This is a genomic window from Curtobacterium sp. 1544 (assembly GCF_040544915.1).
Taxonomy (GTDB): domain Bacteria; phylum Actinomycetota; class Actinomycetes; order Actinomycetales; family Microbacteriaceae; genus Curtobacterium; species Curtobacterium pusillum_C.
Map to the genome: position 1 here is coordinate 1 of NZ_JBEPKX010000016.1, position 88014 is coordinate 88014.

Consider the following 88014-nt stretch of genomic DNA (forward strand, 5'->3'; position numbering starts at 1 on the left):
GTGTTAAGCACGCCGCCAGCGTTCGTCCTGAGCCAGGATCAAACTCTCCGTAAAAAAATTACAACCAACACTCCGAAGAGCATCAGCGAGTTGATTCTGACTGTCGACTGTCTACTGACAATCTTCAATCCAAAAGGAATTGTCTCCGAACCCACCAGACAAGCTGATGAGTCACGGGGTCAATAAATTGGCATTGACAATGTGCACGCTGTTGAGTTCTCAAGGACCAGACGCACTCCCCACTCGACCCCGAAAGAGGTTCCGCCAGAGAGGCTTTCGTTCTTGGTTGTGACCACCGGTGTGTCGTCGGACCGTGAAGTCCAGTGGCTCATCCCGTAGGAGAGAACCGGTGGAGTAGTCATCCTAGGCGTCGAAGCGATCCAGCGCAAGGCCAGATCTGAACTTCAGTGGAGGATGGTCCCGCTTGAGGGCCGGCGTGCTCTGGGCTTTCGCTCCAGCCGCTCCGCCGCACCTTTGGGGTGACGAGTAAGAACTATACGCAGCGTTCGGCGGCTGCGCCAAGACGGACCACATCCCGGGCGTGTCGCCTTGTGCAACACGTGCCGCCCGGACGCAGCGATGCCCGGCTCCCACCTGGGGAACCGGGCATCGACGAGCGGCGACGATCAGGAGAGCGTCACGCCGGCGAGGGTCTTCTTGCCACGACGGAGCACGAGCACTCCCCCGGGCAGGGCAAGGTCGGCCAGCGGTGCGGTCGGGTCCTCGGCGCGGGCGTTGTTCACGTAGACCCCGCCCTGGTCGATCGCGCGTCGGGCCTCACCGAGGGACTTCACGAGTTCGGTGTCGACGAGCGCGCGGGCGACGTCGGCATCGCCGGGCAACGCCACGGACCCCGGGAGCTCGGCGATCGCCGATCGGAGGGTGTCGGCGTCCAACGCTCCGAGGTCACCGTTGCCGAACAGGGCCGCCGAGGCATCGATCGCCGCCTGCGTCGCCTCGGGTCCGTGCACGACCGCGGTCACCTCGAACGCGAGGGTCCGCTGCGCCTCGCGTCGGAACGGCTCGTCGGCGACGGCCTGCTCGAGGCGTTCGATCTCGGCGCGAGACAGGAACGTGAACTGCCGCAGTCGGGCGATCACGTCGGCGTCCGCCGTGTTGAGCCAGAACTGGTAGAAGGCGTACGGCGAGGTCATGTCCGGGTCGAGCCAGATCGCGTTGCCTTCGCTCTTGCCGAACTTCGTGCCGTCTGAGTTCGTGATGAGTGGCGTCCCGAGCGCGTGCACCGTGGACCCCTCGGTGCGCCGGATGAGCTCCGTTCCCGAGGTCAGGTTCCCCCACTGGTCGGACCCGCCGGTCTGCAGGGTGCACCCGTACTGCAGGAACAGTTCGCGGTAGTCCAGGCCCTGCAGGATCTGGTAGCTGAACTCGGTGTAGCTGATCCCTGCGTCGGAGTTCAGCCGTGCGGCGACGGCGTCCTTCTTCAGCATCGAGTTCACCCGGAAGTACTTGCCGATGTCGCGCAGGAAGTCGATCGCGGACAGCGGTGCCGTCCAGTCGAGGTTGTTCACGAGCCGGACGCCGTTCTCGCCGTCGGGACTGAGGAACCGGGACACCTGCCCCTGCAGGCGCGTCACCCACTCCCCCACGGTCTCGCGGGTGTTCAGCGTGCGTTCCGCCGTCGGTCGAGGATCACCGATGAGTCCGGTGGACCCGCCGACCAGGGCGAGCGGCTTGTGTCCGGCCAGCTGAATGCGGCGCATCGTGAGCAGCTGCAGCAGGTTGCCGCAGTGCAGGGACGCAGCTGTCGGGTCGAAGCCGCAGTAGTACGTGATCGGCTCGCCGTCGAGGGCCTCCTTGAGTGCCGTCTCGTCGGTGGAGACGTGCACCAGATCGCGCCAGCGCAGCTCGTCCCAGACCGAGGCGAAGGTCGGGTCGTTCTGCTGGCGCGTCAGGACATCGTGAGCGGATTCACTGGACACCCAGCCATCGTAGCGGCGAGCGGGGGCCTGGAGGCGCGGTGCGGTCTGGGCCCACGCCGCCGGTTCCGGCGCGACGCGCCAGCGGCGGGCCGGCCGTGCCGGTGGGGATCAGTCGACGGCACCCTTGTGACGCCGGTACGTCGACACCGTCGGGTCGCCCGTGAGCCAGAAGCGCCAGGGGAACCGCGCACCGCCGGCGATGCCGCCGACGCCGGTCCGCGGCCCCCGCGCGATCCGTGGGACCGGACCGGTCCCCGCCGGCCCGGGGAGGGTATCGGACAGGAGTTCCTCGACGACGCGGGTCGGCCCGTCGGAGGCGAGCCGCGCCTCCAGGCCGGGAGCCAGGGTGAGCACGTACGGACCGGAACCGTCGAGGAGGGCGGTGCCGTCGTCCTCGCCGAGGACGGCGCCGAGTGCGCCGCCGAGGTTGCCGGGCCCCCTCGCCAACGCGACGTCGCTGACCGCGGGGCCGCGCCGTCCGCGGGCCGTCTCGATGCCGGCGACGACCTCGGCTCCGCGGAGCAGTGATCCCGAGGACGTGCCGGCGGGTGCGCTCACGACGTTGACGCACGTGTGGATGCCGTACGAGCGGTACGCGTACAGCGTGCCGGGCGGTCCGAACAGGTGGCGGTTGCGCGGTGTCGGACCGCGGTGTCCGTGGGATCCGGGGTCGGTCGGGCCGAAGTAGGCCTCGACCTCGGTGATGCGCAGGACCACGCCCTTGCCCGCGATCGTCGCGCCGAGCAGCGCCGGTGCGGACACCGGTGCGGGCTCGGACAGGAGCGCGAGCGTCGGGTCGGTCATCGCGTGAAGGGCACGCCCTCGGCGAGGTCGTGGACGCGTCGGGTGAGCGACGCGAGCTGTTCCGCGACGCGGTCCGGTGCGGTGCCGCCGATGCCGGCGCGCGATGCGACGCTGCCCTCGATCGTGAGGACGGCACGGACCTCGGAGGTGAGGTGCTCCGAGACGGTCAGGTACTCGGCGTCGGTCGGGTCGTCGAGCTCGATGCCCCGTTCTTCGCAGTACCGGACCAGCGCGCCGGAGATCTCGTGCGCATCGCGGAACGGGACCCCCTGCCGGACGAGCCACTCGGCCACGTCGGTCGCGAGCGAGAAGCCCTGCGGTGCCAGCTCCGCCATCCGGTCGGTGTCGAACGCGAGCGTCGCGACCATCCCGGTGAACGCGGGGAGCAGGACCTCGAGCTGGGCGACCGAGTCGAAGACGGGCTCCTTGTCCTCCTGCAGGTCGCGGTTGTACGCCAGCGGGAGGCCCTTGAGCGTCGCGAGCAGGCCGGTCAGGTTGCCGATCAGCCGACCGGACTTGCCGCGTGCGAGTTCGGCGATGTCGGGGTTCTTCTTCTGCGGCATGATGCTCGACCCGGTCGAGAACGCGTCGTGGAGACGGACGAAGCCGAACTCCTTCGTGTTCCAGAGGATGATCTCCTCGGCCAGGCGGGAGACGTCGATGCCGATCTGCGCGAGGACGAACGCGAACTCGGCCACCACGTCACGGGCAGCCGTCGCGTCGATCGAGTTGTCGGCCGGACGGGCGAACCCGAGCTCCTGCGCGATCGCCGACGGGTCGAGGCCGAGCGAGCTGCCCGCGAGCGCACCGGCGCCGTACGGACTCACGCTCGCACGGTCGGCCCAGTCGCGCAGACGCTCGAGGTCGCGGACGAGCGGCCATGCGTGCGCCAGCAGGTGGTGGGCGAGGAGGACGGGTTGCGCGTGCTGCAGGTGCGTGCGACCCGGCATGATCGCTGCGGGGTGCTCGTTCGCCTGCTGGGAGATCGCGTCGACGAGGTCGATCACCAGGTGCCCGATGCGGCGGCCGTGGTCGAGCATGTGCATCCGGCCGAGCGTGGCGATCTGGTCGTTCCGGCTGCGGCCGGCACGGAGCTTGCCGCCGAGCTCGGGGCCGAGGTCGGCGATGAGCAGCCGCTCGAGGGCGCCGTGGACGTCCTCGTCGCCGTCGTCCGGGCGGAGCGCACCGGTGGCGTGCTGCTCGAGCAGACGGTCGAGGCCCGCGAGCATGCGGTCGAGCTCGTCGGCCGACAGGTACCCGGCGGTGTGCAGCGCTCGGGCGTGCGCCCGGGAGCCGGCGATGTCGTACGGTGCGAGCTGCCAGTCGAACTGGGTCGAGCGGGACAGCGCGGCGAGCTCGGCGCTCGGGCCGTCGGCGAAGCGGCCGCCCCAGAGGGCGCCCGTGTTGGTGGCGTCGGTCTTGGCGGCGGGCTGGTTCGCGTCGGTCACGTCTGGTTCCGTTCGGTGGTGGTTCTTGCTGGTCTGTTTGCTGGTCGCGTCGTGGGTGGGTCGGCCGCTTGCGTCGTGGGTGGGTCGGCTCGGTCAGTTGGCCTGGTCGCGTCTGGCGGCGATCTTGCTCGGCATGGACCAGATCTCGATGAACCCCCTGGCCTGCGACTGGTCGAACGCGTCGCCGGTGTCGTACGTCGCGAGCTCGAAGTCGTAGAGACTCTGGCTCGACCGTCGACCGGTGACGACCGCTCGGCCGCCGTGCAGCTGCAACCGGATGTCGCCCGTCACGTGCAGCTGGGTGTGGTCGACGAAGGCATCGAGGCTCCGCTTCAGACCGCCGAACCACAGGCCGTCGTAGACCAGGTCCGCCCACTCCGCCTCGACACCCCGCTTGTAGCGGTTCACGTCGCGTTCGAGGGTGAGGCTCTCGAGTTCCTCGTGTGCGGCGATGAGCGCGACGGCGGCCGGTGCCTCGTAGACCTCACGTGACTTGATGCCGACGAGGCGGTCCTCCACGACGTCGACGCGGCCCACGCCGTGCTTGCCGGCGAGGGCGTTCAGCTCCTGCACCACGCGCAGCATACTGAAGCGCTGCCCGTCGATCGCCACCGGGACGCCCTGCTCGAAGGTGATCGTGACCTCGTCCGGGTCACGCGGGACCGTGGGGTCCTGCGTGTAGGCGTAGAGGTCCTCCGCCGGGGCGTTCCACGGGTCCTCGAGGAACACCGTCTCCACCGCGCGACCCCACACGTTCTGGTCGATCGAGTACGGCGACCCCGCGCTCTGCTCGATCGGGAGGTCGTGCTGCCGGGCGTAGGCGATCGCCTTGTCACGGGTCAGTGCGAGGTCACGCACCGGAGCGACGCTCGTCAGGTCCGGCGCGATCGCAGCGACCGCGGCCTCGAACCGCACCTGGTCGTTGCCCTTGCCGGTGCAGCCGTGCGCCACGCTGTCGGCGCCGAGCTGCTTGGCGGTCAGGGCGAGGTGCTTCGCGATGAGCGGCCGGCTCAGCGCGGACACCAGCGGGTACCGCTTCTGGTACAGCGCGTTCGCCTTGAGCGCCGGCACGAGGTAGTCGTCGGCGAACTCGTCCTTCGCGTCCACGACGATCGACTCGACCGCGCCGCAGTCGAGCGCACGCTGCCGGATGGCGTCGAGGTCCTCGCCGCCCTGGCCGACGTCGACCGCGAGGGCGACGACGTCCTTGCCGGTGGCGTCACGCAGCCAGCCGATGCCGACGGACGTGTCGAGTCCGCCGGAGTACGCCAGGACGACGCGGTCAGCCACTTCGGTCTCCCTCGATCAGACGGTGGCCGTTGCGACCGGCGTCGGTGCAACGCCAGCGGTGTTCGCGGCCAGGAGCCAGGCGAGCAGGGCCTTCTGGGCGTGCAGACGGTTCTCCGCCTCGTCCCAGATGATGCTCCGCGGGCCGTCGATGACCTCGGCGGTCACCTCGAAACCCCGGTCGGCGGGCAGGCAGTGCATGAACACGGCGTCGGACGCGGCGTGCGCCATCAGGGCGTCGTCCACGCGGTAGCCGTTGAAGGTGTCGAGCCGCGCCTGCTTCTCGTCCTCCTTGCCCATCGACACCCACGTGTCGGTGACGACGACGTCCGCACCGGCGACCGCGGCGACCGGGTCGGTCACGACGAGGACCGAACCGCCGGTCTCGGCAGCGCGGCGCTCGGCGTCCGCCACCACGGCGGCGGCCGGGGAGAACTCGGCGGGAGCGGCGACGCGGACGTGCATGCCCGCCGTCGCTCCGGCGAGCAGGTACGACTGCGCCATGTTGCTCGCACCGTCGCCGATGAAGGCGACCGTCTGGCCGGCGAGGGCGCCGCGGTGTTCGCGGATCGTGAGGAGGTCGGCGAGCAGCTGGCACGGGTGGAAGTCGTCCGACAGCGCGTTCACCACGGGGACCGACGTGTTCGCGGCCATCTCCTCGAGCCCGGCCTGGCCGTAGGTGCGCCAGACGATCGCGGACACCATGCGCTCGAGCACGCGGGCGGTGTCGGACGGGGTCTCCTTGCCGCCGAGCTGGCTGTTCGCCGTCGAGATGATCAGCGGGCTGCCGCCGAGGTCGGAGATCCCGACGTGGAACGACACCCGTGTGCGGGTCGACGACTTGTCGAAGATCACCGCGACGCTCTGCGGGCCGGCGAGGGGCTTCGCTCCCCAGCGGTCGGCCTTCATCTGCTCGGCGATGTCGAGGATCGCGGACTGCTCGGCCTGGCTCAGGTCGTCGTCCCGGAGGAAGTGGCGGGTCATGCGGAGGTCTCCTGAGTGGCGGTGCCCTGGTCGTCGGCTGCGTGCTCGGGAGCGGCGTGCTCGGCAGCGACCGCGGCGAGGCTCTCGGCGAGGATCGACACGAACTCGTCGATCTCGGCGTCGGACACGATGAGCGGCGGCGCGATGCGCAGGCTCGACTCGTTCGGGGCGTTGATGATGAGGCCGCGCTCGAGTGCGGCCGCGTTGACGGCGGCGCCGATCGGGCCGGTCAGGCCGACACCGATGAGCAGGCCGGTGCCGCGGACCTCCTCCACCAGCGGCGACGCGATCCCGGCGATGCCCGCACGGATCCGCTCGCCCTTGGTGACGGCTCCGGCCACGAGGTCGGCACGCTCGATCTCGGCCAGCACGGCGTTCGCCACACGGGTGCCGAGCGGGTTGCCGCCGAACGTTGAGCCGTGCTGTCCGGCCGAGAACAGGTCGGACGCCCAGCCGAACGTGACGAGTGCGCCGATCGGGAAGCCTCCGGCGATGCCCTTGGCGATGGTGATGGCGTCCGGCGTGAACCCGTGCCCCTGGTACGTGAACCAGTTGCCGGTCCGGCCGACACCCGTCTGGATCTCGTCGAGGATCAGGAGCGCACCGTGCTCCTCGGTGAGGCGACGGGCGGCCAGCAGGAACCCCTCGGGCAGGTCGACGACGCCGGCCTCGCCCTTGATCGGCTCGACGATGAGCGCGGCGACGGTGTCGTCGATCGCGCCCTCGAGCGCGTCGACCGTGGAGTCGATGTGCTCGACGCCCGGGACCATCGGCAGGAAGTCCTCCTGCAGCGCGGGCTTGCCGGTGAGCGCGAGCGCGCCCATCGTGCGCCCGTGGAAGCCCTGCTTCAGCGCGAGGATCCGGGTCTTCCGACCGTCGGCGCCGCGGTTGAGCCGCGAGAGCTTGAAGGCGGCCTCGTTCGCCTCTGCTCCGGAGTTGCCGAAGTAGACGCGGCCGGCCTCGCCCGCACCCGTGATGCGCTTGAGGCGTTCGGCGAGCTCGAGCTGCGGCGGCGTCGCGAAGTAGTTCGACACGTGCACGAGCTTCGCGGCCTGGTCGCTGATCGCCTCGACCAACGCGGGGTGCGCGTGACCGAGGGAGTTGACGGCGATGCCGGCGAGGAAGTCGAGGTACTCGTTGCCGTCGACGTCCCAGACGCGGCAGCCCTGCCCGCGCTCGAGCATGATCTTCGGCGGGGTCAGGGATCGCATGAGCGACGCCCCGAACCGGTCGTTCCAGGTCTCGGTCTGCGTCTCGGTGCTCACTGCTGCTGTCCCTTCTCGGTCGTGCTGGCCACGTGTTGGCCGGTGGTGCTGGTCGTCGACGGTGCTGCGACGCGTCGGCCGATCTCGGCGTGCGTCATCTGGTTCTCGGTTCGTCGGCTCGGGTCCGGGATCACCTCGGTGCCCGCGCCGCGCAGGGTGAAGACCTCGAGGAGGATCGAGTGCGGGATCCGACCGTCGATGATCGTCGCGCCGCCGACCCCGCCGACCACGGCATCGAGGCACGCGGTCATCTTCGGGATCATCCCCGACTCGAGCGACGGCAGCAGGGCGCGGAGTTCCTCGACGGCGATGAGGTCGACGATCGAGTCGCGGTCCGGCCAGTTCCGGTACAGCCCGGGGACGTCGGTGAGCATCATGAGCTTCGACGCCTTGAGCGCGATCGCGAGCGCCCCGGCGGCCGCGTCGGCGTTCACGTTGAGTGCCTGGTCCGGGTGGGCGTCGTCGATGGCGATGCTCGACACCACCGGGATGCGGCCGGCCTCGATCGCGGCGAGCACGCCGGAGGGGTCGACGTGCGTGATGTCGCCGACGTGACCGAGGTCGAAGTGCTCGCCGTCGACGACGACGCCCTTCTTCTCGCCGGTGAACAGCGAGCCGCCGTCCCCGAACACCCCGACCGCCAGGCCGTCGCCGTGCTCGTTCATCAGGTCGACGATCTCGCGGTTGACCTCGCCTGCGAGCACGTCGCGGACGACCGTGATCGCCTCGGTCGTGGTCACGCGGTAGCCGCCGCGGAACTCGGACGCGATGCCCTGTTCCTTCAGCGCCGCCGAGATCTGCGGGCCACCACCGTGCACGACCACGGGGTGCAGGCCGGCGTACCGGAGGTAGACCATGTCCTCGGCGAACGCGCGCTTGAGGTCCTCGTTCACCATGGCGTTGCCGCCGAACTTGATGACGACGATCTTGCCCGAGAACCGCTTCAGCCACGGCAGGGACTCGATGAGGGTCGCGGCCTTGACGGTCGCGAGCTCGTGCTCTTCTTCCTTCGAGAGGATGCTGTCGTCGGCCATCAGCTGGAGTACGCGCTGTTCTCGTGGACGTAGTCGTGCGTGAGGTCGTTCGTCAGGATCGTCGCCGAGAACGGTCCGACCCCGAGGTCGATGAGCACGTCGGTGTCACGCGGTGTCAGGTCGACGCTGTCGCTCGGCTGGTCCGGCGCCCCGGCGTGGCAGACGCGGACCCCGTTCATCGAGACGTCGACCGCGTACGGGTCGAAGTCGGCGTCCGTGGTGCCGATCGCGGCGAGCACCCGGCCCCAGTTGGGGTCGTTGCCGAAGACCGCGGCCTTGAACAGGTTGTTGCGGGCGACGCTGCGGCCGACCGTCACGGCGTCGTCCTCGGTCGCGGCGTTCACGACGTGGATCGCGATGTCGTGGCTGGCACCCTCGGCGTCCTGCTGCAGCTGCCGAGCGAGGTCCGCGCAGACGGCGGTCAGGGCTTCCTGGAAGTCACCGACCTCCGGTGTGACGCCGCTCGCGCCGGAGGACAGCAGCACCACCGTGTCGTTCGTCGACATGCAGCCGTCCGAGTCGACCCGGTCGAAGGTGACACGGGTGGCGGCGCGGAGTGCCTGGTCGAGCTCGTCCGAGCCGACCACGGCGTCCGTGGTGATCACCACGAGCATCGTCGCGAGTCCGGGGGCGAGCATGCCCGCGCCCTTCGCCATCCCGCCGACGGTCCAGCCGTCCTCGGTCACGACGGACTGCTTCGGCTTCGTGTCGGTGGTCATGATCGCGGTCGCAGCGTCCGGACCGCCGTCGGCCGACAGCGCCGCACTCGCGAGGTCGACACCCTTGAGCACGTTGTCGCGGAACGTCTGGTCGCCGACACCGATGAGGCCGGTCGAGCAGACGACGACGTCGCCGGCGCCGATGCCGAGCGCCTCACCGACCGCCTCGGCCGTCATGTGCGTGGTCTGGAACCCGAACGGACCGGTGAAGCAGTTCGCACCGCCGGAGTTCAGGACCACCGCACGGGCCACGCCGTCACCGACGGCCTGACGCGACCAGATGACGGGGTGTGCCTGTGCACGGTTGCTGGTGAAGACCGCCGCCACGGCGGCGTCGGGTCCGTCGTTGACCACGAGGGCCACGTCGGGCTTGCCGCTCGTCTTGAGTCCGGCGGTCACGCCGGCTGCGCGGAACCCCGCTGCCGCGGTGACGCCCTGGAGGTCCGACTCGCTCTGGGTGGTCTGGCTTGCGTCGGTCACGGGGCGACTCCGTCCACGCTGAGGCCGAGGGTCTCCGGGAAGCCCAGGGCGATGTTCGTCGACTGGACCGCGGCACCGGCGGTGCCCTTGGCCAGGTTGTCGAGGGCGCTCACCGCGACGACGCGGCCGGCAGCCTCGTCGACCGCGAGGCCGACCAGGGCCGTGTTCGCACCGATGGTGTCGGCGACCCGGGGGAACTCGCCCTCGGGCAGCAGGTGCACGAAGGGTTCGTCGGCGTAGGCCTGCTCCCAGGCGAGCCGGACGTCGCGGGCGCTCACACCGGGGGCGAGCTTCGCCGTCGTCGTCGCGAGGATGCCGCGGGACATCGGGACGAGGACCGGCGTGAACGAGATCGTCACGTCGGACGCACCTGCGACGACGAGGTTCTGCTGGATCTCCGGGATGTGCCGGTGCTTGCCGCCCACCGCGTACGCGCTCGCGGAGCCCATGATCTCGGACGCCAGGTAGGTGTTCGCGAGCTTCTTGCCGGCGCCGCTCGGGCCGACGCTCAGCACGGCCACGATGTCGTCCGACTCGACCAGTCCGGCCTGGATGCCCGGCTGGATGCCGAGCGTCACCGCGGTCACGTTGCACCCGGGGACGGCGATCCGCTTCGTGCCGACCAGCGCCGATCGCTGCCGGCTCTGCGCCTGGATGTCGTCGACGTCACGCCACTCGTCCGCCGAACCCGGGGTGGGTGCGGCGAGCAGGAGCTCGGGGAGGCCGTAGGTCCACGCGCCGTGGTAGTCGCCGCCGTAGAACGCTTCCCATGCGGCCGGGTCCGTCAGCCGGTGGTCCGCGCCGCAGTCCACGACGAGCGTGTCGTCGCCGAGCTCCGCGGTGATCGCCCCGGACTGCCCGTGCGGCAGCGCGAGGAAGACCACGTCGTGTCCGCGCAGGGTCTCCGCCGTCGTCTTCTCGAGGGTCAGGTGCGACAGCGAACGGAGGTGCGGCTGCGTCGCGATCAACGGCTGTCCGGCGTTCGAGAACGCCGTCACCGTCCTGACGTCGAACTCGGGATGGGCGGAGAGCACGCGCAGGAGCTCACCGCCCGCGTAGCCGGAGGCTCCCGCCACGGCGACGGATACGGACATGGGATTCCACCTTTGGTCGGACTGGTCGTCGAGAGAGTCGGAGGCGGCGGCCCCGGGCGGTGCTGGTCCCGATGGGATCAGTCGCGCAGGGTCGCCCCGAATCGCTCGCCGGCACGTCGGACGGCGCCGTCACGGGCCTCGGAGGCCTCGGCAGCGGTCAGCGTGCGGTCCGTGGCACGGAAGCGCAGGGCGAACGTCAGGGACTTCTGTCCCTCGTCCACGCCCGTGCCCCGGTAGTCGTCCACGAGCCGAGCATACTCCAAGAGGTCTCCGGCACCAGCCCGGACCGCATCCAGTACTTCGCCCGCCGGTACGTCGGAACCCACCACGAGGGAGAGGTCCTGCGTCGCCGCCGGGTAGGACACGATCGGTGCCACCGACACCAGCTCCGGCGCCGCTGCGACGAGGGCGTCGAGGTCGAGTTCGACGACGGCGACCACGCGCGGCAGGACTGCGGCCTCGGTCAGCTCGGGCAGCAGTTCGCCCGCGACGCCGACGACCGTGTCGCCCACGAGGAGCGACGCCGCGCGCCCCGGGTGCAGGGACGGGTGCGTCGTCTGCGCCACGGTCAGCTCGACGCCGACCGCCCAGGCGACGGTGCGGGCCACGTCGAGCGCGTCCGCGATGCCGTACGGCTCCGGCTGGACGCCGGGCTGCTTCACGACGCGGTTGCCGGTGAGCAGTGCGGACACGTGGAACGGCTGCGGCGGCAGGGCGGCGTCGAGCGCAGCAAGGGTCTCGCGGTCCGGCAGGGTGCCACCGGCCGGGACCGTGTCCGTGCCGAGCGTGACGCCCTGCACCGGCAGGAACACCCGCGAGGTCTCGTAGAGCGCGACGTCGACGAGGCCACGCGACACGTTCCGCCGGGCCGCGTCCACCAGCGCCGGGAGACCGCTGCGGCGGAGCAGACTCTGCTCGCTGTCGAGGGCGTTCGCGAGCACGACGCTCGGACCGCCCTCCGGGTCGATCCCCGGGTAGGCGTCCTGCGTGGCCTGCGAGACGAACGGCGCGGTCACGGCCTCGACGAGTCCGTCCGCGGCCAGCGCGGCGGCCACGCGACGGCGTGCCTGCTGGTGCCCGGTCAGACCGCGGCCGGGCGGGGCGACCGGCAGGACGCTCGGGATGCGGTCGTAGCCGACGATGCGCGCGACTTCCTCGACGAGGGTGGTGTCGTCGGTGAGGTCCGGACGCCAGGTCGGCGGGGTCACGGCGAGGACTGCACCGTCGACGTCGACCGTCGCACCGATCGCGCGGAGGGTGTCGATGACCTCAGCGTCGGTGTACTCGACGCCGATCATCTCGGCCGGGCGCGACAGCCGCATGGACACGGCCGGTCGCGGCGTGGTGTCGACGAGCGTCGACCCGAGCGCGTCGGCCGTGCCGCCCGCGAGCTCGACGAGGAGCTCGACGGCACGGTTCGCGGCGGCCTCGGCGACGAGCGGGTCGACGCCACGCTCGAAGCGACGGGACGCCTCGCTCGGGAGCTTGTGACGACGGGCCGTGCGGGCGATCGAGACCTGGTCGAAGCCGGCTGCCTCGATCAGGACGTCGGTCGTGCCGTCGGAGATCTCGGTGCGGGCGCCACCCATGACGCCGGCGAGGCCCACGGGACCCTGGTCGTCGGTGATGACGAGGTCCTCCGGGTCGAGCGTCCGTGTCACGTCGTCGAGGGTCGTCAGGGTCTCGCCCGCTGCGGCACGGCGGACTCCGAGGCCGCCCTGGACCTTCGCGAGGTCGTACCCGTGCAGTGGCTGGCCGAGCTCGAACATGACGTAGTTCGTGATGTCGACGGGGAGCGAGATCGAGCGCACGCCTGCGAGGGCGAGGCGGGACACCATCCACGCCGGGGTCTTCAGCGTCGGGTCGATGCCGCGGACGACACGGGTGACGAACGTCGTCGCACCGACACGGCCACGGATCGGGGCGCGGTCGTCGATCGTCACGGCGAGGCCCTCGGCGCCGCGGGGCGTGACGCGGTCGACGGGGTCGTGGAAGCTCGCACCGGTGGCGTGCGCGTACTCGCGGGCGACCCCGCGCATGCTCAGCACGTAGCCGCGGTCCGGCGTGACGTTGATCTCGACCGCGGCGTCGTCCAGGCCGAGGAGCGCGATGGCGTCCTGGCCGACCTCTGGTTCCATGCCGAGGTCGGCGAAACGGAGGATGCCGTCGTGCTCGTCACCGAGGCCGAGCTCGCGCGCCGAGGCGATCATGCCGTCGGACACGTGCCCGTAGGTCTTGCGGGCGGCGATCGGGAACGGCCCGGGGAGCACCGCGCCGGGCAGCGTCACGACGACGAGGTCGCCCACGTCGAAGTTGTGCGCACCGCACACGATGCCACGGGGTTCGGGCTCGCCGACGTCGACCTGGCACCAGTTGATCGTCTTGCCGTTCTTCTGCGGCTCGGGTTCTCGCTCGAGCACGCGGCCGACGACGATCGGACCGGTGAGGTCGTAGGTGTGGACGTCCTCTTCCTCGAAGCCCACCGACACGAGCGCCGCGTGGACGTGCTCGAGGGTGACGTCGTCGGGGAGGTCGACGGACTCGCCGAGCCAACGGAGTGGGACGCGCATCAGACCACCGTTCCGAACTGCTGCGAGAAGCGGATGTCGCCCTCGAGGAAGTCACGCATGTCGTTCAGGCCGTTGCGGAACTGCAGCGTCCGCTCGATGCCCATGCCGAACGCGAAGCCCTGGTACTCGTCCGGGTCGATGCCGGCCGAACGCAGGACATTGGGGTTGACCATGCCGCAGCCACCCCACTCGACCCACCGCGCGCCGCCCTTGGCGTTCGGCTGCCAGACGTCCATCTCGGCGCTGGGCTCGGTGAACGGGAAGTAGTTCGGGCGGAGGCGGATCTGGGCCTCGGCACCGAACATCTGGCGGGCGAAGTGCTCCAGCGTTCCGCGCAGGTGCGCCATCGTCAGGCCCTTGTCGATCGCGATGCCCTCGACCTGGGTGAACACCGGCAGGTGCGTGGCGTCGAGCTCGTCGGCGCGGTACACGCGACCAGGGGCGATGACGTAGAGCGGGAGGTCACGGGAGAGCAGCGAGCGCACCTGCACCGGCGACGTGTGGGTGCGCATGACGAGGTGCCGCTCGACCGGCTCGACGAAGATCGTGTCGGCCATCGCCCGGGCGGGGTGGTCCGGGTCGAAGTTCAACGCGTCGAAGTTGAACCACTCGTGCTCGAGCTCGGGGCCCTCCGCCACTTCCCATCCCATGCCGACGAAGATGTCGGCCACGGTCTCGTTGAGGAGCGAGAGCGGGTGCCTGGAGCCGGGCGCGCGGCGGGTGGGGAGCGCGGTGACGTCGACGCGCTCGGCGTCGAGCCGTGCGCGTTCCTCGGCCTCGGCGAGCACGGACTCCTGCTCGGCGACGGCCTTGTTCACCTGCCCACGGGCCTGGCCGACGAGCTTGCCCGCTGCGGCCTTCTGCTCCGGCGGCACGCTGCGCATCGACGCGTTCATCCGCGCCAGCGCGGACTGCTCGCCGGTGTGCTCGGCCCTGGCCTGCTTCAGCTCGGCGACGGTCGTCGTGGCACGGACCGCAGCGAGGGCCCGGTCCACGGCGTCGGCGACGGCCGATTCGCTGATCTCGAGAGGTTCTGACACGAGGCCCAAGCCTACCGGCCCCTGGGATACCGCCGTCCTGTACCGGACGGACTGGGGAGGGTCGTCGCGATCAGGCGCCTGTGGAGGGGTGGGCGGTGCGCTGCGCGAACGCCGACTCGTACAGGCAGACGGACGCCGCGGTCGCGAGGTTCATCGACTCCGCCCTGCCGTAGATCGGCACCTTCACGGCGCGGTCGACGAGCGCGAGGTCCTCCGCGGTGAGCCCACGGGCCTCGTTCCCGAAGACCCACGCGGTCGGGCCGTCGAGCATGCCGTCCGCGCGGACCTCGGGCAGGTCGTCGCCCGAGACGTCCGCGGCCAGGATCGTGTACCCGAGACCCCGGGCACGGGACACCGCGTCGGCGAGCGTGACGCCGACCGACACCGGGACGTGGAAGAGCGATCCCGTGGTCGACCGCACGACCTTCGGGTTGTACGGGTCGACGCTGCGACCGGTGAGGACCACGGCGTCGGCACCCGCGGCGTCGGCCGCGCGGATGATGGTGCCGGCGTTGCCGGGATCACGGACCTCTTCGAGGATCGCGACGATCCCCGGCAGGCCGCCACGCGCCTCCAGGCCGGCACCAGCGTCCGGGAAGACGTCCTTGACCGACGTCGGGAACTGCTGGCACACCGCGACGACGCCCTGCGGCGTCACCGTGTCGGCCATCGCGTCGAGCACCTGCTCCGTCACGAACCAGGTGTCGACCGGCGCGTCGTCGAGCGCGTAGCGCGCGGCCGCCGTCGGGGTGACGTAGAGCTCGCGGAGGAGCTCCGGGCGGTACTCGATCGCCTCGCGCACCGCCTGCGGCCCTTCGAGCAGGAACAGGCCCGTCTCGGCGCGCACGTCCTTCTTCGACAGCGCTGCGACGGCACGGACACGGCCGGCCTTGGGGTTCTCGAGGAGATCGCTCACGGGACAAGTCTAGGAACGACGAAACCCCCGCCGGACCGGCGGGGGTTTCGCGAGCAGAAGAACTGACTACGCAGCCTTCGGGGCCGACGTGTCGGCCGGGAGTGCCTTCTTGGCGGTCTCGACGAGCGCCGCGAACGTCTCGGGGTTGTTCACCGCGAGGTCCGCGAGGATGCGACGGTCGACCTCGACGCCGGCAAGGCCGAGGCCCTGGATGAGGCGGTTGTAGGTCAGGCCGTTCGCACGCGACGCAGCGTTGATGCGCTGGATCCACAGGCGACGGAACTCGCCCTTCTTCGCGTGACGGTCACGGTACGCGTAGACGAGGGAGTGGGTGACCTGCTCCTTGGCCTTGCGGTACAGACGCGAACGCTGGCCGCGGTAGCCCTCGGCGCGCTCGAGGATGACGCGGCGCTTCTTGGCGGCGTTGACCGCTCTCTTTACTCGTGCCATTGATCTATTCCTTTACGTTCCGGGGGCTCAGTGGCCGAGGAGCTTCTTGACGTTCTTCGCGTCAGCCTTGGCGAGGACCTGGTCCTCGTTGAGGCGGGCCTTGCGCTTGGCAGACTTGACCTCGAGGTTGTGACGCATACCGGCCTGCTGCTTCATGATCTTGCCGCTGCCGGTGACCTTGAAGCGCTTCTTCGACCCGGAGTGGGTCTTCTGCTTGGGCATGGTGGTGCCTTTCCGTGGGATGGATGGGGAGCCGCGTCGTTGCGGGGTCGGTCGGTGGGACCTATTCGGCGGGAGCTTCGGCCTGCTCGGACTGGGCCGGCGCGTCTGCGTCGCCCTTGCCCTTCGCAGCGTGCTCCGACGCACGACGCTCGGCCTTCTCGGCAGCGCGCTTGGCGTTCTGCTCGCCCTTGACGTCGGACTTGTTCTTGAGCGGGGCGATGATCATCGTCATGTTGCGACCGTCCTGGGTCGGACGCGACTCGACGACACCGAACTCGGCGATCTCCTCGGCGAACTTCTGGAGGAGACGGACACCCTGCTCCGGACGCGACTGCTCGCGGCCACGGAAGAGGATCATCGCCTTCACCTTGTCGCCACCGAGGAGGAAGCCCTCGGCACGCTTGCGCTTCGTCTCGTAGTCGTGCACGTCGATCTTCAGGCGGAAACGGACTTCCTTGAGGTCCGTGTTCACCTGGTTGCGACGGGCTTCCTTGGCCTTCTGAGCGGCCTCGTACTTGAACTTGCCGTAGTCCATGATCTTGGCCACGGGCGGCTTCGAGTTCGGCGCGACCTCGACCAGATCCAGCTCGGCTTCCTGCGCGAGGCGCAGTGCGACGGCGATGGGGACAACGCCGACCTGCTCGCCCTGGGGTCCGACAAGACGGACCTCGGGGACGCGGATTCGGTCGTTGGTACGGGGATCGGGAATGCGGAGCTCCTTCAATCAGGTGGTGGCCGTCCGGGGCGTTTGCCCTGGGCGACGGCACGAGAGAGGAGATCTGACGCACGGATCGTGACCCGTTCGGCAGCCGCCCGACGCCGACCCCTGCGGGACGGCCGACCGACGCGGACGCCGGTGGAGCGGTTGGGACCCGGTAGCCTGATGGTGCACGGCCGCGGGTGGGAGAGACTCCTCTTTCACGATGCTGTTCGCCGCCCGGAGGCGCACGGAAGCATCTGCCGCGACAGAGTCTAGCAGAGGAGCACCGTGACCGACACCCCGCCCAACGACGCCGCCGAGGAAGCTCGGGACATCTCGGAGGTCCCCGCCGTCGAACTCATCAACACGGTCGCCGTGCACCTGCTGAGCGCCGCCGCGGTGAAGGTCGGGCTCGCCGACGACCCCGAGACGCAGACCGACCTCGACGAGGGCCGGAAGCTCATCACCGCGCTCGCCGGCCTCGTGACCGCGGCCGCGACCGAGATCGGCGACCAGCACGCCCGGCCGCTGCGCGACGGGCTCCGCTCCGTGCAGCTCGCCTTCCGCGAGGCGTCGGCGATCCCGGACGCGCCGGGCGCCGGACCGGGCGAGAAGTTCACGGGTCCCGTCACCTGATCGACGTGACCAGATGCGGACTGGAGGCGCGGTGCCAGCTCGCACCGTCCTCCCTCGCAGGCTCGGTCGGCGCGCCCCGCGTGACGCTGGCGCGTCACCGCTGAGCGGGGCGCGCCCGTCCGTCATGCGGTCGCCGTCGCGAGCCGCGTGACGGCGGCGAGCGGGATGCCCACCCAGGCGGGTCGGTTCCGGGTCTCGTAGACGACCTCGTAGACGGCCTTGTCGAGCTCGAACGCGTCGAGCAGTTCGCGGTGGGCGCGGAGCTCCGTCCCTGTGCCGCGCTGGTAGCCGTCCAGGAACGCTGATCGTGCGGCGCTCGCCCACGCCCCCGCGTCGACCGGGTCGTCGTCCTGTGCCAGGGCGCCGGCGACGTAGTCGAACGAGCGGAGCATGCCCGCGACGTCCCGGAGTGTGACGTCCGGCAGGGAGCGTTCGGTCAGCGGTCGGAGCGGTTCGCCCTCGAAGTCGAGGAAGACCCACCCACGCGGCTCCGGGGCGGCGAGGACCTGGCCGAGGTGCAGGTCGCCGTGGATGCGCTGCAGGTCCGGCCACGCGACCTGCTCCGCGCGGGCGTAGACCGCACGGACGGCGTCGACGTGTTCGGCGACGGCCGGGGCCTCGCGGGCGGCTGCGTCGAGCCGGGCGTGCATCGTCGCGATCGCCGTCGACCGCCGGGAGTCATCCGCGGGCTCGGTCGGCAGCGCCGAGGCGAGCGTGCCGTGCACCTCGGCGAGCGCGGCGCCGAGGTGGTCCGCGTCGGTCGCGAACGAGGTGCCCCGGCGGGCGTCGCGGAGGGCGACGCGCCAGGCGTCCTCGAGTCCGGGCAGGAACTCCTGGGCGAAGGCGAGGTGCCCCGTGGCCGATCCCTCGGCGCGACCGGTGTCGGGCCAGGAGCTGCGCAGGGCACCGTAGACGCGCGGGACCCTGGTGCTGCCCGCCGCCGAGAGGGCGAGCTGGGTCGTGACGTCCGGGTTGTCGCCGTGGTGCAGGACCCGGAACACCTTCACGATGACCTGCTCGCCGGAGTCCGTGTCGCAGATGACCGACGTGTTCGACTGCTCGCCGCTGAGGACGCGGGAGGACGACACCGTGCCGATCGGGCGGAGGCTCTCCGGGTCGGCGTCGATGCGGGCGGCGAGTGCGCGGATCCACTCGGGGTCGGTGGTGGCGTCCCGCAGCGCTTCGCCGTCGGTCGTGCGCACGGGTGCCTGGTAGAGCACCGGGCCGGTGGGGGCGTCGTCGAGGACGAGCCGGGTGCCGTCGTGCTCGGCGATCGTGCGGAGCCGCGGGAGCCCGCCCTTCGCCGTGTACCAGCGCTGGTGGGCGATCCAGCCCTCGAGCGTGCGGTCGGTGGGCTCGGCGGTGCGGTGCTCGAGTGCCTCGTCGCTCATGCAGCGAACGGTACGCGGCGGCGGCTGGACCGGTTCGGGGGGCTGCGCCGGCCGGACCTCGCACCGTGCGAGGTGCGAGCGTCTGGGAGGATGACACGGTGCCGCACTACCTCGAGGACCTCGCCGCCGGACAGACCTTCACGACCCCGGGTCGGACCATCACCGAGGCCGACGTGGTCTCGTTCGCGTCGTGGACGAACGACAACAACCAGGTCCACACCGACGTCGAGTTCGCCGCGAAGACCCGGTACGGCCAGCGGATCGTGCACGGGCTGCTCGGTACGTCGCTCTGCCTCGGCCTCATCGCCCGCACCGGGGTGTTCGAAGGGTCGGCGGTGGCGCTGCTCGGCATCGACCAGTGGCGGTTCACGGCGCCGGTGTTCATCGGGGACACCCTGACGTGCGAGGTCGAGATCCTGTCGACGCGGCTGACGAGCTCCGGCAAGACGGGCATCGTCGAGCGGACGGTGTCGCTCCGGAACCAGCGCGGCGAGGTCGTGCAGCAGGGGCGGATGGACGTCATGGTCCTCACGCGCGCGGCTGCGATCGGCTGACCGAGCAGACGACCCTCGGTCGGCACCGCGTGCAATCGTTGCCGCACTCTTTACAACGATGTACAGTCGCGCCAGCATGGACGCATGAGCACGCTCGACGGCACCGTCGCCGCACCAGACACCGCCCTCCCGCCGGCCCTCCCGCTCGCCTCGCGGCAGGACGGCTCGTACCCCCGCCCCCAGATGCTCCGCGCCGACTGGGCGGACCTCGACGGTACGTGGTCGTTCCGGAACGACGGGGACGATGCCGCCTGGCGCGCGGGCTTCCCCGACGCGCGGGACATCGTCGTCCCGTTCCCCCCGGAGTCCGTGGCGTCCGGCATCGACGAGCCCGGCTTCCACCCGGTCGTCTGGTACTCCCGGACGATCACCCGTGCGGACCTGCTGGCTGCCGGACACACCGCCGAGGCGCCCCGACTCGTGCTGCACTTCGGTGCCGTCGACCACCGCGCCCGCGTCTGGATCGACGGCCAGTTCATCGGCGAGCACGAGGGCGGGCACACCCCGTTCTCCTTCGACGTGACGGAAGCGCTGGCGGGCGGGACCAGCACCGACCCCGATGCCGTCCACACCCTCGTGGTCCGCGCGGAGGACGATCCGCACGACCTCACCCAGCCCCGCGGCAAGCAGGACTGGCACGAGGACCCGCACGCGATCTGGTACCGCCGGACGACCGGGATCTGGCAGACGGTGTGGATCGAGGCCGTGCCGACCGCGTCGATCGAGTACCTGCGCTGGACGAACGTCGACCACGGGACCGTCCGCCTGACCGTCCGGCTCCGCGGCGAGCGCACCGGCCGCGAGCGCCTCCGGGTCGAGGCCCGCTGGGACGAGCGCGACGAGCACCTCGCCACGATCGAGTCCACGCTCGGCGACACGTCCGACGAGTTCGACGTCGTGGTCCCGATCGCCCGGCAGACGAACGGCCAGGCCGAGGACGAACTGCACTGGACCCCCGAGGCGCCACGGCTCGTCGACGCCACCGTCACCCTGCTCGACCGCGCGGGACACCCGGTCGACGCCGTCGCGTCGTACTTCGGCGTCCGCACGGTCGGCGTCGACGGCGGCGCTTTCCTGCTGAACGGCCGGAGCTACGACGTCCGGAGCGTCCTGAACCAGGGGTACTGGCCGGACTCGCACATCGCCGCGCCCTCCCGTGAGGCACTCCGCCGCGAGGTCGAGCTCATCAAGGAACTCGGCTTCAACGCGGCCCGCAACCACCAGAAGATCGAGGACCCGCGCTTCCTGTACTGGGCGGACCGGCTCGGCATCCTTGTGTGGGGTGAGGCGCCCGGGGCGTACGCGTTCTCCCCGCGCGCGGTGCAGCGGCTCGTGCGCGAGTGGATGGACGCCGTCGAGCGCGACGCCTCGCACCCGTCGATCGTCACCTGGGTACCGGCGAACGAGAGCTGGGGCGTGCAGCACATCGCCACGGACCCGGCGCAGCAGGCCTACGCCCGGTCGTTGGCGGACGTCACGCGGGCGATCGACCCGACGCGTCCGGTGATCTCCAACGACGGGTGGGAGCACACGAACTCGGACATCATCACCATCCACGACTACGACGGCGTGGGCGAGAGCCTGGCGAAGACGTACGCCGACGACACGGCACGGTCGGAACTGTTCCACGGGATGGGTCCGTCCGACCGGTGGGTGCTGGTCGGCGGTGCGACGGACCACGGGCAGCCGGTCATGCTGACCGAGTTCGGCGGGGTGGACTACCAGCCGGGTGCGCAGCGCGAGGACGGGTGGGGCTACACCTCCGCCACGGACGGCGACGACTGGATCGCCCGGATCACCGCGCTGTACGACGCGATCCGTGCGAGCTCGTTCCTCGCGGGGTCCTGCTACACGCAGCTGACGGACACGATGCAGGAGACGAACGGTCTGCTGAACGCCGACCGCACCCCGAAGGTGCCGATCGAGCAGATCCGGCGGGCCATCACGGGTCGCTGACGCGACGCAGACAGCCGGGAGGCGCGCCTCCGTTGAGCAGCAATGGTCGGGTCCGACGAACGGACCCGACCATTGCTGCTCGGTCGACGCGCAGATCGGCGCGCGGTCAGGAGCCGAGGAAGCGCAGGACCGCCTCGTTCCACTCGTCCTTGTGCGAGGCGAGCACCCCGTGCGGCCCGCCCTCGATCACGTGCGTCTGCGCGTTCGGGATCGCCGCCGCGGTGCGCTGCCCGGAGACCTCGAACGGCACGATGCCGTCGGAGTCGCCGTGGATGACCAGCGTCGGGACGTCGACCTTCGTCAGGTCGTCGCGGAAGTCGGTTGTCGCGAACGCCGCCGTGCAGTCGAGGGTGCCCTTCGGCGAGGCCAGCTCGGCGATCGCCAGGTCGTAGGCACGCTGGTCGCCGGACACGAGGGGCTTGTTCACGAGCGACGGCTTCCCGGCCGTGTAGAACAGGTCGACGAACTCGTGCAGGAACGCCGGGCGATCCCCGGTGATGCCGTTCGAGAACCAATCCGCGAGGTCCTGGTCGACTCCGCCGTCCGGGTTGTCGTCCGACTTCCACAGGTACGGCGGGACGGCGCTCGCGAAGACGAGCTTCGCGACCTTGGCCGTGCCGTACGTCGACACGTAGCGCGCCAGTTCGCCGCCGCCCATCGAGAACCCGATCAGGGTGACGTTCGTCAGCCCGAGCTCGGTGATGAGCGTGTCGAGGTCCGCGGCGAACGTGTCGTAGTCGTACCCGCCCCACGGCTGCGACGACTGGCCGAACCCGCGGCGGTCGTACGCGATGACCCGGTGGCCGGCCGCGACGAGCGCCGGGACCTGGCCTTCCCACGAACGGCCGGACAACGGCCAGCCGTGGATGAGGACGACCGGGTCGCCCGAACCGAAGTCGTCGTAGTGCAGATCGATGTCGTGCCCGTTCTCGGCTCCGACGGTGATGAACGGCATGCTGCCTCCTGTGGTTGCTCGTCCAGGGAACGGTTCCGATGAAACGCCCCGGAGCTTGGGCCGACGGTGAGTCCGTACGCCTTGCGGACAGCAGCCGCACGCCGTGGACGTGGGAAGATCGCTCGGGTGACCAGCGCTGCGGAGACGACCCGCGCCTCCAGGCCGGCCCTGGACGCGCGCCACAGCGCGTGGACCACTCCCCTCTTGCTGTGGCTGGCGTCCCGCGTCGTCAGCACGGCGCTGCTCGCGACCGTCTACGTCGTGGCGACCGCGAACGGCTGGACCTTCGCCTCGTACCGTCGTGACCCGTCGTTCTTCACGTTCTCGGGTTCGTGGGACGCGTCGTTCTACCGGATCATCGCAGAGCACGGGTACCCGACGACCCTGCCGCTCGACGACGCCGGCCACGTCGCTCCGAACGCGTGGGCGTTCCTGCCCGTGTTCCCCGCGCTCGTACGCGCGGTGATGCCGCTGACGGGCGGGTCGTTCTGGGTCGCCGGCGTCCTGGTGTCGGCGCTCGCCGGGGCGGGAACGTGCGTGCTGCTGTACCGGCTCGTCCTGGCGGTGGGCTGCTCACACCGGGCACGCTGGGCGACCGCGCTGTTCGCGTTCGCCCCGACCGGGTTCCTGCTGCAGGTCGCCTACGCGGAGAGCACCTTCCTGCTGCTGCTCTTCGGGGCGCTGCTCGCCCTGGTGCGTCGTCGGTACTGGCTCGTGGCGCCGCTCGGGCTCGTCGCGGCGTTCACGAAGCCGGGCGTGCTCGCGCTGGCCGTCGCGCTCGCCGTGCACCTCGTCGTGCGGTGGGTGCAGGAGCGTCGGGCGCTGCCCGTCCGGGACGCGGTGGCCATCGTCGTGTCGGGGCTGGTCGTGGCAGCGGCGGGGCTGGCGTGGCCGGTGATCGCCTCCGCGGTGACCGGTCGCCCGAACGCGTACCTCGACACCGAGCTGTCGTGGTGGGTGGGGTTCGTCGGGCGGCAGCACTTCGCGCCGCTGACGCCGTGGTTCACGATGGCGGGGACGTGGCTCGGGCCGCTCGGGGTCGTGCTCGTGGTCGCTGTGCTGGCGGGTGCGGTCTGGTTCTGGTGGCGGCGCGACGTCCGGGCGCTCGGGGTCGACGTGTGGGCGTTCACGGCGTCGTACGGGCTGTACCTCGTCGCCGTGTTCCTGCCGCAGCAGAGCCTGCCGCGGCTGCTCATGCCGATGGCGCCGCTGCTCGGGTCGGACGTGTTCGTGCGGACGCGGCGGCGGGCGGTCACGTGGCTCGTGGTCGGGGTGTGCCTGCAGCCCGTGGCGATCGTGCTGCTCTGGTTCCTCGGGTACCCGTGACGCGGGCGGCCCGGTCGGGCGGGCCGGCTACGCGTCGAACGTGTGGAACCAGGCGGTGCCGCCCGGGTGCTGCACCGTGATCATCTCGTCGAGGTCGCGGTACGGGCCGTCCTGGTTGTGGCTCGCCGACTTGATGCGGATGGTGCCGTCGGGCTCCGTGAAGACCTCGGACACGATGGTCGTGTGGTCCGGCGAGTCGTTGTCGTTCCAGTCGTAGAACACGATGTCGCCGACCTTGACCTTGTCACGCTCGTCGAGGGACCGCCGGGTGAGCCCGAACTCCGCAGCGTTGGTCGTCAGCCACGGGTCCATCGTCGGGCAGTACGTCCACGTCGCCGTGTGCTCCGCCCCCGCAGACCGGTTGTACCAATCGGAGCGCTGCTCCCACCCGCGGGCGATCAGGGTCTGCGACACGTAGTTCGCGCAGTCGCCGCCGATCGGGTTCATGGTGCCGTACTCGGCCAGGTTGTAGTCCTTCCAGTGCGCCATCGCGTACTGGAGCTGCCGGTCGACGTCGGTCAGTGCGGCGTAGGCCAGGGTCGAGGTCGCCACCGCCGTCGCGGCGTCCGGCACGGGTGCGGTGGTCGGCGTGGGCGTCGCGGTCACAGAGTCCTGCGTCGCCCCGGTCTGCCCGTCGTTCGCCGCGCTGCCGTTGCCGTCCGACGACTGGTTCGCCGACGGACTCGGCTCGATCGCCGACGTGAAGAGCGCCACGTCCGCAGAGCCCGCCGTGTACATCGCCTGGTGCGGCGCCGTGAAGGTCACCTTCGTCGCCGTGGCCGTGACGTCCCGTGCTGCGACCCCACCGACCGTGACGCCCTTGACCGCCGCCAGCCCGGTGCCGGCGACCGTGATCGTCACACCGCCGGCGAGCGGGACCTGCGCGGGGCTGACCGACTTCGCGACGGGCTTCGCGGTCGGCGTGGAGGAGCCGCCGCCGTCCGCCCCTGACCCCTTGCCCGCCCCCTTGCCGCCGCCGTTGCCCGACGAGCACGCGGCCACGGCGAGCCCGATCCCGGTCACCCCGGCGAGGGACAGCAGGGAACGGCGCGTGAACGAAGCAGTCATGGTGCTTCCCAGGGTAGGCGACGACACGGCATGATCTCTGGCAGGAACCACCGTTGAGAGGATCAGACCCGATGCCCGAGAGCCACGACTTCTTCGTCGCAGCCGACCCCGAATCCGTCCGCGCCCGAGTCCGCGGCGCCCTCGCCCGCGAGGGCTACACCGTCGAGGACGGCGAGCAGGGAGCCCTGCGCGCCACCCGCGGCAGCCTCGGCCTGACGCTGCTCATCGGCGGCATGGCCAACGACCGCACCTTCCACACCCGCCTCGACGTGCAGGTCATGGTCACGCCCGACGGGCGGACCGTCGCCCGGCTGCTCCGCGGCTCGGGGAAGTCCGCGATCAAGGGCGGGGCGCTCGGGATCTCCCGCGGCAACCGCGCGTTCGAGCAGGCCGCCAACGCGATCCACACCGACCTGGCGCAGGCGGGCGTCCTGACGGAGAGCGTGCCCGGCTGACGCCGACACACCCCGGAACGAGAGAAGGCCACCCGATCGGGTGGCCTTCTCTCTTGGAGTGGAGCTAAGGGGATTCGAACCCCTGACCTTCTCATTGCGAACGAGACGCGCTACCAACTGCGCCATAGCCCCAAGGACTCGACCACACTAGCACCCGCCTCGGCCCGATCTGAAATCGAGCCGATCACACGGCGCGGCGGCGACGCATGATCGCGTCGAGGTCCGCCTGCTCGTACGCGTCGTCGCCGAGGACCCCCATGCCGGCCCACTTGCTCGGGGGTGCGGGAGGCTCGGTGGGCGCAGCGGACTCCGGCGCCGGAGCAGCGGGAACGGCGGGCGCTCGCAGCCCCAGCCGCTCCGCGAGCCGACCCTGGTCGTGCGCCGACAGGGACGCGACGGCTTCCTCGACGTCCGGCCGCATCTGCGAGACCCGGGCGAGCGACGGGTCGGTCTCGGCAGCGCGGATCGCGGCCGCTTCGGCCTCGGCCTGTGCCTTGGCCTCGGCGACGCGCTCCTTCAGTCGCGCGGCCAGCTCGGCAGCGGACTCCGGCGAGGCGGCCGGAGCGGCCGGGCGTTCGACGTACAGCGGCTTCGGGACGCGGTTCGGGGTCCAGCTCCGGTCGCGCGCGGGTTCGGCGGGCTGCTCGGTGGGCAGCGGCGGCGCCGGGTCCGTCCACGCGGTCGTCGGCCTGGAGGCACGGCTCGCCTCCGGTACGGCCGTCGCTGTCCGCGCCTTCCGCGCCGTCGCGACCTGGTGCAGCTGGGCGAGGACCGCTGCGGACCCGCCCGCGGCGACGAGGCCGGCGACACCGACCAGCCAGGCGGCGGGCGCCGCGACGAAGACGACGATCGCGACGACGATGCCGAGCGTCCCGAGCAGGGTCGCCCCGAGCCGGGAACGCCGCATCCGCATCGCGGTGAGCGCGGGCACGGAGGACGCACGCTCGAGGACGGGAGCCTGTTCGGCGAGCCGACGGGTGATCTCCCGCTGGCGAGCGGCCTCGTGGGCGCGGACGATCGCGGTGCGCTTCGCCTCTTCCGACTTCGCGACGCGCTGCGCCTCGGCGAGGGACTTGGCGTTCATCTCGACGCGGACCTCGTCCGGCAGCTCGGCCGTCTGCGCGAGGATGCGGAGGGTCTGCTGCAGGCGGATCGCGTTCCGCTCGGTGGCGAGGTACTGCCGCCGGGCCGCCCAGGACGGCATGAGGTAGACGAGCCAGAGCACGGCCGCGATGAGCAGGACGATGCCGCCGCCCCAGGAGCCGATACCTGCCATGCGAACACGGTAGGGGCGGGCGTTCCCCTGGCAGGTGATTGCCGGACGCGTGTTGCGCGTGTCGTGACGAAATCACGGGAGGCGAGCCGCGCCTCCAGTCCGCTCGGTGGGACGAGGCGGACGGGACCGACGGGTCAGACGCGGGGCGTCGTGTGCAGCGGCAACGCCGCCTCGTCGCGCGCGGCGAGCGGCACGCTGCCGACACCCGGCGGGACCTGCCCGCGGACCCAGCGTTCGAGGACGCCCTCGCGGACCTCCTCGGCGACGAGGGCGAAGCAGAAGTGGTCACGCCAGTCGCCGTTGATGTGGATGTACCGGCGACGGAGGCCCTCGTACCGGAAGCCGAGCTTCTCGACGACCCGGAGCGAGGGGGCGTTCTCCGGCCGGATGCAGATCTCGATGCGGTGGATGCCGACGACGCGGAAGCAGTGGTCGACCGCCATCGCGACGGCGATCGGCGTGACGTTGTGACCGGCCGCGTCCTCGACCACCCAGTACCCGATCGACGCACTCGCGAGGGAGCCGTAGGTGATGCCGGAGACGTTCAGCTGGCCGACGAACCGGCCGTCGAGCTCCATCGCGAACGGGAGCCCGAGCCCCGCGCGGGCGTTGGCCTGGAGCGCGCGGATGCTGCCGCGGACGTCGGTGGAGACGTGTCCGGAGGGGTTGGTGGCCTCCCACGTGCGGAGCCACGACCGGTTGCTGGCGAGGGCGACGTCGAGGTCGCGGCTGTCGCGCAGCCGGAGGGGCCGGATGGTGACCCGCCCGTGGGACAGGGTCGGGATCGTCGTCATCGCGCTGGTTCCTCCGGGGGCGTCGAACGGGCCCGGGGCGTTCCCCGGACCCGTTCGGCGACGGGTCGACTATTCGCCCGCGTTGAACTCCTTGAGCCACGACTTGAGGTCGGGGCCGAGGTCCTCGCGGTCCGAGGCGAGCTGGACGATCGCCTTGATGTAGTCGAGTTTGTCACCGGTGTCGTACCGGCGTCCACGGAACACGACGCCGTACACGCCGCCGGTCCACTCCTCGGCGTTCGCCATCTTCATGAGCGCGTCGGTCAGCTGGATCTCGCCGCCCTTGCCCGGCTCCTGCTTCTCGAGGACGTCGAAGACCTCGGGGCGGATGACGTAGCGGCCGATGATGGCCAGGTTCGAGGGCGCCTCGCCCTGCGGGGGCTTCTCGACGAGGCCCGTGATCTTCACGACGTCGTCGGTGTCGGTCGGCTCGACGGTCGCGATGCCGTAGAGGTGGGTCTGCGACTCCGGGACCTCGAGCAGGGCGACGACCGTGGCGTTCTTCTCGCCCTGGACCTCGATCATGCGCTGGAGCAGGGGGTCGCGGGCGTCGATGATGTCGTCACCGAGGAGCACGGCGAACGGCTCGCGGCCGACGTGCATCTTGGCGCGGAGCACCGCGTGGCCGAGGCCGAGCGGGTCACCCTGACGGACGTAGTGCATGTCGGCGAGGTCCGTGGACTGGTTCACCTTCTGCAGCTTCTCGTGGTCGCCCTTCTTCTTCAGGGTCTCCTCGAGCTCGGACACGTGGTCGAAGTGGTTCTCGAGCGCGTTCTTGTTGCGCCCCGTGATCATGAGCACGTCGGTGAGGCCCGCGCCGACTGCCTCTTCCACCACGTACTGGATGGCCGGCTTGTCGACGACGGGGAGCATCTCCTTCGGCATCGCCTTGGTGGCGGGGAGGAAGCGCGTGCCCAGGCCTGCGGCGGGGATCACGGCTTTCGAAATCTGGAAGCCCATGCCTGTGAAGGTATCGGATGACCCCTGGACGGGGCATGTCGTCGCTACGGAGGACACGGCTTCGCGCGACCGGCGGCGGGAAGCCGCAACGGACACCCTCGGTAGACTCCTGCGCATGATCGCCGATCTCGGGAACGAGAAACGTGCCCTGCGAGCCGACCTCCGGCAGCGGCGGCGCACCCGGACCACGACCGAACGCGACGCCGACACGGAGGCGCTCACCGCGACCCTCCAGCGCTTCGCCGAGGAACGGCAGGTCGAGTCGATCGCGCTGTACCTCTCCGCGCCGGAGGAGCCGAACGTCCGCCCGTTCCTGAACTGGGCCTACTCGCGCGGTGTGCGCGTCCTGCTGCCGATCACCCGCGAGGACGGACTGCTCGACTGGGCGGTCGGCGACGGGACCTCGGAGACCGAGGGCCTGGCCGGCATGCCCGAGGTCGTCGGCGAGGTGCTCTCCCCCCTGGCGATCAACGACGTCGACGCGATCCTCACCCCCGCTGCCGCGGTCGGGCACGACGGCGTCCGGATGGGTTGGGGCCGCGGCTACTACGACAAGACGCTCGGGTCGATGGCGAACCGCCCGCCCGTCTATGCTGTGATCTTCGACGCGGAGTACCTCGACGAGGTCCCGCGCGAACCCCACGACGAACCCGTCGACGGCATCATCACGCCGTCGCGCATCATCACCTTCCGGAGCTAGGGTGCCCACCTACTCGTACCGCTGCACCGAGTGCGGCAACGCCTTCGACATCAAGCAGTCGTTCTCCGACGCCACGCTCACCGAGTGCCCGGCGTGCGGGGGCGCGCTGCGCAAGGTCTTCTCGCCGGTCGGGGTGACGTTCAACGGGGGCGGCTTCTACCGCACCGACTCGCGGGCCACCCCCAAGGCGGAGAGCGGCTCGTCCGGATCGTCGGACTCATCCGGGTCGTCGTCCACGCCCACGCCCGCCAAGACCGAGACGAAGGCAGCCACGCCGAAGCCTGCAGCGTCGTGACCGTGACGCGTCCTCCTCGGTAGGTTTGGGGTTTCCCCGACCCGGAAGGAGGCCCGCGTGAAGGGCTTCAAGGAGTTCCTGCTCCGCGGCAACGTCATCGACCTGGCCGTCGCAGTCGTCATCGGTGCTGCGTTCACCGCCATCGTCACCGCCATCGTCAACGCGGTGATCAACCCGCTCATCGGCGCGATCTTCAACGCGTCGAGCCTCGACGACACGTGGATCTGGACGATCCCGGGTCTCAACGGCGATGCCGAGATCAAGTTCGGTGCCGTGGTCGGTGCGGTGATCCAGTTCGTCATCGTGGCGGCCGTGGTGTACTTCGCGCTGGTCCTCCCCGTGAACCACCTCAAGAAGGTCGCGTTCGAGCGGGTCAAGAACGACGAGGAGCAGACGCCGCAGGACGTCCCGCCGACCGACGTCGAGGTGCTGCTCGAGATCCGCGACCTGCTGCGGACGCAGAACGGCGTGCCCGCATCGACGGGGTCCGGCGCGCACGTGGCTCCGTCGACCGCTCCCGAGGGTCCCGGCATCGGCGGCACGACCAAGCTCTAGGCACACTCCGAACCACGGCGGGGCGATCGCGCCCCGCAACGAACATCGCGCCCCGTCTCTGCGGGGCGCGATGTTCGTTCGGGGGCGCAATCGCGCCCGCACCGGGGCGCAATCGCGCGCGAAACGTCAGCGGGCGGCGGGAGCGCCGACCGCACGGCGCTTGGCGAACATCGCGATCGCGTACTGCACGCCGGCGAGCACGTGGCCGGCCGTGCCGAGGTAGACGAACACCAGGGCGACGACGCGGACCCACGGGGCGTTCTCGTCGACCGTGTGCACCGCGGAGAACAGCAGCACCGGGAGCCCGACGAACAGCAGCGCCGACCGGATCTTGCCCGTCCAGGTCACGTCGAGGTCCGGGTTGCCGTGGAACAGCACGCTCGAGAGCACGACGAGCACGAGGTCGACGAGCACCACGACGGCGACGACCCACCACGGCAGCAGCCCGGTGAGGACGAGCGACAGCACGATCGCGATGATCGCCAGTCGGTCGGCAACGGGGTCGATCGCCTTGCCGAGCTTCGAGCCCTGGTCGAACTTCCGGGCGATGAAGCCGTCCGCCCAGTCACTCACCCCGATGACGACGAGGGCGACGAGCGCCCACCCGGGGTGTCCAGCGACGACGAGCCACACGAAGACCGGGATCAGCAGCAGCCGGAACAGCGAGATCAGGTTCGGCCAGGTCTGCCAGTCGGGGCGCTCCCGCACGGTGTCAGTCATCGCCGGAAATGCTACCTGGTCACCAATGTGGGGGGACGTCCCGCCGGAGCTGGTCGTCGTTCTCACCGTCGCGGTGCCGCGCCGGCTCGGCGGGCGCGGCGGGGTCGTAGCCCGGCACCGGCTGGGTGGTGACGCGTCTGCGGCGGCGACCCGTGCCTCCAGGGCGGCCGTCCGACTCGCCGCCGACGCGAGCCGCGGGACGGACGGGAGGCGCGGCTGACGACGCGTCGTCGGCCCGCGTCCACGTGCCCACCAGCTGGTCCGTCTCGGGCGTCACCGGCCCCGCGGGCCGGTGTGCCCGCCGGGTCATCGGCGTGCCGGGATCGGCGGGATGCTGATCTCCTGCGTGGCACCGCGGTCGACGCCGAGCACCGACGCGACCGTGTTCGCGACGCGGTCCGGGTCCGAGAACAGCTGGAACGCGTGCACGCGCACGTAGTGCCAACCGAGTCGACGGAGCACCTCGGGGCGGAGGCGCAGCGACTCGCGCAGCGAGCCCTTCACGAGCGAGGCGTCGGTCTCGATCGTCACGCAGACCCCGCCGTGCGCGGCGACCAGGCCGAGCTTGCCGCGGTGCCCGAGCGCGACCGGGATGCCGCGCATCTCGAGGCGGCGCGCCAGGTCGACGAGCAGCGGGTCGGAGTCGTCCGGCACGTACTCGGCGGTCGTGCGGGCACGGACCTCGGCGAGGATCTCAGCGAGCGCGACGGTGCCGTGGCCCATCCGCTCGGCCTCGATGTCGGAGGGCTGGAAGCACGTGACGATCACCATCGAGCGGCGCGCACGCGTCATCGCGACGGCGAGCAGGCGCTCTCCGCCGGGCTTGCCGAGCGGACCGAAGTCACGCAGGACACGACCGTGCGGCGTCCGGCCGTAGCCGATCGAGAACACGACGCGGTCGCGGCTCTGGGCGACGGACTGCTCGAGCGTCGCGACGATGAACGGTTCGGCCCGGTCGCCGATGACGAACTCCGTGAGGTCCTTGTGCCCCTGCGCCGCGGTGAGCACGGCCTGCTCGACCCGGACGGCGTGCTTCGCCGACGCGGTGATCACCATGAGGGACTCGGTCGGCCGGGTGCGGGCGTGGTCCATGACGAGCCGGACCACGCGGTCCACCTCGGCGTCCACGCTCTCGACGGCACCGGACTCCGGGTCCGGCACGGCCTTGCCGTCGCTGACGTAGTCGAGCGCGATGGAGCCGTGCCCGAGGAACGACCCGGCCCACGGGAGCGACTCGATCCGGCCGCCGTAGAAGCGACGGTTCACGAGTTCGGCGAGGTCCTCGCCGCCTGCGCGGTACGAGCGCGTGAGCGAGAGCGTCGGCAGCAGGGTCGACAACTTCGCGAGCGCGGAGTCGGCGTGGAAGGCGTCGAGCGTCTCCTCGTCGACCTGCAGGGCGCGGTGCGCGGGGTCGACGGCGATCCGGAACGGCGACGGCGTCTGCGTCACCGGGTCGCCGAACACGACGGTCTGGCGGGCACGACGCACGGCACCGACGGTCTCGGCGATCGTCACGGCACCGGCGTCGACGAGGATCACGGTGTCGAACGGCATCGTGTCGGCGATCTGGGCAACCTCGTACGGCGACGCGAGCCACACGGGTGCGATCGACCGCGACAGGTGCGGTGCGGAGTCCTGCAGCAGGCGCGAGGTGATCGCGCCCTCCTTCAGCTGCGTCTTGAGGGCGGTGGACTCCTCCGGCCAGTCGACGAGACCGACCTTCCAGTTCTCGGCGAGCTGCCACGCGAGACCCTGGGACACCCCGGCCGCGTGCGCGTCGTCGACGAGGCGGAAGTCGGCCTCGACCCGGTCGAGCATGTCGGTGTTCGCACCGAGCAGGGCCCGGTCGGACTCGAGCATCGTCTCGAGGGCGGACTGCCACCACGCGAGTTCCAGCTCGGCGGGGACGTGCGTGTCCGGCACGTGCCGGTTCGCCAGGTCGGTGATGAGCGGCTCGAGCTGGAGGTCGCGCAGCGTCTGCATGAGCTCGGTCCGCTCCTGCAGGTTGTGCAGGACGTCGGACTCCTCGGCCAGGCGCGCGATCGTCGGCACGAGCTCGTCGACCGGGACGTTCGCCAGCTGGGTCTCGCGGGCGGTGCGGCCCAACGGCTCGTCGAGGCGCGCGAGGTCCTGCACGACGTTCGAGAACAGCACCTGAACGTCCGCGATGCCGGTGGGCACCTCGGGGTTCACGCCGGCGGCGACGTAGCGCTGCCACAGGACGCGCTGCTGCTGCACGCGGGTGAGGGCCTCGTGCAGGTCGGACACGTGCACGCCCGGACGGACGTACTCCCGCGCCAGCTTCTTGAGGCGGCGTCGGTTGGTGCTCGACATCGGTGCGCCCTCGCCGCGGGGGGCGGTCGCGGCCACGAGCTCGGAGACCGAGCGGTCGAAGACGACGGGCAGGAAGCGGTCGAGCGTGTCCCGGATCTCGGTGAGCAGGCGCAGGTAGATGCCGAGCTCGTTGATCGTCGTGAACTGCCGCATGTGCGTCGTCGCCACGAGGTCGTGCGCGCGGCGGAGCAGCGTCGGCAGGGCGTCGGCGTCGAGGTCCTTGGCGATCTTGTGGGCGCGCTGCGCACCGTCGCTCGACGAGAACTTCGCGCCGTACCAGGGCGAGTCGTCCGGGCCGTAGCGGAACTCGCCGAGGTTCGCCGCGCTGACCATCGTCTCGGCGACGCGGGAGCGCCCCTCGACCATGCTCGTCACGCTCGTCTTCGACAGCCGCGCCGTGGTCGACGGCGGGACCGGCAGCAGGGACAGCCGCGAGAGCTCGACGAGGCAGTCCAGCACCGAGACGCGGAAGTCCGGGTCGACGCGGCTCAGCGACCCGCGGTAGTCCTTGAGCACCTTGCGGAGCCGGACCAGGGCGTCGTCGACCTCGCGCAGGTTCGGACGGGAGGCCTTCTCGTTCCGGGCGATCGCGCGGACGACGTCGCGCCGGAGCGTCGACGGGGTCACGGCGACACCGGGCAGCTGCACCTCGGCGAACCGGGCGGCGATGCCACGGAGGGTCGCACGGCGCGGGCTCACGACGAGCACGCGCTTGTTCGCGGCGACGAGGCCACCGAGCGCGTTCACGATCGTCTGCGTGCCACCCGTTCCCGGGAGGGTCTTCACGACGATCGAGTTGCCGGCCGTGATCTGCGCGATCACGTTCTCCTGCTCGTCGTCGGCGTCGAGCAGGAGCGTGTCCGTCTCCGGGCTGCGCTCGTCCGACGGGGTCTGCTCGACCGGGTGGTACGACTGCTCGACCTGCCACTTGGCGCTCGGGTTGCCGGCGAGGGCGTCCAGCACCGGGTGGGAGAGCTCGTGGGTGTCCTCGACCATGCCGGACGCGACCTCGGCGAAGGTGGACACGACGAGTCGAGCGTGCACCGAGAAGCCGGGGATGTGCGCGGTCAGGCCGCGGAGCCGGTCGATCACGGGGTTCGGCGTGAACGAGCCGTCCTGCTGCGCCAGGGCGACGAACGACTGGGCGTCGAGGATGACCCCGAACTGCTCGTGCAGCGCGTCGGCGAGACCCGGGTTCAGCACGGGCTCGCCGAGCAGGCGGACCTCGAAGTCGCGGCCGTGGCGACGGATCGCGAGCGGTCGGAGGAGCACCGGGCCGCGGAACTGCTCGTCGCCGTGCTGCCAGTCGGCCATGCCGATGCCGAGCTTCACGGCGTCGATGCCGCGCACCGTGGCGAGCTCGGTGCCCTTCGCCTCGACGTGTCCGGCGGCGATCCGGGCGGCGCGGAGCGCCACCTCGTCGCGGATCAGGCTCGACAGGAGCGTCGTCTTGCCGGTGATGAACTGGGCCAGGCCGCCCGGGTGCGTCGTCGAGAGTTCGATGCGGGCGCGCGGGTGGTCGGCGAAGTGGGTGAGCGGGCTCGTCCCACCGACACCGGTCAGCTGCTTCCGCCAGACGTCCCACACCGGTTCCGCGGCGTTGCCGGCCTGGAGGCGCGGATCACCCAGGCTGATCGCCTGCGGACTCGTGAGCTGCAGCTCCGGACGCAGGGTGCGGTCGGGTTCGTCCGTCACCACGGCCTCTTCCTGCTGCCCCCGCTGCTCCTGCTCCCCCTGCTGGTCCTGCTGTCCGTCTGCGGGCGCGTCGGCGCCCTCGATGGGGACGTCGTCGTTCACGTCGTCCTCACCGTCGGTCACCCTGTCCGCTCGCCACACATCCGACACTGTAGGCGGAAGCGGGCTGGCACTCTGGCAATGAACCGAGGTTTCGGGGTTTCCGGGCACGCACGATGCGATCCCCGCGGGCCCGATGTGGTACCAACGGGGCATGGCCATCGACGACCGCACTGCTCCGTCCACCCCCGCGCCGGAGTCCACCTCCGTGCCGAACCGGCGCCGATCGGTCCCGGCGGAGATCTCGCGCTCGTGGCTCCTCGTCGCCGGGACGGCCGCCGATCGCTTCGAGAAGGCCCAGCGCTCCCGGGCCGACCAGATCATCCTCGACATCGAGGACGCCGTGGACCCGGCCGCGAAGCCCGGTGCTCGGAACACCGTGGCGTCCTGGTTGGCCGGCGGCGGCGAGGCCTGGGTGCGGATCAACGACGTCACGACCGACTTCTGGGCGGACGACGTCGAGGAGCTCCGTGGCCTGCCCGGGCTGCAGGGCGTGATGCTCGCGAAGACCGAGTCGCCCGCGCAGGTCACCGACACCTGGCACCGCCTCGGCGGACAGACCCCCGTGATCGCCCTCGTCGAGTCGGCGGTCGGCATCGAGGAGTCGGTGTCGATCGCGAAGGCCCAGGGCGCGTTCCGGCTGGCGTTCGGTTCCGGCGACTACCGCCGTGACACCGGCACGAGCGCGGACACGCTCGCGATGGCGTACCCGCGGTCCAAGCTCGTCGTGGCGTCCCGCGTGGGCGACCTGCCCGGCCCGATCGACGGCCCGACGGTCGGTTCGTCGCACCCGATCCTCCGCGAGCAGTCGCAGGTCGCGGTGTCGCTCGGCCTCACCGGGAAGCTGTGCCTCGACACCGAGCAGCTGCCGGTCATCAACGAGGTGATCTCCCCCACGCCGACCGACGTCGCCTGGGCGCAGGACTTCCTCGACGACTTCGAGGCACGCGGGAAGGTCATCCGCGACGGTTCCGACCTGCCGCGACTCGGTCGCGCGCAGAAGATCCAGCGCCTCGCACAGGCGTTCGGCGTCGAGGCACGGTAGGACTGCACCCATGACCTGGTCGAACGTCCCCGGCGGTCCGCCGCAGTCCACTCCCCCCGGTTCCGGCGACCCGCAGCGCGCGGCGTGGGAGCGCGGTGGCACGACGCTGTTCCCGCCGGCCAAGCTCGCCGACCGGATCTCGACCGTGCTGCTGCTGGCGTTCGGTGCCGTGATGACGATCGTCACCGCGGTCGTCGGCATCATCGCGGTGATCTCGGCGACGGCGACGTGCGATGCCTCGGCGGGCTGCTCGCCGGGGGCGTACATCGGCGGTACGGCGATCGCGGTCGGTGGGGCGTTCGTGATCGGGGTCGCCACGGTGGTCCTCGCGATCGGCGCCTGGATCCGTCGGCGGTCGTCGTGGTGGATCGCCGCGGTGGGCTTCGTGCTCGCGATCGCGGTCATCACGTGGGGCGGCGTCGTCTTCGCGGGGGCGGCCGACTCCGGCACGGCCTCGAGCTCGGTCGGCACCACCGCCTGACGCGCGGGTTCGGCGTGGGGCGCGCCGACTCCGAACGACATCTCCGACGTCGTACGACATCGGAGTCGTCGCTGGCCCGCGTCCGCAACAGTTGCGCGCGCGGCGGGACGACATCGTGGCCGTCGTGCGACATCGACGTTGTCGCATCGCGGCGGTGGACGCGACCGCACGGCGGACGGGAGGCGCGGGGCGGGCCCGCACCGTGCCTCCCGTCCGCACCGGGGTAGCGTCCAGGGCATGGTGACGGTCTCGCGTACGACGGTCGCGGTGGTCGGCGGCGGCCCCGCCGGGGTCGTCCTCGGCCTGCTGCTGGCCCGGGCGGGCATCGCCGTGCGGGTCGTCGAGAAGCACGACGACTTCAACCGGGACTTCCGCGGTGACACGGTGCACGCCTCGACCATCCGGCTGCTCGACGAACTCGGGCTCGGGGATCGGTTCGCCGCCCTGCCGCAGTCACGGTTGGACGACTTCTCGCTGCCGATGCCGGACGGCTCCCGGCTGCTGCTCGGCGACTTCTCGCGCCTGCGGCCGCCGTACGACCACGTCGCGATGGTGCCCCAGTGGGACCTGCTCGACCTGCTCGTCACCGCCGCCCGGCAGGAACCCTCGTTCGACATCTCGATGGGCCTCGCGGCGACGGGGACCATCGAGGAGAACGGCGTCGTCACCGGCGTCCACCTCCGCCCGTACCGCGGGGACGGCGAAACCGAGGAACTCCGCGCCGACGTCGTCATCGCCTGCGACGGCCGCGACTCCGTGCTGCGCACCGCGGCGGGACTGCGCCCCCGATCGGTCCAGGTGCCGTTCGACACGTGGTGGTTCCGGCTCCCCCGCGAGCCCGGCGACGCCACGACCGCGCTCGTCCCGGCGTTCTCCGGCACCGACGTCCTGCTGAGCTTCCCGCGGCCGGACTACCACCAGGTCGCGTACTTCGCGCCGAAGGGTTCCGACGCCGCGCTCCGAGCCGAGGGGCTCGGGGCCTTCCGCGCGCGGGTCGCCCGACTCCGACCGGACTTCGCGGGCCGCGTGGACACGATCGCGTCGATGGACGACGTGCACGTGCTCGACGTCCGGATGGACCGGCTGCCCCGGTGGTGGAGTTCGGGACTGCTCTGCATCGGGGACGCTGCGCACGCGATGTCCCCGGCCGGCGGGGTCGGCATCAACCTCGCGGTGCAGGACGCCGTCGCGACCGCCTCCGTGCTCGCTCCGGCGCTGCAGCGAGGGCTGCGCGGGGCGGCGCTCGACCGCACCCTCGCACGGGTGCAGCGCCGTCGGACGCCGCCCGCCGTGGCGATCCAGACCGCGCAGGCGGTGCTGCACCGGGTGGTGTTCGAGCGGGCGTTCGCGGGCGGGCTGCAGTCGGGTCCACCGAAGCTGCCGGTCCTGCTCGCCCGGTGGGTGCCCCCGGTGCGCGGGCTCTACGCCCGCGGCATCGCGTTCGGCCCGCTGCCGGAGCACGCACCCGCCTGGGCGCGGCGCTGACGACGGCGCTGCGCCTGGACCGTGCTGACCCTGGACGGGCAAGGGCGGTCCCGGCGCATGCTGGGGACATGAAGCAACGAGTCATCGGAGACGTGTCGGTCAGTGCCATCGGACTGGGCGGCATGCCCATGTCCATCGAGGGACGACCGGACGAGCGGCAGGCGATCGCAACGATCCACGCCGCACTCGAGGCCGGCGTCACGCTCATCGACACCGCCGACGCGTACCACCTGGCCGCCCACGACGAAGTGGGACACAACGAGGAGCTCATCGCACGGGCCGTCCGGGAGTTCCACGGTCCCGCCGACGACGTCCTCATCGCGACGAAGGGCGGACACCTCCGTCCCGAAGCGGGTGCGTGGGCGCAGAACGGGCACCCGGACTACCTGAAGCAGGCGGCGAAGGCCTCCGCGAAGCGCCTCGGCGTCGAGACGATCGGCCTGTACCAGTTCCACCGCCCGGACCCCGCCGTGCCGTACGCCGATTCCGTCGGGGCCCTCGCGGACCTGCTCGACGAGGGCGTCATCCGGATGGCGGGCATCTCGAACGCCGACCCCGACCAGATCCGTACGGCGAACGAGGTCCTCGACGGCCGTCTGGCCTCGGTGCAGAACCAGTTCTCGCCGAAGTTCCGCTCGAGCGAGCCGGAACTGGCGCTCTGCGACGAGCTCGGCATCGCGTTCCTGCCGTGGAGTCCCCTCGGCGGCATCGCGAACGCCGCGGAACTCGGCACCGCCTACGAGGACTTCGCGTACATCGCGCGGGACCGCGGGGTCACCCCGCAGGTCATCGCGTTGGCGTGGGAGCTGCAGAAGAGCGACGTCGTCGTCCCGATCCCGGGCGCATCGCGCCCCCAGTCGATCCTCGACTCCGTGACCGCCGCGACCGTGAAGCTGCGTCCGGAGGACGTCGCCCGACTGGACGCGTCCCAGCCGGCGGCCGCGTAGACGACGCACCCCGCGCCTCCAGGTCGGCTGTGCCGTCCGCCGGAGGTGCGGGGTGCGTTCGTCGATCGGCCCGCGTCAGGAGGTGCAGACCTTCTGGAAGTCGTTGCCGGCTTCCTGGACCTTCGTGGTCGTGTCGGTGAACTTCGAGATGTCGGCCGACTGCGGGTCCTTCGCGATCGCCTCGATCTGCGTGAGCATGTCGGCGTAGGCCGTGTGGAACGCCTCGGCCTTGGGCTTCACGGTCGGGTTCGTGACGGCGTCGACGCCGTCGGAGAGCGAGGCGTCGAACTCCTTGAGCTTGGCGACGGCGGCCTGCGGGTCGGACTGGAGCTTCGCGACCTCGGACTGCAGCCCCTCGGCGGCGGACTTGACCTTCGACTCGAAGGCCTTGCACGCGGCGGACTGGGACTGGGTCGTGTTCTCCTTCGCGGCGGTGGTGGCACCGGAGCCGGAACCGCCGGTGGAGCAGCCGGCCAGGAGTGCGACGGCAACGACTGCCGTGGCGAGCGAGACGAGCTTCTTCGTCATGGTGATGGGTCCCCCCGGGTCTGACCGCACCCCTCGGTCAGGGCACGGATCCACGTCGAGCGTAGCGTCGAGCGCATGCGTGTCATCCTCCCGGTCAACGGTTCCCTCGACGTCACCGACCTCCCCGACCCGGTACCGGCCCCCGGCGAGGTCCTCATCGAGGTCGCTGCCGCGGGGGTGAACAACGCGGACCTCCAGCAGGTCGCGGGCAACTACCCGCCGCCGCCGGGGGCCTCGGAGGTCCTCGGGCTCGAGGTCTCCGGCACGGTCCGCGCGCTCGGCGACGGCGTCGAGGGCTTCGCGGTCGGTGACCGGGTCTGCGCCCTGCTGTCGGGCGGCGGCTACGCCTCGCTCGTCGTCGCACCAGCCACGCAGGTGCTACCGGTGCCGGACGGCGTCGACCTGGTCGAGGCGGCGGGGCTCCCCGAAGCTGCGTGCACCGTGTACTCGAACGTGGGCATGCTCGCCGGGCTGCGGCCGGGCCAGACCCTCCTGGTGCACGGTGGGACCGGCGGGATGGGGTCGCACGCAGTGCTGTGGGCGAAGGCGCTCGGCGCGACGGTCATCGCGACGTCAGGCGGCGAGCGGAAGGTCCGTGCGTCCGAGGAGCTCGGCGCCGACCTCGTGATCGACCACCGGTCGGAGGACTTCGTCGCACGGACGCTCGAGTTCACCGACGGCCGCGGAGTCGACGTGGTGCTCGACGTCGTCGGCCCGGAGTACCTCGGCCGGAACCTCGAGGTCCTGGCGACGAACGGGCACATCGCCGTGATCGCCTCGGGCAGCGGACGCACGGGCGAGCTCGACTTCGGCGCGATGATGCGGAAGCGGGCGACGATCAGCGCCACCACCCTGCGCGCACGGCCCCTCGACGAGAAGGCCACCATCGTCGAGGCGGTCCGCTACAACGTCTGGCCCTTCGTCGCGGACGGTCGGGTGCGCCCGGTGGTCGACGCGGTCCTGCCGCTCACCGAAGCCGCCGAGGCGCACCGCCGGGTCCGGGACGGCGAGGTGATCGGGAAGGTGCTGCTGACGCCCTAGGCGCCCGCGCCCGCGGGTGCTCCCGTGACACCGATGCCCGCGGACCGCTGGCCCCGGACCAGGTCCAGCACCTGCCCGCACTTCGCCCCGAACGTCGCCCGCAGCAGGTCGGCCGCGTCCGGGTCGTCGTCGAACCGGGCGGGCATGTCGATCGCCAGCATGATCGCGAAGATCATCCCGCTGCCGAGGAACCCCTGCACCTGGTCGTCGGCGATCCCGGCCTCGTCGCGGAGGAACCGGTAGATCTCGAGGAACCCCGCCCGGGCCGCGGCACCGATCGCCGGCTCGGCTCCGGACACGAAACCCTGCAGCAGCAGGGTGTGCAGCCCCCGCGTCGCCGCGAGGTCGACGAACTGCTCGCCGATCACGTGCGCCGCGGTGTCGTCGGGCCCGAGGTGCGCGAGAGTCTCCCGCCACGCGTCGAGCAGGATGTCGAGGGTGTCGCGGAAGACCTCGAGGAAGAGCGCTTCCTTCGAGCCGAACATCCGCACCACGTACGGCTGGCTGATGCCGGCGGCCGCAGCGATCTGATCGGTCGTCGTGCCGTTGTAGCCCTGGCTGCCGAAGAGCCCGCGTGCTGCCTCGAGGATCATCGCGCGACGCTGCGCGGCGGGCATGCGGACGGCCGTCGCCGGTGCAGATGCCGAGGGAGTCATGGTTGACAGGTTATCAGTCGATTACTACAGTCGCCCCTCGTAAGTAATCATCCGATTACCAAACGGAACGGATCCCCACCATGGAACGACGCATCCCCGTCTGGCTGGCCATCGCCGCCGCGTCCCTCCCGATGTTCATGGCGACGCTCGACAACCTCGTCGTCACCAGCGCCCTGCCCGCCGTGCACGCCGACCTCGGCGCCTCTGTCGAGGAGCTGCAGTGGATCACGAACGCCTACACGCTCGCGTTCGCGGCGCTCATGCTGCTCGCCGTCGGTCTCGGTGACCGGCTCGGCCGCCGTCACCTCTTCGTCGCCGGCATCGCCGTCTTCACCGTCTCCTCCGCGTTCGCCGCGATGAGCACCGACCCGACCTCGCTCATCGTCTGGCGTGCGATCGAGGGCGCCGGCGCCGCCGCGATCATGCCGCTGTCCCTCACCTTGCTCGTCGGCAGCGTGCCGGACCGGCTCCGCACCGTCGGCATCGGCGTCTGGGGCGGCATCTCCGGCCTCGGCGTCGCGCTCGGCCCGCTCATCGGCGGAGCCGTCGTCGAGGGCTGGAGCTGGGAGGCGATCTTCTGGCTCAACGTCCCGGTCGGCATCGTCGCCGTCCCGCTCGCACTGTTCGCACTGCCGAACACCCGCGGTGCCCGCGTCCGCGCCGACGTCGTGGGCGTGCTGCTCGCCGGCCTCGGGGTGCTCGGCGTCGTCTTCGGGGTCGTCCGCGGCAACGACGCCGGCTGGACGAGCGGCGAGGTGCTCACCGGCCTGGTCGGCGGCGGCGTCCTGCTGGTCGCGTTCGTCCTCTGGCAGGCCAGCACCACCGCGCCGCTGCTGCCCCTGCGGTTCTTCCGCGACCGGAGCTTCGCCCTCGCCAACGTCGTCGCGATGACGTTCTCGTTCGGCGCGTTCGGCGCGGTGTTCATCCTCATCCAGTTCCTGCAGGTCGTGCAGGGGCGCACCCCGCTCGAGGCCGGCATCTGGACGATGCCCTGGACCCTCGCACCGATGGTCATCGCCCCGCTCGCCGGGATCATCGCTCCCCGGGTCGGCACCCGTGTGCTCATCACCGGCGGCATGGTGTTCCTGTCCGCCGGACTGTTCTGGATCGCTGGCACGATGGCCGCGGACGTCACGTTCCCCACGCTGCTGCCGGGCTTCCTGCTCGCCGGCGTCGGGATGGGCGCGGTGTTCGGTCCGATCTCGACCGCGGTGCTCGCCCGGATGCCGCAGCACGACCACGCGAAGGCGTCCGGTGCGAACTCGACGCTCCGGGAGATCGGGGTCGCGCTCGGGATCGCCGTCCTGACGGCCGTCTTCACGGGGAACGGCGGTCAGCTCACGCCGACCGGCTACGTGGACGCGGCACAGCCCGCCGTGATGGTCGGGGCGGCCGTGGTCGCGGTCAGTGCGTTCGTCGCGGCGTTCCTGCCCGCGGGTCGGTCGGCGCACGTCCCCGAGACGGTCACCGACGACGGCCTGGAGGCGCAGCTCGCCGCCGCCTCGCCGGCCCTGGTCGCGTAGGCCTCCAACACCCCTTCGCTGAACACCGGTGCTCGTACGACGCACCGCGGAATGTCGCGGTGCGGGAGACGAACACCGGTGTTTTGCGGAGGGGAGGGAGGGTGTCAGGCGTGGACGCGGGAGAGGAACTCGACCAGCGCCGGGTGCTGCGGGGCGTCGAGGACCTCCGCCGGAACACCCTGCTCGACCACCTCGCCCTGGTGCAGGAACACGATCCGGTCGGCCACGTTCCGCGCGAAGTGCATCTCGTGCGTGGTCATCAGGATCGTGGAACCCTGCCGCTTCAGCTCGGTGACGAGGTCGAGGACCTCGCCGACGAGCTGCGGGTCGAGCGCGCTCGTGACCTCGTCGAGGAGGAGGAGCTCGGGGTCGGACGCGATCGCCCGCACGATGGCGACGCGCTGCTGCTGCCCGCCGGAGAGCCGGTCCGGGTACGCCCCCGCGAAGTCCGCGAGGCCGATCCGCTCGAGCAGGCGACGGGCCGTTGCCTCGGCTTCGGCCCGCCCGACGCCGTGCACCTGCCGCGAGGCGAGCGTCACGTTGTCGAGGACGCTCAGGTGCGGGAACAGGTTGAACTGCTGGAAGACGACACCGATCCGGGCGCGGGTGGCATCGACGTCGATCCGCGGGTCGGCGATGTCCGTCCCCTGCAGCAGGATCTCGCCGTCGTCGATGCCCTCGAGCAGGTTCACCGTCTTGAGCAGCGTCGACTTCCCCGAGCCGGACGCGCCGATGACGCAGATGACCTCGTGGCGGTGCACCGTCAGGTCGATCCCGCGCAGGACCTCGTGCTCACCGAAGGCCTTGCGAAGGCCGCGCAACTCGAGGACCGCGGCCGACGCGTCGGGCGTGATCCGTGCCTCCAGGCCGCTCATACGGCACCCCCGATCTGCTCGCGCCGCTGCTGTCGACGCGCGATCGCGTCGGTGACGCGGATCAGCGGCAGGCTGATGACCACGAACAGCAGGCCGGCGACGAAGTACGGCGTGAAGTTGTAGGTCTCCGCCTGCGCGATCTGCGCGGACCGGACCGCGTCGACGGCACCGAGGATCGACACCAGGCCGACGTCCTTCTGCATCGACACGAAGTCGTTCATGAGCGCCGGGGTGACCTTGCGGATCGCCTGCGGCAGCACCACCAGCCGGAGCGTCTTCGCGTGCGACAACCCGAGCGACCGGGCTGCGAGGCGCTGGGAGGGGTGCACGGCCTCCATGCCGGCGCGGAGCACCTCCGCGATGTACGACGAGTACGTCAGCACGATCGCGATCGTGCCCCAGACCTCGGCGGGCAGGCGCGGGAAGACCCCGAGGCCGGGGATCCCGTAGCCCACCAGGTACAGCACGATGATGAGCGGCAGGCCGCGGAACAGGTCGGTGTACCCGGTGGCGAGCATCCGCAGCGGGAAGAACACCGGGCTCCGGAGGCCCCGCACCACGGCCAGCAGGGTGCCGAACACGGCGACACCGATCGCGCTGAAGAACAGGATCCGGATGTTGAGCCACAGGCCCGCGAGGATCGACGGGAACGAGTCGATCGCCGTCTGCGGGTCGAAGAACGACTGCTGGACCGCGGCCCACCCGGGCGTGTTCACGACGCCGAAGTACGCGACCGCGATGACGACCACCGTCGACGCGACCGACACCACGATCGAGCGGCGTCCGCGCTGCCGACGGTAGAGACGGCGCTCCAGCTCGATCTGGCTCGGCGCGGGAGCGGCCACCGGGGTGCCGGCGCCGGCTGGGACGGTCACGCGGCTACTTCAGGACGGGGGTGTTGGTCTCCGAGGAGAGCCACTTGGTCTGCAGGTCCTTCAGGGTGCCGTCCTCGTCGAGTGCGGCGAGGGCCTTGTCGACCTTGCTCGTCAACTCCGAGTCCTTCGGCAGCACGAACCCGAACTGGTCCCCCTTGCCGTCCGCCGGGAACTGCGCCGACACCGTGCCGTCGTCGAGCTGCGCGGCCGCCATGTAGAACGCCGTCGGCAGGTCGGTGACGATCGCGTCGATCTGGCCGGACTTGAGCGCCAGCACGGCGTCGTCGTTCGAGTTGAAGACCTGCGGGGTGACCCCGAGCACGCTCTTCACGCTGGCGATCGACGTCGAACCGGTGGCGACCCCGATGGCGTCCTTCTTCAGCTCGTCGATCGTGGTGTGGTCGACGGCCTTCGACTTCTCGGTCGTCACGACGGCCTGCGTCGTCGTGTAGTACGCGCTCGACATGTCGACGGCCTTCTTGCGCTTGGCGTCGATGGAGAACTGCTGGACGTTGAGGTCCCAGTCCTTCGGGCCCGGGGCGATCGCGCTGTCGAAGGTGCTGCGCTTCCAGACCACGTCGGACTTGCTGTAGCCCATCTCCTTCGCGACCGCGTAGGCCACGGCGGACTCGAAGCCCTTGCCGGACTGCGGCTTGTTGTCCTCGACCCACGGGGAGTACGCGGGCTGCCCGGTCGCGATCGTGAGCTTGCCGTCGGTGACGGTGCCGTCGCCGTTGCTGCTACCGCCGGCAGAGCAGGCGGACAGCGCGAGTGCGGCGACCGCGGCGGTGGCCACGGCGATGGTGAGGCGGAGGGAACGGGTCACGGTCGGGCCTTCGTGAGGTGGTCAGGGCAGGACGAAGTGTACTTCGCATTGGGATACCAGCGCGAAACGACCGTCACCGGGTGACGCACCCGCGGCCATCGACCGCCTCGCGCCCGACTGGTAACCTGCAGGTGCGGGCTGAACCGAGCGCATGCTCGGCTGAGGTCTGAGATCAAGGGGCGTCCCAGCACGGGGCGCCCCCTTTCCGTTCCCTGAGCGCCCCTTGTCTCTCAGGACGTTTCCGAACGCCGTCACGGCCAGACGACGATCGCGTCCCGGCGGGCGTTCGTGACCTCGGTCCGCCAGACCGGCCGGAGCTCGTCCCACATCGTCTCGTCACAGACACTGCCGCTCTTCGCGCCCGGCGCCTGGAACCGTCGGAACGCCGCGTACGCCACGAGGTCGGCGGCCTGGATGAAGTACGACGACGCGGAGTCGCGCGGAACCGGGTCCTCGACCAGCAACGGCGCCGTGACCCGGACACCACCGGGAGCGAAGCTGTGTCGGCGGAACCGACGGTGGATCGCGCGGACCGTCGCGTCGTCTCCGCCGTCGTGCACGAGGATGATCGGCTTGCCGGACCGCTCCGAACGGAGTCGCAGACGCTGGAGCAGGTAGGTCCACGCCCGGTCCTCCGGCTGGTAGTCCATCGGACGCGCCTCCTTGTCGATCACGACCGCGAAGACACCGGAGGACGCCACCGTCAGCGCGGCGAGCGACCGGCGGAACACGTCACGCCGCTGACCGTCGCCGAGCCCGAGGTCGCGGAGGTCGCCCCGTCCGCGGAGCAGTACGTTCGCCTTGAGCTCGTGGCGGACGAGGATGCCGTAGGCGTCACGGAACTCACGACGGACTCCGGCCAGCCAGTCCAGGCGATCGGTCCAGTCCCCGCCGGGGACGAGGACGCAGCCCAGCGTGTACGTACGGGTCGCCCCGGGAGAGGCCGCAGGGTCGCCCTTGTCGCCCGTCTCGTCCACGTAGGCGAACTCGAACGGCGCCTCGAGCGCCGCTCGAGCGAGGGCGGGGACGCGGCCAGAGTCCATCCGACCAACATACCAATGTGGTACGTCAGTCCGCCATCGTGAAGTCGTCGAACGAGAACCCCGGCGACACGAGGCAGCTCAGCAGCACCTCGCCGTCGCCCGGGATCGTCCGCTGCCAGACCCCGCCGCGCACGAACGCCTGCGCGTCGTTCACGCGGTCGCGTCCGGCGTCCGGTCCGAGGGTGATGGTCGCTCCCGGCACGGGCTCGTCGCCGTCGCCACCGAGTTGCAGGTCGACGGCGTCGGGGCCGTGCCACATCCAGATCTCGTCGCTCGTCACCCGGTGCCAGGCGGAGGCTTCGCCCGGGGGCAGCAGGAAGTGGATGAGCGTCGCGGCCGGACGGTCGCCGGCGGCGGTCGACACCGTCGCGGGCGAGGTCCAGGTGCGGACGTACCAGCCGCCCTCCGGGTGCGGCTCCATGCCGAGGGCGACGGCGCGCTTCGGGACGTCGAGCCACTCGATCAGGGCGCCGCCCACGGTGCGTCGTGCGGCCATGCCGGGTCGGGGTGCGGTCTCGGTCATGGTTCCTCCAAGTGGTTCGGGGTGAGGTCGCCGTCGGCGGCCCGGACGACGCCGCGAATAACGGTCGCGACCGCTCGGCCGGCCCCGTCCTCGACGAGCTCGGCCATCGCGTCCGGCACGGTGCGGGCGTCGACGTCGAACACGGCGAGGTCCGCACGGGCCCCGACGGCGAGGTGCCCGATCCGGTCCGGCCCGACCGCGAGCCCCATGGCGTGCGCCCCGCCGAGGGTCGCCGCCGCGAGGAGCCGCTCGTGCAGGTCGCGGTGGCCGTAGCCCTGTGCGCGGGCGATCCGGTGCAGCGCGGTGACGTCGGCCATCAGGTCGAGGGACGGCGAGGACGACAGCGAGTCGGTGCCGATCGCGATGGGGCTGCCCTCGCGCAGGTAGTCGGCGACGGGCGGCGGGTCGAGTCCGATCACGGCGTTCGAGCGGGGGCAGAGCGCCACGGCGGTCCCGCGCGCCCGGAGCAGTGCTCGGTCGGCAGCGGTCATGTACACGCCGTGGGCGATGTGGCAGTCGGGGCCGAGCACGCCGAGCCGGTCGACGAAGGCCGTCGCGCTCGCGCCGAACCCGAGCGCGCGCATGGCCCGGAACGAGGGGACGTTCGCCAGGTGCCAGTCCGTGCCGTGTCCGACGCCGTCGACGCCGTCCAGCCCGGGGACCGGCCCGAGGGCGATGCGCTCCCCCTCGAACGCGGCCTCGCCGAGGTGCAGGTGCAGCCGGAGGCCGCGCTGCCGGACGATGTCGGGCAGCTCGAGCAGGGGCGCCACGTCGAGCGAGTACGGCGCGTGCGGTGAGAGCCCGGCGCCGGGTGTGGTCGGGACCCGTTCGAGCTCGGCGAGCACCTGGTCGCGGCCGTGGGTCTGCCAGGCCTCGTTCTCCCAGTCCATCACCTCCCAGTAGGCGATGCCGCCGAGACCGGAGTCCTCGAGGACCGTCGCCGCCTCGATGTCGGTGACGATGTCCGCGATGCTCGTCACGCCGGCGAGGATCGACGCCTCGGCACCGGCGGCAGCTTCGGCCCGCCAGTCGTGCGGTTCCGCGTAGTCCTCGTTGAACGCAGCAGCCCAGTCCTCGAAACCGTCGTACTGACGCCGGCCGACACTGGCCATGCCGGTGTACTGCAGGTGCGAGTGCGCGTTGACGAGTCCCGGCAGGAGCGCGCCGCGCCACCGTCGCTCGGTGAACGGCGTGCCGGACCCGGCGAGCTGGTCGACGACCCACGAGCGGTCGCCGACGTGCAGGATGCGGCCGTCCTGCACCGCCACGGCACCGTCCGCGATCGGCGGCGCCGTCATCGGGACGACGATGCGCGCAGCGTGCACGGTGACGGGGTGCGCGGCGGTCATGCGGGGTCTCCGAAACGGCGGGTCCGGACGTCCGGCTCGCGGTCCGCCGGGTGCTCGGCGACGAGGACGGGAGGCACGGGTCGGCTCCCGAACGCGGCGAGCGCCGCGCGGGCGGTCGCCTCGTCCACCGCGGGGTCGATCGGCACGACGGCGCGGTCGAGTTCGTCGCCGCGCTCCAGGAGCATCCGCACGGCGCCGAGCTGCGCGGCGAACGACAGGTCCATGATCTCGACGGGGTTGCCCTCGGCAGCGGTGATGTTGATGCAGCCGCCGTCGTCGAGCAGGAGCACGTGGTGGCCGTCCACCCACGTGAGGCGTTCGACCTTCCGGCCGATCGTCGTCCGGGCGGCACCGTCGGCGAGCGCGTCGTGGACCGCGACCTCCTGGTCGACCCCGCCGGCGACGGCGACGACCGCGCCGTCCGCGCAGGCCCGCAGCGTCCCGAGGTCGATGGTGTCCGGTACCCCCGTCGCGCTCATCACGAGATCGGCCTCGCGCACGGCGTCGGCGAGCGGCGCGACGGGGTAGCCGGCGAACAGCGCCTGCAGGGCGCGGACGGGGTCCGTCTCGGCGACCGTCACCCGGAACCCGAGCACGGTGAGCACCAGCGCGACCCCCTCGCCGACGTGCCCGTACCCGGCGACGACCGCCGTGCCTCCCGGCCGAACCCGGTGCGTGGCGTAGGCGAGCCCGTCGATCAGATCGAGCACCGCGAACACCGTCGACTGCCCGGTGCCGTACCGGTTGTCGAAGAACGTCTTCGTGCGGGCGTCGTTCACGGCGACCACAGGGATGCCGAGCGCGCCGCGGGACGCCATCACGCGCAGCGGGCGGAGGCCGCTCGTCGTCTCCTCCGCGGCACCGAGCATCGTCGGCAGCAGGTCCGGGCGCTCCTGGTGGGCCAGTCGGATCAGGTGCGAGCCGTCGTCGAGCAGGATGTGCGGCCGGGTGTCGAGCATCGCGAGAGCGAGTGCCTTCTGCTCCGAGGTCGTCGCGGTGCTGCTCGCGTGCACGGTCAGTCCGGCCTGCCGCAGGACGTCGGCGACGGCGTCGTCGGTCTCGTCGGCGTGGGCGTAGACGACGACCTCGGCACCGGCGTCCCGGAGGAGCAGGCTCAGCACGGCCGTCTTCGGTTCGAGGAACATCGCGACGCCGATCCGGGTGCCGCGGAGGAGCCCGCCGTCCCGGAGCTCGGCGGCGACGGCACGGGAGACCGGCATCGAGCGGCGTGCCCAGCGCAGGCGGGCCTCGGCGGCCGGGTCGTCCTCGGGGTCGCGACCCGTGGAGACGAGGAACACGTCGTCGGACAGCACCGGGACGCCGAGGACCCCGGGGCGGGCACTCGTCACGGGTCCGAAGGCGTCCTCGTCGACGGCGGGCAGGTGCCAGCCGGCGTCGACCACGACGAGGGTCGCTCCGCGGGGACGGTCGGCCTCGCGCTCGATGACCTGCGTCGACTCGTCGGGCGTGCCGAGGCACCAGAGCTGGTCGACGGGTTCGTGCTCGGCGGCGGCGCGGGCTCCCAGCCCGGTGAGCAGGCCGTGCAGCGCCGCAGTGTCGCGGGGGTCGCCGCCGACGATCCGGAACCGTCGGGCGGCGACGAGCATGTTCGTCGCGGCCGCGAACCGTCGGACCGCCGCGGACGCCCAGGCGAGGGTGTCGGGGTCGGGTCCTGGCGGCATGGTCCAATCGTATGGAATGCCGGAGGGCCTCCGGACGTAGTCTCTGGACATGAGCGATGCATCCTTCGACAAGGTCACGATGTTCGGTGCGGACTGGTGCCGCGACTGCCGCCGTTCCAAGGCGCTGCTCGACACCCTCGGGGTCGACTACGAGTACGTGGACGTCGAGGCGGACCTGTCGGCCGCCGGACGTGCCGAGGAGATCAGCGGCCGCAAGAACATCCCCGTGGTGGTGCTGCCGAACGGCAAGCACTTCGTGGAGCCGTCCGACGCCGAGCTGCGCTCGGAGCTCGAGGCCGCCGGCGTCGTCTGACGCGGAGCGCGGGCGCGGCGCGGCGCGGCGCGGCGCGGCGCGGCCCGGGCGTCCGTCGCTTTCGCGAAAGCGACAGATCGGCGCCGAACGGTGGCAGCATTCTGTCGCTTCGCCGGACCGGACGGCTCGGGCATGCGCGATCTGTCGCTTCGGCGGCACGGACCGCGCGCCTCGCGCCCGCAACGCGACCACTGCCTGGAGGCGCGGTGCGCGCCCGACGTGCACCGCGCCTCCAGTTCGTGGTGGGTCTGCGCACCCACATCCGCGCGGACATCGGATGAATCGGGCATGATGGCCGCGTGATCATCGATGCTCACCACCACCTCTGGGACCCCGCTGACCGGCCGTACCCGTGGATGGACGACTCCGTCGCCCCGATCCGCCGCCGGTTCGACGTGGACGACCTCCGCACCGCGACGCAGGCCACCGACGTCACGCGGACGATCGTCGTGCAGGCCGTCCACGACCCCGGCGAGACGGCGTGGCTCCTCGCGCAGCCCGCACCGGTCGCCGGCGTCGTCGGCTGGGTCGACCTGACGGCGCCCGACGTCGCGGACCGCCTGGCCACCATCGCCCACCCGCGCATGGTCGGGATCCGGCACCAGGCGCAGGACGAACCCGATCCCGAGTGGCTCGCGCGCCCCGACGTCGTCCGCGGAGTGCGGGCACTGGCCACGGCGGGAATCGTCTTCGACCTGCTCATCCGGGCACGGGAACACGCTGCTGCACTCGCCCTGGTCGACGCCGTACCGGAGGCGTCGTTCGTGCTCGACCACGCGGGGAAGCCGACGATCGAGCACGGTGATCCCGGGTGGCGGGAACGGATGCGCGACCTCGCGGCGAGGCCGAACGTCGCCTGCAAGGTCTCCGGACTGCTCACGGAAGCGGGCCCGGACTGGCAGCACCAGCCCGTCGCCCGGTACGCCCGTGAAACCGTCGAGACCTTCGGGCCGGACCGTTCGATGTTCGGCTCCGACTGGCCGGTGTCGACCCTCGCGACCGACTCCGTGGACGTTCTGCGCACCACCCAGGACGCACTCTCCGGCCTGACGCCAGCGGAGCGCGACGCCGTGTTCCGTGGCACGGCCGAGCGCGTGTACCTTGCCGGAGCATCGAGCCAGACATAGGATGTTTCTGCTGCACCGTCGCAGCAGGAGAGTGAGGAACGATGCGGTTCGCACGACTGGGCTCCGCCGGGAACGAGATCCCCGTGGCCATCGACACCGACGACGAGGTCCTCGACCTCCGGAGCATCACGAGCGACATCAGCGGGCCGTTCCTGGCGTCCGACCCGGGCCCGGCCGAACTCGTCCGTCACGCCCGGGCGGCCGGCGACCTCCCGGTGCTGCCCCGCGCCGAGGCCGACGCACTGCGACGTGGCGCTCCCGTCGCCCGCCCCGGCAAGGTCGTGTGCATCGGCCTGAACTACCGCGACCACGCGGCCGAGACCGGCGCCGACATCCCCACCGAGCCGATCGTCTTCATGAAGGACCCGATGACGGTGATCGGCCCCGACGACGAGGTCCTGGTCCCCCGCGGCAGCACCAAGACCGACTGGGAGATCGAGCTCGCGATCGTCATCGGCACCACGGCGCGGTACTGCGACTCCGCCGACGAAGCCGCGACCCACATCGCCGGGTACGCCATCGCCCACGACGTGTCCGAGCGGGCGTTCCAGCTCGAGCGCGGCGGCACCTGGGACAAGGGGAAGTCCTGCGAGACGTTCAATCCCCTCGGCCCCTGGCTGGTCACCCCCGACGAGGTCGACCCCGCGGCCCTCGCCCTCCGCCTGACCGTCAACGGCGAGGTGCGCCAGGACGGCACCACCGCGGACATGATCTTCCGGCCCGCCGAGATCGTCCGGTACCTGTCCCAGTTCATGGTCCTGTACCCGGGCGACGTGATCAGCACCGGCACCCCCGCGGGCGTCGCACTCGGCAGCGGTGCACCGTACCTGCAGCCCGGCGACGTGGTCGAGCTGACGGCGGACGGGCTCGGCTCGCAGCGACAGACGATCGGGGCGGCGTGATGGCCGAGGTGCGCAGCTCCGTCGGCGGGCGGAGCCACGACGGTGTCCGGGCGATCGTGACGGGCGGCGCCTCGGGCATCGGCGCGGCCATCGTCCAGGCGCTGCAGGAGCGCGGGGCGACGGTCGCCGTGCTCGACCTGCAGGCCTCGGCGGCCGGTGTGTTCTCGGTCCCGTGCGAGGTGAGCGACGACGACTCCGTGCGCACCGCCGTCGACGCCGCGGTGGAGCACCTCGGCGGCCTCGACGTCCTCGTGAACAACGCCGGCATCGGCGCGCAGGGCACGGTCGAGGACAACCCCGACGACGAGTGGCGACGCGTGTACGAGGTCAACGTGCTCGGCACCGTGCGGCTCTCCCGCGCCGCACTGCCGCACCTGCGCGCCTCGGGCAACGCCAGCATCGTGAACACCTGCTCGATCGCAGCCACCGCCGGACTCCCCCAGCGCGCGCTCTACTCCGCGACGAAGGGCGCCATCGCGGCGCTCACCCGGGCGATGGCCGCGGACCACCTCCGCGAGGGCGTCCGCGTGAACGCCGTCAACCCCGGCACCGCGGACACTCCGTGGATCGCGCGACTGCTCTCGACCGCGGGCGACCCGGCAGCGGAACGCGCCGCACTGGAGGCACGCCAACCGCACGGCCGACTCGTCGCGGCCGAGGAGGTCGCCGAGGCGGTCGCGTACCTGACGAGTCCGCTCGCCCGGTCGACGACCGGGGTCGACCTGGCGGTCGACGGCGGGATGCAGGCGCTGCGGCTCCGGCCCGCCTGATGGTCCCGATCGGACGGCCTGGGCCCACGCCGCCGGTTCCGGGCCGACGCGCCAGCGGCGGACCGGCCGCGCCGGTGGGGAGAGGCACGGTGCCGGTATCGTCAGCGTGTCCCGTCCGCTCGTGGTCGGGTCCCAGGAGGTGGTGACGTGGCTTCGCTGACGGACGACGCGATCGCGCGCATCCAGCAGATGATCGTGAGCGGCGAACTCCAGCCCGGGCAGCGCCTCCCGCCGGAGAAGGAGCTCAGCGAGTCACTGGGGCTGTCACGGAACAGCCTGCGCGAAGCGGTGAAGGCCCTCGAACTCATCCGCGTGCTCGACGTCCGACGCGGCGACGGCACCTACGTCACGTCACTCGAGCCGTCGGTGCTGCTCGAGGCGGTGTCGTTCGTCGTCGACATGCACCACGACCGGTCCCTCGTCGACCTGCTCGAGGTCCGTCGCATCCTGGAGCCAGCGTCCGCCGTCCTCGCGACCGCCCGTGCGTCGGAGCAGCAGATCGACGACCTGGCGACCCTGATGCACTCCGTCGGCGAGGACACCGGCGTCGAGGACCTCGTCGCCCACGACCTCCTGTTCCACTCGACGATCGCGGGCATCGGCGGCAACCAGTACCTGTCCGGGCTGCTGGACGCCCTGTCGAGCAAGACCGTGCGGGTACGAGTGTGGCGCGGCCTGACGCAGAACGGCTCCGTGCAGCGCACCCTCGACGAGCACGCGGCGATCGTGGACGCCATCCGCCGCCGGGACCCGCAGCTCGTCCAGGCACTGGTGGTGTCGCACGTCGAGGGCGTCGAGCGCTGGCTCCGCCGTTCCCTCGACTGAGGACGCACCCAGGCAGGGGCGTGTTGGGTCGGACGTCGGCCCTGACTCCGGCAACCATGCCGCGGCAACCGCACCCACGAGGAGGAAACCGTGCTCGGTCTCATCATCAGCTTGATCATCATCGGACTCATCGCCGGCGCCATCGCGCGACTGGTCATCCCCGGCAAGCAGCACATCTCGATCCCCATGACCATCCTGCTCGGCATCATCGGGTCGTTCGTCGGGGGCTTCCTCGGCTTCCTGATCTTCCAGCACGACCCGATGGACGGCTTCTTCCAGCCGGCGGGGATCATCGGGTCGATCATCGGCGCGATCATCGTGCTGTTCGTCTACACGCGCTTCGCGGGTCGCTCGGCGCGCACGAACTGACGCGTCCGGCGTCCCGCCGCGCCCCCGCACGAACACCGCGCCCCGTCGAGACGGGGCGCGATGTTCGTACGGGGGCGCAGTGCCGTCAGTCAGCCAGCAGGCCCGCCGCGCACAGGTCGTCCCAGAGCGCCTCGGGCACGCCGGCCGCGGTGCGCGACACGTTCGAGCGCACCTGGTCGGCGGACTGGGCACCGAGGGCGATCGCGCGGACGGCAGCAGCTCGGCGCGGGAACGCCAGCGCCGCCTCGGGCAGGGTGACGCCGTGCCGTTCGCAGACGTCCGCGATCGCGTTCGCCCGCTCGACGAGGGACCCGGGCGCGGTCGCGTAGTCGTACGTCGCCCCCGCTCCGGGCCGGTCGACCCCGAGCAGCCCCGAGTTGTAGACGCCGACCGCCACCACCGCGACGCCGAGCTCCTCGCACCGTGCGACGAGGGCCGCCGCCGGCTGTTCGAGCAGCGTGTACCGGCCCGCGAGCATCACGACGTCGCACAGGCCGGTCGAAACCGCCGCGTCGAGTGCCTCCACCGAGTTCGACCCGACGCCGACCGCCCGGACCACGCCCTCGTCCCGCAGCTCGGCGAGGGTCGGCAGCGCCTGGGTCAGACCGTCCGGCAGCGAGTACACGTCCGGGTCGTGCAGGTACGCGATGTCGACGTGGTCGAGTCCGAGCCGACCGAGCGACTCGTCGAGGGACCTCCGGACGCCCGAGGGTGACGGGTCCCACTGCCGGACGAGGTCGTTCGGCACCGCGAAGCCGCCCGGTTCCAGGTCGTCGCCGTCGCCACGACCGGGGACGAGCAGTCGCCCGACCTTGGTCGACACGAGGTAGTCCGATCGGGGCCGTCCGGCGAGCGCCGCCCCGAGCCGGCGCTCGGACAGTCCGAGGCCGTAGTGCGGTGCGGTGTCGTACCCGCGGACACCGGCGTCCCAGGCGGCGTCGACCGCGGCCCGCGCGTCGTCGTCGGACACCGGCCGCAGCAGGTTCCCGATGCCCGCACCGCCGAACCAGAACGGCCCGCGGTCGAGGTCGACCGTCGTGCCGTTCACCGGTCGACCTGCCCCGACAGGGTCCAGACGAGCGGCACGCCGTCGTCGTTCCCCGAGTAGTCGTCGTCGGCCTCGAGCAACGGGTTGACGACGTCCTGCCAGGCGGCGTTCACCGGATCGTCCGCCAACGCGCGGCGCATCGCACGGTAGTCCTCGACCTCGATGAGGTGGACGAGGTCCTGGCCGTCGCGCCAGATGCTCCAGTTCGACACCCCGGCGGCCCGGAGTCGCTCGACGAGCGCGGGCGGGATGGCGGCGTGCACGCGCTCGTACTCCGCCTCCATCCCGCTCCGCAGGCGGGTCCTCGAGAGGATGCGCTGCATCAGTCGCGCAGGAACAGCTCGACCACGGGCACGGCGACGTCCGGCCGCACGATCGGCAGCGTGAGCGTCAGCGTCCCGGCGGGCTGCCCGCCGAGCCCGGTGTTCTGCGCGCGGGTCCCCGGCGGGATCTCCCGGTAGTGGATCTCGGACGCGTCGTTCAGCAGCTGCGCGTACTCCACCCGGCCGGCGAGGTCGGGCAGGTGCACGTGCTCGAACGGCCACGTGAACAGGTGCAGGTACAGCCGGTTGCCGTTCTGCGTGTAGACGGTGCCGGCCGGCGCGGTGAACGTCGACGGCCCGGCGCCGTAGACGGACCGGTCGTGCCGACGCATCCAGTCGCCGATCCCGGCGAGCGCCGTCCGTGCGACCCCGTCGAACTCGCCGCGACCGGTCGGCCCGACGTTGAGGAGCATGTTCCCGTTGTTCGACACCCCGTCGACGAGCATCCGGACGAGCAGGTCCGTGCTCTTCACGTTGAGGTTGTCGCGGTCGTAGCCCCACGAGCCGTTCAGGGTCTGGCAGGCCTCCCACGGCACCTGGACGCCGTCGACCTCCATCGGCTTGTCGGGCTGGTACTGCTCGGGTGTGACGATGTCGCCGGGCAGGTCGAGCCGGTCGTTCACGATGATGCCGGGCTGGAGCCGCTTCGTCAGCGCCAGCAGCTCCGAGGACCCCCAGTCGTCGCGGCCCTTGCCGCCCCAGATGTCCTCGTGGTCGTTGTCGCGGTACGAGAAGTCGTAGAACAGGTAGTCGATCCGCCCGTAGTCGGTCAGCAGTTCCTCCACCTGGCCGTGGAGGTATGAACGGTAGCGGGCCATGTCGCGACCTTCGTTCAGCGCCGCGATCGCCGCGTCGCCGTCGTCCCGCCGCGGGTGCACGCCGTCGACGGTGAAGTCCGGGTGGTGCCAGTCGATGAGCGAGTGGTAGAAGCCGACCCGCAGTCCCTCGGCGCGGACGGCGTCGACGAACTCGCGCACGATGTCCCGGCCGAACGGGGTGTTCGTGGACTTGTAGTCGGTCAGGGCGCTGTCCCAGAGCGCGAAGCCCTCGTGGTGCTTCGTGGTGAGGACGACGTACTTCATCCCCGCCTCGCGGGCACGGCGGGCCCAGTCGGCGGCGTCGAACAGGTCCGGGTCGAAGTGGTCGAAGTACTTCTGGTAGTCCGCGTCGGTGATCCGCTCGCGGTTCTTCACCCACTCGTGCCGTGCCGGCAGGGCGTACAGCCCCCAGTGGATGAACATGCCGAACCGGTCGTGGGTGAACCAGGCGGGCAGGCCGCTCGCGTCGGTCGCGGTCTGCGGCTCTGCAGGTGCGGTGATGGTCATGGGGCCAGTGTTCCTTTCAGGTGGGACGGGTGTCAGCGGCCGCCGAGGCCGGAGGTGACGATGCCCTTGACGAGGTGCTTCTGGAGCAGGATCAGCAGGATGACGGTGGGCAGCATCGAGATCACCGACGCTGCCATCACGAGGTTCCACTCGGAGCCCTGCTGCCCGAAGAACTGCTGCAGGCCGAGCGGGATGGTGCCGTGGGCCTCGACGTCGTTCACGACGACGAGCGGCCAGAGGAACGAGTTCCAGTAGGAGATGAACGAGAACACGGCGAGCACGGCCATGGTCGGGCGGGCGAGCGGGAGCATCACCGAGAAGAACGTCCGGATCGCTCCGGCTCCGTCGACCCGAGCGGCGTCGTCGAGCTCCTGCGGCACGGTGAGGAAGAACTGCCGGATCAGGAACGCCCCGAGCGCCGTGAACGCCCACGGGATGATGAGCGCCTGGAACGTGTCGACCCAGCCGAAGCCCTGCATCATCACGTACATCGGGATGACGAGGACGTCCTGCGGGATCATCAGCGTGACGAGGAACAGCAGGAACACGGTGTTCCGTCCACGCCAGCGCAGCCGGGAGAACGCGTACCCGGAGAGCACGGCCACGGCGACGTTGATCGCGGTCCCCACGGCCGCCACGAAGACGCCGTTGAGGATGAACCGCGCGAACGGCAGGTACGTGAACGCCTGCACGTAGTTGTCCCACTCGAGCGAGCGGCCCCAGAGCGTCGGCGGCGTGGTGAACACCTGGTCGGCGGGCTTGAGGCTCGTCGCCACCATGTAGATGAGCGGCGAGACGAACAGCAGTGCGACGAGGCACAGCAGGGCGTACCCGATCGCGTGCCGCACCCGTCCGGGTCGTGGTGCGGACTTCGTCCTGGCCACGGCACGCGGGTTGACCGTCCGGTTCGACGTCGTGGCGCCGAGGCGACCGCGGACTGCTTCACTCATAGTGCACCCACCGCTTCTGGCCGAGGAACTGGATGGCCGTGATCCCGAGGATGATGACGAACAGCACCCAGGCGCCGGCCGATGCCAGCCCGAGTTGCTGGTTCTGGAAGCCGGTGTTGTAGATGTACTGCACAAGGGTCTCCGTCGCGGTGCCCGGGCCGCCCTTCGTCAGGACGAACGGCTGGACGAACACCTGGAACGAGGTGATCAGCGTCATCATCGTCGCGAAGAACACCGACGGCGAGATGAGCGGGAACTTGATGGCCCAGAACGTCTGCCAGGCGTTCGCTCCGTCGAGCTGCGAGGCCTCGATCTGGTTCTCCGGCACGGCGTCGAGCGCCGCCGAGAAGATCAGCATGTTGTAGCCGAAGCCCTGCCACACGCTCATCGCGACGATGGCGAGCATCGCCCAGTGCTCGTCGGCGAGGAAGTTCGGCGCGTGCACGCCGACGGTGGACTGCAGGGATGCGTCGATCGCGCCACCGGGCTGGTACAGCATCCGCCACACCACGACGTTCGCGACGATCGGCGTGATGGTCGGGATGAAGAACAGGACGCGGAAGACGTGCCGGCCAGCGATCCGCGGCGTCAGCCAGGCGGCGAGCCCGAGCGACACGACGAGGTTGAGGGGCACGTAGAGCACCACGAACAGCGCCGTGTTGAGTGCGACGGTCCGGAACACCGGGTCGGCGAAGAGCCGGGCGTAGTTCTCGATGCCGGCCCAGCTGCGTTCGCCGAGCATCGGCCAGTTCATGAAGCTCACGACGAGGGACGCGACGATCGGGAACGCGGTGAAGACGACGAGGCCGATCGAGTGCGGCGCGGCGAAGGCGGCGCCCCACCAGGAGCGCCGTCCGAGCGCGCTCGTGTCCTCGCCGCCCTTCCGCCGTGGGGTGGCGGTCCCGACCGCGACCGCGGTCGCGACCGCGGGGACGGCCGCTTCGGCCGGTGGGTCCTGGATGGTGGTCATGCGACGACCTCCTCGTCGTTCGCGCGGTCCTGAACAGGGGATGGATCGGACTGGAGGCCCGTGGCGGGGCCGCAACGGGCCTCCAGTCCGCTCACTGGTTCAGCTGGTCACTGCGTGCCGAGCTGGCCCGCGATGGAGGACATGGATTCCTTGCCGGAGGTCTGCCCGTTCACCGCCTGCAGCGCGTACTGCGTGAACAGCTGCGAGAGCTGGTCGCTCTGCTTGTTCCCGAGGAGCGGCGACGACTTCGCGAGGCCCGCCTTGAGCGCGGCCTCGGCGCCGTCGATGCCGGCGCTCGAGTACCACGCCGACTGGGCGGCGGTGCGGCCGGGGAAGGCACGTCCCGCTTCGGCGAGCGACGTCAGGACCTTCTCGCTGGTCATCGTCTGGACGGCCTTGAACGCCTGCTCCGGGTACTTGCACTGCTTCGAGATGCCGAAGCCCGAGCCGGCCGCGAAGGTCGACGGACCGGACGTCCCGGCGGGGAGCGTCGTGACGCCGAGGTCGAACTGCACCTTGGCCTTCTGGCTGATGAGCGACCACGGACCGTCGGTGTACATCGCGACCTTGCCGGCGGCGAAGTCGTTGCCGGGGGTCGACGAGTCCGACGACGCCTGCGTGGCGTACCCCTTCTTGACGAGCGACGCGAGCCAGTCGAGGCCGTCCGCGAACTTCGCGTTCGTCGCGTCGAGCTTGCCGCTGGAGGTGATCACCCGGCCGCCGTTGTAGCCGTAGACCAGCGACTCGAGGTTCAGGTCACCGACGGTCGAGCCGAACATCGTGATGCCCTTGGCCTTCAGCGCGGCCCCGGCAGCCTCGAAGTCGTCGACGGTCCAGCCGGGCTTCGGCTCGGCCACGCCTGCCTTCTCGAAGACGTCCTTGTTGTAGAACATCATGATGGGGCCGGTGTCGTAGGGCAGGCCGTAGAGCTTCCCGTCGACCTTCATGCCGTCGAGCGCGGTGCTGTCGAACGCGGACAGGTCGGTGCCGTCCTTCTCGGCGAGGTCGTCGAGCGGCAGCAGCGACGACGTGTAGTTCGCGGCGCGGAGGGACTGCATGCTCACGACGCACTGGGCGCCGCCCGCGCTCAACTGTGTGCTGAGCTTCGTGAAGTAGTTCTCGAACGGCGCACCCTGGATCGTCAGGGTGATGCCGTCCTCGCTCTTCACGGTGTCGGCGACCTTCTGCCAGGCGGCCTTGTCCTCCTTCCCGGCGATCCACATGGACCAGGTCAGGGCGTCCTTCGACTGGCTTCCACCGGCACTGCTGCCGGAGGAACAGCCGGTGAGCACGAGGGCCGCGGCAGCTGCCGCCGCGAGCCCGGCGAACATCCGTCGTCGTTGCATCGGAGTCTCCACTTCGTCGTGGTGATCGGGTGAGGGTGGGGGTGTGTTGGTCAGGCGACGCGGACCGCGTCGGGGATCGACTCGGTCGAACCGGCCCAGACCGGGCCGTCCGGGTACGAGTACGTGGCGAGGGAGTCGGCGAGCATCTCGGTCCCGGCGCCGGGGGCGGTCGGGGGCCAGTAGTGCCCGTCGTGCACGTCGACCGGGGTCACGAAGTGCTCGTGCAGGTGGTCGACGTACTCGATGCAGCGGGTGTCGAGGTCGCCGGTGAGGGCGACCGCGTCGAACATCGACAGGTGCTGGACGGCCTCGCACAGGCCGACCCCGCCGGCGTGCGGGCAGACCCGGACGCCGTGCTTCGCCGCGAGGAGCAGGATCGCGAGGTTCTCGTTCACGCCGGCGACCCGGGTCGCGTCGATCTGCAGGACCGACATCGAGTGGGCCTGGATGAGCTGCTTCGCGATCACCCGGTTCGCCATGTGCTCGCCGGTCGCGACCGGGATCGGGGCGATGCGGCGGGCGATCTCGGCGTGTGCGAGGACGTCGTCGGGGCTCGTCGGCTCCTCGACCCAGGCGACGTCGAACTGCTCGAGCCGTTCGATCCAGGCCACCGCTTCGTCGACGTCCCAGCGCTGGTTGGCGTCGATCGCGATCCGGATGTCCGGGCCGACCGTGGCGCGGGCGATGCCCATCCGTCGGACGTCCTCGTCGACGTCGCCGCCGACCTTGAGCTTGATCTGGGCGAAGCCCTCGTCGACGGCCTCGCGGCAGAGTCGGGCGAGCTTCTCGTCGTCGTAGCCGAGCCAGCCCGGAGTGGTCGTGTACGCCGGGTAGCCCTGGCGCTCGAGTCGTGTACGACGCTCGGCACGGTGCGGGACGGCGTCGCGGAACATGTCGAGCGCCTCGTCGGGGGTGATCGCGTCCGTGAGGTACCGGAAGTCGACCAGGTCGACGAGCTCCTCGGGGCTCAGGTCCGAGAGGAGTGCCCACAGCGGCTGCCCGGCGCGCTTCGCCCGGAGGTCCCAGAGGGCGTTCACCACGGCGCCGATCGCCATGTGCATGACGCCCTTCTCCGGGCCGAGCCAGCGGAGCTGCGAGTCGTGCACGAGGGTGCGCCACGTGCCGCCCATGTCGGCGAGGACCGCTTCGGCGTCGGCACCCACGACGTGCTCGCGGAGGGCTGCGATCGCCGCCTCCTGCACCTCGTTGCCGCGGCCGATGGTGAAGACGAACGCTGCGCCGACGTGGCCGTCGAGGGCGTCGGTGGTGATCTCGACGTAGGCGGCGGAGTAGTCGGGTGCCGGGTTCATCGCGTCGGACCCGTCGTGCTCCCGCGAGGTCGGGAACCGGACGTCGCGCACGCGCAGACCGGTGATGCGGCTCATCGTGTCTCCTGCCCGTCCGGTCTCCGTCGACCGAACGAGGCAATCGAAACATCCGATGTATCTGCTGTCAAGAGCGGATTCGGTCGCGTTTTGGTCACATGCCGCCCTGAGTGACCCGATGACTGCGGGCCTCGTGTCCCAGTTCGCCTTGGTACCGTTCCGCGCGTAGGAGGCTGTTCCGCGCGTACGAGGCTGTTCCGCGCATGGGAGGCAGAAAATTCCTGCCCCCTACGCGCGATTCCGCTTTCCAGGTCGGCCGCGATGGGTCGGAACGCACCAACGGCCTGGAGGCCCGGTGCGGGTCGGACCCGCACCGCGCCTCCAGGCCGTGCTCGCGGTGCCCCAGGGGCGTCCCCGCGCGTCGCGTTGGTCAGGCGGCGGCGAGCCGCCCCATCTCGGCGACCACCTCACGGAGGCGGTCGGCCAGCTCGTCGCGCGACGCGACCGTGAACCGGTGCGCCGCCTCGATGACGGCGGCCATCACGAGCGTGACGGCGGTCCGTGCGGAGTCGGCGTCGGTCCGTTCGGCGGCGACCTCGACGACGGCGAGCCGCGCCTCGGCCATCCACTGCAGCATCGTCGGCACCATCTCCGGCCGTGCCTGCACGAGCGCCTTCATGCGGCGACGGTCCTCGGGGAGGTTCACCGTCTGCGCGACGAGCTCGCAGAGGTCGGCCACGAGCGGGCCCGACGTCGCGAGGAAGGCCTCGCGAGCCGCGGCGGGGATCGTCGTCGTCGGGAGCCCGAGCGCGGCGTGGCCCTTCGACGGGAAGTAGTTGAAGAACGTCCGCGGCGAGACCCCGGCGGCGGCGCAGATCTCCTCGACCGTGACGCCGGCGAGCCCGCGGTCCGTGACGAGGTCGATCGCCGCGTGGTGGATCGCCGCCCGGGTCTGCTGCTTCTTGCGCTCCCGCAGGCCGCTGTCAGCGGCGCTGCGTGCGTCGGCGCTGCGTGGTGCTTCGGTGGTGGTCACGTGCTGCTCCTGGTGCGGATCGGGGCCTCCCACCCGTGCGGTGGGAGGCCCCGAGCGGCCTAGTCGTCCGACGAACCGCGCTGGACGGCGATGGAACCGGTGACGGGCGCCGTGGGCGAGCCCATGGTGTCCGCGGCCTTGACCGCCTGGACCTCGAGGTCGTCCGCCGTGCGGTCGTTGTCTGCCTGCTCCTGCAGTGCCGAGCTCTTGCGGAGCGGCGGCGCCTTGAAGAACCAGCTGAGGACGAACGCCAGCAGGATGACCGCGAACCCGACCCAGTAGACCGTGACGGCCGACGTGTTGAAGCCGGTCATGAACGGCCGCGTCAGCGCGGAGTCCGCACCGTTGAGGTAGGACGTGTCGCTCGTCTCGCTGCTCGAGGAGCCCTTGTCGCCGGTGCCCTTGTCGATCTGCTTCGACAGGGTCGGCGCAAGGTCCTGCACCCAGTACGTGCGCTGGGCCGAGTCGGACCAGTCGACGACGAGCTTGCCGTCCTGCACGCTGGCGTGCGCCTTGTCGGCGGCGGCGGTGAGGGCCTGCTGCTGGACCGCCTCGGGAGCACCAGCCGTGGCCTGCGTCACCTGCGCGGTCGCGGCGTCGAGGCCGGACTGCACCTGCTGCTTGATCGGCGTGACGATCGGGTTCCAGATCTGGTCCATGACGCCCTGGTTCGCCTTGGCGCTGGCGACCGTCGGGTTGAGCGCGGCGTCGAGTGCGCCGGTCAGGTTCTTCTGGTCGGCCGTGGCGTGCAGGATGTTCGCCGGCATGATCGAGAACAGGACGCTCAGGAGCACCGCGGTGCCGAGCGTTCCACCGATCTGGCGGAAGAACGTCGCCGAGCTGGTCGCCACACCCATGTCGCGCGGCTGCACCGAGTTCTGCGAGGCGAGGGTGATGCTCTGCATGAGCTGGCCGAGGCCGAGGCCGATCAGGAACATGCCGATCATCAGGAACCAGAGCGGCTTGTCGATCGTCATGAACGTCAGGACGACGTAGCCGATCGAGACGAGCGCGGTGCCGATCACCGGGAAGATCCGGTACTTGCCGGTGCGGGCGACGATCTGGCCGGAGGCGATCGAGGCGATCATCAGACCGCCGATCATCGGCAGGGTCGCGAAGCCCGACTCGGTCGGGGTCAGCCCGGTGACGATCTGCAGGTACAGCGGGATGGTCAGCATGGCGCCGAACATCGCGAAGCCCACGAGGAAGCCGAGGATCGTGGCCATCGAGAAGACGCCCGAGCGGAAGAGCTTCAGCGGGATGATCGCGTCGTCCTTCATGAGCGTCTCGATGACGAGGAAGGCGACGAGACCGAGGGCACCGATCACGTAGCAGGCGATCGCGCCGGCCGAGCCCCAGCCCCAGGTGCGGCCCTGTTCGGCGACGAGGAGGAGGGGGACGAGGGTCACGATGACCGAGGTGGCGCCCCACCAGTCGATGCGCGGCTTGGCCTTGGCGTCGCCGAACTTCGGGAGGTGCAGGAACGCGATGACCATGAGGAGTGCGGCCACGCCGATCGGGACGTTGATCAGGAAGACCCAGCGCCAACCGGTGACACCGAGGATCGTGCTCGCGCCGGCGAACAGACCGCCGATGAGCGGACCGATCACGGACGAGATGCCGAACACCGCGAGGAAGTACCCCTGGTACGTCGCGCGCTCACGCGGGGCGAGGATGTCACCCATGATCGCGAGCGGCAGCGACATCAGCGCACCGGCACCGATTCCCTGGAAGGCACGGAACGCGGCGAGCATGATCATCGAGGTCGACATCGTCGAGAGCAGCGAGCCGAGGATGAAGACCGCGATGCCGAAGATGTAGAGCGGACGACGGCCGAACACGTCGGAGAGCTTGCCGTAGATCGGCGTCGTGATGGTGCTCGCGATCAGGTACGCGGTCGTCACCCAGGCCTGCTGGTCGAGGCCGTGCAGGTCGTCGCCGATGGTGCGGATGGCCGTGCCGACGATCGTCTGGTCGAGCGACGACAGGAACATGCCGGCCATGAGGCCGTAGATGACGAGGAGGATCTGACGGTGCGACATGATCGGCTTCCCGGGCTGGCCGGCCGGGGAGCTCTGTCGTCCGCGCTGCACCTCGACGGGTGCGGTGGCAGTAGACATGGGGATCCTTCAGGGGTGCGTGTGGTGGTCGTGGTCGCGAGGGGCGCCGGAGCGTTGTGGCGGGCCGATGACGGCGGGTCAACCTTGCAGACGCTGCAACTTTACACCACGAGCAGGTTTGCTGCCAACGCAAAATTTCCTATTGCGCACGTTCGGTGAACGGCCTCTCAGGTACCGCGGTACCCCGTTGATCCAGGAAGCGCGGCACCGTGGAGCGTACGGTCCCGCACATGACTGACGAGCACGAAGGCCAGCGTCCGGAAGACGATGCTGCGCGGCTCGGACTCGTCGTCGTCGGTGAGGCAGCAGCGCTGCACTCCGGCGACGAGGCGGCTCTGGACGCGAGCGAACAGAACATCCGCGACACCATCGACGAGATGATCGACGAACCACTCACCGAGCGGCAGGAGCAGGTGGTCGAACGGTTGGCGTCGGCCGGGGGCACGCTCACCGCGGGTCTCAGCGGCGCCCTCGCCGCCCAGACGGGCCGGAGCGTCGACGACATCCTGGAGGGCGCCGCCCGCAGAGTGGTCTGGCAGCAACGACTGGCGGACCAACGCGACGCCGAGCGCGGTGACGACCACGGCACAGGCCACGGTCAGCGCGAGGACGCCGGCGGGCAGCAGCGTGAGCACCGGAACGACAACGGGCGCGACGAGGACTGATCCCCGCCGCGCCCGAACCGGCGACCGACTACTCGGTCACTGACTCCTGCACCTGTTCGCGCGCCACCGCACGGGCGGCCGCCTGACCGGTCGTTGTGCTCTTCACGATGTCGCTCAGGGTGAACCCGGCGGTGGTGCCGAGCAGTGCGTCGACCTCACTGAACTGGCTCACGACGCTCTTCGAGAGCGCACCGGCACCGTCGGACGAGACGACCGTGAGCTTGTCGATGTTGCCCATCGGCGCTGCGAGCTCGCGGGCGATGCTCGGCAGGGTCTCGATCGCCTTGACCCGCAGGACGGCCTCGGAGTGCTGCGCGAGGGCGTCCGCCTGGGCCTTCGTGGCGTCGGCCTCGGCCTGACCCTTGGCGCGGATCGCGTCGGCAGCGGCCTCACCCTCGGCACGGGAGGCGTCGGCCGCGAGCTTGCGCGCCTCGGCTTCGGCCTTGGCCTCGGCGGCGATCGCCTCGGCCGAGATGCGACGGGCCTCGGCCTGCGCACGGGCCGTCTCGACCTGGGCGGCAGCGGCGGCTTCGGCCTCCACCCGGGTCTTCCGCGCCTGCGCCTCGGCGACGGCGGACACCTCGGACTCGAGCTCGGCACGACGGAGTTCGGCACGCTTCTGCGCGGTGAGCTGCTCCTGCTCCACGACGCCCTGCGCCGCACGGGCCTGGGCGAGGGGGCCGGCCGCAGCCGCTTCGGCCGACGCACGGTCGGCGTCGAGCTGCAGGGCCGCACGCCGGATCGCGAGGGTGTTCTCTGCCTCGGCGATGGCCTGGTCCGCGGTGGCACGGGCCTCACGCGCTTCGCGGTCGGCCTGGGCCTCGGCGTTCTCGGCCTCGAGCCGGACACGGGCACGCTCGGCACGGCCGAGGTCGCTGATGTACTCGTTGCGGTCCGAGATGCCCTTGATCTCGAAGGAGTCGACGTCGAGCCCCTGGCTGTGCAGGGCGTCCTTCGCGACGTCGAGCACGGCGACGGTGAGCTGGTCGCGGTTGCGGATGATCGTCGACACGTCGGTCGCACCGATCGAGGCGCGGAGCGAACCCGACAGGACCTCTCGGGCGAAGTCGTCGATCTTCTTCTCCTGCCCGAGGAAGCGCTGTGCCGCCGCCCGGATGGAGGCGTCGGCCTCGCCCACCTTGACGAGCGCCACCGCCTCGACGTCGATCGTCACGCCGCGGGAGTCCTGCGCGTTGACGTTGATGTCGATCGCCCGTGAGCTGAGCGACAGCTTCGCGACCTTCTCGAAGAACGGCCGGACGAGCACACCGGCGCCGAGGACGACCTTGATGCCGGACTCGACGGTCTCGGTGCCGTCGGAGTTCTTCACCTTGCGGGACCGCTTGCCCGTGATGATGAGCGCTTCGTCGGCGCCGGCGTTGCGGTAGACGAGCTTGGCGTAGATCAGCGCGATGACCGCGATGACGATGATCCCCACGATGATCAGCGGGACGGCTCCGAGCGCGAACAGGACTTCCATGACTCCCCCTCCGGACCAGGCCGCAGCCTGGATTCCGCATCTGTTGTTCCGTTGCGTCCCATCCTACGAGAGCGCACGGACAGACGGGAGGCGGGGGGGGGGGGGGGGCCCCCCCCCCCCCCCCCCCCCGGGGGGGGGGGGGGGGGGCCCCCCCCCCCCCCCCCGCGCCCCCACTACACCACTCGACTCACACGGCGGCCAGCGCCGACGTCGGCGGGATGCGCGCTGCGCGCGCCGCCGGGTACAGCCCGGACACGCCACCGATCACGACGGTCGCTCCGAGGCCTCCGGCCACCGCCCAGACCGGGATCGCGATCGGCCACCCCTGCCCGATCGCGAACACGATCGTCACGCCGAGCCCGATCACCACGCCGGCCACCCCACCGAGGAACGACAACAGCAGCGACTCGACCAGGAACTGATCACGGATGTTCCGCCGCCGGGCACCGAGGGCACGTCGCACCCCGACCTCCGCCCGACGTTCGAGCACCGTGATCACCATCGTGTTCGCGACGCCGATGCCACCGACGAGCAGCGCCACACCGCCTATGCCGACGAGCAGCCCCGTGAAGGACTCGTCCGTGGCGTCCTTGGCGGCGAGCGCGTCCGACGGTCGGGTGACGCCGACGTCCTGCGGCGACCCGGGTCGGATGGCGCCGGCGAGGACGTCCCGCGACTCCTCGACCCGCGACGGGTCCACCCGTGTGTACACCGCCGTCGGGGACCCGTCGAAGCCGAGGTCGGTCGCGAGCCCTCGGGGCACGAACACCTGGTTGTCGAGGTCGTCGGCGAGCTGGATCTTGCCGAGGATCCCCACGACCTGCACCCACTGGCCGCCCATCCACACGCGGGAGTCCGGGCGGACCCGATCGATTCCGAGTGCCTCGGCGGCGTCCGCACCGAGGACGACCTGCGGCGGAGCACCCGCCGACGAGTCGATCCAGTGGCCCGAGACGAGCTTCCCGCCGAGCACTTTCGGGACGTCGCCCCACGCGGCCATCACGCCGATGCCCTTCGACTCCGGTGCCGGGACGAACTCGTTCCGGTACACCGCCGCGTCCGGCACCGTCCCGACGGCGGCGGCGCTCTGCACGGCGTCCTGCCGGAGGACCGACTCGAGCGCCGTCGCGGGCAGGGGCTGTGGCTCACCGAACCCCTGGGGTTGCGTGGCGGTGAGGACGTTCGTGCCGAGTGCGTCGAGCACCTGGTCGACCTTCGCCTTGCTCGACGACGAGATGCCGACGACGGCGATCATCGCGGCGATGCCGATCGCGATCCCGAGGGCGGACAGGACGACGCGGCCCGGACGGGTCCGGAGCCCGAAGACGCCGAGGCGGAGCAGGTCCGCGGGGCTGACGGTGCCGCGGGTCCGGGCGCTCACCGGGCACCTCGGATGGCGAGCGCGAGCGAAGCGGCGTCGACGTCGCCGTCGCCGTCGCTCCCGGACGTGGTCGAGTCGTCCTCCACGACACCGTCCCGCATCCGGACCCGGCGCGGCAGCGAGGCCGCGAGCGCCAGGTCGTGCGTGATCACCAGCACGGTCGTCCCCGACCGGTTGAGCTCGCGCAGCAGCTCCAGGATCGCGGCCCCCGACGCGGAGTCCAGCGCACCGGTCGGCTCGTCGGCGAGCAGGATCGTCGGGTCCCCGACGATCGCCCGCGCGATCGCCACACGCTGCTTCTCGCCACCGGACAGCTGGTTCGGCCGGTGGTCGACTCGGCCGCCGAGGCCCACCCGCTCGAGCGCCGCGACCGCCCGGCGGTGCCGTTCCCGACGACCGGTCCCGGCGTAGAGCAGGCCATCGGCGACGTTCTCCGCCGCGGTGGCACCGACCTGCAGGTGGAAGTGCTGGAACACGAACCCGACGTGGTCGGCGCGCAGCTGCGACAGCTCGTTGTCGGACATGGCGTCGACGTCGTTGCCGGCGATCGTGACGGTGCCCGAGGTCGGGCGGTCGAGCGTGCCGATGATGTTGAGCATCGTCGACTTGCCCGAGCCGGACGGCCCGACCACGGCCAGCAGTTCGCCGGGCGCGACGTCGAGCGTGACCCCCCGCAGGGCACCGACGTCGCCGTACGTCTTCGTGACGTCCCGCAATTGCAGTACAGACCCGGTCATCCGGGCACCACGACCTCGTCGCCCTCGGACACGCCGCCCGTGATCGCGATCCGACCGTCGGCGATGAACCCGGGCGTGACCCGCACCCGCTTCGTCGTCCCGTCCCGCCGCACCACGTCGACGCTGTACTTCCCGCCGTCGCCCGCGACCAGTGCCGCGATCGGCACCGACAGCACGCCCTTCTCGGTGGTGCCCTCGGCGTCGATCTGGGCCGACGCGGCCGCGGGCAGTTGGCGCGTCCCGGCGTCGAACGACACCGAGACGTCGACCTTCGAGCCGCCGTCCTCACTCGTGTTCGGCTGCAGGTCGGTGACCTCGCCGGACATTGCGTCGCCGGTGCCGTTGATCCGGACGCGCACCTTCGTGCCGACGGCCAGACGCTCGGCATCGCGCTGGGACACCGTCGCGGTCACGATCCGCTTCGTACTCGTCACCGTGAGGACGTCGCCTCCCGCCGGCTGCCCGAGCTTGCCGTCGACGGAGGCCACCCGGACGTCGCCGTCGACGAACGCGATGTCCGCGCTCGTGATGACGCCGGTGACCTTGTGGCCCCGGTCCGTCTGCCACTGCTTCACCGCGCGCTGGGTCCGCGGCCCGAACGTGTCGTCGACCGAGACGTCGTACCCGAGCGCCGCGAGGTTCTGGTTGAGCTGCCGCACGTCGGTGCCCTTCAGCCCACGCTCGAGCGACCGCCAGAGCGGCACGGTCCCGTGCATCGCCCGGACCCCGCGCTCGTCGACGGCGTAGAGGAACTCGTCGCTCCGGATGACCTGCCCGGGCTTCGGAAGCCACGTCAGGGTGCCCGATGCCGCTCCGGGGACGCCATTCGCGGTGCCGTAACCGAGCGTGCCGGCGAACACCTTCGAGTCGGTCAGGTCGCCCTTGTCGACGGTCGCGGTCGGTCCCGTGGAGCCGCCGCGAGCGCCACCACTGCCTCCGTCAGACGACGACGAAGAGGAAGACGCCGACGCCTGCTTCGAGGGGTCCACGATCGCCCACGTGCCCGCCCCCGCGGCGAGCGCCGCCACCAGGCAGACTCCCGCGACCGTCGCTCGCTTGCGGGTCCAGGTGGTCACTGCTCCACTACCGTTCCGCCCTCGCCGAAGGCCTCATCGCTGCACTTCCCGGCCACCTCTTCGAAGGCCGACTGGTCGTCGGCCTGGTACTTCGCCTGGGCGTCCTGCCCATCCGGGTAGTCGGAGAACCCGCCGTCGCGGATGCACTGCGCCATCTCCTTGAGCTTCTCGTCCGATCCCGGCATCGGCTTGGCCGCCTGGAACCCGCCGTCACCGGCGCCGCTGGACTCGCCCATGCAGGACTGCAGGTCGTTGCCCCACTGCTCCTGGTCGACACCCTCCGGCGCGCTGAGGGTCGTACCCCGGCCGCTGGACGACGGGTCCGGCATGTCGTACCCCTTGTCCCGCATGCACGAGGCCAGCGAGGCGCCCGAGCCGGACTTCGACGCGGAGGTCTCCTCGGCCTTCGGCGTCCCGCTCGAGCACGCGGCGAGCAGTCCCGGCAGCAGCACGGCGGCTGCGCCGACGGCCACGAGCGAGCGGGTGCGTCGGGCGGTCTTGGTGGTGTTCTTCATCATCTTCCTTCCTCCTGCGGCTGAGCGGGTCAGCCGACGTTCTGGGTCTTGGTGTCGGGCGCGAACTCGGCGAGGCAGTCGTGCATGGCCGTCTCGAACCCGACTTCTTCGGCACGCGGGTACCCCTCAGTGGAGATGCCGCCGGGCCGCTGCTCCGGGAAGTCCTCGTAGCCGTTCTCACGGATGCACGAAGCCACCTTCGCGTACTGCCGCTCCCACTCCTGCTTGTCCGCCTTGCTCGTTCCCTGCACCCCGGCGTCCTTCGCGCAGCGGGCCCCGGCGCGCTGGAACTCCTCTTGTTCGGCGCCGGGTGGGGCGGCGAGGACACCGGACTCGACACTGGCGTCGTCCGGGTCCTCGACCTCGAACCCGGCCTCCCGCATGCAGGCACCCCACTCGACGCCGACGCCGACGGTGGTGTCCTTCGCGGACGGCGCCCCGGACCCCGAGGAGCACGCCGCGAGGGCGAGGGGCAGCGCGCAGAGGAGCGCGGCGGCGGCCAGGACGGTGCGCCGACTTCGTGTGGTGTGCTTCATGTGACCAGCACACCGGATCGCCTGTTTCGGCCCGTGTACTCGCCGGGTTACACCGACGAAACGTCGACGCGCAGGCCGCCGTCGGCCCGTGCGGACACGTCCAACTGCCAGCCGTGTGCGTGCACGATCGACGCGACGATCGACAGCCCGAGGCCGCTGTGCCGGCCACCGGACGACGACGTGCAGCGTCGGAACGGTTCGACGAGCAGCGGCGCGATCTCGGGAGGCACGACGGGTCCGGAGTTCTCGACGACGAAGCCGTCGCCGCGCGTGGTCACGCGCACGAACCCGTCGGGTTCGTTGTACTCGACGGCGTTGCCGACGAGGTTCACGAGCAGCTGCCGGATCAACGTCGGCTCACCGGCGACGTGCTGACGGCCTGGAGGCGCGTCGTGCGTTTCGTGGACGAGCGTCACGCCCGCCTCGTGGGCACCCCCGGCGGCTCCCGCTACGACCTCGTCGGCGAGCTCCGCGAGGTCGATCTCCTGCTCGTCGCCAGCGAGACCACGATCGGCTTCGGCGAGCACCAGGAGCGACTCGACGAGGTGCTCGGTGCGCCGGTTCTGCTCCAGGAGTTCCTGGCGGATGGCACGGACGTCCGAGGTGTCGGCGCCGTCGTGCAACCCGATCTGCATCGCAGCCCGCTGGACGGCGAGCGGCGTCCGGAGCTCGTGGGACGCCTGCGCGACGAAGCGCCGCTGGCTCTCGAACGCCGTCTGCAGCCGGTCGAGCAGGTCGTCGACCGTGCCGGACAACCGCCGGAGCTCGTCGTCCGGCCCGTCGAGGGCGATGCGTTCGTGGAGGTTCGACGCCGTGATCCGGTTCGCCGTCGCCGTGATCCGGTCGATCGGTCGGAGCATGCGTCGGCTGACGAACCACCCCAGACCACCGGCGAGGACGCCCGCGCCCGCGATCCCGATCGCGGACCACTGCCACTGCTGCACGGCGACGAGCCGCACGACCGCCGCCGAGGGCAACTGCGTCGCATCGTCGTCCGGCTCTGCCGACGCGAGCGGCGCCGGTGACGCCGTGGACACCCGCCACTGCTCGACCTCCGCTGCTGCGCGGGTCGTCGCGTACGCCGTACCGACCCCGGCCTGCGACATGAGGTTCGAGAACACGACCACCCCGGTGGCGAGCGCCATCGCCGCGAGCGCGAACACCAGGGCGGTCCGGGTGCGGATGCTCCAGGTCCGCCCCACCCGCCTCACAGCGCGTAGCCCTTGCCCGGGACCGTCCGGATCGGGTCCGGGTCGCCGAGCTTCTTGCGGAGCTTCGACATCGTGACCCGCACCGCCGCGGTGAACGGGTCGATGTTCATGTCCCAGACCTTCTCGAGGAGTTCCTCGGCGGAGACGATGCGCCCGTCCGCCCGGAGGAGCGTCTCGAGCACCCCGAGCTCCTTCGAGGTGAGGTCGAGCGGCCGCCCGTCACGCGTGGCCATGCGTCGGTTGGTGTCCACGAGCAGCCCGGAGCGTTCGAGGACGGGTGCGACCGGGGCGACACTGCGCCGGCCGAGGGCACGGACCCGTGCGACGAGTTCCGGGTACTCGAACGGCTTCGGCAGGTAGTCGTCGGCGCCGAGCTCGAGGCCGTTCACGCGATCGGTCAGCGTGGTCGCCGCCGTGAGCATGATGATCCGGGTGAGGCTGCCGCGGGCGGCGAGACGGCGGGCGACCTCGTCCCCGTGCACCCCCGGGATGTCCCGGTCGAGCACGACGACGTCGTAGTCGTTCACCGCGAGCAGCTCGTCGGCGTGGTCACCGCGGTAGGCGACGTCGACCGCCATGTCCTGCCGGGTCAGACCCTTCGCGACGAGGTCGGCGAGGGCGACCTCATCGTCCACCACGAGTACACGCATACATGTACTGCATACGATGTTCCTATGAGTGCGCTGGGTCGACACGGACCACCCCCGCCTGCTCGTCGACGCTGATGACGAACTCGGCGCCGCCGGCACGCGGGAAGACGACGAGCGGGACGGTATCGATGCTGAGGTGGTCCATACCCCGAGTCTTCGGGGCATGGTGTTTCGTCACCGTAACCGGCGCACCGCCGGGGCGGGTCAGGCGTCGAACGGCACCTCGCCGTCACGGCTCACACCGGCGCGCTGCCGGTACGCGAGGTGTCCACCGAGGTACCCGCCGACCCCGACGACCGCGAGTCCGGCGAACCCGAGGAGCTTCCCGGCTCCGTGGTTCCCGCGCTTCCGCTGCATCCACGACAGCCCGTACAGCGAGATGCCCGCCCAGTTCACGGCCTGGTGCACCCACCCGGTCCGGAGCTGTTCGCGGTCGAGCTCGGACCAGTCGACGTACCCGGCCACGCTCGCGCTCCCGGAGGACACGAGCCCGACCCCGACGAGGGTCTTCGCGGCCTTCGCGTTCCCCTTCCCGCCGATCAGGTCGAGGACCGCGGCGGAGATCCACGCGCCGAGCGGGACCTGCACCATGAGCGGGTGCAGCGGGTGCCCGAAGGGCACACCGTGCAGCAACTGCCGGAGGGCCTTCGGCTTCGCGAGGGCGCGGACGACGGAGCGATCGATGTCGACGGCCTTGTCGAGCACGCTCGCGTGCTCGACGGCGTCGGTGAGGCGACGGAACGCGCGGATCTCAGGCATGCCCTGCAGCCAACACCCTGGAGGCCCGTCACCGGTCTCAGGAACCGGTGGCGGGCCTCCAGGCAGCCGCGTTCAGTGCGTCGGTCTACTCCTCGACGATCTCCGCCAGTTCGAACGGCTCGACCGTCAGCTCGTCGCCGCCTGCGGCGACGTCCACGCGGACGGTGTCGCCGTCCCGGACGTCACCCGACAGGATCGCCCGCGCGAGGCGGTCGTCGATCTGCCGCTGCATGAGCCGGCGGAGCGGCCGCGCGCCGTACACCGGGTCGTACCCGCGTTCGGCGAGCCAGGCCCGGGCATCCGGGGTGACCGCCAGCTCGAGCCGACGGTCCGTCAGCCGACGTGCGAGTCGGTCGACGTACAGCGAGACGATCTGGCCGAGGTCCTCCTCCGTGAGCGCCTGGAACACGACGATGTCGTCGAGTCGGTTGATGAACTCGGGGCGGAAGGCCTGCTGCACGAGCTCCCGGACCGCCTCGTCACGCTGGACGTCGGTGAGCGACTGGTCCGTCATGAACTGCGAGCCGAGGTTCGACGTCAGGATGAGGATCGTGTTCCGGAAGTCCACCGTCCGGCCCTGCCCGTCGGTCAGGCGACCGTCGTCGAGGACCTGCAGCAGCACGTCGAACACCTCGGGGTGCGCCTTCTCGATCTCGTCGAGCAGCACCACGGAGTACGGGCGCCGCCGGACGGTCTCGGTGAGCTGCCCGCCGGCCTCGTACCCGACGTACCCGGGCGGGGCGCCGATGAGCCGCGCGACCGAGTGCTTCTCGCCGTACTCGCTCATGTCGATGCGGACGAGGGCCTTCTCGTCGTCGAACAGGAACTCGGCGAGCGCCTTGGCCAGCTCGGTCTTGCCGACACCGGTGGGGCCGAGGAACAGGAACGAGCCCGTCGGACGGTCCGGGTCGGAGATGCCCGCGCGGGTGCGACGGACGGCCTCGGACACGGTGCTCACTGCGGAGCGCTGCCCGATGATCCGGCGACCCAGTTCGTTCTCCAGGTGCAGCAGCTTCTCGGTCTCGCCCTGGAGCAGCCGCCCCAGCGGGATGCCCGTCCACTGCGCGATCACGGCGGCGATGTCCTCGTCGGTGACACTGTCGTTGACCATCCGGTCGGTGGACCCGGCTCGTTCGGCAGCGGCGAGCTCCGCTTCGATGCGCGGCTTATCGGCGTACTCGAGCCGCGACACGGTGGCGTAGTCGGCTTCGCGCTGGGCCCGCTGGCTGCGCATGTTGAGGTCGTCGAGCTGCTGCTTGAGCTCGCCGATCCGGTTGAGGCTCGCGCGCTCGGCCTGCCAGCGCTGCTCGAGGGCGGCGAGGCGTTCCTCACGCGTGTGCAGTTCGTTCCGGAGGGTCTCGAGGCGCGCCTTCGAGGCGTCGTCCTTCTCCTGCTTGAGCGCGAACTCCTCGACACGCAACCGGTCGACGTTCCGCTTCAACTCGTCGATCTCGACCGGGCTGGAGTCGATCTCCATGCGGAGTCGGCTCGCTGCCTCGTCGATGAGGTCGATCGCCTTGTCCGGCAGCTGTCGCCCGGAGATGTACCGGTTCGACAGGCTTGCCGCAGCCACGAGGGCGGAGTCGTTGATCGACACCTTGTGGTGCGCCTCGTACCGTTCCTTGAGCCCGCGGAGGATCGCCACGGCGTCCTCGACGCTGGGCTCCCCCACGTAGACCTGCTGGAAGCGGCGCTCGAGTGCGGCGTCCTTCTCGATGTACTCGCGGTACTCGTCGAGGGTCGTCGCGCCGATGAGCCGCAGTTCGCCACGGGCCAGCATCGGCTTGAGCATGTTCGACGCGGCGACGGAGCCCTCGCCACCACCGGCGCCCATGAGGGTGTGCAGCTCGTCGATGAACGTGATGACCTGCCCTTCGGAGTCGTTGATCTCCTTGAGCACGGCCTTGAGCCGCTCCTCGAACTCGCCGCGGTACTTCGCGCCGGCGATGAGGGCGGAGATGTCGAGCGACACGAGTCGCTTGTCCTTGAGGGAGTCGGCGACGTCGCCGGCGACGATGCGCTGCGCGAGGCCCTCGACGACGGCGGTCTTGCCGACGCCGGGTTCCCCGATGAGCACGGGGTTGTTCTTGGTGCGGCGGGTCAGCACCTGGCTGACGCGCCGGATCTCGGCGTCACGGCCGATCACCGGGTCGAGCTTGCCGCTCCGGGCGATCGCCGTGAGGTCGACGCCGTACTGCTCGAGGGCGGTCTTCTGTCGCTCTTGCGAGTCAGGAGCACCCTGGAGGTTCGCCATGCGTTCCGTCCTTTCGTCACGGTGTGCGTGTACTTGAGTCTACTCCACTCAACTTACGAGCGCGGCGGCGCATTCCGGATTCCGACGGCACTCACCACAGCGCCGGCGAGCAGGAGCAGTGCCATCACGATCACGGCTCGGTGGAACCCCGCCGTGCTCATGCCGCCACCGAGCACGATGCCCGCGAGCGCCACCATCACGAGGCTCGCGATCCGCGCGATCGCGTTGTTCACGGCCGACCCCACACCGGCCTCGTTCTCCGGCACCGACCCGAGCACGGCACTCGTCAGGGGCGTCACCATGAGGGAGATCCCGACGCCGACCAGCACCAGCCCGGGCAGGATCGACCACCAGTACGCCCGTGGGTCATCTCCGGCGAGCACCATCAACACGGCACCGATCGCTCCGACCGCGGGCCCGGCTGCCATGAACCACCGCGGTCCGTACTTCCCGGCGAAGGCGCCGACGGTCGTCGAGAGCGCCAGGAGCAGCAACGTCGGCGGCAGTGTGGCGATGCCGGCGAGCCAGGCGGGGAGCCGCCAGACCTCCTGCAGGAACAGCGTCACCACGAAGCCGACCATCCCGAGGGCGCCGTAGATCGACAACGTCGCCAGGTTCCCGACGGTGAAGTTCCGCGCCCGGAACAGTGCGAGCGGCACCAGGGGTGCACCGGTCGTCCGGGTCACCCGGAGCTCCCACGGCACGAACGCCACGAGCGCCGCGGCCCCGACCACGAGGGCAGCGACCACCACCGGGGACCCCCACCCGAGCCGTTCCTGCTCGATCAACCCGAGGACGACCCCACCGACGCCGAGCACCGCCAGCACCGCCCCCACGACGTCGATCCGCGGCCGGTGCTCGTGCCGGACGTCACCCGTGATCCGGAGCACGAGCGGGATCGTCACCGCGATCGGGATCGCCGTGAGCACGAAGATCCACCTCCAGCCCAGACCGTCGACGATCAGGCCACCGACCACCGGCCCGACGATCACGGCAGCGCTCGACCACGCCGTCCACGAACCGATCGCCTTCGACTGCGCAGCGCCTCGGTACGCCGCCACGATGAGCGCGAGCGAACTCGGGGTCACGAGCGCCCCGCCGACACCCTGCAGCGCCCGGGACACGATGAGGACCTCGCCCGTCGGAGCTGCGGCGCACGCGATCGAGGCCACCCCGAAGACGACGAGACCCCACGTGATGATGCGCACCCGGCCGAACACGTCCGACAGCGACCCGGCCACGAGGATGAGCGAACCGAGCGTCACCATGTACGCGTCGACGACCCACTGCTGCACGACGAGCCCACCACCGAGCTCCTGCCGGATCGCCGGGAGCGCGACGTTCACGACGCTCGCGTCCAGCCCGACCACGAACGAGGCCAGGATCGCCACGACCAGCACGATGCGCCGGTCGTCCCGGAGCGGCGCGGAGGTCATGTGCTCATCCTCCACCCGCGAGTCGCACCTCGCACCGTGCGAGGTCGACCCGCCCAGCGTGCGACGTTCCGCACACCGTGCGAGGCGCGCGGCGTCCCACACTCGTCGGAACCTCGCACACTGCGGACGCCCGCGCCCCCGCGCATGACGAAGCCCCCGCGACCGGAGTGGTCGCGGGGGCTTCCGACAGGACGGGGCTGGGTCCTAGTTCCTGTGGTCCGAGTTCGGCTGCACCGACGGGCCGGGGTTCACGACCGGCTGGGCGACGGGTGCCGCGGGCTCAGCCGCGGCGGTGTTCATGCGCTCAGCCTGCACGCCAGCATCGGTGCCCTTGGCCTTCTTGTCGTCGTCGCCCATCTCCTTCTTGAAGATGTTGATCGACTGCCCGAGACCCTTGGCGAGCGCCGGGAGCTTGGTCGCACCGAACAGCAGGATGACGATCCCGAGGATGATCAGCAGGTGTACGCCACCGAGGTTTCCGAGCATCATGACTCCTTGAATCTGGATCTGGTCGCCGTCTCCGTGTCACCGTCGACGCGTGCGGCGGAGGTCCGTCGTCCGACCATCGTAACTCGCACGCCCCGGGAAGCCCAGGCCGGGCACCCGAACGGACACCGTTCGCACAGGCAGCGGGAGGATCGGGAGCGAGTCAGTACGCCCCGCGAGAGCGAAGAACGGACGGGATCGTGCGCGCCAGGATCACGACGTCGTGTGCGAAGGACCAGTTCTCGACGTAGTGCAGGTCCAGGCGAAGCCCGTCCGCCCAGTCGAGGTTCGATCGGCCGCTGATCTGCCAGAGCCCGGTCATACCCGGGGTCACGAGGAGCCGGCGGTCGGCGAAGTCTTCGTACGCTGCCACCTCACGCGCACTCGCTGGGCGCGGCCCCACCAGGCTCATCGTGCCGTTCAGGACGTTCCACAGCTGCGGGAGTTCGTCGAGCGAAGTCCGCCGGAGGAAGGCACCGACTCGCGTGATCCGGGGATCGACACGCAGCTTGAAGTGCGGCCCGTCACCGTCGTTCGCAGCGTAGAGGTCGTCGAGCCGGGCTTCGGCGTCCGTGCACATCGTCCGGAACTTGACGATCGAGAACTCCTCGCCACCACGTCCGACGCGGGGCTGCCGGAAGAATGCCGGGCCACCGTCGTCGATCCGGATCACGAGAGCGATGATCGCGAAGACCGGTGAGAGGAGGACCAACCCGACGACGGCACCGACCACGTCCAGCGCACGCTTGCCGAACCGGCGCCGGTAGTCCGGCGTCTCGACGTGCATGAGGGGCAGACCGTCGACCGGGCGCTCGTGCACGCGGCCGGCGGCGATGTCGGCCAGCGGGGACGACACGACGAGTTCGATGCCGCGCTCTTCGAGCTGCCAGCCGAGTCGACGGAGCCGCTCGTGCCCGCCCCGGACGGCGCCGGCGACGACCACCGCGGAGACGTTCCCGCTCTGCGCGAGGTCGAGGACGTCGTCGATCCCACCCACGACCGGGACGACCGAGCCGTCGAGGTCGACCTCCGTGCCGGGCTCCGCGCAGTCCGACACGACGGCACGGACGCGGTACCCGGCGGTCGGCGTGGCCGCGATGCGACGACCGACGTACCGGACGTCCTCGACGTCACCGACCAGCAGGACGTCCTGCAGCCGCTCGCCGCGGGCACGGCGCCGCACGAGGACGGTCCGCAACGCCTTGCGACCGAGCGTGAGGAACAGCAGCCCGAGCGGGAAGGCGATGGCGACGTACCCCCGGGCGATGTCGATGCTCGCGGCGTACGCCACCACGGCGACGACCGCGCCTGCGAGCAGACTGGCGGTCAGGAGCCGGCGGTACTCGTCGCCGCCGACCCCGGTGATGCGGGGGTCACGCGTGCGGAACGCCACGAGGAGGACCATCCACACGACGACGATCGCGGGCGCCACGACGAACTCGATCCATCCGGCGTCGACCGACCAGCGCGAGAGTTCCCACGGGAACCGGAGGACGTGCGCCACGGCGAACGCGGCGAGCAGGAGTCCGAGGTCGAGAGCAGCGGTGCCGACGGCGGGACCGCGGCGGGTCCGTGCGCGGTCGTGAGCGTGCAGACCCGCGCTGTCCGCCGGGGCGGATCCGGGACGGGGAGCCAGGCGGAGCGCGAGGGACATCGGGAGGACCTCCAGTCGGCGACCGGCACGACGGAGGTCGACCGGACGCGCTCCGCCGAGAGTCACAGCGGGGTAGCGCGTCCTGTCAATATATCAGCCTGGTGTGCAGTATTTCAACCGCCGAGGACGTCGTTCAGCGTGGTCATGACCGGCGCCGTCCGGAGCGCCGGCACATCGGCCTCGGTCACGCCGCGGAGTCGGAACGAGACCGTCTCCCCAGGCAGCAACGTCATGAACCCACGATCCACCGCGCCGCCTGACGCGACCCGGTCCGGCTGCACGAGGAAGTCGCGCACGAGACTCTCCGCCTCCACGACGAGCTGGAGGCCGTCCTCGCCGACCGGGGTGAAGGACGTCCGGTACCGCGCCGGCTCCCACCGCATGTCCTTGTCCGGCGCCGGGGTCCACACCGCACGGCGCCAGTCCATGTCCGCCACGACGAGCTCGTTGGTGGGGTCGTCCACCACGCCGACGGACTCGGGCAGCGCCACGACGGCGACCCCGGCCGCCGAGAGGCGCACCGGGAGCGTGACCTCGGCGAGGACCGTCCCCGCGAGCGTGATCCGTCGGACGCGCACGACGCTGTCGTGGCCGGCGCGCGTGGAGCGGACGGCGACCTCGATGGGCGCGTGCCCGAACGCGCCGGGCGACACCCCGAGCGACAGCGTGTCCGCTCGGTCGCCCGCCTCGTCGGCCGCCGACGCACCGGCATCGGGCGATCCGTCACCAGCCGACCCGGCGGCCACCGGCCCAGCGCCCGCCGACGACGGAACCGTAGCCGACGACGCGGGGCGATCCGCGCCTCCCGGACCGGCGTCGTCGACCGACGCCGACGTGCCGGACGTCCGCACCGGCCGGATCGTCAGCAGCACGTCGTCGTAGAGCCGGCGCAGCTCGTGCGCCAGCGGCTTCAGCCGCCCCGCCGAGTCGATCGCCGACCACGAGGACACCGGCCACAGGTCGTTCAGCTGCCAGACCACGACCCCGGTGTTGCGGGGCCAGTGCGTCCGCCAGTGCTCCACGCCCGTCGCGATCGCTCTCGCCTGCTGGAGCTGCGTCAGGTAGTGCCACTCGTCGAAATCGTGCGGCGAGACCGAGCCGAACCGCGGCGCGAGCCCCCGAGCGAGCTTCCCCATGCCGTCCGCGGCCTTCTGGTGGTGGACCACACCGGGCGAATCGACGGCTAAAGGTGAGTCACGCACGGCATCGCGAAGGGTGCGCCACGCGGGCGGCGCCTGCCACCCGAACTCGGAGACGAACCGCGGCACGGAGTCACGGTAGTGGTCGTCGGACAGGCGGTTCCAGACGTCCCACGAGTGGTGCGTCTCGTGGTCGACGTCGTTCGCGAACAGCGACTCGTCGCCCGACCACGGCGATGCGACCGTGTAGAAGCGGGACGGATCCACGGCGTCGACGATCGTCGGCAGCAGGTCGAGGTAGTAGTCGAGCCCCCAGCCGCGGTCCCCGAGGTCGTCTCCCCAGTTGTCGACCCCGTGCAGCCAGATGTTCTCGTTGTTGCCGTTCCACACCACGAGCGACGGGTGCCGCGACAGGCGTGCGACGTTGTCCCGGGCCTCGGCGATGACCTCGCTGCGGATCGGCTCGCCCTCGGGGTAGGCGGAGCAGGCGAACGGGAAGTCCTGCCAGACGAGCAGCCCGAGTTCGTCGCAGACCTCGTAGAAGTCGTTCGACTCGTACACACCGCCGCCCCAGACGCGCACGAGGTTCACGTTGAGGTCGACGGCTGCGTCGAGTCGAGAGGACACCCGCGAGCGGTCGACCCGCGACACGATGACGTCGTCCGGGATCCAGTTCACGCCACGCACGTCGATGAGTGTGCCGTTGACGTGCACGTTGAACGGCTTGCCGATCTCGTCCGCGCCCGTGTCGATGCGCGTCGACCGGAAGCCGGTGCGGAAGGTGTTCCGGTCGAGGACCTCGCCGTCGACGGTCTGCAGCTCGACGACCACGTCGTACAGGGCTTGCTCGCCGTACCCCCGCGGCCACCAGCGCTGCACGTCGGGCACGCGGACGGTGACCACGGTCTCGTCGTCCTTCGGCGTGAGCTGCGCGCGGGACCGCTGACGCGTCGCCGTCCCCTCGGCGGTCTCGCCGCTCACCGTCACGACGAGCACGAGGTCGTCGTCCTCGCCGTCCTGGTCGAGATCGTTCAGCCCCGAGCGCTCGACCGTGAGATGCGCGTCGAGCACACCTTCGCCCGCCTCCACGTCGACCAGCGGTCGGACCTCGCGCAGTCGCGCGGTTGACCACCGCTCGATCGCGATCGGTCGCCACGGGCCGCTCGTCACCGCGGTCAGGCCCCAGTCCCAGCCGAAGTTCGAGGCCATCTTCCGGATGTACGGGAACGGCTCGTCGTACGGTCCGGGCATGCTGCCGGCCTTCGCCGCGACACGACCGGCTTCGCGGTAGGGCGATTCGAACAGGACCTCGAGGGTCTTGCGGCCGCGGCCGACCCCGCCGGTCTGGTCGCGCGCGTCGAAGCGGTAGCGCCGGTGCATGTTCCGGGTGGTGCCCACGACCACGCCGTCGAGGCTCAGCTCCGCCACCGTGTCGAGCCCGTCGCACACCAGGTCGACGCGTTCGAAACCCTTCGCGTCGACGTCGACCGTCCGCCGGTACGCCCAGTCCGCGCGGCCGACCCACTTGCCGGCGTCCTCGTTCCGGTCGAACGTCGGGTCCGCCAGCAGACCCTCGCGTTCCAGGTCGGTGTGCACCTGCCCCGGTACGGTCGCCGGGATCGTGCGGCCGGCGACACCGTCCGGAGCGCCGGTTCCTCCGACCATGGTCACGGTCCAGTCGTCGCGGAGTTCCTCGCGTTCGAGGGTCATGCGGGTCCTTCTCTGGGCGGACAGGGTGTCGTCCACCTCGGTCGGGACGCCGGCCGGTGGCCCGCCCCGTGGCCGGTTCTTCGGCCTGGAGGCGCGGCACCGGTTGGCCGGGCGTCGTCGCGTTCGCGCGCGCGGACGCTGGTGCGGTCGCGCGTGGGGGTGCTCGGCGATGCTAGTACGGGGAGCTTGCACGGTTCCGAGTGGCAGGCTGGAATGCGTGATCACAGTTGCTCTCGCCGCGGCCCTGCGTGACGCCGGACTCCGCTGGCACCCCACGACCGGGGACCGGTTCGTCATCGACAAGCCCGGCGTCGACGACGACGTCTACACGGTGTCGGAGATGACCGTCGAACGCCACGACTACCCGTCCGGCACCGTGCTCGGGTTCAACGGGACGACCGAGTGGGCGCTCGACTCGGTCGACGCCGCCGAGTCGTTGTGGCTTCCGCGCGAGGACCAGCTGCGGGACCTGCTCGGGCCGGCCTTCGTCTCGCTGACCCGGTCGGGGTCTGACTTCGTCGTGACCGCGGTGGTCGGCGGCACCTCGCAGGAGTTCGGCGCGCCCGGTGCGGCGGACGCGTACGGCGGGGCGCTGCACGCGTACATCCGGTCCGCGCTGGACTGACACGACGCGCGCCGTCGCCGCCTCGGAGTTGCACGGAGGGCCCGGCCGGCATCGCCGGTCGGGCCCTCCTGCGTCTTCCGCAGCCGATCAGGCGCGGTGACGGCCGTGCTCGGCACGCCCGCGCCGGATCCAGACCAGGAGTACCAGACCCGCAAGCAGGAGGACGATCCCGGACGGGAGCGCCACCTGGACGACCTCGGACCCGGTGAACGCGAGTTCGAGAGGAGCCGCCTCGGCACGCAGGGTGGTGCGGTACTCGTTCGAGAACACCCACGTCGGCTGCACGGCGGTCGCGGTGCGCATCGACCGGGCCTGCCCGACCGTCGCCGCACCCGGCGCCTCCGTCGTGTCGCCGTCGGCGCGCGGCACCTGCGCGGTCAGCTGGCCCGTCAGGACCACGGTTCCCTTCGCAGCCTCCGCTGCGGAGACGACGTGCGGATGCTGCGTGACGGCGGTCGTCCGCGCTCCCGGCTCGAGCGCGGTGTCCTCGACGGTCACCGCCGGCAGCTCGGCAGCGGCGCGGAGGTCGCGGACGTCCAGGTTCCCGGTGTTGACCACCGTGAAGCGGACCCACACCTCGGTCCCCGGGTGCAGCGCGCGGTCGCGGTCCACGGCGACGAACGCACCCGTCGCGTCGCGCACGACCGCTTCGCCGGACAGGTCGAGCGAGCTCGCAGCCGCGAGGCCGACGGTGACCTCGTCGCGATCGGAGACGGTCGCGCCGCCGGGAGCGGTCGCCTCGGCCACCGCGGCGACGGTCACGCTGCCGTGGTCGACGTCCGCCTGGGTGAGGACGTACTCGGGGACCGTGCAGTCGACGTGCGCACCCGGCGCGGTGTCGGTGGGCGCGCAGGCGACGGGCAGGTCGGCCAGCTCGACGATCTCGGCGTGCGTTCCGGACAGGGTGACGTTGCCCGTGTTCGTCGTCCGCACCGAGACCGACACCCGGTCACCGGCCTGCGGGACGTCGTGCTCCGACGCGGCCAGGTGCGCGACGACGGTCAGTTCGATCCCGGGCTCGCGCTCGATGTCCGTACCGGCCTCAGCGTCGGCCGTCACCGTCGTGCCGTCCGAGCCGGTCGCGGAAGCGACCAGGGTGAACGAGACCTTGCCGGCATCGACCTCCTGCTGGGTGAGACGGTGTGCTGCGACGGTGCACTCGGTGCGGGCGCCGGGTGCGAGTTCGGCGTCGGCGCAGGTGACCGTCATGTCGTCCCGACCCGTGACCAGCGCGGACGGATCGCGCACGGTCACGTTGCCGGTGTTCTCGACCGTGAGGGTGACCCGAGCGGCGTCGCCGGCGTGCACGGTGCCGTCGTGGTCGACCGCGGCGGTCGCGGTGGCCCGGATGGCGGGTGCCCGGACGATCTCGAGCGTGGTCGCACCGTTCGCCTCGGCGCGCTGCCGGTCGGCGCCGGTGGCGGCGACGTCCACGGGGAACCGGACCGCGCCGGCGTCCACCTCGGCGTGGGTCAGCGTCACGGAGGACACCTCGCACGTCACCGAGTCGCCGGGAGCGAGCTCGTCGGTCGGGCAGGAGACGGTCAGGTCGTCGCGGTCGGTCACGTGGGCGCGGACACCGGTCACCGTGACGTTGCCCGTGTTCCGCACCGTGATCGACACCGTCGCGGTGTCACCGGCGAGCGGCACCTCGTGCTCGGTCGGGTCGAGCACGCTCGTCGCCGACGTCTCGACGGCCGCGGTCCGAGCAAGCTCGACGGAAGCGCTGTCCTTGCCGGTGGCCTCGCGTCCGCCGGGGCCGGAGGCCGTCGCGGTCACGGCGAAGTCCACCGAGCCGTGGTCGATCTCGACCTGCGTCAGATCGTGGTCCTCGATGGTGCAGTCCCGCTCCGCTCCCGGTGCGAGGGCTCCCGTCGGGCAGCTGATCGTGCTGTCACGCCCGTCGAGCGATGCGGCGACGTCGTTCAGCGTGCTGTTGCCGGTGTTCCGGACGGTCAGGCCGAGCGCGACGTGGTCGCCGGCCTCGGGAGCTTCTCCCGGCGCGGCCAGCGACGCGGAGAGGGTGGCGCCGAGAGTGTTACGCCGCTCGAGCTCGACCGACGCCGAGTCCGTCGAACGGACCGGCTGCCCGGACGGAGCGGTGGCCTGCATCTGCGCCTCGGACGTCACCGAGCCACGGTCGATGTCCGCCTGGGTGACGACGTGGTCGGGGACGACGCACTCGGTCGTCTCGCCCGGCGAGAGCGGACCGGTGGGGCAGACGATCCGGGCGTCCGGGCGTCCGTCGACGGACCCGGCGACGTCGGTGAGCGTGACGTTGCCGGTGTTCCGCACCTGGACCGTCCTGGTGACGACGTCACCGGGGGCCGGGTTCTTCCCCTCGGCGCGCAGCGCAGCGGAGAGGGTCGAGGAGAGGGACGGCGCTTGCACGACGGTGTCCTGGGACGCGCGAGCGTCTGCTCGCACGGGCGCACCGGCGACGTCGGTCGCAGTGACGTTCGCGGCGAACGCGACGGAACCGGCATCGACGTCCGCCTGGGTGATCGTGTAGGCACCGGTGACCTCACAGTCCACCGAGGCACCCGGCGCCAGCGACTGCACATCGCACTGCACAGAGAACTCGGGGCGGTCGGGCAGCGTGACGACGACGTCACGGACCGACGTGTTGCCGGAGTTGCGGACCGTCGCGGTCAGCTGCACCTCGTCGCCGACACCCGGGCGACCCTCGGCCCGGGGCGCGATCACGAGCGCCACTGCGGCGGCGCTCTCGGTCGCTTCGACGCGTGCGGACGCCGTGCCGGCCACCGGAACCCCGAGACGGGAGAGGGCACCGACCTCGACGGTGTCCTCGATCGCGCCGGAGTCCACGTCCGCCTGCGTCACGTCGCGTGGTGTCGTCGAGCACTCGGTCGAGGCTCCCGGAGCGAGTGTGGCCACGTCGCAGCTGAACGCGCCCTGGTCACCAGACAGCTCCAGCGCGCGGACCGGGACGTTGCCCTGGTTCTCGACGCGGGTGACGAACGCGATCTGCTCACCCAGGTCGGCGATGTCGTCGCCGTTGCCGCCGGTCACGACGCCGCGCTCGGACACGCCCAGGACGTTGCGCTCCGGCTCGAACGTCACGCTCGCGGCGGTCGGCAGGTCGACACCCATGTGCTGGGTCACGACGTCGCCGGTGATCGTGTACGTGCCGGCCGTGGCCGCGCGGACGTCGAAGGAGACCGTGCAGTCCGCGGCGTCGATGGCGAGGTCACCGGCGACCGAGACGTCCGCGGCTCCGGGCTCGACCGTCGTGTCTGCTCCGGTGCAGGTCGTCTGGAGCTTCGGGTCGCTCGCGACCGTCAACCCCTCGGGCAGGCGTTCCGCGAAGGACCAGCCCGGCTTCGAGCCGCGCTCGGACGTGTTCACGACCGAGACGGTCATGCGAGCGGTGTCGCCGACGATCGGGGTGCCAGCGAAGGCGTTCGCGAGCGTGGGCGTCGAGTCGACGATCGTCACGCGGTCGATGGCACCATCGTTGCCGCTGTACGAGGACTGCTCGTTGCGCAGGCGCCAGCGCAGGGCGTCCCCGGAGAACAGCACGCCGCCGCTGGAGACGAACTCGCCGCCGCGGTAGCTGGCCCCGTTCACGGTGAACGCCTGCGAGCGAGGGTCGGTGCACGGGTCGATCGCCCGCTCGGACACTGGGTGTTCCGTGTCTCCGTCGACGAGCAGGAAGTTGAGCAGCGGGTGCGTGTAGCCGACGCAGGCTCCGGCGGCGGCGCTCACCCCGAAGGAGACGAACCGCCCCGTCGAGCCGAGGGAGAACGCATCACGGGACTCGACCTGCACCGCGTTGCGGGGAAGGTTCCGGGAGGACGTCCAGGCGCTCACCGCATGGTTGGTACGGGGGTCGTTCCCGGTGATCCGCCCGAGCACGTCACTGAGGTTGCGAAGGTCCGCGTTGGCCGTGCACGCAGCGACGTTCGAGCTCGTCGCACTGGTGATGATCCCGTTGCACTGCGATGCGTCGACCCATGCCGGGTCTGCGGTGTACCGCTCACCCTCTGCACCGACGTACTGGTCCAGCATGATCGGCGTGGTCGCGACGTCGTGCTCGAAGTCCTCGACGAACAGGACGCGAGGCCCGTCGAAGACGTCGTTCGAGCGAGGCGCAGCGGCGGTGGCAGACGGGGCAGCCGCCGCGATCCCCGGTGCACCAAAGGGTACGGCGATGGCGGCGATCACCCCGACCGCGGTCGCGGCCAAGGACAGGTTCCGGTGGGAACTTGGCAAGAGGAACTCCGAGGTCGAGCGGCAGTGGCACGCCAGTATGTTGGATTCCAGTAGACGGGGCAAATCGTCGGCGCGCCCGGCTGGGTGTTCCCGGAATGACCCTCGGGGGCCGTTTGGTTGCATGGCACCATGACCGTTCCGAACATCACCCTCAACGACGGCAAGACCATCCCGCAGCTCGGCTTCGGCGTCTTCCAGATCGAGCCCGAGAACACCAAGGAAGCGACGCTGACCGCGCTCGAGGTCGGGTACCGCCACATCGACACCGCCGAGATGTACGGCAACGAGAAGGAGGTCGGCGAGGCCATCGAGGCGTCCGGGATCCCCCGCGAGGAGATCTTCGTCACCTCGAAGCTCAACAACGGGTTCCACGACCCCGAGGCCGCGCTCGAGAACGGCAAGAAGTCCGCTGACCTGCTGGGCGGCTACACCGACCTCTTCCTCATCCACTGGCCCCTCGCCACCGTCGTCGACTTCGTCCCGACGTGGAAGTCGATGGAGGAGCTCTACCGCGGCGGCATCGCCCGGTCGATCGGCGTGAGCAACTTCCAGGCGCACCACCTCAACCGGCTCGCCGCCGAGACCACGATCACCCCGGCCGTGAACCAGATCGAGGTGCACCCGTACCTCACGCAGGACGAACTCCGCGCGTACGGCCGCGAGCACGGCATCGCGACCGAGGCCTGGTCCCCGATCGCCCAGGGCCTCGTGCTCGACGACGAGACCATCACCCGCATCGCCGGCAACGTGGGCAAGTCCCCGGCGCAGGTCGTCCTCCGCTGGCACGTCCAGCGCGGCGACATCGTCTTCCCGAAGTCGGTGACGAAGGCCCGCGTGCAGGAGAACTTCGACATCTTCGACTTCGAGCTCTCCGACGGCGACATGACCGACATCTCGTCACTCGACAAGGGACACCGGACGGGTCCGGACCCGGACACGTTCGACTACGTCCCGGCCTGAGTCGTCACCACACGACAGAGGGGAGGGGGGGGGGGCGCCGGCCCCCCCCCCCCCCCCCGGGGGGGGGGGCGGGGGGCGGGGGGGGGGGCCCGGGGGGGGGGGGGGGCCGGGGGGGGGGGGGCGCCCCCCCCGGGGGCCCGGGGGGGCACAAGGAGGT

The 88014-nt window shown here is 71.0% G+C and carries 81 protein-coding genes and 1 tRNA gene; 23 read left to right on the forward strand and 59 right to left on the reverse strand.

Going from position 1 to position 88014, the window contains the following annotated elements:
• Positions 1–626: 626 nt before the first annotated feature.
• The 15 genes from tyrS to infC all read right to left on the reverse strand — a co-directional run bounded on the left by tyrS (position 627) and on the right by infC (position 16977).
• Complete coding sequence (gene tyrS, locus ABIC61_RS10845; RefSeq protein ID WP_144752709.1) at positions 627–1940, reverse strand: tyrosine--tRNA ligase; 1314 nt, start codon at positions 1938–1940, stop codon at positions 627–629.
• Between the two features lie 108 nt (positions 1941–2048).
• Positions 2049–2744: a DNA-3-methyladenine glycosylase gene (locus ABIC61_RS10850; protein ID WP_354029903.1), complete on the reverse strand. Its 696-nt coding sequence runs from the start codon at positions 2742–2744 to the stop codon at positions 2049–2051.
• The gene (argH, locus tag ABIC61_RS10855) at positions 2741–4192 is read right to left on the reverse strand and encodes an argininosuccinate lyase (protein WP_354029904.1); all 1452 of its coding nucleotides are present in this window, start codon (positions 4190–4192) and stop codon (positions 2741–2743) included. The genes ABIC61_RS10850 and argH overlap by 4 nt, the downstream gene beginning before the upstream one ends.
• A 93-nt stretch (positions 4193–4285) precedes the next feature.
• Positions 4286–5482, reverse strand: a complete 1197-nt coding sequence (locus ABIC61_RS10860) for an argininosuccinate synthase (protein ID WP_354029905.1) — start codon at positions 5480–5482, stop codon at positions 4286–4288.
• Between the two features lie 15 nt (positions 5483–5497).
• Positions 5498–6463, reverse strand: coding sequence for an ornithine carbamoyltransferase (gene argF / locus ABIC61_RS10865; RefSeq protein ID WP_354029906.1), 966 nt, complete (start codon positions 6461–6463; stop codon positions 5498–5500).
• On the reverse strand, positions 6460–7728 hold the full coding sequence (locus ABIC61_RS10870) for an acetylornithine transaminase (protein ID WP_354029907.1): 1269 nt from the start codon (positions 7726–7728) through the stop codon (positions 6460–6462). The genes argF and ABIC61_RS10870 overlap by 4 nt, the downstream gene beginning before the upstream one ends.
• Entirely contained in the window at positions 7725–8762 is a 1038-nt protein-coding gene (gene argB, locus ABIC61_RS10875; protein WP_144752724.1) for an acetylglutamate kinase, read from the reverse strand. Before argB ends, ABIC61_RS10870 begins: the two co-directional genes overlap by 4 nt.
• Entirely contained in the window at positions 8762–9961 is a 1200-nt protein-coding gene (gene argJ / locus ABIC61_RS10880) for a bifunctional glutamate N-acetyltransferase/amino-acid acetyltransferase ArgJ (RefSeq protein ID WP_354029908.1), read from the reverse strand. The genes argB and argJ overlap by 1 nt, the downstream gene beginning before the upstream one ends.
• Entirely contained in the window at positions 9958–11055 is a 1098-nt protein-coding gene (locus ABIC61_RS10885; RefSeq protein ID WP_097181086.1) for an N-acetyl-gamma-glutamyl-phosphate reductase, read from the reverse strand. The genes argJ and ABIC61_RS10885 overlap by 4 nt, the downstream gene beginning before the upstream one ends.
• 77 nt (positions 11056–11132) lie before the next feature.
• Positions 11133–13625 (reverse strand): phenylalanine--tRNA ligase subunit beta, encoded by a 2493-nt coding sequence (gene pheT / locus ABIC61_RS10890; protein WP_354029909.1) that lies wholly within the window; start codon positions 13623–13625, stop codon positions 11133–11135.
• Positions 13625–14665 carry a phenylalanine--tRNA ligase subunit alpha gene (gene pheS / locus ABIC61_RS10895; RefSeq protein ID WP_354029910.1) on the reverse strand — a complete coding sequence of 347 codons (1041 nt, stop codon included), beginning with the start codon at positions 14663–14665 and terminating at the stop codon, positions 13625–13627. The genes pheT and pheS overlap by 1 nt, the downstream gene beginning before the upstream one ends.
• A gap of 70 nt (positions 14666–14735) precedes the next feature.
• Complete coding sequence (locus tag ABIC61_RS10900) at positions 14736–15581, reverse strand: TrmH family RNA methyltransferase (protein ID WP_354029911.1); 846 nt, start codon at positions 15579–15581, stop codon at positions 14736–14738.
• Positions 15582–15647: 66 nt separating this feature from the next.
• The gene (rplT, locus tag ABIC61_RS10905) at positions 15648–16031 is read right to left on the reverse strand and encodes a 50S ribosomal protein L20 (RefSeq protein ID WP_022908516.1); all 384 of its coding nucleotides are present in this window, start codon (positions 16029–16031) and stop codon (positions 15648–15650) included.
• Positions 16032–16058: 27 nt separating this feature from the next.
• On the reverse strand, positions 16059–16253 hold the full coding sequence (gene rpmI, locus ABIC61_RS10910; RefSeq protein WP_022903519.1) for a 50S ribosomal protein L35: 195 nt from the start codon (positions 16251–16253) through the stop codon (positions 16059–16061).
• 61 nt (positions 16254–16314) lie between these two features.
• On the reverse strand, positions 16315–16977 hold the full coding sequence (infC, locus tag ABIC61_RS10915; RefSeq protein WP_354029912.1) for a translation initiation factor IF-3: 663 nt from the start codon (positions 16975–16977) through the stop codon (positions 16315–16317).
• A 264-nt stretch (positions 16978–17241) separates the two neighbouring features.
• Here infC and ABIC61_RS10920 point away from each other — a divergent pair, with 264 nt between their 5' ends.
• Positions 17242–17589 carry a DUF1844 domain-containing protein gene (locus tag ABIC61_RS10920; protein WP_354029913.1) on the forward strand — a complete coding sequence of 116 codons (348 nt, stop codon included), beginning with the start codon at positions 17242–17244 and terminating at the stop codon, positions 17587–17589.
• Between the two features lie 122 nt (positions 17590–17711).
• Here ABIC61_RS10920 and ABIC61_RS10925 read toward each other — a convergent pair whose 3' ends face one another.
• Positions 17712–18980: a phosphotransferase gene (locus tag ABIC61_RS10925; protein WP_354029914.1), complete on the reverse strand. Its 1269-nt coding sequence runs from the start codon at positions 18978–18980 to the stop codon at positions 17712–17714.
• A gap of 98 nt (positions 18981–19078) precedes the next feature.
• On the opposite strand from ABIC61_RS10925, the gene ABIC61_RS10930 reads away from it, so the two are divergent.
• Both ABIC61_RS10930 and ABIC61_RS10935 read left to right on the forward strand, forming a co-directional pair.
• A complete protein-coding gene (locus ABIC61_RS10930; protein WP_144752750.1) occupies positions 19079–19534 on the forward strand; it encodes a MaoC/PaaZ C-terminal domain-containing protein in 456 nt (151 codons plus the stop codon).
• A gap of 84 nt (positions 19535–19618) precedes the next feature.
• Positions 19619–21490 carry a glycoside hydrolase family 2 protein gene (locus ABIC61_RS10935; protein WP_354029915.1) on the forward strand — a complete coding sequence of 624 codons (1872 nt, stop codon included), beginning with the start codon at positions 19619–19621 and terminating at the stop codon, positions 21488–21490.
• Positions 21491–21596: 106 nt separating this feature from the next.
• Here the strand turns inward: ABIC61_RS10935 and ABIC61_RS10940 are convergent, their stop codons facing one another.
• On the reverse strand, positions 21597–22445 hold the full coding sequence (locus ABIC61_RS10940) for an alpha/beta fold hydrolase (protein WP_354029916.1): 849 nt from the start codon (positions 22443–22445) through the stop codon (positions 21597–21599).
• Positions 22446–22571: 126 nt separating this feature from the next.
• Between ABIC61_RS10940 and ABIC61_RS10945 the strand changes: the two genes are divergently transcribed.
• Positions 22572–23771, forward strand: coding sequence for a putative hexosyltransferase (locus ABIC61_RS10945; RefSeq protein WP_354029917.1), 1200 nt, complete (start codon positions 22572–22574; stop codon positions 23769–23771).
• A gap of 27 nt (positions 23772–23798) precedes the next feature.
• Here ABIC61_RS10945 and ABIC61_RS10950 read toward each other — a convergent pair whose 3' ends face one another.
• On the reverse strand, positions 23799–24839 hold the full coding sequence (locus tag ABIC61_RS10950; RefSeq protein ID WP_354029918.1) for an amidase domain-containing protein: 1041 nt from the start codon (positions 24837–24839) through the stop codon (positions 23799–23801).
• A gap of 71 nt (positions 24840–24910) precedes the next feature.
• On the opposite strand from ABIC61_RS10950, the gene ABIC61_RS10955 reads away from it, so the two are divergent.
• On the forward strand, positions 24911–25294 hold the full coding sequence (locus tag ABIC61_RS10955) for a hypothetical protein (RefSeq protein WP_354029919.1): 384 nt from the start codon (positions 24911–24913) through the stop codon (positions 25292–25294).
• Positions 25295–25353: 59 nt separating this feature from the next.
• On the opposite strand, the gene ABIC61_RS10960 is transcribed toward ABIC61_RS10955, so the two are convergent.
• The 4 genes from ABIC61_RS10960 to galU all read right to left on the reverse strand — a co-directional run bounded on the left by ABIC61_RS10960 (position 25354) and on the right by galU (position 28324).
• A tRNA-Ala gene (locus ABIC61_RS10960) sits at positions 25354–25426 on the reverse strand.
• Positions 25427–25478: 52 nt separating this feature from the next.
• Positions 25479–26570, reverse strand: a complete 1092-nt coding sequence (locus ABIC61_RS10965; RefSeq protein WP_354029920.1) for a hypothetical protein — start codon at positions 26568–26570, stop codon at positions 25479–25481.
• A gap of 134 nt (positions 26571–26704) precedes the next feature.
• Entirely contained in the window at positions 26705–27364 is a 660-nt protein-coding gene (locus ABIC61_RS10970; protein ID WP_144752764.1) for a GNAT family N-acetyltransferase, read from the reverse strand.
• Positions 27365–27433: 69 nt separating this feature from the next.
• The gene (gene galU, locus ABIC61_RS10975) at positions 27434–28324 is read right to left on the reverse strand and encodes a UTP--glucose-1-phosphate uridylyltransferase GalU (protein WP_144752767.1); all 891 of its coding nucleotides are present in this window, start codon (positions 28322–28324) and stop codon (positions 27434–27436) included.
• A gap of 115 nt (positions 28325–28439) precedes the next feature.
• On the opposite strand from galU, the gene ABIC61_RS10980 reads away from it, so the two are divergent.
• From ABIC61_RS10980 to mscL, 3 genes are read left to right on the forward strand one after another with little or no spacing between them, the layout of a single operon-like run.
• A complete protein-coding gene (locus ABIC61_RS10980) occupies positions 28440–29024 on the forward strand; it encodes a 5-formyltetrahydrofolate cyclo-ligase (RefSeq protein ID WP_079237169.1) in 585 nt (194 codons plus the stop codon).
• Between the two features lies 1 nt (position 29025).
• Complete coding sequence (locus ABIC61_RS10985) at positions 29026–29319, forward strand: FmdB family zinc ribbon protein (RefSeq protein ID WP_144752770.1); 294 nt, start codon at positions 29026–29028, stop codon at positions 29317–29319.
• 57 nt (positions 29320–29376) lie between these two features.
• Positions 29377–29874, forward strand: a complete 498-nt coding sequence (gene mscL, locus ABIC61_RS10990; protein ID WP_354029921.1) for a large conductance mechanosensitive channel protein MscL — start codon at positions 29377–29379, stop codon at positions 29872–29874.
• Positions 29875–30000: 126 nt separating this feature from the next.
• Here mscL and ABIC61_RS10995 read toward each other — a convergent pair whose 3' ends face one another.
• From ABIC61_RS10995 to ABIC61_RS11005, 3 genes are read right to left on the reverse strand one after another with little or no spacing between them, the layout of a single operon-like run.
• Positions 30001–30594: a CDP-alcohol phosphatidyltransferase family protein gene (locus ABIC61_RS10995; RefSeq protein WP_354029922.1), complete on the reverse strand. Its 594-nt coding sequence runs from the start codon at positions 30592–30594 to the stop codon at positions 30001–30003.
• A 19-nt stretch (positions 30595–30613) separates the two neighbouring features.
• Positions 30614–30871, reverse strand: coding sequence for a hypothetical protein (locus ABIC61_RS11000; RefSeq protein WP_354029923.1), 258 nt, complete (start codon positions 30869–30871; stop codon positions 30614–30616).
• A 29-nt stretch (positions 30872–30900) separates the two neighbouring features.
• Entirely contained in the window at positions 30901–34626 is a 3726-nt protein-coding gene (locus tag ABIC61_RS11005; RefSeq protein WP_502908804.1) for an AAA family ATPase, read from the reverse strand.
• Between the two features lie 250 nt (positions 34627–34876).
• Here ABIC61_RS11005 and ABIC61_RS11010 point away from each other — a divergent pair, with 250 nt between their 5' ends.
• The 4 genes from ABIC61_RS11010 to ABIC61_RS11025 all read left to right on the forward strand — a co-directional run bounded on the left by ABIC61_RS11010 (position 34877) and on the right by ABIC61_RS11025 (position 38680).
• Complete coding sequence (locus ABIC61_RS11010; protein WP_260852620.1) at positions 34877–35767, forward strand: HpcH/HpaI aldolase/citrate lyase family protein; 891 nt, start codon at positions 34877–34879, stop codon at positions 35765–35767.
• Between the two features lie 10 nt (positions 35768–35777).
• Positions 35778–36248 carry a DUF6264 family protein gene (locus ABIC61_RS11015; protein ID WP_354029925.1) on the forward strand — a complete coding sequence of 157 codons (471 nt, stop codon included), beginning with the start codon at positions 35778–35780 and terminating at the stop codon, positions 36246–36248.
• A 237-nt stretch (positions 36249–36485) separates the two neighbouring features.
• Positions 36486–37733, forward strand: coding sequence for an FAD-dependent oxidoreductase (locus ABIC61_RS11020; protein WP_354029926.1), 1248 nt, complete (start codon positions 36486–36488; stop codon positions 37731–37733).
• Positions 37734–37801: 68 nt separating this feature from the next.
• On the forward strand, positions 37802–38680 hold the full coding sequence (locus tag ABIC61_RS11025) for an aldo/keto reductase (protein WP_354029927.1): 879 nt from the start codon (positions 37802–37804) through the stop codon (positions 38678–38680).
• 75 nt (positions 38681–38755) lie between these two features.
• Here the strand turns inward: ABIC61_RS11025 and ABIC61_RS11030 are convergent, their stop codons facing one another.
• Positions 38756–39208: a hypothetical protein gene (locus ABIC61_RS11030; RefSeq protein WP_354029928.1), complete on the reverse strand. Its 453-nt coding sequence runs from the start codon at positions 39206–39208 to the stop codon at positions 38756–38758.
• 75 nt (positions 39209–39283) lie between these two features.
• On the opposite strand from ABIC61_RS11030, the gene ABIC61_RS11035 reads away from it, so the two are divergent.
• Positions 39284–40249, forward strand: coding sequence for an NAD(P)H-quinone oxidoreductase (locus ABIC61_RS11035; protein ID WP_354029929.1), 966 nt, complete (start codon positions 39284–39286; stop codon positions 40247–40249).
• Here ABIC61_RS11035 and ABIC61_RS11040 read toward each other — a convergent pair.
• On the reverse strand, positions 40246–40905 hold the full coding sequence (locus ABIC61_RS11040) for a TetR/AcrR family transcriptional regulator (protein WP_354029930.1): 660 nt from the start codon (positions 40903–40905) through the stop codon (positions 40246–40248). The two genes, ABIC61_RS11035 and ABIC61_RS11040, sit on opposite strands and share 4 nt — an antisense overlap.
• An 80-nt stretch (positions 40906–40985) precedes the next feature.
• Here ABIC61_RS11040 and ABIC61_RS11045 point away from each other — a divergent pair, with 80 nt between their 5' ends.
• Complete coding sequence (locus ABIC61_RS11045; protein ID WP_354029931.1) at positions 40986–42428, forward strand: DHA2 family efflux MFS transporter permease subunit; 1443 nt, start codon at positions 40986–40988, stop codon at positions 42426–42428.
• A gap of 104 nt (positions 42429–42532) precedes the next feature.
• On the opposite strand, the gene ABIC61_RS11050 is transcribed toward ABIC61_RS11045, so the two are convergent.
• The 7 genes from ABIC61_RS11050 to ABIC61_RS11080 all read right to left on the reverse strand — a co-directional run bounded on the left by ABIC61_RS11050 (position 42533) and on the right by ABIC61_RS11080 (position 49601).
• Positions 42533–43303: an amino acid ABC transporter ATP-binding protein gene (locus ABIC61_RS11050; protein ID WP_354029932.1), complete on the reverse strand. Its 771-nt coding sequence runs from the start codon at positions 43301–43303 to the stop codon at positions 42533–42535.
• Positions 43300–44178, reverse strand: coding sequence for an amino acid ABC transporter permease (locus ABIC61_RS11055; protein ID WP_354029933.1), 879 nt, complete (start codon positions 44176–44178; stop codon positions 43300–43302). Before ABIC61_RS11055 ends, ABIC61_RS11050 begins: the two co-directional genes overlap by 4 nt.
• A 4-nt stretch (positions 44179–44182) precedes the next feature.
• Positions 44183–45004: an ABC transporter substrate-binding protein gene (locus ABIC61_RS11060; protein ID WP_354029934.1), complete on the reverse strand. Its 822-nt coding sequence runs from the start codon at positions 45002–45004 to the stop codon at positions 44183–44185.
• A gap of 251 nt (positions 45005–45255) precedes the next feature.
• The gene (locus tag ABIC61_RS11065; RefSeq protein WP_354029935.1) at positions 45256–46047 is read right to left on the reverse strand and encodes a DUF3800 domain-containing protein; all 792 of its coding nucleotides are present in this window, start codon (positions 46045–46047) and stop codon (positions 45256–45258) included.
• A gap of 25 nt (positions 46048–46072) precedes the next feature.
• Positions 46073–46570 carry a cupin domain-containing protein gene (locus ABIC61_RS11070; RefSeq protein WP_354029936.1) on the reverse strand — a complete coding sequence of 166 codons (498 nt, stop codon included), beginning with the start codon at positions 46568–46570 and terminating at the stop codon, positions 46073–46075.
• On the reverse strand, positions 46567–47919 hold the full coding sequence (locus ABIC61_RS11075) for an amidohydrolase family protein (RefSeq protein WP_354029937.1): 1353 nt from the start codon (positions 47917–47919) through the stop codon (positions 46567–46569). Before ABIC61_RS11075 ends, ABIC61_RS11070 begins: the two co-directional genes overlap by 4 nt.
• A complete protein-coding gene (locus tag ABIC61_RS11080) occupies positions 47916–49601 on the reverse strand; it encodes an adenosylhomocysteinase (protein ID WP_354029938.1) in 1686 nt (561 codons plus the stop codon). Before ABIC61_RS11080 ends, ABIC61_RS11075 begins: the two co-directional genes overlap by 4 nt.
• A 49-nt stretch (positions 49602–49650) precedes the next feature.
• Here ABIC61_RS11080 and ABIC61_RS11085 point away from each other — a divergent pair, with 49 nt between their 5' ends.
• The 6 genes from ABIC61_RS11085 (at position 49651) to ABIC61_RS11110 (ending at position 53907) form a co-directional block, all read left to right on the forward strand.
• Positions 49651–49914, forward strand: coding sequence for a glutaredoxin family protein (locus tag ABIC61_RS11085; RefSeq protein ID WP_144752820.1), 264 nt, complete (start codon positions 49651–49653; stop codon positions 49912–49914).
• Between the two features lie 299 nt (positions 49915–50213).
• The gene (locus ABIC61_RS11090; protein WP_354029939.1) at positions 50214–51041 is read left to right on the forward strand and encodes an amidohydrolase family protein; all 828 of its coding nucleotides are present in this window, start codon (positions 50214–50216) and stop codon (positions 51039–51041) included.
• A 41-nt stretch (positions 51042–51082) separates the two neighbouring features.
• Positions 51083–51943 (forward strand): fumarylacetoacetate hydrolase family protein, encoded by an 861-nt coding sequence (locus ABIC61_RS11095; protein WP_354029940.1) that lies wholly within the window; start codon positions 51083–51085, stop codon positions 51941–51943.
• Positions 51943–52713 (forward strand): SDR family NAD(P)-dependent oxidoreductase, encoded by a 771-nt coding sequence (locus ABIC61_RS11100; protein WP_354029941.1) that lies wholly within the window; start codon positions 51943–51945, stop codon positions 52711–52713. The genes ABIC61_RS11095 and ABIC61_RS11100 overlap by 1 nt, the downstream gene beginning before the upstream one ends.
• 147 nt (positions 52714–52860) lie before the next feature.
• Positions 52861–53538: a FadR/GntR family transcriptional regulator gene (locus tag ABIC61_RS11105; protein WP_079237189.1), complete on the forward strand. Its 678-nt coding sequence runs from the start codon at positions 52861–52863 to the stop codon at positions 53536–53538.
• A 90-nt stretch (positions 53539–53628) separates the two neighbouring features.
• Complete coding sequence (locus ABIC61_RS11110; RefSeq protein WP_079237190.1) at positions 53629–53907, forward strand: GlsB/YeaQ/YmgE family stress response membrane protein; 279 nt, start codon at positions 53629–53631, stop codon at positions 53905–53907.
• 85 nt (positions 53908–53992) lie between these two features.
• Here ABIC61_RS11110 and ABIC61_RS11115 read toward each other — a convergent pair whose 3' ends face one another.
• The 9 genes from ABIC61_RS11115 to ABIC61_RS11155 form a co-directional block, all read right to left on the reverse strand.
• Positions 53993–54955 carry an aldo/keto reductase gene (locus tag ABIC61_RS11115; protein ID WP_354029942.1) on the reverse strand — a complete coding sequence of 321 codons (963 nt, stop codon included), beginning with the start codon at positions 54953–54955 and terminating at the stop codon, positions 53993–53995.
• Entirely contained in the window at positions 54952–55278 is a 327-nt protein-coding gene (locus ABIC61_RS11120) for an L-rhamnose mutarotase (protein WP_354029943.1), read from the reverse strand. Before ABIC61_RS11120 ends, ABIC61_RS11115 begins: the two co-directional genes overlap by 4 nt.
• Entirely contained in the window at positions 55278–56603 is a 1326-nt protein-coding gene (locus ABIC61_RS11125) for an alpha-L-fucosidase (RefSeq protein WP_354029944.1), read from the reverse strand. The genes ABIC61_RS11120 and ABIC61_RS11125 overlap by 1 nt, the downstream gene beginning before the upstream one ends.
• 32 nt (positions 56604–56635) lie before the next feature.
• Complete coding sequence (locus ABIC61_RS11130) at positions 56636–57553, reverse strand: carbohydrate ABC transporter permease (RefSeq protein WP_144752838.1); 918 nt, start codon at positions 57551–57553, stop codon at positions 56636–56638.
• Positions 57546–58523 carry a carbohydrate ABC transporter permease gene (locus ABIC61_RS11135; protein WP_144752841.1) on the reverse strand — a complete coding sequence of 326 codons (978 nt, stop codon included), beginning with the start codon at positions 58521–58523 and terminating at the stop codon, positions 57546–57548. Before ABIC61_RS11135 ends, ABIC61_RS11130 begins: the two co-directional genes overlap by 8 nt.
• A gap of 107 nt (positions 58524–58630) precedes the next feature.
• Positions 58631–59869: an ABC transporter substrate-binding protein gene (locus tag ABIC61_RS11140; protein WP_354029945.1), complete on the reverse strand. Its 1239-nt coding sequence runs from the start codon at positions 59867–59869 to the stop codon at positions 58631–58633.
• Positions 59870–59919: 50 nt separating this feature from the next.
• Complete coding sequence (locus tag ABIC61_RS11145) at positions 59920–61254, reverse strand: enolase C-terminal domain-like protein (RefSeq protein WP_354029946.1); 1335 nt, start codon at positions 61252–61254, stop codon at positions 59920–59922.
• Positions 61255–61624: 370 nt separating this feature from the next.
• The gene (locus ABIC61_RS11150) at positions 61625–62227 is read right to left on the reverse strand and encodes a TetR family transcriptional regulator (protein ID WP_354029947.1); all 603 of its coding nucleotides are present in this window, start codon (positions 62225–62227) and stop codon (positions 61625–61627) included.
• A 59-nt stretch (positions 62228–62286) separates the two neighbouring features.
• A complete protein-coding gene (locus tag ABIC61_RS11155; RefSeq protein WP_354029948.1) occupies positions 62287–64347 on the reverse strand; it encodes an MDR family MFS transporter in 2061 nt (686 codons plus the stop codon).
• Positions 64348–64577: 230 nt separating this feature from the next.
• Between ABIC61_RS11155 and ABIC61_RS11160 the strand changes: the two genes are divergently transcribed.
• Positions 64578–65012 (forward strand): hypothetical protein, encoded by a 435-nt coding sequence (locus tag ABIC61_RS11160; RefSeq protein WP_354029949.1) that lies wholly within the window; start codon positions 64578–64580, stop codon positions 65010–65012.
• A 28-nt stretch (positions 65013–65040) separates the two neighbouring features.
• On the opposite strand, the gene ABIC61_RS11165 is transcribed toward ABIC61_RS11160, so the two are convergent.
• The 15 genes from ABIC61_RS11165 to ABIC61_RS11235 all read right to left on the reverse strand — a co-directional run bounded on the left by ABIC61_RS11165 (position 65041) and on the right by ABIC61_RS11235 (position 82036).
• A complete protein-coding gene (locus ABIC61_RS11165) occupies positions 65041–66492 on the reverse strand; it encodes an SPFH domain-containing protein (protein ID WP_354029950.1) in 1452 nt (483 codons plus the stop codon).
• A gap of 187 nt (positions 66493–66679) precedes the next feature.
• Complete coding sequence (locus ABIC61_RS11170; protein ID WP_354029951.1) at positions 66680–67873, reverse strand: ABC transporter permease; 1194 nt, start codon at positions 67871–67873, stop codon at positions 66680–66682.
• A complete protein-coding gene (locus ABIC61_RS11175) occupies positions 67870–68610 on the reverse strand; it encodes an ABC transporter ATP-binding protein (protein WP_354029952.1) in 741 nt (246 codons plus the stop codon). The genes ABIC61_RS11170 and ABIC61_RS11175 overlap by 4 nt, the downstream gene beginning before the upstream one ends.
• Positions 68607–69686 (reverse strand): peptidoglycan-binding protein, encoded by a 1080-nt coding sequence (locus tag ABIC61_RS11180; RefSeq protein WP_354029953.1) that lies wholly within the window; start codon positions 69684–69686, stop codon positions 68607–68609. Before ABIC61_RS11180 ends, ABIC61_RS11175 begins: the two co-directional genes overlap by 4 nt.
• Positions 69683–70201 (reverse strand): hypothetical protein, encoded by a 519-nt coding sequence (locus ABIC61_RS11185; protein WP_354029954.1) that lies wholly within the window; start codon positions 70199–70201, stop codon positions 69683–69685. Before ABIC61_RS11185 ends, ABIC61_RS11180 begins: the two co-directional genes overlap by 4 nt.
• Positions 70202–70230: 29 nt before the next feature.
• Complete coding sequence (locus ABIC61_RS11190; RefSeq protein ID WP_354029955.1) at positions 70231–70737, reverse strand: hypothetical protein; 507 nt, start codon at positions 70735–70737, stop codon at positions 70231–70233.
• Between the two features lie 47 nt (positions 70738–70784).
• Complete coding sequence (locus ABIC61_RS11195; protein ID WP_354029956.1) at positions 70785–71948, reverse strand: sensor histidine kinase; 1164 nt, start codon at positions 71946–71948, stop codon at positions 70785–70787.
• Positions 71945–72598, reverse strand: coding sequence for a response regulator transcription factor (locus tag ABIC61_RS11200; RefSeq protein WP_354029957.1), 654 nt, complete (start codon positions 72596–72598; stop codon positions 71945–71947). The genes ABIC61_RS11195 and ABIC61_RS11200 overlap by 4 nt, the downstream gene beginning before the upstream one ends.
• Before the next feature lie 22 nt (positions 72599–72620).
• Positions 72621–72743, reverse strand: a complete 123-nt coding sequence (locus tag ABIC61_RS11205; RefSeq protein WP_354029958.1) for a hypothetical protein — start codon at positions 72741–72743, stop codon at positions 72621–72623.
• A gap of 59 nt (positions 72744–72802) precedes the next feature.
• Positions 72803–73357, reverse strand: a complete 555-nt coding sequence (locus tag ABIC61_RS11210; protein WP_354029959.1) for a DUF2231 domain-containing protein — start codon at positions 73355–73357, stop codon at positions 72803–72805.
• A gap of 85 nt (positions 73358–73442) precedes the next feature.
• On the reverse strand, positions 73443–75611 hold the full coding sequence (locus ABIC61_RS11215; RefSeq protein ID WP_354029960.1) for an ATP-dependent Clp protease ATP-binding subunit: 2169 nt from the start codon (positions 75609–75611) through the stop codon (positions 73443–73445).
• A gap of 53 nt (positions 75612–75664) precedes the next feature.
• Positions 75665–77047: an MFS transporter gene (locus tag ABIC61_RS11220; RefSeq protein ID WP_354029961.1), complete on the reverse strand. Its 1383-nt coding sequence runs from the start codon at positions 77045–77047 to the stop codon at positions 75665–75667.
• A 204-nt stretch (positions 77048–77251) separates the two neighbouring features.
• The gene (tatA, locus tag ABIC61_RS11225) at positions 77252–77536 is read right to left on the reverse strand and encodes a twin-arginine translocase TatA/TatE family subunit (protein ID WP_440130722.1); all 285 of its coding nucleotides are present in this window, start codon (positions 77534–77536) and stop codon (positions 77252–77254) included.
• Positions 77537–77696: 160 nt separating this feature from the next.
• Entirely contained in the window at positions 77697–79253 is a 1557-nt protein-coding gene (locus ABIC61_RS11230) for a sugar transferase (protein WP_354029962.1), read from the reverse strand.
• 47 nt (positions 79254–79300) lie between these two features.
• On the reverse strand, positions 79301–82036 hold the full coding sequence (locus ABIC61_RS11235; protein ID WP_354029963.1) for a glycoside hydrolase family 2 protein: 2736 nt from the start codon (positions 82034–82036) through the stop codon (positions 79301–79303).
• Between the two features lie 217 nt (positions 82037–82253).
• Here ABIC61_RS11235 and ABIC61_RS11240 point away from each other — a divergent pair, with 217 nt between their 5' ends.
• Complete coding sequence (locus tag ABIC61_RS11240; RefSeq protein WP_354029964.1) at positions 82254–82661, forward strand: pilus assembly protein CpaE; 408 nt, start codon at positions 82254–82256, stop codon at positions 82659–82661.
• An 87-nt stretch (positions 82662–82748) separates the two neighbouring features.
• On the opposite strand, the gene ABIC61_RS11245 is transcribed toward ABIC61_RS11240, so the two are convergent.
• Positions 82749–86897, reverse strand: a complete 4149-nt coding sequence (locus ABIC61_RS11245; RefSeq protein WP_354029965.1) for a CLIPPER-2 domain-containing protein — start codon at positions 86895–86897, stop codon at positions 82749–82751.
• Positions 86898–87026: 129 nt separating this feature from the next.
• On the opposite strand from ABIC61_RS11245, the gene ABIC61_RS11250 reads away from it, so the two are divergent.
• Positions 87027–87857 carry an aldo/keto reductase gene (locus ABIC61_RS11250; protein WP_354029966.1) on the forward strand — a complete coding sequence of 277 codons (831 nt, stop codon included), beginning with the start codon at positions 87027–87029 and terminating at the stop codon, positions 87855–87857.
• Positions 87858–88014 lie beyond the last annotated feature (157 nt).

What these genes read in the sequence shown, in the direction of transcription:
- ABIC61_RS11100 (WP_354029941.1), top strand. Translation starts at nt 51,943, where the DNA reads ATGGCCGAGGTGCGCAGCTCCGTCGGCGGGCGGAGCCACGACGGTGTC.
- ABIC61_RS11020 (WP_354029926.1), top strand. Translation starts at nt 36,486, where the DNA reads ATGGTGACGGTCTCGCGTACGACGGTCGCGGTGGTCGGCGGCGGCCCC.
- ABIC61_RS11050 (WP_354029932.1), bottom strand. Translation starts at nt 43,303, where the DNA reads ATGAGCGGCCTGGAGGCACGGATCACGCCCGACGCGTCGGCCGCGGTC.
- ABIC61_RS11040 (WP_354029930.1), bottom strand. Translation starts at nt 40,905, where the DNA reads ATGACTCCCTCGGCATCTGCACCGGCGACGGCCGTCCGCATGCCCGCC.
- ABIC61_RS11190 (WP_354029955.1), bottom strand. Translation starts at nt 70,737, where the DNA reads ATGAAGCACACCACACGAAGTCGGCGCACCGTCCTGGCCGCCGCCGCG.
- argF (WP_354029906.1), bottom strand. Translation starts at nt 6,463, where the DNA reads ATGACCCGCCACTTCCTCCGGGACGACGACCTGAGCCAGGCCGAGCAG.
- ABIC61_RS11120 (WP_354029943.1), bottom strand. Translation starts at nt 55,278, where the DNA reads ATGCAGCGCATCCTCTCGAGGACCCGCCTGCGGAGCGGGATGGAGGCG.
- tatA (WP_440130722.1), bottom strand. Translation starts at nt 77,536, where the DNA reads ATGATGCTCGGAAACCTCGGTGGCGTACACCTGCTGATCATCCTCGGG.
- ABIC61_RS11205 (WP_354029958.1), bottom strand. Translation starts at nt 72,743, where the DNA reads ATGGACCACCTCAGCATCGATACCGTCCCGCTCGTCGTCTTCCCGCGT.
- ABIC61_RS11160 (WP_354029949.1), top strand. Translation starts at nt 64,578, where the DNA reads ATGACTGACGAGCACGAAGGCCAGCGTCCGGAAGACGATGCTGCGCGG.
- ABIC61_RS11070 (WP_354029936.1), bottom strand. Translation starts at nt 46,570, where the DNA reads ATGACCGAGACCGCACCCCGACCCGGCATGGCCGCACGACGCACCGTG.
- argB (WP_144752724.1), bottom strand. Translation starts at nt 8,762, where the DNA reads ATGGCCGACGACAGCATCCTCTCGAAGGAAGAAGAGCACGAGCTCGCG.
- ABIC61_RS11145 (WP_354029946.1), bottom strand. Translation starts at nt 61,254, where the DNA reads ATGAGCCGCATCACCGGTCTGCGCGTGCGCGACGTCCGGTTCCCGACC.
- ABIC61_RS11045 (WP_354029931.1), top strand. Translation starts at nt 40,986, where the DNA reads ATGGAACGACGCATCCCCGTCTGGCTGGCCATCGCCGCCGCGTCCCTC.
- ABIC61_RS11080 (WP_354029938.1), bottom strand. Translation starts at nt 49,601, where the DNA reads ATGCCGCCAGGACCCGACCCCGACACCCTCGCCTGGGCGTCCGCGGCG.
- ABIC61_RS11235 (WP_354029963.1), bottom strand. Translation starts at nt 82,036, where the DNA reads ATGACCCTCGAACGCGAGGAACTCCGCGACGACTGGACCGTGACCATG.
- ABIC61_RS10940 (WP_354029916.1), bottom strand. Translation starts at nt 22,445, where the DNA reads ATGCCGTTCATCACCGTCGGAGCCGAGAACGGGCACGACATCGATCTG.
- ABIC61_RS11085 (WP_144752820.1), top strand. Translation starts at nt 49,651, where the DNA reads ATGAGCGATGCATCCTTCGACAAGGTCACGATGTTCGGTGCGGACTGG.
- ABIC61_RS11250 (WP_354029966.1), top strand. Translation starts at nt 87,027, where the DNA reads ATGACCGTTCCGAACATCACCCTCAACGACGGCAAGACCATCCCGCAG.
- pheT (WP_354029909.1), bottom strand. Translation starts at nt 13,625, where the DNA reads ATGCGCGTCCCACTCCGTTGGCTCGGCGAGTCCGTCGACCTCCCCGAC.
- ABIC61_RS11200 (WP_354029957.1), bottom strand. Translation starts at nt 72,598, where the DNA reads ATGCGTGTACTCGTGGTGGACGATGAGGTCGCCCTCGCCGACCTCGTC.
- ABIC61_RS11075 (WP_354029937.1), bottom strand. Translation starts at nt 47,919, where the DNA reads ATGACCGCCGCGCACCCCGTCACCGTGCACGCTGCGCGCATCGTCGTC.
- ABIC61_RS11095 (WP_354029940.1), top strand. Translation starts at nt 51,083, where the DNA reads ATGCGGTTCGCACGACTGGGCTCCGCCGGGAACGAGATCCCCGTGGCC.
- ABIC61_RS11165 (WP_354029950.1), bottom strand. Translation starts at nt 66,492, where the DNA reads ATGGAAGTCCTGTTCGCGCTCGGAGCCGTCCCGCTGATCATCGTGGGG.
- galU (WP_144752767.1), bottom strand. Translation starts at nt 28,324, where the DNA reads ATGGGCTTCCAGATTTCGAAAGCCGTGATCCCCGCCGCAGGCCTGGGC.
- ABIC61_RS10970 (WP_144752764.1), bottom strand. Translation starts at nt 27,364, where the DNA reads ATGACGACGATCCCGACCCTGTCCCACGGGCGGGTCACCATCCGGCCC.
- ABIC61_RS11015 (WP_354029925.1), top strand. Translation starts at nt 35,778, where the DNA reads ATGACCTGGTCGAACGTCCCCGGCGGTCCGCCGCAGTCCACTCCCCCC.
- ABIC61_RS11175 (WP_354029952.1), bottom strand. Translation starts at nt 68,610, where the DNA reads ATGACCGGGTCTGTACTGCAATTGCGGGACGTCACGAAGACGTACGGC.
- ABIC61_RS11140 (WP_354029945.1), bottom strand. Translation starts at nt 59,869, where the DNA reads ATGCAACGACGACGGATGTTCGCCGGGCTCGCGGCGGCAGCTGCCGCG.
- ABIC61_RS11010 (WP_260852620.1), top strand. Translation starts at nt 34,877, where the DNA reads ATGGCCATCGACGACCGCACTGCTCCGTCCACCCCCGCGCCGGAGTCC.
- ABIC61_RS11220 (WP_354029961.1), bottom strand. Translation starts at nt 77,047, where the DNA reads ATGACCTCCGCGCCGCTCCGGGACGACCGGCGCATCGTGCTGGTCGTG.
- rplT (WP_022908516.1), bottom strand. Translation starts at nt 16,031, where the DNA reads ATGGCACGAGTAAAGAGAGCGGTCAACGCCGCCAAGAAGCGCCGCGTC.
- ABIC61_RS10885 (WP_097181086.1), bottom strand. Translation starts at nt 11,055, where the DNA reads ATGTCCGTATCCGTCGCCGTGGCGGGAGCCTCCGGCTACGCGGGCGGT.
- ABIC61_RS11065 (WP_354029935.1), bottom strand. Translation starts at nt 46,047, where the DNA reads ATGGACTCTGGCCGCGTCCCCGCCCTCGCTCGAGCGGCGCTCGAGGCG.
- ABIC61_RS10935 (WP_354029915.1), top strand. Translation starts at nt 19,619, where the DNA reads ATGAGCACGCTCGACGGCACCGTCGCCGCACCAGACACCGCCCTCCCG.
- ABIC61_RS11035 (WP_354029929.1), top strand. Translation starts at nt 39,284, where the DNA reads ATGCGTGTCATCCTCCCGGTCAACGGTTCCCTCGACGTCACCGACCTC.
- ABIC61_RS11185 (WP_354029954.1), bottom strand. Translation starts at nt 70,201, where the DNA reads ATGAAGAACACCACCAAGACCGCCCGACGCACCCGCTCGCTCGTGGCC.
- ABIC61_RS11155 (WP_354029948.1), bottom strand. Translation starts at nt 64,347, where the DNA reads ATGTCTACTGCCACCGCACCCGTCGAGGTGCAGCGCGGACGACAGAGC.
- ABIC61_RS11215 (WP_354029960.1), bottom strand. Translation starts at nt 75,611, where the DNA reads ATGGCGAACCTCCAGGGTGCTCCTGACTCGCAAGAGCGACAGAAGACC.
- ABIC61_RS11025 (WP_354029927.1), top strand. Translation starts at nt 37,802, where the DNA reads ATGAAGCAACGAGTCATCGGAGACGTGTCGGTCAGTGCCATCGGACTG.
- ABIC61_RS11030 (WP_354029928.1), bottom strand. Translation starts at nt 39,208, where the DNA reads ATGACGAAGAAGCTCGTCTCGCTCGCCACGGCAGTCGTTGCCGTCGCA.
- ABIC61_RS11135 (WP_144752841.1), bottom strand. Translation starts at nt 58,523, where the DNA reads ATGACCACCATCCAGGACCCACCGGCCGAAGCGGCCGTCCCCGCGGTC.
- ABIC61_RS10925 (WP_354029914.1), bottom strand. Translation starts at nt 18,980, where the DNA reads ATGAGCGACGAGGCACTCGAGCACCGCACCGCCGAGCCCACCGACCGC.
- ABIC61_RS10955 (WP_354029919.1), top strand. Translation starts at nt 24,911, where the DNA reads ATGCCCGAGAGCCACGACTTCTTCGTCGCAGCCGACCCCGAATCCGTC.
- rpmI (WP_022903519.1), bottom strand. Translation starts at nt 16,253, where the DNA reads ATGCCCAAGCAGAAGACCCACTCCGGGTCGAAGAAGCGCTTCAAGGTC.
- ABIC61_RS11125 (WP_354029944.1), bottom strand. Translation starts at nt 56,603, where the DNA reads ATGACCATCACCGCACCTGCAGAGCCGCAGACCGCGACCGACGCGAGC.
- ABIC61_RS10995 (WP_354029922.1), bottom strand. Translation starts at nt 30,594, where the DNA reads ATGACTGACACCGTGCGGGAGCGCCCCGACTGGCAGACCTGGCCGAAC.
- ABIC61_RS10950 (WP_354029918.1), bottom strand. Translation starts at nt 24,839, where the DNA reads ATGACTGCTTCGTTCACGCGCCGTTCCCTGCTGTCCCTCGCCGGGGTG.
- ABIC61_RS11130 (WP_144752838.1), bottom strand. Translation starts at nt 57,553, where the DNA reads ATGAGTGAAGCAGTCCGCGGTCGCCTCGGCGCCACGACGTCGAACCGG.
- ABIC61_RS10965 (WP_354029920.1), bottom strand. Translation starts at nt 26,570, where the DNA reads ATGGCAGGTATCGGCTCCTGGGGCGGCGGCATCGTCCTGCTCATCGCG.
- ABIC61_RS10980 (WP_079237169.1), top strand. Translation starts at nt 28,440, where the DNA reads ATGATCGCCGATCTCGGGAACGAGAAACGTGCCCTGCGAGCCGACCTC.
- ABIC61_RS11210 (WP_354029959.1), bottom strand. Translation starts at nt 73,357, where the DNA reads ATGCCTGAGATCCGCGCGTTCCGTCGCCTCACCGACGCCGTCGAGCAC.
- ABIC61_RS10850 (WP_354029903.1), bottom strand. Translation starts at nt 2,744, where the DNA reads ATGACCGACCCGACGCTCGCGCTCCTGTCCGAGCCCGCACCGGTGTCC.